Consider the following 115,343-nt stretch of genomic DNA (forward strand, 5'->3'; position numbering starts at 1 on the left):
CCTACTTATGCACCTCTCTCCCAAAGACCTCGACAAGCTCGTTCTCCACCAGGCCGGTTTCGTGGCCCAAAAGCGTTACGCCCGCGGCCTGCTCCTGAACTACCCCGAAGCCCTGGCCCTCATCGCCACGCAGCTGCTGGAGTTCATCCGCGACGGCGAGCGGGTGGCCGTGCTCATGGACAAGGGCAAGCAGCTGCTGGGCCTGGCCGACGTGCTGCCCGGCGTGGCCGACATGATTCACGAAGTCCAAATCGAAGGCACCTTCCCCGACGGCACCAAGCTCGTGACCGTGCACCACCCCATCTGCCGCGAAACCGGCGATGCCGCCCTGGCCCTCTACGGCTCCGGCCTCAGCAAAGCCCCGGTCCCCGGCGCCGCGCCCGCCCACGCCAGCCACCCCCAGCCCGGCGAATACCAGCTGCACCCCACCGAAATCATCCTCAACGAAAGCCGTGCCACGGTGGACGTGGACGTCGTGAACATGGGCGACCGGCCCGTGCAGGTGGGCTCGCACTATCCCTTCTTCGAAACCAACGCGGCGCTGTACTTCGACCGCGCCGCCGCCTACGGTTTCCGCCTCAACATCCCGGCCGGCACGGCGGTGCGCTTCGAGCCCGGCGAGCGCAAGCGCGTGCGCCTGGTGGCCCTGGCCGGCGAGCGCATCGTGTACGGCGGCAATGGGCTCATTGATGGGAAGCTGGATGATGCTGGAAAGAAGCAGCAGGCGCTGGAGAAACTATGAAACAAAGAATCACCGCTGCCGAAGTAAAAAGTCAGTTAGAAAAAGAGTTAAATATCTTATTTCTTGAGACTAAAAGCGTAAATATTGATAAGGTGCTTTCAATGTTTACTAGATATTTTATTGATTTTGAAATCGTAAATTCTGATAATGAAAAATCAATCATTGACGCACTAATATTTCAATGCAATGACACTAATAACGAAATAGATTTTATACGATTATTAGACCTGGGTAGAGAAGAAGGGAAAGTGCAGTTGAGCTTGACATTGGCCTATAAAACACAAGCTTCTGAAGAGACAACGGGTTGCTGTTTATGGTCTAGTGATTATGAAGCAATGGAAGCTTGGGTCGCAGATGTGAAAACCACAGCGTGCTATCAATTTCTCCGCATCCACACCTTTAAATCATTTGAGGTGACTTTCAAATAACCATTTAAAAGCTGCATTTTCTAGTTCTCATAATATGTCCCTCCCCATCTCCCGTCGCGCGTATGCCGACATGTACGGCCCCACCACCGGCGACCGGGTGCGCCTCGGCGATACCGGCCTGCTGATTGAAGTCGAGCGCGACTACTGCGTGTACGGCGAGGAATGCAAGTTCGGCGGCGGCAAAGTGCTGCGCGACGGCATGGGCCAGGCCGCTGGCATCGGCCCGGCCGATGCGCTGGATTTGGTCATCACCAACGCGCTGGTGGTCGATTACACCGGCATTTTCAAGGCCGACATCGGCATCAAGGGCGGGCGCATCGTGGGCATCGGCAAGGCCGGCAACCCGCACATGATGCCCGGCGTCACGCCCGGCATGGTGGTGGGCGTCACCACCGAAGTTATTGCCGGCGAAGGCCAGCTACTCACCGCCGGCGGCATCGACTGCCACATCCATTTCATCAGCCCCCAGCAGATTCCCGAGGCGCTGGCATCGGGCGTCACCACCATGATTGGGGGCGGCACCGGGCCGGCGGCCGGCACCAACGCCACCACCTGCACGCCCGGCGCGTTCTACCTCGAAACCATGCTGAAGGCCACCGAGGCCTACCCGCTCAACTTCGGATTTCTGGGCAAGGGCAACGCCTCCAAGCCCGAGGGGCTGCGCGAGCAGGCCGAGGCCGGGGCGCTGGGCTTCAAGCTGCACGAGGACTGGGGCACCACCCCGGCGGCCATCGACATGTGCCTGAGCATTGCCGAGGAATACGACGTGCAGGTCTGCATCCACACCGATACGCTGAACGAAAGCGGCTTCGTGGAAACCAGCACGGCCGCGTTTAAGGGCCGCACCATCCATTCCTACCACACCGAAGGCGCGGGCGGCGGCCACGCGCCCGACATCATCAAAATCTGCGGCGAGCCGAACGTCATCCCCTCTAGCACCAACCCCACGCGGCCCTTCACGGTGAACACCATCGACGAGCACCTCGACATGCTCATGGTCTGCCATCACCTCGACCGCAACATCCCCGAGGACGTGGCCTTCGCCGAAAGCCGCATCCGGGGCGAAACCATTGCCGCCGAAGACATCCTGCACGACCTGGGCGCCCTCAGCATCATCAGCTCCGATTCGCAGGCCATGGGCCGGGTGGGCGAGGTCATCACCCGCACCTGGCAAACGGCCCACAAAATGAAGCAGCAGCGCGGCCCCCTGCCCGAAGACGCCACCGGCCAAGCCGACAACTTCCGCGTGCGCCGCTACGTGGCCAAGTACACCATCAACCCGGCCCGCGCCCACGGCATCTCGCACGAAGTCGGCTCCGTCGAAATCGGCAAGCTGGCCGATTTGGTGCTCTGGAAACCCGCCTTTTTCGGTTCCCGCCCCGAGATGATAATCAAAGGCGGCATTATCGCGCAATCCCAGATGGGCGACGCCAACGCCTCCATTCCCACGCCGCAGCCCTCGTTCTCGCGCCCCATGTTCGGCGCGCTGGGCGGGGCTATTGGGAAGAGTTCGATGGTGTTTGTATCGGCTGCTTCTGTTGAAAGAGTGCGGGCCGAGTATGGCCTCACCAAGCAGGTAGTAGCCGTGAAAAACTGCCGGAGTATTGGGAAGAAGGACATGGCGTTGAATGACTACCTGCCCAATATTTCGGTGGACCCCGAGACGTACCGCGTGATGGTGGACGGGGTGCATCTGACGTGCGAGCCGGCCGAGGTGCTGCCGCTGGCGCAACTGTATAATCTGTTTTAGAACGATGGCGCGGGGCTGTGCCCCGTGCCCACTATTTGCCGGCCTCCGGCCGGCGCGGTGCCGCACTGCCACAACGATTTTGTTCAACGATTGCGGGCCAGAGGCCCGCGAATAATCGTCACGGGGCACAGCCCCGCGCCATCCGCTCATGCAATTCGCCCGCCTACTGCACCTCGTTGATTCGGCCATTCCTACCGGCTCTTTCGCCTACTCCTACGGCTTGGAAAGCAGCATCACCTTCGGACTGGTGAACACCCCGTTTGCCCTACGGAATTACCTGTATTCCTATCTACAGCAAGCCGGCAGCGCCGAATTACCATTCATCAACTCCACCTTCCACTTCACTGAGAAAAGCCCTGAATTTCAGGGCGTCGCCGAAGAATGCGATGCCCAACTGCTAGTGCCCGGCCTCTACAAAGCCAGCGCCGTGCAGGGCCGCAATTGGCTGAAACTACTAGCCACTTTCTATCCTGAAGCTGCTTTGGAAACCATCACGCAGTGGTTTACAAGTCAAAATATCCCGCCGCATTTCACGCTGGTGTTCACGCTGGCTTTGCAGCGAGTAGGCTTCGAATTAGAAGAGGTAAAGGCCATGTATCTACACATGCTCCTCCGCGACCAGCTCAGCGCCGCCATCCGCCTCGGGTTTCTGGGGCCGCTGGAGGGGCATCAGCTGCAGCACGACTTCTACGCGGTGTTCGAACACGTGCTGGCGGCGCAGGTGGGGAAGGGGTACAGAGAGGCTAGCCGTTCAGCGTTTCTGCTGGATGCGGCCCAGGTGCTACACGAGGATATTTATTCCAAGCTGTTTCAGAACTAAGCAGAACGTCGTGTTAGAAAGTCACAGCAGAACGTCATGCCGAGCGCAGCCGAGGCATCTCGAGTGCTGTTGTCCGCACGATTGGAATTACTACCCCGCGCGAGATGCCTCGGCTGCGCTCGGCATGACGTTCTATTAATTCAACCTTCAACCCTCAAAACTCAGCATTTCCAAAATGGCTTTTGTCGAAAAACTCGCTCTTCTCCTCCACGGCCACCAGCACGAAGCATATGAGTCGCCCGGCGACTTCAACGAGCGCGAAACCCGCCGCTTGCCCAGCTACCGCAATTTTCGCAAGCGCGCCTTCACCGTGGGCATCGGAGGGCCGGTAGGCACCGGCAAAACTGCCCTGCTCAAAGCCCTGTGCGAGCGGCTGCGCCACGAGTTCGAGCTAGGCGTGGTCACCAACGACATCTTTACCCGCGAAGATGCCGAGTTTCTTATCCGCAACAGCGCGCTGGATGAAAACCGCATTGTGGGCGTCGAAACCGGCGGCTGCCCGCACGCCGCCATACGCGAGGACATTTCGCTGAACATGGACGCGCTGGAAGGCCTCATGCAGCGCTTCGATTACGGCCTTGATTACCTCTTCGTGGAGAGCGGCGGCGACAACCTAGCCGCCCACTTCAGCCGCGAGCTGGTCGACTATTCCATCTACGTCATCGACGTGTCGGGCGGCGACAAAATCCCGCGCAAGGGCGGACCCGGCATCACGCAGTCCGACCTGCTCATCATCAATAAAATCGACCTCAAAGACCTCATCAAAGCCGATTTGGGCGTGATGGAGCGCGACTCGCGCAAGATGCGCGGCGAAGGTCCGTTCCTGTTTGCCCGCGCCATTGATGGGCATGGGCTCGATGATATCATTGGCCATATCAAAGCGGCCAAAGCCCGCGCCCTGGCCGCCGTGCGCGAAGACCGGCGGTAGCGGCGCGGACTACCAGGCTCGCGCCACATCAGTACTTACGGGCCAGCGGATTATACCCCAGCAGCCGCTCATCGGCCAGCGCCGCCAACAGCGCGTCGCATAGCGGCTGCAGCTCCATGCGGCTGCGCGCCGCCGCCCGCAACACCCACACATTCTCCCGCGCGTTGGCTACCGAAACCACGTAGGGCCGGCTGCCGATGCTAAAGTGCGGCCCCGTACTGCCGGGCATCTTCTGCCGCGCCAGTACCTCGGCCAGCTGCTGAAACCGGGCATCGTCGGGGCTGCCGACCAGGAAGACGGAAAAGAAGGTTTGATACGCAGCAAAGTTGGCCGGCGAGGTGGCGATGTTTTCTTCGGGATGGAAGGCAAACCTGTCCAGTACCACCAGCCGGCCCGCCACCCGCACGCGCAGCTCCGAATGCAGCGCTGCGAAGGCAAACCGCTCGCCCTGGTCCATGCGGCCGGAGTGGAACCAATCGACCAGCAGCAGGAGGGCGCAGGGCTGCAGGTGCCACTCCTGTTGCTGGCGGTAGCGGCTGTCGGCTTGCGGCACCACCGGGTCGGGGAATACCACGGCCAGCGCGTTTTCGGCCAGCTCGCCCACGGTGTGCTGCTCAGCCACGGCCCCGTCAATCGACCGGAAAACGCGGGTGCTGGCCTGCGTGCTTATGAAAAGCCGCCCGCCCGCCCGCACTTTCACCCGCAGCCGGATGACGTCGCCGGCCACCAGGCCGCCGCCGTAGCTGCTCAGCACCACGTGCGCGGCGGGGCCGGGCGCGGCGGGCTGCAACAGCTTGAGGGGCTGGATGTTTTTGCAGGCGATGAGCCGCGACTTGCCGCGCACTTTGGCCACCTCCAGGGCGCTCCACTCGGGGGCTGGTGCGGGCGCCAAGGCCGGGGCGACGGGCAACGGAGGCTGCGGATGGGGGAGGGGCTTGAGCACAGGCGCTAATTACGCATCGGCTGCCCGCACGCCAAGCCGTTGCGCGTGGAAAAGCCGTTGGTTCGGGGCCGGCCGGGGCAAGCGCGGCGTCGGGCCACAATACCCCGCCCCGGCGCCACGTTTGCAAATGCCGCGGGGCCTGTATTTTAGGGCTTTCCCGTGCGAAGCTCATGCAGAATTATTACCGCGTGCTGGGCGTGGGCCTTGCGGCCACGGCTCAGGAAATCGAAAAAGCCTACCTGCGCCAGCGCGCCCGCCTCAAGCGCCTGGCCGCCGCCGACCGCGCCATGAAAGCCCGGTTGGCCGACGTTGAAACCGGCTACGACATTCTGGGCAATGCCCGCCGCCGCGTGGCCTACGACCTGCTGCTGGCCCAGGAGCCGCCCCTGCCCGCTTCCGATTCCCGCCGCGCCGACGAGCGCATGGCCGGCTGGGCCGTGTGGGCCCGCCGCTTCAACGCCGCCGTGTTGGGCTGCTGCCTGCTGCTGGGCCTCGACTGGGCCTTGCCCTTGCGCCATTACCGGCAGGAAACCGTGCGCAGCCGCTTTCCGGTATCGGTGTCGGCCTCGCTTTCCAGCCCGCAGCTGGCGTACCGGGTGCACACCGAGCACACCACATTTCGGTTGCCCAGCGCCATCGGCTACCGGGTGCGCGAAGACCAGCGCATCGACGTGTGGCAAACGCCGCTGCTGGGCGTGGTGAGCAAAGTGAGCGCGCCCGACTCGCCCGATGGCCCCGCGCCGTTTCAGCCCTACGGCGGCACCCTGTATGGCACTTTCTTCCTGCTGCCGCTGCTGTTGGCCGCCGTGGCGGGCACGGGCGTGTGGCCCGGCCACCTGGCCGAAACCTACGTGAACACCGCGGCCGTGGGCGGGTTATTGGCCATCCTCACCCTGGTGGTGCTGCTGTGGTTTTAAAGGCGAGGTGCGAAAAACGGCCTTCCCTTGGCGGCCCGGCGAAACTCCCGGGGCGCCCAGCCGTTACCGCTTACCACGTTCTTTTGCGCCTTCATTGTCCTCCGCTTTCTCATGGATTTTACTTCCTCCCGCCCCGAAGATTTGCTGTTTGATGCCGCCCGCCGCGGCGACGTGGCGACCCTGCACGAGCTGCTGGCCGCGGGCCTCGACGTGAACCTGGCCAACAGCAAAGGCTTCACGCCCCTCATCCTGGCGGCTTACGACGACCACTACGACGCCGTCGTGTCCTTGCTCAACGCCGGCGCCGACCCCAACGTGCAGGACGTGGCCGGCAACACCGCCCTGATGGGCGTCAGCTTCAAAGGCTACTCCGATGTGGCCCGCTTGCTCATCGAGCGCGGCGCCAGCCTCGACCTGCAAAACGGCAACGGCGGCACGGCCCTCATGTTTGCCACCCTGTTTGGCCGCAACGAGCTGGTGCGCATTCTGGTAGCTGCCGGCGCCAACAAAGAAATCAAGGACGTGCGCGGCTTTACCGCTTTGCACCTGGCGGGCCAGCAAGGCAACGAGGAAGCCTGGGCCGTGCTGGGCGGTGCCCCGGCGCAGGCCTAGCGCCGGCCCGGTTGGCCGAAAAATCCCACCACAAACGCGGCCGTTCCACCGCCCCCGGCATTTCCAGGCTTTATAGCGCTACGGCCGGAAACCAGCGGGCTGCCATTCGGGGCAGCCTGCCGGTGGGTTGGTTTTCTGAGACGATATTCATTTTCTGGCGGCTTCGTTGCGGAGCTGATGCCCTGGTTGGGAGTGGCTTTGCGTGCAATCTGGTCTTCTGCTGGATAGCCGGGAGCGTGTGATTATAATTATATTTTTAGGATAATAATTTTCATTCACAGGGAATATTTTTATTCTTAGGAAACTACCGTGTAAATTACACCTCACAAAGCCAGGGTTTAGTAGTTAATATGCTGTGAATAAGTTGGCTGCATACAATTATGCCGACCCACACAGCTCGATAGAGCAGGGTAGGTATTTAGAGCAAATCAAGTTGCAAGGGCGTGTGCGAGTAAGCAGGGTAGCCGGGCGGTACTTGGTTTACGGCTATTTCAGTTGAGCTTCGGGCAGTTGATGCATCTCGATTAACCCCCGGCCATTGCAGCAAACGATTGTTGTTGAATTCAGTGTTTTTTCTTTCTCTTAACCCAAATCCCACCCCGCTATGATGTTCATTACTACGCTATTTATGTTTGGCCAAGTGCTGATGGGCCATCCGCAACTGGCTTTGGCTCGCTTGGCCGAAAGCCCCGTGCACGCGGCGGCTCCCGCGGCCACCATCAGCGGCCACGTGGTGACCGATGCGGAGGAGCCGCTGCCGGGCGTCGTGGTGACGGTGAAGGGCACGCCGCACGCCACCAGCACCAATGCCACCGGCGACTTCCTGCTGCCGCTGCCCGAAACCAGTTCGGTGCTGGTATTCAAGTGCCAGGGCTACCGCGACCAAACCGTGACCGTGTCGGCCACCCAGCCCCTGACGGTAAAAATGTATGCCTTCAACCGCTCGGCCGCGCCGGGCAGCGTGGGCTCCGCGGGGGCCGATGGCGCCGGCAAATCGACGGTGCTCACCTACTCGGAAGTGCCGCCCACGTTTCCGGGCGGCGACGCGGCCTACCGCAAGTTTGTGAGCCAGAACGCGCATTATCCCGAAGCTGCGCTGGCCAAAGGCCTGTCGGGTACGGTGTTCGTGAGCTTTGTGGTGGATGAGGAAGGGCGCATTACCGACGCGCAGGTGGCCCGCGGCTGCGGCAACGGTTTCGACGAGGAAGCCCTGCGCATCATCCGCCTCATGCCCTGGTGGAACCCCGGCCGAAACGGCGGCGACGCCGTGCGCGTGTCCAAGACCATGGCCGTGCCGTTCGTGTTCCGGGAGCGGCCGTAGTGACGCCTTCGGGTAGTCTCAACAGTCTCGATAGGGCCGGCGCAAGCCGGCCCTTTTGCGTGTGGCGCAGGGCGCGGCTACTTCACGTTCAGGCCAGCCACACCGCCCCCAAGGCCAGCAGCGCAGGCAGCGTTTGCACCCAGAGTATACGCCGGCCCGCGGTAGCTGCCCCATACAGCCCCGCCACCGCCACACACCCCAGGAAAAAGCTGGCCACGTTGCGGTGCCAGGCCGGGTCCGCAATCAGCAGCGCCCAGATAAGACCGGCGGCCAGAAACCCGTTGTACAGCCCCTGGTTGGCGGCCAGCACCTTGGTGGGCTCAAACAACTCGGGCCGCAGCGAGCGGAAGGTTTTGGGCCCGCGCGTGGTCCAGGCAAACATTTCCAGCCACAGGATATACAGGTGGATGGCGGCTACGAAGCCAATGAGAAGTTGGGCGAGCAGGGGCATGAGGCGAAAGAACGGGTGGAACGAGGCCGCGCTTAGCCGGCGTGGGGAGGCTGGGGCTTGGGCGCGGCGGTGTCGGGACTGCCGCCGCTGCCGTCGCCGCTGAGACGGAACAGCTTCTGGGTGGCCTTGTCGTCGGCAAACAGCTGCTGGGCGGCGGCGTTCACTTCCTGCCCGTAGCCGTAGGCGTGGTTCTGCACGGTCACGTAGTGGTCGCGGTCCTCGGTGTTGGTGCCCTTTTTCATTTCCTGGGCGGTGTTGGTGGCGGTGAGCTCCTGGGCCAGGGTGTTGAGCTCGTCCAGCTGAGCGGCCGGGTAGCCCTTGGCGGCCAGGGCGGCGTGGTCGCGGGTGGCGGCGGCGAAGGCGCTGGCCAGCAGGGTGCGCATTTTCTCGTGGTGGTCGCGGGCGGCGTCGTAGGTGTTGCGGCCGTAGGCGGCCATGCGGCCGGCATTGCCGGGGAAGGCGCGGCCCACGTAGTAAAACAGGGTTTGGGCGGCGCGGCGAGCCTGCACCATCACGTCTTCTACCTCAGCGGTGTCTTCCTGCAGCTCGCCGGTGCGCACGCTGTGGTCGGGAGTGGTGTCGGCCAGGTCGAGGGCGGCCAGCCACTCGGTGCCAAAATCAGCGTCGAAGTCGGGGTTGAACGCCTGGAATTTGGCCTGATGGGTGAGGTAGTGGCCGTGCATGGTGCGCATGTTCTGGCGCATGGCCGCATCGGGTTGGGAGTAGTGCCGCAGCACTTGGGTAGACTTTTTCATGGGGTCGACAAGAAGAAGTAAATAGGATGCCTCCAATATAGGGGTTCCAACGCTGGTTCTCACCGTTCCGACGGCCGTTCCCGCCGACGGGAGTCCCCATCGGGCACTCGGTAAGACCCATCGGAATGCCGGGAACCCGCATCGGAGCTCCGGGAAGCTCCATCGGGCACTCGGGAACGGCCATCGGAATGCCGCGAACCCCCGTCGTAAGGTCGGGAACCGGCATCGGAGGGGCGGGAAGCTCCATCGGGCAAAAAGAAGGCCCGCCGGGTGGGGCGGGCCTAGAACTCGACTGCGAGCCAAGCTAACTTTTTACTTTGGCTTTTAAGCTAGCATACTTCGCTTTTAGCTTTTCCTTAGATACATTATCCGATTTTGTAACCCGCCGAATTTCGATGTCCTCCGTCATATGAAACTGGACGATGTTGCGGGTAATTTTCGTAATGGTTACGGTATTTGTGCGGGGATTACTCGTCCGACTTACGCTCACGCCAACCGTCGTTTTGTTCAGGGAGGCTTTTTTAGCCGCCGGAGACATTGGCGCAACTGGCTTTGCCACGGTTACTGCCGTAGGCTTTTGGCGTGCTACTGCCGTAGAAGCCGCTGGTTTTTTGGTGCTTGCTTTGGGTTTAGCGCTAGCCTTAGCCGCACTCGATTTAGTACTGGATGCAGGTTTTTTGGAGGTAGGCATAGCGGCAATAGCTGTAGAAGTTAGATTAGAAACGGGAAAAGCACTTCAATCGGTTCAGGTAGGTAGCCCGAGCATTTCGGTCGGATTATCCAGCGAACTCTCTACCAAGCGTGCGGGCCTCTCCTCGGTCGAGATTTCACTAAAGCTAGCGAATACATCGGCGTGTTGTTGCTTAAGGCGAAAGTAAGCAAGGGTTGGATTGTTGGAATACACATCAAAAATGAGCGAGAGAGGCACGTACCGCTTGGAGGTAATAAAGCGCTGATAGGCGCGAAGAGTGGCCTGTTGGCGGTCTAGGCTGACCAGAATAAGATGTACTTCGTACTCATATTTTCTAAAATAAAGCGCAAGCTTCCGAACAGATGTTGTATTGTAGCCGATTTTGGGAACAACTATATTATACGATTCGCTGAAGCAGTAACCCGTCAGATTTTCTTCGTCCTCGTCTTCATCATTTAGCACGATTATCGAGGATTCCTCGTGCAACACGGTAGCCGCAAACGCTCCCTGTGCAAACTCAGGAAATTTGCGTTTCGCATAGTCGCTGTCAATGACCACTGCCCCGTTGGCATCGGCTACGCGACTAGCAATACCAGATTTTCCGGAAGCTGGCAAGCCGATAATTAGGAAAGCTTGCTTGCCACGTTGAACGGGGGTCCGGGGCATGGCACCCCCACTACCGGGCTTGATGTCGTCGTCGTCATCCAACCGCGTTTCCCGAATTAACTCCAGTAGGATTTGCTCCCGCAACGCCTCACGGTCTTTGTCTTCGCTGTATTGAGTCGAACGATACTCCTTGAATTTCAAAGTAGGACGTTCCTCCATTGCTGCTAAATGGATTTCCGCCTGCATAATCTGGCTGGTAGCCTCCGCAATCTCGGCCGCACGCCGCACGTTTAACACTCCTTCTACAAAGGGTCGGGCGAATAGACTATTCGTTAGTGGACGAAGGTAGAGCCGGCTCATATCCGTAATGCGCTAGGGGTTATCAAGCCAAATGTAAAGTGTTTGCTCACTCCCCCAGCTTCCCCAGAATCTCCAGCGCCGCGGTGGCGATGACCGTACCCGGGCCGTACACGCCGGCCACGCCCGCGTCGTAGAGGAACTGGTAGTCCTGGGCGGGGATGACCCCGCCGGCGATGACCAGAATGTCTTCGCGGCCGAGCTGCCGGAGCTCCTGCAGCAGCTGGGGCAGCAGGGTTTTATGGCCGGCGGCGAGGCTGCTCACGCCCACCACGTGCACGTCGTTGTCGGCGGCCTGGCGGGCCACTTCGGCGGGCGTTTGGAAGAGGGGGGCCAGGTCCACGTCGAAGCCCACGTCGGCGAAGCTGGTGGCAATGATTTTGGCGCCGCGGTCGTGGCCGTCCTGGCCCATTTTGGCCACCAGCATGCGGGGGCGGCGGCCTTCGCGGGCCGCAAATTCCTCGGCGGCGGCGCGGGCTTGTTCAAATGCTTCGTTGTGGTGCATTTCCTGAGAGTACACGCCGGCCACGGTGCGCGTGGTGGCCTGGTGACGGCCGTACTGGGCTTCGAGGGCGTCGGAGATTTCGCCCAGCGTGGCGCGGGCGCGGGCGGCCGTCACGGCCAGGGCCAGAAGGTTGTGGGCGTCTTTGTCGGCATCGGCGGCAAGGTCGTTGAGGCGCACGCCGGCGGCTTCGGTGAGGGCAGCCAAGGCCACTTTCACGGCCACGGGGTCGCGGTCGGCGCGCACTTGCTTGAGGCGGGCAATCTGGCTGGTGCGCACGGCGTCGTTGTCGATGTCGAGCACTTCAACCTCCGTTTTTTCGGTGGTCTGGTACTTGTTCACGCCCACGATGATTTCCTTGCCCGAGTCGATGCGGGCCTGTTTGCGGGCGGCGGCTTCTTCGATGCGCAGCTTGGGCAGGCCGGTTTCGATGGCCTTGGCCATGCCGCCCAGCGCCTCCACTTCCTGAATGAGCGCCCAGGCTTTGTCGGCCAGCTCGTGGGTGAGGGTTTCGACGTAGTACGAGCCGCCCCAGGGGTCCACTACTTTGGTGATGTCGGTTTCGTGCTGCAGGTAGAGCTGGGTGTTGCGGGCGATGCGGGCCGAGAAGTCGGTGGGCAGCGCGATGGCTTCGTCCAGCGCGTTGGTGTGCAGGCTTTGGGTGCCGCCCAGGGCGGCGGCCAGCGCTTCGATGGTGGTGCGGGCCACGTTGTTATACGGGTCCTGCTCGGTGAGGGAGTAGCCCGAGGTCTGGCAGTGCGTGCGCAGGGCCAGGCTTTTGGGGTTGGTGGGGTTGAACTGCTGGATGAGCTTGGCCCACAACAGGCGGCCGGCGCGCAACTTGGCAATCTCCATGAAGTGGTTCATGCCAATGGCCCAGAAGAAGCTCAGGCGCGGGGCAAACTCGTCAATCTTCATGCCCGCGGCCAGGCCGGCGCGCACGTATTCCAGGCCGTCGGCCAGGGTGTAGGCCAGCTCCAGGTCGGCGGTGGCCCCGGCCTCCTGCATGTGGTAGCCCGAGATGCTGATGGAGTTGAACTTGGGCATCTTGGCCGCCGTGTAGCTGAAGATGTCGGCGATGATGCGCATGCTCGGCGCGGGCGGGTAGATGTAGGTGTTGCGCACCATGAACTCCTTCAGAATGTCGTTCTGAATGGTGCCCGACAGCTTTTCCGGGCTCACGCCCTGCTCTTCGGCCGCCACAATGTAGAAGGCCAGCACGGGCAGCACGGCCCCGTTCATGGTCATGCTCACCGACATCTGGTCGAGCGGAATCTGGTCGAAGAGAATTTTCATGTCCTCCACCGAGTCGATGGCCACGCCGGCCTTGCCCACGTCGCCCTGCACCCGGGGGTGGTCGGAGTCGTAGCCGCGGTGGGTGGCCAGGTCGAAGGCCACGCTCAGTCCTTTCTGCCCGCCGGCCAGGTTGCGGCGGTAAAAAGCGTTCGATTCCTCGGCCGTGGAAAAGCCGGCGTACTGCCTGATGGTCCACGGGTTCTGCACGTACATGCTGGCGTAGGGCCCGCGCAGGTAAGGCGCCTGCCCCGCGCCGAAGCCCAGGTGGTCGAGGTGGGCCACGTCGGCCGCCGTGTACACGGGCTTCACCGCGATGCCTTCGGGCGTGAGCTTGGCCGCCGTTTCGGACGCGGCAGATGCGGCCGGGGCAGCGGCGGCGTTATAGGAAATCGAAGAGAAGTCGGGCTTCATAGGACGGGATGTTCAGAACGGTCGAGAACGTCATGCTGAGCGCAGCCGAAGCATCTCGCTTGCAGTAGTAATTCAACGATATTAATTAGTTGCACAGTAGAGATGCTTCGGCTGCGCTCAGCATGACGTTCTGGTGTTACCAGTTGATAGTTAGCGGCCCTGCAAACGCGCCAGCACTTCCTCGGTGGTGTAGCCCTGCACCTTCATTTCCTTGAAGCCGAACACGCGCACGGCCTCGTGCAAGGTGGCCAGGTCGGAGCTGAGCAGGGCGGGCGGAATGAAGTGCTGCTTCTCGGTCGGAATCTGGTAGATGAAGCGGGCAAATTTCTGGAACTGCTCCGGCGTGGCGTACATCAGCGTGGCCTCCTCGGGCGACGAATACAGCACCGAAAGCGTGCCGGGCGGGTGCGAGGCCGCAATTTCGGGCCGCTCGTGGGGCTGCAGCATGTTCACGAACTGCTCCAGGATAATCTGGTTGGTGTTGGTGCCCAGCAGCACCACGGCGGCGCGCTTGCTTTTTTTCTCGCGGCGCTCAAAGTGCAGGGCTGTGGCCAGACGCAGCACCTCGGTGGGGTAGGCGGCGCGCGTCACGTCAAACTCGGCCGAGCGCAGCAGCTTCTTGGGGTGAAAGCTGAACTGCTCCCGCGGGTTCTGGAAGCGGTTGGTGCCCACTATCACCTGCTGGCCGCTGGCAATGCGCCGGAACGTCTCAGTGGCCACGGCCTTGATTTCGTCCAGCACCTGCCCCCGCGCCGCCGGCAGCCCGCCCGCGGCCTCTATGCGCTGAAACAGCGTCCAGGCTTCCTGGGCCAGCTGGTCGGTCAGGGTTTCAAGGAAGTAGGAGCCCGCCGCGGGGTCCTGCACCTGGCCCAGGCCGGCTTCTTCGCGTAGCAGCACCGAGAGGTTGCGGGCCAGGCGGGCCGAAAACTCGTTGGCCTCGGCAAACACGCAGTCGAACGCCGCCACGCTCAGCGAGTCGGCCCCGCCCAGCACCGCGCTCATGGCCTCGGTGGTGTGGCGCAGCAGGTTGGTGTGCGGGTCCAGGGTGGTTTGGGCCCACGACGAGGTGAGGGCGTGCACGCGCAGGTTCGTGTTCAGGCTGGCCGGCAGCCCGAAGCTGTGAAGCAGCGTGGCCCACAGCCGGCGCAGGGCCCGCAATTTGGCCATTTCGGGGAAGTAGCTGGGCGCCACGGCCATGTGCACGTGCAGCGCCGCCGCCACCTGCGCCGCGCTGATGTCGTCGGTGGGCAGCTCGGCCAGCAGGGCCGCGGCGGTGTTCAGGCTGAAGGCAACCTGCTGGGTGGCGGTGGCGCCGCGGTTGCCGAAAAAAGCGCCGTTCACGGCCAGGGCCCGGAAGTCGGGCATGGCCGTGGTCAGGCTCACGCAGCGGCGCAGGGCGGTGCGGTAGTCGGCCAGCTCGGCGCCCTCGGGCACGGGGCCGGGGGCAAAGCGCAGAAAGCCGCGCAGGGCCGTGCCGGGCGCGGCTTCCACTAACTGGCTGAGCAGGGCATCGGGTGCGGCCATCACGGTGTAGCCCACAAACGTGGTGGCCAGCGGCAGCATCTCGGCCAGGTAATGCACCGCAAACTCGCCGGCCTGCGGAAGGATGAAGTGCACGCCGTCGGCACCGCGTGCCAGGGCCGCGGAGGCTTGGTCAATCTGGGCGCGGCCGTCGCCGGCGGCCACCACGAGCGTGGGCACGTTCAGCCAGGGCACCACCGGGTGGGGCAGGGGCGCCGGGGCGCCGCCCAGGGCCGCCAGGGCCTCGCGGTGGTAAAAGGGCTCCACGCTGAAACCGTCGGGCAGGGGCCAGCGCAGCGTGGCCGGGTCCTGGCCCTTGAGGTCGCGGGCCAGGCGGGCCTGCCATTCGGCGGTGGTGACGGCCGGAAACTCGGCAAAGGAAAGGGGCACAGCGGCCGGGGTATCGGACATAAAGCAGGAACTCTTGGGCAGCTGGTAGCGCAGCCGTGCCCTCATTACGGGCCACTGGCAAAACAGGCCGAAAGATACCGCGGCCCGCGCTTTGCCGCGCCGAGCGGGGAAATTCGGGTCACGAAAATTCGGGCGTAGCTTTGACCTTGATTGTTGTAACCAAGCTTTTATTCAGTCTGCCATTTCCTTCGATGAAGAAAGTTTACCTTAAACACCTGTTATTGGCCGTTTCGCTGCTGGCGGTGAGCAGTACGGCGCAAGCCCAGAAGAATTTTCGGCCCGGCTACGTGGTGCCGCTTGCCGGCGACACCCTGCGCGGCGAGGTCGACGTGCGCGGCGGCCAGCGCATGGCCAGCTTTTGCCAGTTCCGCCCCGCCGGGGGCGGCCAGCCGGTGCGCTACGCCCCCACCGACCTGAAAGCCTACGGCCTGAGCAGCGGCGACCAGTACGAGGCCCGGCCGCTGCCGGCCGCTGCGGGGGCGGCCCCTGCGTACCTCTTTCTGCAGGTGTTGGCGCGGGGCAAGGCCGCGCTCTACAGCTACACCGACGAGGACTCGCGGCCGCGCTACTACTTGCAAAAAACAGGTGAGCCCGCCGTGGTCGAGCTGGTGCAAAACACTCAGAACGTGCGGGGCGAAACCGGCGTGGTGCAGGAAAGCAGCTACCCGTTTCGGCGAGTGCTGAGCCAGGCCTTTGCCGACTGCTTCGCGGTGCAGCCAATGCTGCCGCACGCGGAGCTGAAAGAAGCCACGCTGGTGGCCATCTTCGAGCGCTACAACACCTGCGACCCCGCGGCCGGCGCGGCCGCTAAGACTATGGCGCGCACCACGAAATTCCATTTCGGCCTACGGGCGGGGATGCAGAAAGGCGACATTACCTACTACCACGACGGGCGCGACGAAATAAAAATGGCCTCCGAGCTGAAGCCCGTCTTCGGGGTGGGCCTGCTGCTGATGCCCGGTGCCTTCAATACCAAATGGAGCTTTGGCCTGGAGGCCTTGTACCAGTCACAGCAATACCACACCACTTACCAGCGCAGCAGCGGCTTCGTGTCCAGCAGCAACACCTACCACGTTGACATCACCCTGCAAACCCTGCGCGTGCCGCTGGCGGTGCGCTACGCGCCGCTCCAGGGGCGGATTCAGCCCTACTTGCAGGCGGGGATTGAAACGGCGGTCCTGCTCAATACCCACCAAGCCCGGTACAGTGTCACCACCCCGGCCCAGGGCACTGCCTTACCCGTGACTACTACCACCACCGAGGTGGCGTTGCGCCCGCTGGGGTTTGGGCCTGCGGGCAGCATTGGCCTGCAGGTGCCCGTGGGCACGGGCTCGGTGCAAGCAGAGGCCCGCTACAACCAGCTCGACAACTCTTCGCGGGCTACCAACACCCTCGACGGGGCGAAAACCATCACTTTCCTGCTGGGCTATAATTTCTAGCCCGGCGGCCGTGGCGGCGGGCCGCAAGTGCTGGCCGGTGCGCGCCCCGCTGCCGGTTTAAGTCAGCCCTTCATTTCTCCGCATCACAAAGCCCCTTTTATGCTTAAAATTTTTAAGCCGCTCTCGATTTTAGCGTTTTGCTGCCTGGGCCTGGGAGTGGCCCATGCGCAAAGCAATTACAAGCCCGGATACATCGTAAAGCCGGCCGGCGATACCCTGCGGGGCCAAGTGCAGGTGCGCGGCGCCCACCGGAGCGAGGCCCTGTGCCGTTTTCGTCCCGATTCAGAAGCGGGCACCGTCGATTACAAGCCGGCCGCGTTGCGGGGCTACGGCCTGGCCAACGGCCAGCGGTACGAAACCCGCCTGGTTCCGACTACCGATTCGCTGGGAAGACCCGCGCAGCGGCAGCTGTTTTTAGAACCTTTGGTGAGCGGACGCGCCAGCCTCTACACCCGGCGCGATGCCTTCGATGAGGTGCACTACTACCTCTACCTGGCGCAGACCGGGGCTGGCCCCGTGCAGGAGCTCGAAAACCGCGTTGTTCGCCGCATCTACACAGCAAATGAAGCCCCCGAAGTGATTCCGGTTTATCGGAAAACGTTATCGGAAGCCTTCCGCGACTGCTTCGCCGTTCAGCCGTCGCTGCCCAAACTGGAATACACGGCGAGCAGCCTGGCCGCCGTGGTGCGGCGGTACAATGCGTGCTCCGAGCCGGAAGCCGTTTTCAAGTCCAAAGACACGGGTGGTCCCAAACGGGAGGGGGCAACCGTCGCCTTCGGGGTGGCGGGCGGAGTTGCCCGGACCAGTATGAAGTTTCAGGGAGAAATCAGCCTTCGGAATGGCACTTTCACCAGCGTTTCGCCCCTGTTCGGGGTTTACTTTTCCTCCACCTTCCCGGAGCTGAACCGCAACTTGGAGCTGCGCGTCGATGCACTCTACCAAAAGCTGGATTATAACGATTCGTACGTGGCAAGGGGCTTCTCGAGCGTGGACCTGCGCGAGCAGGCTTCGCTGCAGTTCCAGCGCCTGGCGGTGCCCCTGCAACTGCGCTACTACTTCCGCACCAATACGCTTCGTCCTTACGTTTTTGCGGGCGTCAACGGCAACTACTTGCTGAGCTACGCCACCCAACTCCGGTCCGAGTACACGGCGGGCGGGGTTCCCGTGGTCACCAACAAAGAGGCCGTCAACCCCGCCATTGTTTCGAAAACCGACTTCGGGGTGCTGGGCGGCGCGGGGCTTTCGCTTGGCGTGGGAAAACGCGCTATTGGCCTGGAGCTGCGCGCAGAGCGCAACGGCGGCTTCGTGAGCAGCCCCACCATCAGCGCGCCCATTATTCAATACGGGGGGGTGGTCAGCCTCCAGCTCTTTTGATTGGCACGCCGCCAGCCGGCCATTCCCCGGCGCCGGGCTTGGGCAAACGCGCCGGCATTGACGCTTTGGTGTTGCACCTTTGTGGTTTCGGCTGGCACGCCCCTGGCCAAACAGGTCGCACAGGCCTTAGCGCCGGCCGGGGGCTGCTTTCCTTTATTTGCTACTGCTGTATGTTGCTTCGCCGTTTAGTTGTTCCGCTAGTGCCGGCCCTGGCCCTGGTTCTGGCCGCCGGTTGCCAGCGCGCGCCCTACGCGCCCACGGCCCGTTTTGCGCCCGTTACGAGCCAGCCCGTGGGCAAAACCCAGGCCGAAGACCCCGCCGCCGCGGCCCTCATTGCGCCCTACCACGACAAGGTGACGGCCCAAATGACCGAAGTGCTGGGCACCGCTCCGGCCCCGCTCACCAAAGGCCCCGGCGAAAACCCGCTGTCCAACTTCGTGGCCGACCTGCAGCGCGAGCGCGCCAGCCGGGAGCTCAAGCAGTCCATCGCGCTGGGCGTGATGACCAACGGCGGCCTGCGCGCCGGCTTTGCGGCCGGCCCCGTCACGCTGGGTTCGGTATTTGAATTGATGCCGTTTGAGAACGAGCTGGTGGTGCTTGATGCGCCCGGCCCGGTGGTGCAACAGCTTTTCGACTACGCCGCCCACATCAAGATGGCCGTGTCGGGCGCCACCTATACCGTCACCTTCGACGGCCTGCCCAAGGACATTCGCATCGGCGGCCAGCCCTTCGACGTGAACGACAACCGCACCTGGCCCATTGCCATTTCCGACTACCTGGCCACCGGCGGCGACAACATGGTGTTCTTCAAAGCCCTCGTGCCGCGCCACACCAACGTGCTGCTCCGCACCGCCATTGCCGACTACATCCGCGAGCAAACGAAAGCCGGCAAACCCATTACGGCAAGGGTGGAAGGCCGGGTAAAGGCCAATTAATCAGTTAGCAGTTATCAGTTAGCAGTGAACAGTTCGCAGTTCGCCTCTGGCTGAAGAGACCACCACATCAACTGCGAACTGTTCACTGCTAACTGATAACTGCTTTTATGAAGCGCCGCGAATTTCTCCGCAATTCCCTCCTTGGCACCGCTGGCCTTTCCGTGCTGAGCAGCGTAGCGAATGCCACGCAAGCCGCCACTGCCGCCAAAGCGCCGGTGAAGCTCACCATCTTGCACACCAACGACATGCACTCGCGCATCGAGCCCTTTCCTGACAACGGCGGGCAATGGGCCGGACTGGGCGGCATGGCCCGGCGTGCGGCGCTCATCAAAGACATCCGGTCCAAAGAAGCCAACGTGCTGCTCCTCGACTCGGGCGACATCTTTCAGGGCACGCCGTACTTCAATTTCTTCGGCGGCGAGCTGGAGTACAAGCTCATGAGCCAGATGCAGTACGACGCCAGCACCCTCGGCAACCACGACTTCGACAACGGCCTCGACGGTCTGCAGCGTCAACTGCCCAACGCCACCTTCCCCTTCCTCATCGCCAACTACGACTTCTCCAAAACGCCGCTGGCCGGCCGTTTCGCGCCCTACAAGGTGTTCGAGAAGCAGGGCGTGCGCATCGGCGTGTTCGGCTTGGGCATTGAGCTGGCCGGGCTGGTAGCTGATAAAAACTTTGGCCAGACCGTGTACCTCGACCCCGTGGCCAAGGCCAAGGAAATGGTGACGCAGCTGCGCGGCCCCGAAAAGTGCGACCTCGTCATCTGCCTCTCGCACCTCGGCTACAAGTACGAAAACGCTAAGCTCGACGACCGCAAGCTCGCGGCCCAGGTTTCGGGCATCGACCTCATACTGGGCGGCCACACCCACACGTTCATGGACGCGCCGGAGCCCATCGCCAGCCCCGACGGCAAGGCCACGCTCATCAACCAAGTGGGTTGGTCGGGCATCAATCTGGGCCGGCTGGACTACGAATTTTCGGTGAAAACCAAGCGGCCCGGCCTGGCAAGTGCCAGCGTGGTGCCGGTTCGCGCCGCCTGTTAAAAGCACGACATAAACAAGTGCTTTAATGCTTTTTTAAGTGCAGAGTTTTCCACAATTTTGTCCCCCTCTAAAAAATTAGGGCGCCATTACGGTGCCGCTTTTTTCATTGTTTTTGATGCCGGCGGCTGGCCGGAAATTGTCTAACTGCTCTCATGCTCAAAGATTTTCGCACGGTTTGGGCTGGCTGCCTGCGCAGCATCTCGGCGGAAATCGGGGAGCAGAGTTTTAAGACCTGGTTCCAACCCATCCGGCCCATCGAGCTCAAGGGCAACGTGCTGACCATTGAGGTGCCCAGCGCGTATTTCTACGACTGGCTGGAGGAGCACTACGTGGACGAGCTGCGCCGCGCGCTCTACCAACAGCTGGGCCCCGAAGGCCGCCTCGAATACAGCGTGGTGGTGGACCAGGGCAACGAGCAGGCGCCGCCCCGCTCCCTGCACCTGCCGCCCACCCGCAAGCAGGCCGCCCCCGACCCGCGCGACACGCCCCAGGGCCCGCCCGCGGCTCCCGTGAACAACCCCTTGGCCGGCAGCGCCCGCGCCGCTAGTGCCCGCTACGTGAATTCTGGCACCGTGCGCGCCGCCCAGCGCAGCAACTTCGGCATCAACACCCTGGCCGGCGCCGAAACCCTGGCACCGCCGCGCAATCCCTTCGACACGGTGCGGCCCATGGACGGCAACATTGTGCCCTCGCAGCTCAACGGTTCCTACACCTTCGACAACTACATTGAGGGCGACTGCAACCGCCTGGCGCGCTCGGCCGGCCTCGCAGTGGCCAACAAGCCCGGCACCACCAGCTTCAACCCCCTGATGGTGTACGGCGGCGTGGGCCTGGGCAAAACGCACCTGGTGCAGGCCATCGGCAACCACATCAAGGCCACGGCGCCGGAGCGGTTCGTGCTGTATGTGTCGGCTGAGAAGTTCACCAATCAGTTCATCGACAGCGTGCAGCGTGCGCAGGTGCAGGACTTCGCCAACTTCTATCTGCAGGTCGATGCCCTGATTCTGGACGACGTGCAGTTTCTGGCCAACAAGGGCAAGACGCAGGAAATGTTCTTTCACATCTTCAACCACTTGCACCAGTCGGGCAAACAGATTGTGATGACCTCCGACCGGCCACCCAAGGACTTGCTGGGCCTGGAAGACCGGTTGCTCAACCGCTTCAAGTGGGGCCTGACGGCCGACGTGCAAAGCCCCGACTTTGAGACGCGCGTCGCCATCATCCGCAACAAGATGGAGCAGGACGGCATCGACATTCCGCCGGACCACGTGGTGGACTACCTAGCCAACTCGGTGCACACCAACGTGCGCGAACTGGAGGGCGTCATTGCCTCGCTGGTGGCACAGAGCAGCCTGAGCCGCCGCGACATCGACCTGGAGATGGTGAAGCAGGCCCTGCGCCACATCATCGAAGAGGTGGAGGCGGAGGTGAACCTCGACTTCATTCAGAAGACGGTGGCCGCGTATTTCAACATTTCGGTAGAGCTGTTGAAGGACAAAACCCGCAAAAAGGAAGTGGTGACGGCCCGACAGGTGGCCATGTATTTCGCCAAGCACCACACTTCTCACACGCTGAAAACCATTGGCTTCCACTTCGGTGGCCGCGACCATACCACCGTGATGCACTCCGTGCAGACGGTGTCGGACCTGGTGGATTCGGACAAGAAGTTCCGCGAACAGGTGGAGGAGCTGCGGAAGAAGTTCGCGAAGAAATAAAGTTTCTTTACCTAACGGCTAAAAGCAAACGGGGCTCCAGACGCTATGCGTACCTGGAGCCCCGTTTCGTTGCTGGGTGATGCAGTTTAGGCCGCGTTGGTGGGCGCGGTTTCCTGCAAAGGCACGTTGTGCTTGGCCGCAAACTCGCGTACCTGCTCACGGAAGCTCATTTTGCGGCGCTTGCCTTTCACCTCGCGCAGGTTGAGGGCGTAGATTTCGCCGTCTTTCTGGCGCACGCGCAGGGCCATGGGCTTGAGCTCCAGGGCGGCAATGTTTTCGGCAGCAAATACCTGCTTGGGGCGGAACAGGCCGTTTTTGTGCACGAGGTAGCCAGGCGTGAACTCCAGGTAGCTCTGGGTGCCGAAAATGGGCGCGTTGTTCACCAGCACATAGCCGATGTACACGAGGCTGAATATCAGGAATACCCAGTGCAGGAAGTGGTAGTCGTGCGCGTTGGGGTCGCCCACCATCATAAACAGCACGTACACCACCCAGAAAAAACCAATGGCGAGCTGGCCCCAGAACGGGACACGGGAGGTGTTGGCGGGGCGGAGGCGGATGCGAGTGGTACCAGTGGGCATAGGGCAAATTTAGGACGAAGATTTTACTGAAGGGTAAAAATGGAACGTCATGCTGAGCGCAGCCGAAGCATCTCGCGTGCTTTAACTAATCCTGACAATTGGATTACTACCACACGCGAGATGCTTCGGCTGCGCTCAGCATGACGTTCTGAGGTCTCAGGTTCCGAAAACCGTTAGCCCACGAACTTGGCGTCCAGCGTCATCTCGGGCACGGCGCTGAGGGCTTTCGAGACGGGGCAGTTGGCTTTGGCGTCTTCGGCGTGCTTCTGGAAGTCGTCGGCGGTGATGTTGCCGCCGGTCACGTTGCCTTCCACCGAAATGTGGATGCGCTCGATGACGGGGTGGCCGTTGTTGGGGTTCATCGTGACGGTGCTGCTCGTGTTGATGGTGTTCACCGTGTGGCCGTGCTTGGTGAGCACGCTGGTGAGGTACATGGTGTAGCAGCCGGCGTGGGCCGCGCCGATGAGCTCTTCGGGGTTGGTGCCGGGCTTGCCTTCGAAGCGACTGCCGACGGAGTAGGGAGCGTTGAGGAGGCCGCTTTCGGTGCTGAGGGTGCCGTGGCCTTTGATGTCGCCGGTCCAGGCGGCGCTGCCTTTATGGTCTGCCATGATGTGAAATGGTGAAGTGGTAAAAGTGTGAGGTATGGTAACGGCGGCAAGTTAGGGAGGTTGCCTCGACAGTAGCTGGCGAAACCGGCCCGCGTACCTTAGCAGCCCTTCTAATGGCATTTTTACCGAGATTATGGGACTGAAAGCTTCCCTGAGCCGGCCGCTGGCCCGCTACATTGCCCGGCGCCACGAGCGGTGGCAACAGCGCCCCGAAGCCACGCAGCACGAGCTGCTCACGCGCCTCACGGCCACGGCGGCCGGCACTGCCTTCGGCCGGGCGCACGAGTTGGGCGGCGTCCGCACGCCCGCCGACCTAGCCCGCCAAGTGCCCGTACGTGACTACGAAGCCCTCAAGCCCTGGTTCGACCGCACCCAGGCCGGCGAGGCCGACGTGCTCTGGCCGGGCCGGCCGCTCTACCTGGCCAAAACCAGCGGCACCACCTCCGGCACCAAATACATTCCCATTACCCGGGACAGCATCCCGAACCACATCGACGGCGCCCGCGATGCCCTGCTGCACTACATCTATCGCACCGGCCGCAGCCAGTTTCTCGATGGCAAGCTGATATTCCTGTCGGGCTCGCCGGCGCTGGAGTTGCACCACGGCATCCGCACGGGCCGGCTCTCGGGCATTGCCAACCACCACGTGCCGGCATACCTGCGCCGCAACCAGCTGCCCAGCTACGCCACCAACGTCATCGAAGACTGGGAAAACAAGCTCGAACGCATCGTGGACGAGACTTTGGGCGAGAAAATGACCCTGATTTCGGGGATTCCGCCCTGGGTGCAGATGTATTTCGACCGCCTCACGGCCCGCACCGGCCGGCCCATCAAGGACCTGTTCCCCGACTTCAACCTGTTCGTGTACGGCGGCGTCAACTTCGAGCCCTACCGCGCCAAGCTCTTCGAAAGCATCGGCCGGCCCGTGGACAGCATCGAGCTATTCCCGGCCTCCGAGGGCTTCCTGGCCTTTCAGGACGAGCCCGGCAACCCGGGCCTGCTGTTGCTGCTGAACAGCGGCATCTTCTTCGAATTTGTGCCCGCCGAGCGATTTTTCGAGCCCGACGCTCCCCGTCTCACCATCGCCGACGTGGAGCTGGACAAGCAGTACGCCGTTATCCTGACTTCCAACGCCGGCCTGTGGGGCTACAGCATCGGCGACACGGTGCGTTTCGTAAGCCTGCGGCCGCACCGTGTGGTGGTCACGGGCCGCATCAAGCACTTTTTGTCGGCCTTCGGCGAGCACGTAATAGGGGAGGAGGTAGAGCAGGCCCTGCGCGAAGCCATGGCCCAGTTTCCGGAGGTGGAAGTCACGGAATTCACCGTGGCGCCGCTGGTGAGCGACGACCCCGCCACGCCCTCGCGCCACGAGTGGCTGGTGGAGTTTGCCCGGCCGCCGCTAGATGCGGGGGCTTTTGCTGTGGCGTTGGATATAGCCTTGCGACGCCGCAACAGCTATTACGACGACTTGCGCAAGGGCAACATCCTCGTGCCGCTGCTCCTCACGCCGCTACCAGCCGGCGCCTTTCAGCGCTACATGAAAAGCCTGGGCCGGCTGGGTGGGCAGAACAAGGTGCCACGGTTAGGGAACGATAGGAAGGTGGCGGAGGGGCTGACAAGGGAAGCTTGAATTCCGCATAAATCAGTAGGTCCGTAGAAAGTAATTAAGCCCGTTACCGTACATGAAACGCAATAAAATCATCTTTACAGCCAATGTAGACCTTGATGGAGACTGCACATTTGATATTGATATAATCAGGCCCGATGTGAGAGCGCATGCCTATTTCTACGGTGATGCAGATACCTTCATTGAGTTTGGAAACAAGCTCGTAACATTTCCCCAAAACGCCACCGAAACAGTGTGCTTCGAATGGGGCGAAGTCGGAAACCCTTCGTCTTTTGGGTACTTGCGAATAGAAGCCTACTGCGCTTCCCCTGCCGGACATACAGCTTTAAGGATAATCGTAGACAATAATGGCGAACGTGCAGAGCGCCATCGTTTCGAGTTCTCAATTCTATCAGAAGCCGCATCCATTAACAAGCTCGGAGCGCTGCTAACTAACTGGCAAGTTGAAACCACGTCGCAATTAGTATGGAAAGCCGAAACCAGATGATATCCAAACCCGCCCTCTACGCCCTCTGCCACGCCTTCATCGAGCAGCGCATCAGCGCCGCCCGCACCGCCATGCAGGCCGCCCAGGAGTCCTCCTCTTCCGAAACCAAGAGCAGCGCCGGCGACAAGTATGAAACCGGCCGCGAAATGGCCAACGCCGAGCGCGACCGCAACGCCGCCCACATGCAGCAGGCCCAGCAGCTGCAAGCCGAGCTGGCCCGCATCAACCCCGAACTGCCCTGCGCCACCGTGCGGCCCGGCGCCCTGGTGAGCACCAGCCTGGGCCGGTTCTACATCAGCATCAGCGCCGGCAAGCTGGAGGGTGCCGAGGTTTTCGCCGTTTCGCCCGCCGCGCCGGTGGCGGTGGCGCTGAAAGGGCTGCGGGCGGGGGAGGAGGCTGGTTTCAACGGTAAAACCGTGCGCGTGCTAGCCGTGGAGTAGGCGCTTGCGCCCGCGAGGCGTATGAGCAGCCCCGTGACGTGTAGGAGCACGCCCGAGACGTGTAGGAGCGGGCCCGTGGCGTGTAGGAGCACGCTCGTGATGCGTATGAGCAAGCCCGTGACGTGTAAGAGGAGATGCTGGACGTGTATGAGCACGCTCGTGATACGTATGAGGAGACGCGAGACGTGTAGGAGCAAGCCCGTGATGCGTATGAGCGGCCTTTGGGCACGTATGAGCCCCTACTTCCAGTCGCCGCCGCCATCGGCGGGTTTGTCGCTGTCGGGCTTGATGAGCTTGAACTCCACGCGGCGGTTCACCTTGGCGTCGGCCTCGGTCAACTCGTCTTTCAGGGGCTTGCTGGAGCCGTAGCCGAAGCTTTCAATGCGGTTGGGCTTGAGCTTGCCCTTGCGCTCGATGTACTTGCGAATTTCCTCGGCGCGGTCCTGCGAGAGCTTTTCGTTCACCTCGGGGTCGCCGCTGCTGTCGGTGTGGCCCGCAATGCTGAGCCGGAACGTGGGATGGTCGACCAGAAACAGCGCAATGCGGTCGAGGGTGGGCTGCATGGCCGGCAGGATGGAAGCCTTGCCCTGCTCAAACTCGATGTTTTTGAAAATGAGCGGCAGCCGGTAGTCGATGCTGTTGGTGAGCAGCGTCATCACCGTGTCGCCTTTCAGCGCAAACTGCTTCTCCACCGAGAAAAAGTCCGGGCTCTGAATCAGCATGGCGTAGTGCGAGCCCTCAATCAGTTCGAAGTCGAACGTGCCGTCGGGCCGGATGAACTTACTGGCCACCTCAATGCCGTTGTCGGTGTCGATGATGCTCACGATGCCTTTCAGCGGCTTGCTGCTCACCGAGTCGATGAGCGTGCCCTCCACGCGGGTGGTGGCCAGCGGCTGGGCTTCCATGGGCAGCGGAAAGGAATACAGGTCCAGATTGTTGATTTCCGTGACCTCGGAGCGGGCGTAGTAGAGGTTTTTGCTTTCGCGGTCGATGGTGAAGTAGTACTCCGACCCCTTGCCGTTCACGAGCGGGCCAATGTTGCGCGGCTCCTGCCAGCGGCCCTGCACGCGGTAGGTTTTGTAGATGTCGAAGTCGCCAAAATTGAGCAGTTGTCCGCGCGAGCTGAAGTACAGCACGTGGTAGAGCGGGTGGTAGAAGGGGCTCACCTCGCTCTCGCGGGTGTTCACCACGGGGCCCATGTTTTCGGCCGGGCTCCACTGCCCGTTTTTGAGCTTATGCGTGAAATAGATGTCTGACAGGCCGAAGCCGCCCAGCCGGTCGGAGGCGAAATAGAGCGTGTCTTCACCCTGCGAGAGCGTGGGCTGCGAGTCCCAGGCCGGCGAGTTCACCAGCGCGCCCAGGCTTTTGGGCGTGCCCCATTTGCCGTCTTTGCCCAGGGTGGCGGTGTAGAGGTCGCAGTTGCCGCGGCAGGTAGAGCATTCGCAGCGCGCGAAGAAAATGGTCTTGCCGTCCTTGCTCAGGCAGGCCGAGCCTTCGTTGTTGGGCGAGTTGATGGGCTTGGGCAGGGGCTCGGCGTCGGTCCAGCTTACGCCTTCGCGGCGCGAGGTGTATAGGTCCTCATCCACCACGCCCGTGATGCCGCGGCGCTTGCGCTTGCTGCTGAACAGAAACAGGGAGTCGTTGCCGCCCAGCGCCGGCCCGTAGTCAGGCGCCTTGCTGTTGATGGCGTCGCCCATGCTCGTGTACACGCCTTTGGGCGGGTGGAAGGTGTTGAGGTTTTTGCGGTACTCCACCAGGTCGTAGTACGTTTTGAGGGGCACGTACAGGTCCTGGTTTTTCTGTTCCAGCGAGTCGTAGTAGAGCTGCACCTTCGAGATGTCGGTGCGGTGGTGCTTGAGGGCGAGACGGTAGTAGGCCTTGGCCTTCACCGTTTGGCTGTCGCGCTCCAGCAGCTGGCCCAGGCGCCAGAGCATGTCGGTGTTCTTGGCAAAGTTGACGGGGCCGAAGCGGGCCACGTAGTCTTCGAGCAGCAGGCGGGCCTGGTGGTACTGGCGGCGCTTTTCGGCCTTGGCAATGGCGCGCAGGGCTTTTTTGTCCTCGTAGAACGGGTAGCGGTTCACGTACACGAAGTCAGGGGTGCCGTCGGGGCGCAGGTGGAGCTTGCGGCTCACGCGGCTGCTGAGGCCGCGCACGCGGTAGGTGCCCGGCGCAATGGCCGGGGCGGCTTTGGCCGGCGCTTTTTTGGGGGCCGCCGAGGCGCCGCCGCTGGTGGTATCGGCCGAGGGCGACGCCGCGGCGGGAATGCGCTTGACCGGTCGGCGCTGGGCCCGGGCCTGAAACGCGCCCAGCAGGCCCAGCAGCAACAGGAGTTGAATTGCCCCTCGACGCAATAAAAACGGCATTGGTAGAGTAATAAAAATAATTATCGGCGCAAGTTGCCACCAAATTAGCGATTTATGCGCCGCGGGTGAGCGGTTACTCCCCACCGCGTGCGCCGCTTTGGCGCACCGCGGCCCCTGGCACGGCCCTTGACGTCCTAAAGCGTCGGGAAGCCGTACCTTGTACTTCCCGCTTCACCCCGCCACGGGCTGCCAATGTGGCACCCGTCGCCGTTGTTTCTGGCTTACTCCTCGTTCATGCGCCTGGCATCTGTTCAACCCTCTGCTGCGGTCCCCCTGCGGGCCCTCGGCGACCCCAATTCCCAACCCGAAGCCATCGCCATCATGGCCGCCGACCCTGACCACCTTCTGCGCGGCGACGACGCGCCCCCCACGCTTTCCCTGCTGCCCGTGCGCAACACCGTGCTGTTTCCCGGCGTGGTGCTGCCCGTGACCGTGACGCGCAAAAAAAGCGTGAAGCTGGTGCGCAAAGCCTACGCCGCCGACAAGCTCGTGGGCGTGGTGGCCCAGCTCAACCCCGACGCCGACGAGCCCACCACCGAGGAGTTGCACCCCGTTGGCACCCTGGCCCGCATCCTGAAGCTGCTGGAGCAGCCCGACGGCCAGATTACCATCATCCTACAAGGCCAGGTGCGCTTCACCATCGAGGAGCAGCTGAGCTTTACGCCGCTGGTGGCGCGGGTGAGCTACTTCGCCGAGGTGGCTCTCAACCCCGATATCCCGGCCGAGTTTGGCCTGATGCAGGCCCTGCGTGAGGCCGCGACCAAGGTGCTGGAACTCACGCCCGAGATTCCGATGGAAGCCCGGGCCATGCTCGATGGCATTCAGTCGCCGGCTTTCCTCACGCACTTCCTGTCCAGCAACGTGCAGCTCGACCTGCCCGCCAAGCAGAAACTGCTGGAGTTGGCCGACCCCGAGGCTCAGGCTCGCCAATTGCTCGAAGCCCTGCTCAGCCAGGCCGAGCTGCTTGAAATCAAGCAGGACATTCGTTCCAAAACTCACACCGGCATCGATGCCCAGCAGCGCGAGTATTTCCTGCGCCAGCAGCTCAAAACCCTGCAGGATGAGCTGGGCCAGGACGGCCCCGACGAGGACGTGCAGCGCCTGCGCGCCCGCGCCGAAACCAAGAAATGGCCTGAGAACGTGGCGCTCCATTTTAAGAAGGAGATGGAGAAGCTGGCCCGCACCAACCCCATGGCGCCCGACTATTCGGTGAGCGTGAACTACGTGGAGTTTCTGCTCGATTTGCCCTGGGGTGAGTACACCAAGGACAAATTCAACCTCAAGCAAACCAAGAAAATCCTTGACGCCGACCATTTCGGACTCGAAAAGGTGAAGGAGCGCATTCTGGAATACCTGGCGGTGCTAAAGCTGAAGCAGGATTTGAAGGCGCCGATTTTGTGTTTGTACGGACCTCCTGGCGTGGGCAAAACCTCCCTGGGCCGCAGCATTGCCACGGCCCTGGGCCGCAAGTACGTGCGCATGAGCCTGGGCGGCGTGCGCGACGAAGCCGAGATTCGCGGGCACCGCAAAACCTACGTGGGCGCCATGCCCGGCCGCATCATCTCGCAGATTAAGAAGGCCGGCGCTTCAAACCCGGTCATCATTCTCGATGAGATTGACAAGGTGAGCAGCGACTTCCGCGGCGACCCCAGCTCGGCCCTGCTCGAAGTGCTGGACCCGGAACAAAACGCCACTTTCACCGACAACTACCTGGAGGTGGAATATGACCTGAGCAAGGTCTTGTTCATTGCCACGGCCAACTCGCTTGACACCATTCAGCCGGCCCTGCGCGACCGCATGGAAATCATCGACCTCACCGGCTACACCCAGGAGGAAAAGGTGCAGATTGCCCGAAAGCACCTCTGGCCCAAGCAGCTAAAGGAGCACGGCCTGGGCGAGAATGAAGTGAAAATCACGGACGCCTCGCTGCACCGCGTGGCCGACGACTACACCCGCGAAAGCGGCGTGCGCGGCCTGGAGCGCAAGCTGGCCGCCGTGACGCGCAACCTGGCCCGCCGCAAGGCGGGCAAAGAGCCCGTGCCGGCCGTGATGGAGCCCGCCGAAATCCGCAAAATTCTCGGTGCCGCCATCTTCGACCGCGACCAGTACCAGGACAACGACACCGCCGGCGTGGTGACGGGCCTGGCCTGGACCAGCGTAGGCGGCGACATTCTCTTCGTGGAAAGCCTGCTGAGCCGCGGCCGGGGCAAGCTGACGCTCTCGGGCCAGCTCGGCGACGTAATGAAGGAATCGGCCATTACGGCACTCAGCTACCTACGCTCGCGGGCCGACGAAATCGGCATCGACTACCGCTTGTTTGAGCAGTACGACCTGCACATTCACTTCCCCGAAGGCGCCGTGCCCAAAGATGGCCCCAGCGCGGGCATTGCCATTTTCACCAGCATTGCTTCGGCCTACACCCAGCGCCGGGTGCGCGCCAAGCTGGCCATGACCGGCGAAATCACCCTGCGCGGCAAGGTGCTGCCCGTGGGCGGCATCAAGGAGAAGCTGCTGGCCGCCCGCCGCGCCGGCATGAAGGACATCATCCTCTGCCCCAAAAACCGCAAGGACATTGAGGAAATCCAGGAAGACTACCTCAAAGGCCTCACCATTCACTACGCCGACCGCGTGGACGATGTGCTGCGCGTGGCCCTGCTCGACGAGCTGGTGCCGCACCCGCAGCTGCTGCCCGTGCGCGACGAGCCCGTGCCCGTCGTAGGGCCCAGCGTGGAAGTGCAGTAGGGTATAATGGGGGTAAACAGACCGTCCTGCTGAGTACAGTCGAAGCCGCGCTACTACGCTCAGCAGGACGGTCCGCTGTTGGTTCGGATACTTTCTAACAATCTCCGGCGTTAGCGCTGCGACGGGTTTTCCTCCCGTCGTACCTTAGTTATATGAAGCAATTTTCCGCGTATCGGCTGGCCGGTTTGGGTTTGTTAATGGGAGGATTGGGCCTGCGCCCAGCCGCGGCGCAGCAGCTGGGTGGGCGCACGGTTTTTCCGTTTCTGGACCTGCCCGTGGGCGCGCAGCAGGCGGCTTTGGGCGGCATGAGCCCCTCGTCCCGCAACGACGACCCGACCATGCTGTTTGCCAACCCGGCCCTGCTGAACGCCGAAATGGACGGCCGACTGGCGCTGAGCTACGTGGCCTACGTGGCCGACATCAAGCAAAGCACGGCCGCCTACGTGTTCAATACGGAGAAGTATGGCCGCTTCGGCGTGGGCGTCACCTACCTCAACTACGGCAACTTCGAGAGCTACGACTTGGCCGGCAACAGCCTGGGCACGGTGGGCGTGAACGAGTACACGGTGGGCGTGTCGGACTCGTACACCAAGGGCAAGTTCACCTTTGGGGCTACCACCAAGCTGGCCGTGAGCAGCATTGCCGGCAACCGCTCGCTGGCCGGCGTGGCCGATGCCGGCGTGGTCTACAAGCACCCCACGGCGGACTTCACGGCCGGCTTGGTGGTGAAAAATGCTGGCTTCCAGTTCTCACCCTATCCTGGCACCGAGCGCGGCCCACTACCGCTCGACGTGCAGATTGGCGCCTCGGTGAAGCCCGAGCACATGCCCGTGCGCATATCCCTAACGGCCCACCACTTGCAGCAGTGGGACATTCAGTACCTCGACCCCAACGCCCGCGGCACTCTCGACGCCAGTGGGCAGGAAAAGAAGCCCACCAAAAGCTTCGGCGACAACCTGGCCCGGCACTTCACGGCGGCTGCGGCGCTCGTGCTCAGCAAAAACCTGCAATTCCGGGTGGGATACAACCACTTGCAGCGCCGCGAGCTGCGCCTCGATAACACCAGCGGCAGCGCCGGCCTCAGCTTCGGCGCCATGCTCAAAATCAGCAGCTTTCAAATTGATTACACCCACGCCACGCTGCAGGCGGCGGGCTCCAGCGAGTACTTCACCCTTTCCCGCAACTTGGATTCTTTGTTTAAGAAGAAGGAGTAGCCACTTACCTCCAGAACGTCATGCAGAGCGCAGCGAAGCATCTTGCCCGCAGTAAGTAAATCCTTTCGATTGGTTTACCTACTGCGGGCAAGATGCTTCGCTGCGCTCTGCATGACGTTCTTTTATTGCCCTGTTCCCGTACATTACCCATATGCTCAACGACACCTTTCTGACCCCGGCCCAAATCGTGGCCGAGCTTGATAAATACATCATCGGCCAGCACGACGCCAAGCGCCACGTGGCCATTGCGCTGCGCAACCGCTGGCGCCGCCTGCACGCTCCGGCCGCCATGCAGGCCGAAATCGTGCCCAACAACATCCTCATGATTGGGGCCACCGGCGTGGGCAAAACCGAAATTGCCCGCCGCCTGGCCCACCTCGCCGATGCGCCTTTCGTGAAAGTGGAAGCCAGCAAGTTTACCGAAGTGGGCTATGTGGGCCGCGACGTGGAAAGCATGGTGCGCGACCTAGCCGAGCAAAGCGTAAACCGCGTGAAAGCCCGCCGCCAAGAAGCCGTGAAAGCGCAGGCCGCCGACGCGGTGGAGGAAATCATCCTCGACGCCCTCATTCCGGCCATTCCGCAGCCCGCCGGTGCCAAAACCGGTCTCGGCTTTGGCAGTGGGGGCGGGGACGGTGTGCCTACCTCCGACGCGGAGCTGAACGAGCGCACCCGTGAGCGGTTCCGTCAGAAAATCAAGAACGGTGAGCTGGAAGACCGCAAGATTGAAATTCAGGTGGCGCAGTCGGGCCCCAGCGTGGGCATCATGGGCGCGCCTCCCGGCATGGACGAGGGCACGCTCTCGGGCCTGCAGGACATGCTGGGCAACATGCTGCCCAAGAAAACCCGCAAGCGCAAAGTGACCGTGGCCGAAGCCCGCAAGCTCCTCCTCGACGAGGAGGCCGCCAAGCTCATCGACATGGACGAGGTGAAGGACGAAGCCATCCGCCAAGCCGAAAACGCCGGCATCATCTTCATCGATGAAATTGACAAGGTGGCCACCAGCGGCGGCAGCGGCAAGGGCGGCCCCGACGTGAGCCGCCAGGGTGTGCAGCGCGACCTGCTGCCCATCGTGGAAGGCTCGGCCGTGAGCACCAAGTACGGCATCGTCAACACCGACCACATCCTGTTCATTGCCGCCGGCGCCTTCCACGTCTCCAAACCCAGCGACCTCATCCCCGAGCTGCAGGGCCGCTTCCCCATCCGCGTCGAACTGCAAAGCCTCACCAAGGATGATTTCTTCCGCATCCTGAAAGACCCCAAAAATGCCCTCACCAAGCAGTACGAAGCCCTGCTCCAGGCCGAGGACGTGGTGCTGACTTTCGATGATGCCGCGTTGGAGCGCCTGGCCGAAATTGCCTCGGAAGTAAACGCTGAGGTCGAGAACATCGGCGCCCGCCGCCTACACACCGTCATGAGCCGCCTGCTCAACGACATCCTTTACGACGTGCCGGACAAAATCGGCGCCCACGCCCACGTGCAAATCACGGCTGCCTTGGTAGATGAGCGCCTGAGCGACATGGTGAAAAACCGGGATTTGAGTCAGTATATTCTTTAGTAGTGGCTACTAGATAAATCAATAAAAAAGCCCCAGCCAAATTGGCTGGGGCTTTTTTGTGCCTTGGTCAGAAGGGTTAGTACCCGGGGTTCTGCACGAGGTTGGGATTTTGCTGGATATCAACGTTGGGAATTGGGAAAATGGCTTTTTGCTCGCCGTAGTTGATGCGGCTCGAGTTGCGCTTGTAGCGCATCAAGTCGTAATAACGGTGGCCTTCAAATGCCAGCTCCAAACGGCGCTCAAACAGAATGGCATCAATCAGTGCTTGCTTGTTGGCAAAAGACGCTGCCGTGTAGTTGGGGTAAGCCGGAATCGTTGGCAGCGACCGGCGACGTACCGTGTTCAACAGCGTGATGGCTTCAGCGCTGATGCCGGCATCGGTTTGAGCGAGGCCTTCGGCACGGTTCAACAGCACTTCAGAGTAACGAGCAATCGGCACATTGTCAGCCGAACCGTTGTTGTACTTCAGCGTGAAGATGTTGGTTGTAGCAGAAGCCGGGAACGTCGATGGGTCAAGTAGCAGCGTGCGACGACGGTCTTTGCTGCGGAACTGCGTGCTGTCGATACGCGCATAGGGCGTAACGCTGATGTCGGCCCGACGCAGGCGACCGTAGTGCTGGCCAATGGCGTTGTTGGTGTTCGGGTTGTCGCTGAGGTTCATGGCCACCGAGAAAATCGACTCGGGGTTGCTGAAGGTAGCGGCAGTGAATGGCACCGCGGGAGTGGCTGACAGCGAATGGCGGGCGCCGGTAATTACCGTGTTAGCCATGGTCGCAGCTTCTGCATACTGGCCCTTGTACAAATACACGCGCGAGAGCAAGGTGCGGGCAGCGTCTTTGGTCGCACGCGCGGTGCGGTCGTAAGCAGTTCCGTACGTTTCGGGCAGTGCAATGATGGCGTCGTTCAGGTCTTGCTCGATTTGGGTGTATACCTGACGAACGGTTGCGCGGGACAAGTTTTGACTGGCATCAAAAGCAGTGCTTGCGTCCGGTGCCGTCAACTGCAGGGGCACGCCGGCGTGCGAGGCATCCGCGGTGAAATTGTAGGGCTGAGCAAACAGATTCACCAGGTGAAAATACACGAGGGCCCGGATGAACTTAGCCTCTCCAATGTATTGGGCTTCCAGCGCAGGAGTGGTTTTGCCTGGGTTTTTGGCAATTTGCTGCAGGAAGTAGTTTACAGCGTACAGCGAGTTGTAACCACCGGTCCAAGCGTTCGTTGCAATACCATCGTTGGCCTGCTGGTTGAACGTAGACACGTTGCCGAAGAACCCGGCGGGGTTGGTGTCATCGCTGCGAATGTCGCTGTAGATAAGGGCACGGCCGCCCAAAAACTCAGCGTTTTGCAAGCCATTGTACATACCAATGGCCGATTTGGAGATGCGGTCGGCATTGGCGAACGCATCTTCCTGGGTCAGGGCTGTGGGCGGGTCTTGGGTAAGAACGTCGCAGCCAGTGCCCGAGGCAAGCAGCATGGCGCAGAAAGCGGCCAGCCGCAATTTAGAATTATGATTCATGTAAAGAGAAGGAAAAGCCACGATTAAATGCCAACGTTAATGCCGAAGGTGAAGCTGCGGGTCGGGGGCACCGAACGACCGTCAACACCATAAGCAATGTTGTTGCCGATGTTGGTGTTCACTTCGGGGTCCAAACCTTTGTACTTGGTGAAGTTGTACAGATTTTGTGCCAGCACGTACACGCGCAGGTTGTTCACCCCGTAACGTTTGATGAAAGCGTCGGGCAGGTTGTAGCCCAGGCTAGCCTGGCGAATGCGCAGGAAGTCACCGTTTTCGAGCCAACGGGTCGACGCCTGAGTCGACACCACATCGCGCAACACAAGCTTCTGGATGTCCGTCTGCTGGCCAGGAGTCGTCCAACGGTCTTTAATCTCGGTGATGTTGTTCTGCAAGCTGTTGCTCAGCAGAGCAGCACGGTAACCGTTGTAAATCTGGTTGCCACCGCTGTATTGCAGGAAGATGCCAAGTTCCAGCCCTTTGAAGGAGAAAGTGTTGTCAAAGCCACCGAAGAAGGTGGGGTAACCGGTCTTGTTGGTGTACTTGTAGTCGGCCACCGTGATGGGTGTGGTCACATCGCCCGATGCCGTGAGCCAGCGGCCCTGGGTTGTGGAAGCATTGGTCGTGTAAGCGGCATCATACTGCTTGATGTTGCCGTCTTTGTCCAGGAACTGTGCGTTGCCATTAGCGGGGTTTACACCGGCCCACACGGGTAGGAAATAAATGCCGACGCTGCTGCCGATGCTGGCGCGCTGGTTGCCTGCGGTGATGTCGTTCGGGGTGGCCAACTCCGTAATCCGGTTCTTGATGATGCTGCCGTTCAGGTTTGAGGTCCACGTAAAGCCGTTTTGCAGGCGCACGTTCACCGTGTTGAGAGTCAATTCAACACCGCGGTTGTACATGCTGCCCACGTTGCGGTTTACACCCGAACCGGGAATGCCCGTGGTGCGCAACGTTGGTGCGAACAGCAATATACCGCTCACGTCGTTGTTAAAGAAGTCGAACGTCACGTTGATGCGGTTGTTTACCAGTGCTGCATCAAAGCCAATGTCAAGCTTCTTCGACGTTTCCCATGCAACTGAGGGGTTGCCCACCTGAGAGATGCTGAAGCCGTTGAGGTCGGCGTATTGGCCGCCACCCACGAGCGTGCGCGAAGCGTACGACCCAATGCCGGCAGAGTTACCTACTTTGCCGTAGCTGGCGCGCAGTTTCAAATCGTTGATGGCCGTGATGCCCTTCATGAAATTCTCCTGCGAAATGCGCCATCCTACCGAGCCGCCGGGGAAGTAGCCGCGCTGGTTGTTCGCTCCAAAAATGGAGGAGGCATCAGCCCGGAATGAGAACGAGGCGTAGTATTTGTTGTCGAAGCTGTAGTTGGCGCGGGCGAAGTACGACTGGAAACCGTTATTGAAAGCGGAGCCACCAGTACCGGTCTGGTTGGTATACAGGCCGTCGAGCAGCGATTGAAACTTCGTGTCGGCGAAGTCGGCACCGGAACTGTACACGAGTTGAGTGCGCGTCTCCTGATATTCAACACCAGCAGTCAGGCCAATCGTGTGCTTCTCGTTGAATACACGGTCGTAGTTCGCATAGTTCTGCCAGTTGTACTGGGTGCGGGTGGTGTTATACAGCTGCACCAGGCCCTGTCCAAGCTGACGCCCCAAGCTGCCCAGAATGGGGCTGCTGTACTGGTCTTCAAAGTTGGTGGAGTAGTCGATGCCGTATTTAGTAGTCAACTGCAAGCCTTTCAGGGGTTCTACCGTGAGGTAGCCGTTGCCCAAGGTGCGTTGCACCGTGTTGTCGTTGCGGTTTTCGCGCAGCGTACCAATGATGTGGAAGTAAGCGTTGGGAGCGTACGTGCTGGGAACGACGTTATTGCCGTTGCCCAGGTTACCCAAGGTGTTCAGGTAATAGCTGCCATCGGGGTTGTAGGCGGGAATGTTCGGCGGAGCCGTGTAGCCCGATACCGTGGCACCGGCCAGAGCGTTTTCGCCGTTGATACCTTGGTTATAGGTCTTGGCGTAGTTCAGGCTAACGCCGCTCTTGAGCCATTTCTTGGGAGTCAGGTCAATGTTGAGGCGTCCCGACCCACGGCGCAGCCGGTTGTTCAGGATGATGCCTTTCTGGTCGTTCCAGTCACCCGAGCCATAGTAGGAAGCAAATTCGTTGCCGCCCGACAGGGCTACCTGGTAGTTCTGCTGCGTGCCACGCTGGAAAACTTCTTTAATCCAGTCCGTCTCATCCGGAACACCGTCGCCGTTCACATCGATGGGAGCGGCAATGGCCGCCGGGATGCTGGTGTTGCCCACGTTACCGGGGGCGCCTACGCTGCCTGCACGGGCATTGGCTGCCTTTTCGTTCGAAATGGCAATAAAGTCACTGCCATTGAGCACCTTGGGGGTGCGTACGGCATCCTGGAAGCCATAGAACGAGTTGAAGGACAGACGATTGGTGCCTGATTTCCCGCGTTTGGTCGTGATAACAACTACGCCGTTGGCGCCGCGCGAACCATAAATGGCGGCAGCAGAAGCGTCTTTCAGCACATCGACCGAGGCGATGTCGTTAGGGTTGATGTCGGCCAAGGGGTTGTAACGCGTGCTGAGCGAGTTGGCTTGAGCACTGTTGTTCAGCGGCACACCGTCGAGGATAAACAGCGGCTGCGAGCTGTTGGAAATGGAGTTGGCGCCGCGAATGCGAATCACGGCTTGGTCACCGAGGGTGCCGCTGGTCGTGTTCACGTTCACACCGGCCATGCGGCCCTGCAAGGCTTGGTCGGCGCTCACTACCGGCTGCAACAAGAGCTTCTCTTCCGTGACTTTGGCCACCGAGCCCGTGATGTCTTTCACATCCTGCGAGCCGCCATAGCCCGTCACCACAACTTCGGTCAGTTGTTTGGTGTCGGTAGCCAGTGCTACCTGAAAGTCGGAGTTAGTGCCAATGGCCCGCTCCTGGGTCGTCATGCCCACGGAACTGAATACGAGCGTGCCGCCAGATTCCGGCACCGAAAGGCTAAAAGCACCGTCAGCGTTGGTGGAAACGCCATTGGTGGTGCCTTTCAGCAACACCGTCACACCCGGCAAACCGTCGCCGGTCTTTTGGTCAGTTACTCGTCCGGAGATGGTGCGCGTTTGCGCCAACACCCCCTGTAAGAGAGTAAACATGAGCACGAGGCTCATGAGTAAGGTTTTTTTCATGGACAAAAGGTTAAAAAATGGTAATGGTAATGGTGAGTTTACACTGTCAAAAATAAGACAATTCAGGCATGCAAGAGCAAAAAGAACATCAATTCTTCATGAAAACTTGTGATTTCCGTAAATTATTTAGGAATAGCTGGCAGCATAGGCAAGCTAGCCTCAATTTTTCTGCTTTGGATTAAAGGAATATTAAAAAGAAGCCCGGTACTAAGCAGATGCAGTACCGGGCTTTTTTGCACACGGGGGAGCCGACAATTTTCCTAGATGCGGAACTCTGCTACGGCTGCGTAGGGAGCATTGATGAGCGTGCCAGTGGGTGCGCCCACGGAGCCCGTGGTGGTAGAAAGCGGAGTGAGAATGATGCGACGGCCGTCCTTCATAACGTACTCGAAGGTGAAAACGACCGCCTCGCCGTTCAGCATGTTATTGCGGGCCCCCGGCGACGTGGCCAGAACAGGGGTAGGAGCGGGGTTGGCCGTGGTGGGCGAGTTCGGAAACAGGTCCTTGATGGCTTCCTGGCTATCGATGGTTACGGTGGCCGGGAAGGAGGTAAGGTCCATTACCTTGACCCGGGGGCCGAGGATGTTGTTACGGCGGAAGCTCTTGTACACTTCCACCGTTTGCAGCTCCGAGTAACCCTTGGACGGGTTCACCACAAACTCGAATACCGGACGCGGGGTGCCAGTAGTGGTCTGAGTGGTGACAGAGTTACGAGCCGACGGGTAGTCGAAGTACGATTTCTGCGGGTTGATTTCCGGAATAACCAGCGGAATGCTTTCGGTGGCGGGCTCGGGTATCCGGCTGGCCTCGCGGCAAGCCGGAAGGGCGGACACCGCCATAACCAGCAGTAGCAACTGAGTGAAATACTTTTTCATATAACGAAGCAGATGAAATCGATGAGAGGGCCGGGACCTAGCGCTCCCAGAAGATGGTGGAATTAACGTCCTTCTGCGTTTTGGGCGAATTGGGGTTCAGAATCAGGTCCGAGGTGGGGTAGTACAGGCGGTGCGGGAACACGCCGTTGCCCTGCGTGCCACCGTCGTCGGGCAGCAGGCCGCGGCTGGGGTCGGCCACTTGCTGCGATACCCGGATGCGGGGGTGCTTGGTGCGGCGGAAGTCCGTGTACACATCGACGCCGTAGCCGAAGCTGGCCACGTACTTCTCGTACATGATGACCTCCAGTTTCTCCTCGAGGGTCGTGGGGCGGTAAGGCGGGTTGGGAACGGCCGTCGTCGGGTCGTCGTGCGTTCTGTCGAAGCGGTCGAGCGGGCCGGAATTGGTAATCGGTTGGCTATTCGGCGCAACCCGGTTGATGTAGCCCGTGATTTGGGCAGCAGTCATTACGGGGCTGCCGTCGTTGGTGGCAACCGTATTCACTTTGCGGAACGAGGCATTGAGGGCTTCAACCAGCGCGGCGCGCGCGGCATTCACATCATTGAAAACCGTCAGCTGCAACTCCGCTTCCGTGAATTTACGGGCGTAGTAGGTGAGCATGCGCTGGGGTGCTTCGGCTTTGCCTTGGGCCGCCGTCGTGCCGGTTTTGCCGCCTTTGCCATCGTCATACTTCCCGCCAATCGGGTAGAGGCCCTGCACTGTCTGGAACGAAGCCGTGCTGGCCGAGCTGGTGTATTGACCGGTGGAGCCGGGGCGCACCGTCACAAAGGGGCCGTTGATGTAGTCCTGCTGCGTGACGGGCGGGCCGGCTAGTGCTACTTGATTGAAGAAGTAGTACGGCATGCGGGGGTCACTCTTGGCCAGCATGTCCTCGTAGAAGTAGCGCCCGATGCGGTTCTCCGGGTTGGTGCTGAAATCCGTGATGTAGCCGGGGTTGCGGTTGTCCGGGTTGGTGGTGTTGCGGTAAGCCAGTTCGAAGTCGTCGCCATCTCCCATCAGGTCGGCGCTCAGTAGCGGCGACACCTGGCTGATAACCGTAGCGTTGGAGTTGGTTTTACGAATCTGGTTGTACAGCTTCAGTTTCAGCGTGCGCCCGAAACGGGCCCATTTCGTGGGCGAGCCATTGTAAATTAGGTCAGACTTGGTCAGGCCTGGGTTGCTGGCCGATTTGTTGAGGTTGGCCAGGCCTTCGTCAATCAAGGCAAACAGGCTCTGCACCGAGCCGTCGCTCGAGCCATTGTAGATTTCCACGTCCTTATCGAAGCGGGGCGCGATGTTGTCCACGCCTTTCAGGGCTTGCGAGTAGGGCACGTCGCCCCACAGGTCCACCATCTGGCTGAACACGTAGGCCTTCTGCAGTTGGGCAATGCCCACATAGCCCCACTGCTGCTCTTTCGTGCCTTGCGAAATGATGAGTTCGTTGTTCACGAGCATGCTGCTGTACAGGTCCGACCAAGGAAAGCCGAACGAGCCGCCGGTTTGCTGGAAGTTGCCGATGCCGCGCGTGTTGTAGAGCTGCTGCATCAGGGCCATGGTGTACTGGCTCAGGCCCCCCACGTTATCGCCCAGGTCGCTGGCCATGCTCACCTGCGCCACGGGCAGCAAGGTGTTGAGCGAGGTTGCAGTGGGCGAAAGTGGGTTTTTGTTAACGTCGTAAAAGTCTTTGCAGCCCGAAGCTGCGGCCAGCACACCGGCCAGCACCAGGGTGGCGCCAATTTTTTGAATTTTCATATAGCGAAGTAGCCTACAGGCTGAATTCAAACATTAAAAAGTGACCCGCAGGTTCACGCCGTAGCGTTTGGTGGTGGGGGCGTTCGTCAGCTCCACGCCTTGGAAGTTGCTGGCGCCATACGAGCTGGTCTCGGGGTCGAAGTTGGTGTGCTTCGGCAGGTTGGGCGAATACCAGTAGAGGTTGCGGCCCGACACCGAAATGTTTACTACGCCCAGCGGCGTCTTGCTCAGCAGGGACTTGGGCAGGTCGTAGCCCAGCGATACTTCCCGCAGGCGCACCGTGGTGGCATCGTAAATCGACTGTTCGTTGTAGCCGTTGGTGGCGGCGCCGCCGCCCACACCCGCTGCCGAGAAGTACAGGTCGTTGACCGAAATGGCGGTGGTGTTGCGCAGCGGGGTGCCGTTGGCGTCGCGCGCCGCGCCGCCGGTGGCGCGGTCGTAGCGAATGCCGTTGATGATAACCAGACGGTTACGGTCCTCGGTGTCTTTGGTCACGCCGCGGCCCAGTTCCTCCTGAATGGTGGTAGCATACAACTGCCCACCTTTGCGATAGTCAATCAGCGTATTCAGGGTGAAGCCCTTGTACGTAAACTGGTTGATGAAACCCATCAGGAATTCGGGGTTGGGGTTGGCAATTACCTTGTTGCCGCCCGGAATCAGGCGGCCGTTGATGGGGTCAACGTACAGTTCGCCGTTGCCGTCGCGCTTGGCTGCCGAGCCGTACAGCACACCGTACGGCTGGCCCGGGATGAGCAGGCCGAGCAGGTTGAAGGCAGAGCCCAGCACCAACGTGTCGCCGTTGGCCGTGGTGCTCTCCACAATGTTGCGGTTGCGGGTGAAGTTGAACGTGCTGCTCCAGCGGAAGCCGGCCGCATCGACGGGAACGGCCGTGAAAGCCACTTCAAACCCTTTGTTCGATACTTCGCCGAAGTTGGTGAAGAACGCGCCATACCCCGTAGCCGAAGGCAGGTCGCGGGCGGCAATCTGGTTGGTCGAACGCTTGTCGTAATAGGTGCCGTTGAAAGAAACGCGTCCTTTCAGGAAAGACAGTTCCGTACCCAATTCCAGCTCCGTCGAGAATTCCGGCGTCAGCGCGGGGTTATTGATAACACTGCCAATGGCCAGGCCGGCAACCCCGCGGAAGGGGAACACGCCACCCGGGTTAATGCTGAAGGTGGTGGCACCCGAGCGGTAGGCGGGGGCGTCGCGGCCCACGCGGCCGTAGGCCACACGCACTTTGGCCAGGTCCAGCCAGCGGTAGTCCAGCTTGAAGGCTTCGTTCAGCACCAGCGAACCTGCGGCGCTTGAGTAGAAGAACGAACGGCCGGTTTCGTTGATGTTGCCGTTCTTGTTCAGGGTCGAGGAAAAGTCATTACGGCCCGTCAGCGTCACAAACGCGAAGTTTTTGTAGCCCACGGTGGCGTTGCCCAGCAGGCCCATCAGGCGGCGCTTGGAATAGGCGTAGCCGTAGGTACTTTTCTCACGGGTGTTCTCGATGTTGTCGATGCCGAAAATGATGATGTCCTTGCCCAGGTATGATTTGCCGTCGAACGTACGGGCGTTGAGGTTTTGCCCCACACTGGCGGTCAGGCTGATGTCTTCGGTGATGTTCTTATTAAAGTTAAGCAGGGCGGTTTGCTCAAACTCGGTGTTCTGGATGTAGTCTTCGATGACCTGGCTCACGCCGCTGTTAGCCAGCGAGCCGGGCCGAATCACGCTGCTGCGGGTATCGGTGTAGGTGTTGACGCCGCCGGTGTAGGTCACCGTCAACCAGTCTTTGATGGCGTACGACAGGCCCAAGCTGCCCACCACGCGGTCGACGCGCGAGCGGTAGATGCTGTTCTCCACCGACCAACGGGGGTTGTCAGCCTGCGTGGTGAGCCAGGCAAATACCGGAGCGTTGGTCACCGGGTCTTTATAAGGAAGGCCCTGCAGGTCGAGGCTGCGGGTCAGGAACAGCGTGCGGGCAAAGGCCGATGCGCTGCCGCCCAGCAGGTTGTTGGCACCCAGAATAGGGCCCTGCTGCTCCGTGTTGGTGTAAGCCACGTTGCCGGTAACGGTGAGCTTGTTGAATTTGCCCGAGCCGCCGGCGCTGATGTTGTTGCGCACGAACGACGAGTTGGGAATAGTACCCTTCTGGTCGGCGCGCGACACGATGGTGGTGAAGCTGGAGTTGTCGTTGGTGCTGTTGAGCGAAATCGAGTTTTCGTACAGGTGGCCCGTGTCGAAGAAATCCTTCACGTTGTTCGGGTACGCTTGGTACGGAATCGTGGCATTGGCCGGAATGTCGGGGAAATTCGGGTTGCCGGCCTGGGGGTGAGGAATGGTTTCGGGTGCACCCTGAGCCTTGTTGCCAAACTCGGGGCCCCACGAACCGTTGGCGCTCGAGTTAACGAAGTTGGCGCCGGCGCCATACTTGTTCTGATAGTCGGGCAGGGCCGCCACTTTCTCAATTGAGTAGCCCGTGGTGTAGCCCACCTGAATGCCCTTGGGGCCGCGTTGGCCACCACCACCGGTCTTGGTTGTAATAACAATAACGCCGCCTGCTGCCCGTGAGCCATAAAGCGCCGCCGCCGCCGCACCTTTTAGCACGTTGATGGAGGCAATGTTGTTGGGGTCCACGTCGGCCGTGCGGCTGGAGTAGGAAGCGCCGTGGGTGAGGGGGTTGTCCGATTCGGTCTGGGAGTTGTCGTACGGCACGCCGTCCACCACAAACAGTGGCTGGTTTTCGCCAAAAAACGACGTGTTGCCCCGAATGGTGATGCGCGACGAAGAACCCGGCACGCCGTTAGAGCTGATAATGTTCACGCCGGGCACCTTACCCGAGATGGTACGCAGCAAGTCCGGCTCGGACTTCTGGACCACCTGCTCCGACTTGATTTCCGAAACGGCGTAGCCAAGGGCGCGCTTTTCGCGCGAAATACCTAGGGCCGTCACCGTTACCTCGTCCAACTGTTTGTTGTCAACAGCCAGGGCCACGTCCACCGTGCCGGAGCCGCCCACCGGTTGCTCGGCCGTGAGGTAGCCCAGGTATTTGAACTGGAGCACAGCGCCGGCCGCCGCCACGTTCAGGGTAAAGTGCCCGTCGGCGTCCGTAGCCGTGCCGGTCGTGGTGCCTTTCACGATGACGCTAACCCCGGGCAGGCCTTCGTTGGTGCTCTTGTCGGTGACGCGGCCCGTAACTGGCCGTGTTTGGGCCCAGCTCCGCCCGGCAAGGGTCAGCAGCAAAAGCAGGCTCAATAGTAAGGTTCTCTTCATTGAGTTAAAAATGGGTGTGTTAGAAAAGAGGGAAATAGAAACAGGGTGGAGGCATTTTAAAAGTTGAAAGTACTGCGGCGGCGGAAAATTCTCACTATTACAGCGTATTTTAGGTATGCTTATTAAGTGTAAGTCTTTCGCCTGGCCGGTTTCTTTTTTGCCGGGTTGCCATCGTTTGATGCCGCTTTAGTACCAAATGCACAGCTTTTCCCTTCCCTTTTTGCTTATTTTTTAAGTATTTCTAACCCGACTGTGGCTGCAGGGTATCTTCTTTTGAGCCACTTTCGTGGCGTTAGCCAAGCTGTCGCAGCCGTTTCTTGCGCCTTCAAACCGGTTATCAACTCCTCGCTTGGCTATGTTAATGCAAGAAGTTCCAGAGACGAATAATGTAGTGATTGGTGTAAGTGATTGAATTATATGAATTTTTCATTGTGTAAGCAGTGATAATATTCATTCGCTCTACCCGAATAGCAGTAGCTCTAAATACAATTGAGTATCGGTGCTTTTCGAAAAAATCGAGAAGCCTTGATGAAAAAAAAACATTCTATTAACTCCCCGGTCATCAAAACTTGTGATATCTTGCCAAAAATTCGTTCTACCAAACAAGTGTTAGCTTTGGGCGAAACAGAGGCACTTTAATTCCTTTCTTTAATATGAGCAATAGGATTGTCGCAAGGTCTTGAGCCGGATTGGGTTCAGCCAGCGACAACGCAGAGGCTTACCGGTCTTCCGTCTGACAGGAACTACCCGCTTCGCCTTGTGCCTTGCCCACCAACGGTTCCCGGCCTTTGGGCAAGCCCAACTTTACTCCATCCCCTCCTGCTTTTTGAAAGTGGCCAAAAGCCCGTAAAGGCGTTTTTCGCTAGCACAAGCTAATTTTCTTGTATAATTGCTGCCCCACACTTTAGCTTTTTTACCTTTTCACTCACCAACCAACCAGCCAAATGAAAAAACTCTTATGTATGGTCATGCTTATAATGACCGGCCTGTTGCAGCAGGTCTATGCTCAGGACCGCTCCCTTTCAGGGCGAGTAACTGACCGTGCCAACGGCCAGGGTCTCCCCGGGGCTACCGTCTTGGTGAAGGGCACAACCGTCGGGGCTTCCACGAATGCTGACGGCGGCTTCACGTTGAGCGTGCCGAGCTCGGCCACCACGCTGGTGGTTAGCTCCATCGGCTATGCGACCGTTGAGCAGCCCATTGGCTCCAGCAATACCTACGACATCGGCCTGGCCGCTGACGTGAAGCAGCTGGGCGAAGTAGTGGTAACGGCTCTCGGCGTAGAGCGTACCCGCAACTCGCTGCCGTTCTCGGCTACCCAAATTGAGGGCAACAACATTACCGTCGCTCGTAACCCCAACGCGGTGAACGGTCTGGCTGGCAAAGTGGCCGGTCTGAACATCACCCAGAGCAACGGCCTCGGCAGCTCGTCGAACGTCGTTATCCGCGGCACGAAGTCGCTGTTCAACACTAACCAAGCCCTCTTCGTGGTGGACGGGGTGCCGATTAGCAACGCCAACACCAACACGGCCACCCAAGCTACCGGCGGCGGTGGCTACGACTACGGCAACGCTGCTGCCGACATCAACCCCGACGACATCGCGTCGACCACCGTGCTGAAAGGCGCTGCCGCTACCGCCCTCTACGGCTCGCGTGCTGCCAACGGCGTGATTCTGATTACCACCAAGAAAGGCCGTCGTGGCCTGGGTGTGACGGTGAACGCCGGCGCTACGCTGGGCCGCATCGACAAGAGCACCTTCATCAAATACCAGGACCGCTACGGCGCCGGCTACGGCCGCTACTACGAAGACGCTACGGGCTACTTCCTGTCCCGTGACATTCAGGGCAATGGCACCGAAGAACTGGTGGCTCCCCTGTCGGAAGATGCTTCTTACGGTGGTAAGTTCGACCCGAACCTGCTCGTTTACCAGTGGGATTCCTTCGACCCCACTTCCCCCAACTACCGCAAAGCCACCCCGTGGGTGAACGCCAAGAACGGCGCCGAAACCTTCTTCGAAACCGCCAGCACGCTCAACAACAGCGTTACCATCGACGGTGGCAACGACGCTGGCTACTTCAAGCTGGGTTACAACCGGGTGGATGACCGCGGCGTACTGCCGAACAGCAAAATTGCCAAGAACGTCATCAACTTCGCGGGTTCGCTGAACCTGACCCCCAAGCTGACCACCAGCGCCTCCATCAACTACACCAACATCAAAGGCCAGGGCCGCTACGGCACGGGCTACGGCGATGGCAACATCATCACCAACATGCGTCAGTGGTGGCAGACCAACGTGGACATCAAGGACCAGAAGGATGCGTATGAGCGCAACATCGGCCGCGGCTACCATGCTACCTGGAACTACGCTGACCCCGACAACCTGAAGCCCATCTACTGGAACAACCCCTACTGGGTGCGCAACCAGAACTACGAAACGGATGGCCGTGACCGTTACTTCGGCAACGTGGCCGCTACCTACAAGTTTGCCGACTGGTTCAACGTGTTGGGCCGTGTGACGCTGGATACCTATAGCGAAATTCAGGAAGAGCGCATTGCCGTGGGCAGCGTGGGCGTTTCGGAATACAGCCGCTACAACCGCACCTCGCGCGAAGCCAACTTCGACCTGATTGGTAATTTCTCGGCCAATATTGCCAGCAATCTGAGCTTCAAAGGTTTGATTGGTACCAACCTGCGTCGTCAGGCTTTCAGCTCGATTCGTGCCTTCACCAACAACGGCCTGGCAGTACCCGGCCTGTATTCGCTCTCCAACTCGGTTGACCCCCTCACTCCGCCGATTGAGAGCGAATCCAAGATTGGTGTAGACGGCGTCTTCGGTAGCGCTACGTTTGGCTTGCGCGACATGGTGTTCCTGGACCTAACCCTGCGTCGGGATAAGTCGACGACCCTACCCAAAGCCAACAACGTGTTCTACTATCCTTCGGCGGCCCTCAGCTTTGCCTTCTCGGAACTGACCAAGGAGTCGGCCCCGTGGCTGTCGTATGGCAAAGCCCTCTTGAACTACGCCGAAGTAGGCAGTGATGCTACGTCGCAGGTGGTGTATGACTACTACTTCAAGCCCACTGCTTTTGGTTCGACGGCACTTTTCAGCTTGCCCAGCGTCAAAAACAGCCAGACCCTGAAGCCTGAGCGCACCAAGAGCATCGAGGCCGGTGTGGAACTGGCTTTCCTCAACAGCCGCCTCGGCGTGAACGCCACGGTGTATCAGCAGAACACCGTCGACCAGATTATCCCCCTGAACCTGTCGACCGCTACCGGCTACAGCCAGCGCTATGTCAACTCGGGTGAAGTACGCAACCGTGGTGTTGAAATCGGCGGCTACATCACGCCGGTGAAAAACGACAACGTGACCTGGACCGTGAACCTGAACTGGTACAAGAACCAAAACCGCGTGATGTCGCTGGCCGATGGCCTCGACAACATTGTGTTGGCTTCGTACCAGGGCGGTTTGACTTCTAACGCCACGGTGGGCGAAGCTTTTGGCTCACTGCGTGGTAGCGACTACCGCTACGACGGCAGCGGCAACCGCATCCTGAACGTGACCAAGAGCGCCACCACGGGCCTGCCCACGGCTGCCTACTACGCTCAGACCGGCGCCAATAACGTAATCGGCAACCCCAACCCGGACTGGAAAGGTGGTGTGTCGAACACGGTGAGCTACAAAGGCGTGTCGCTGTACTTCTTGGTTGACATCCGCAAAGGCGGTCAGGTGTTCTCGCTCGACCGTTACTACGGCCTGGCCACCGGCCTGCAGCCCGAGACGGCCGCCGACAACGAACTGGGCAACCCCAGCCGTACCCCCATCACCCGCAATGCCGACGGTACCTACGCCTCGACCAGCGGTGGTGTAATTCTGCCCGGTGTGTACGCTGCCGGAACTACCATTGGCGGTGTGGACGTTTCGGGCCAACAGAACACGGTTCGCAGCCCGAACACGGAATACGGTCTGTATGGCTACCTGCGCAACCCTAACTCGACTTTCGTGTACGACGCCAGCTTCGTGAAACTGCGTGAAGTTTCGCTGACCTACTCGCTCCCGAACACGCTCCTGTCGAAAATGGGTGGTTTGAAAGGCATTGACATTTCGTTGATTGGTCGCAACCTGTGGATTATCCACAAGAACCTGCCTGATGCTGACCCGGAAGATGCTTTGAGCTCCGGCAACCTGGGCCAAGGCTACTCGTCGGGTTCCTTCCCGGCTGTGCGTAGCCTCGGTGCTAACCTGCGCTTCCGGTTCTAATATCAACGGCTTTTAATCAACTACCCGAAATGAAAAAGACTCTTCTATTTCTCTCAACGGCGTTGTTCCTGGCAACGTCCTGCGTGGATAGCCTTGACGATTACAACGTCGACCCAAAAAGCGCTACTAAGGTTCTCAGCGTGACGCTGGTTTCGAACGCGGAGCGCAGCCTGGCCCGCACCGTGACCAGCTCGAGCGTGAACCTGAACCCGTTCCGCCTGTTTGTGCAGTACTGGGCTCAGACGACTTACTTCGACGAGAGCATCTACAACATCACGACTCGTCCGATTCCGGCTTCGTTCTGGACGGCGCTCTACCGTGATGTATTGGCCGACCTGCGCGAGTCGAAAAAGATTACCGCGGCTGACCAGCTCATCTCGACCGGTGTGCGCAACAACCAGAACGCCATTGCGGAAGTACTGGAAGTGTACACCTGGGCTACCTTGGTGGACACGTTTGGCAACGTGCCTTACTCCAAGGCACTGGACATCAACAACCCCCAGCCGTCTTACGACGATGCGGCTACGGTCTATAATGACCTGATTGCTCGTCTTGATGCCGCTATCGGCCAGATGAACACGACTGCTGGCAGTGGCGCGTTCGAAAATGGCGACCTGCTGTACAAGGGTGACATGACCAGCTGGAAAAAGTTTGCCAATTCGTTGAAGCTGCGTCTGGCTCTGACCATCTCCGACGTTGACAATACGAAAGCCAGCCAATTGGCGGTGCAGGCTGCTTCCGGAGTGTTCACCAGCAACGATGAAAACGCCCAGCTGAACTTCCTGTCGACGGCTCCCAACACTAACCCGGTGTGGGAAGACCTGATTCAGAGCGGCCGTTTTGACTTCGTGGGTGCCGGCACGTTCATCACGCGCCTGAACACCCTGAACGACCCGCGTCGCAACGACTACTTCAAGCTGGCTGCCAATGGTACCTACCGCGGCGGTGTATACGGCACCAACAACAACTACGCTACGTACTCGGCTCCTGGCGACAAACTGGAAGACCCGACCCTGCCCGGCGTACTGCTGTCGTACAGCCAGGTAGAGTTCCTGCTGGCCGAGGCGGTTGAGCGCGGCTACGCCGTGGGCGGCACCGCTGCTGGCCACTACAATGCTGGCGTAACCGCCTCCATTTTGGAATGGGGTGGCACGACGACCGAAGCCACCACGTACCTGGCCCAGCCCACCGTGGCTTATGCCACCGCTGCGGGTACCTACAAGCAGAAGATTGGCGTGCAGAAGTGGATTGCCCTCTACGGCCAGCCGGTTGACTCGTGGAGAGAGTACCGTCGCCTCGATTCGCCCACGCTGACGGCTCCTACCGGCGCCCTGAGCGCACTGCCCCTCCGCCTCACCTATCCCGTGGTAGAGCAGAACCTGAACGGTGCCAACTACAAGGCTGCTTCGTCGGCCATTGGCGGCGACGCCGTGACGACGAAGATTTTCTGGGACAAGTTCTAATACTTGCTCCGAGTCTTAACCGCAAAAAAGGGCTACCCAATTTGGGTAGCCCTTTTTTTGTGGCATGTGTGAGGAATGAACCGGCTGAAGCTAGCTCTGCATCAGAAAGCCCTTGATGAACTCGTCGAGGTCGCCGTCCAGCACATTTTGCACGTCGGTGCGCTCGATGCCGGTGCGCAGGTCCTTGATGAGCTTGTAGGGGTGCAGCACGTAGTTGCGAATCTGGGAGCCGAAGTCGATGCGCTTTTTGGTTGACTCCACTTTGTCGCGTTCGGCGTTGCGCTTGTCCATCTCAATCTGGTAGAGGCGCGACTTGAGCATGCGTAGGGCGTGCTCCTTGTTCATGAGCTGGCTGCGCTCTATCTGGACGGCGATGATGATGCCGGAAGGCGCGTGCGTGAGGCGTACCGCGGTTTCTACCTTGTTCACGTTCTGCCCGCCGGCGCCACCGGCCCGGAAGGTGTCCCAGGAGATGTCGGCCGGGTTGATTTCGATGTTGATGGTGTCATCAATCACCGGATAGGCAAACACCGAGGCGAACGAGGTGTGGCGCCGGCCGCTGCTGTCGAAGGGCGACATGCGCACGAGGCGGTGCACCCCGATTTCGCTTTTGAGGTAGCCGTAGGCAAAGTCGCCGTCGATTTCGAGCGACGCCGACTTAATGCCCGCGCCCTCGCCGGGCTGGTAGCTGATTTGCTTCACCCCGAAACCGTGGCTTTCGGCCCACATGATGTACATGCGCATGAGCATTTCGGCCCAATCCTGGCTTTCGGTGCCACCAGCGCCGGGGTTGATGTCGATGATGGCCGAAAGCTGGTCTTCCTCATCGGAAAGCATGCGCTTGAATTCGAGCGCCTCGACTTTCTTCAGCGTGGCTTCGTAATCGGCTCCCATCTCCGCCTCAGTCACGTCGCCTTCCTTATAGAAGTCATACAACACGTCGGTATCAGCCAGGGCCTGTTGCACGGTTTCAAAGTCGTCGGTCCAGGTCTTGATGGGCTTGATTTCGCGCAGCGTGGCTTCGGCGGCTTTGGAGTCGTCCCAGAAGCCGGGAGCAGTGGTTTTAGCCTCGTAAGCGGCTAATTGTTCTTTGCGGGCATCGTAGTCAAAGATACCTCCTCAGGGCCTCGGCGCGGCCCTTCAAGTCCTTTATCTGGTCTTGGGTCATGGTGGGGGATGGGTGAGAGGGGCGGCCGTGCTGCCGCGGAGGCTGTTGGCCGCGCCCGGTATGGTGTGAACCGCAAAAGTACCGATTTCTGCAGCGGGATGGCCGACGTAGTGCCGCGATGTGCGCGGCGGTGGGCCTAAGTTTGCAGCGAATGCGGTGTTTCCGGCATGATGCACGTACAGGGGGGCGGAAACCGCGGCCGAAACGCTGCGTAAATGCCGCATCTAGTTGCTTTTATTTATGACTCCAGAAGAGCTTAAGCGAGATTTTGAATCGGCACACATTAAGCACGTGCATTTCAAAAGCAAGCTGCGGTCGTTTCTTTTTGGCCGCGGTACCGCCGAAGGGCCCTTGCGTGACCCGGAAATGTGCAGCCTGGGACTCTGGATTGCCGACCGCCTGCGCAACGGCGGCCCCTACAGCCACTTGCCCGAAGCCCGGCAGTTCGACCGCCAGCACGTCCTCATCCATCACGAGGCCAATCGCCTGATGGATATGCACCAAGCCGGGCAAGTGGAGCAGGCCGTGGCCGGATTCGGCCCCCTGCAGGGCATTGCCGACGAAATGGTGGTGCTGCTCCAAACCATGGAGGAGAAGCTGCGTAGGGAGGCCTAAAACGTGCCCGCGGGCCACTTGCATGAAAATAACGCTTACCACCAAGCTTTTCGCCGGGTTTGTGCTGCTGCTGGCACTGTTTGCGGTGGTGGTGGTCATTTACTACCAGTTGGCCGGGCAGGTGTTGCACAATTCGCGCCGGGTGGAGGCGTCGCAGCGCGTGACCAACCGCGCCGCCAACCTGCTGCGCAACGTCATCGACATGGAAACCGGTTTTCGGGGCTACCTGCTCATCGGCAACGAGCAAACCCTGGCGCCTTATTACGACGGCGAGCGGCAACTGGTAGGCCGGTTTGCCGAGTTACGCGATTTGGTGTCGGACTCGCCTGAGCAAGTGGACCTCGTGGACCAGACGCAGCGCCTGTTCCAGCAGTGGGCGAGCTATAGCCACCTGTTGGTGGCCGAGAAGCGGGAAATCCGGCTGCGGCGCCCCGGCCAGAGTGGCCTGGAGGGCATGCCCCACCGTCGCCTCACCGAAGGGCTCACTGGCAAGCAGATAATGGACAACATCCGGCAGCGCCTCATGGCGTTTGAAGCCAGCGAGGCGCGCACCCGCTCCCGCCTGCGCCGCGAGCTGGACCGGAGCATCGTGCGGGCCGAATGGCTGTCGGCGGGCATGGCCATTGCGGCGCTGGTGTTGGGCCTGCTGTGGGCCAGCTACATCGTGCGCATTTTTGGCAAGCGCCTGCGCAGCATGTTGAGCCTGGCTCGCAAAATGGCGGACGGCGACTACAGCAGCCAGATTGTGGACACGGAGCAGGACGAAGTGAGCGAGCTTACCTCGGCCCTGAACGTGATGGCCCGCACGGTGGGCGCCAACATTGCCCAGCTCGAAAACCGCAACCAGGAACTGGACCAGTTCGCCTACGTGGTGTCGCACGACCTAAAAGCGCCCCTGCGGGGCATCGAAAGCGCCTCGCGCTGGATAGAAGAAGACATGGGCCCTGAACAGCTGCCGCCCCACATCCGCGAGTTTTTGGGGCTGATGCGCCAGCGGGTGCACCGCATGGAAAAGCTCATTACCGGCATTCTGGACCTAGCGCGCATTGGCCGGGTAGCGCAGGCCAACGAAACAGTGTTTGTGCGCACGCTGCTGCGCGAGGTGGTTGACACCCTTAATCCGCCACCGGGCTTCACGGTGGAGCTGCCGTTCTTCCTGCCCACGCTCACCACCAACGCCGTGCAGTTGCAACAGGTCTTCACCAACCTCATCAGCAACGCGCTGAAGTACCACGACCACCCCGAAACGGGCACTGTGCACATCAGCTGCGACGACGCCGGCGACTTTTACCTGTTCTCCGTAGCCGACGACGGACCGGGCATTGCGCCGGAATACCACGACCGTATTTTTGTCATTTTCCAAACCCTCACCGAGCGCGATACGCTGGAAAGCACCGGCGTGGGGCTGGCCATTGTGAAAAAAATTGTGGAGCGCCAGGGCGGCCGCATTGGTGTGAAATCGGCGGAAGGACAGGGCGCTAAGTTCATCTTCACCTGGCCCAAGCAGCCGCCCAAAGCCAAAAATGTGAGCGCCACCGTAGCCGCCGGAAGCGTTTCGCCCGTATCAGTAGCTACCTGACGACCGCACGCGGCCGATTTTGCGGGCATATTCCCGCCGTTGAACAATTGTTACGCTTATGTCCGCCGATTATCCCACGCCCAGCATTTTGCTCGTGGAAGACGACCAGATGGACGTCATGAACGTGCAGCGCGAGCTGCGCCGCCAAAATATTGATGTGCCGCTGGTACACGCCCGCAACGGCCGCGAAGCCCTCAAGATGCTGCGCGGCGAGGGCGACGAGCCCAAAATAGCTCGGCCCAGTCTAGTAATGCTCGACATCAACATGCCGCGCATGAACGGCTTGGAACTGCTCGAAATTCTGCGCTCCGACCCTGAGTTTGTGGGCCTCAACGTGTTCATCATGACCACCTCCGACCTGGAGTCGGACCGCCTCAAGGCGCAGGAATTGGCCGTGAGTGGCTATATTATCAAGCCCCTGAGCTTCGATAAGTTTGGCGAGGGCGGAACGAGCGTCGACGGCTTTAGCTTGTTTCTGGACCTGCTGAAGCTGAAAAACTAGCGGATTCTTTCGCTACGAAAGCAGAATTACAATAACCGGAAACCCATGCGATGATGTGGGCTGGGTCCGTGCGCCCGAATGGCTTTGCGGTGCTGCGCCGTGGGGTAGCCCGCGTTCTGCTCCCAGCCGTACTCCGGAAACTCGGCGGCCAGCGCAGCCATGTGCTCGTCACGAAAGGTCTTGGCCAGCACCGACGCGGCGGCAATGTGCCGGTAGAGGCCGTCGCCGCCCACGATGCAAGTGTGCGCAATGCCTGCCACCGCCCGAAACCGGTTACCGTCGACCAGCAGGTGCTCGGGCGTGAGCGCCAGCGCGGCCACGGCGCGGTGCATGGCCAGGTAGCTGGCCTGCGCGATGTTGATGCTGCCAATTTCCTCTACCGAAGCCTGCCCCACGGCCCAGGCCACCGCCTGCGCGCATATTTCGGGGCGCAGGGCATCGCGCCGTTTGGCGCTGAGCTGTTTGGAGTCATTGAGAAAGCGCGGGTTGAAATCGGCGGGCAGGATGACGGCCGCCGCAAACACGGGCCCGGCCAGGCAACCGCGCCCGGCTTCGTCGAGGCCGGCTTCGAGGGAATGGCCGGAAAAATTGGTGAGTAGCAAGGGCGTTAAAAAAGGCAATGCGCAAATTGTGCCCCAAGTTCGGGCTCAATTTGCGCATTGCGATAGGAGAGGCTCGGTGGAGCCGAAAGGGCTAGTGGCTGCCGGCGGTGCTGCCTTCAACCGAATTGTCGGGCTCGCCGCGGCGCTGGCCCTGGCTGTCGCGCGGGCCTTCGTCGATTTCTTCGTCCTCGTCGGTGGTCACGTACTCGTTGGTGACGGGGCCCAGGCCGTTGTTCTTCTGGGCCAGGTCGGCTTCGGCCTCAGCGTGTTTGAGGTTGAAGAGCGGGTCGTGTTCGTTATCGGCAGACTTTTGGTTGGATTTCGAATTGGGCTGAGCCATGTGGGAAGGGAACGGCCGGGATGTGGGCGGCCGGTTTCTGATGGTACGGCGAGGCTCCGGTTTGGGTTGAAAGCGCCACCGCTGCAGACGGGTGTCGGGCCGCAAAACCAACAAAAAAGGCCGTCGCACGAGTGCGACGGCCTTAAAGTGGCGGGTCCGGCTTAGAGGTGTCTACCCCACCTTTTCAGCCAGAGCGCCGCCGCACGAGAGGTCCTTCCTTTCCACATTTCCAGCCCGTGCGGGGGTACTTATGGGTCAAAGATACTAGGCTGCGAGGGCGGAGCGCAAAGAAATTTGGTTTAACGGGGCAGATTAGTCGCCCAACGAAACGTCTGACACGGCGGATGACGGCATCCAGCCGACGATTGACGCAGGCGCCTGACGCGTCCGCGCGTAATTTTACAGCTCCTGCTTTATCGAATTTCTGCTATGTCTCTATCTGCAGCGCCCGTGGTCGATGAAAACCACAACCCTTGGCAAACCCTCAGCACCGAGGTGAAATACCATAACCCCTGGATTTCGGTGCGCGAAGACCAGGTGCTCAACCCCAGCGGCGGGCGTGGCATCTACGGCGTGGTGAGCATGAAGAATAAGGCGTTGGGCATCATTCCCGTCGATGCCGATGGCAATACCTGGCTGGTGGGCCAGTACCGCTACGCCCTGAACGAGTACAGCTGGGAAATACCGATGGGCGGCGGCCCCGTGGAATTGGACATTCTGGAATCGGCGCAGCGCGAGCTGAAAGAAGAAACCGGCCTCAGCGCCGCGCGCTGGACGCGCATTGCCCGCATTCACACCTCCAATTCGGTGACCGACGAGGAAGGCTTCGTGTTTCTGGCCGAGGAGCTGACCGCGGGCGAAGTGGAGCCCGAAGAAACCGAGGACCTGCGCATCTGGAAGCTGCCGCTGGCCGAGGCCGTGCGCCTGTGCATGGAAGACCGCATCACGGACAGCATGAGCGTGGCTGGCCTGCTGAAGGCCGAAAAGCTGCTGGCCGAACGGAAGTAGAAGCGTTGGCTTTGCCGGGCCGGGCAAACGCCAGCCGGGTTAATGCCCTAACTTTGCCACCATGCGCCATTTGCTTCGCTACCTCGGCCAGCGTCTCTACACTACCTGGGCTACGTTCTGGTTTGTGCTGCCGTTTGTGCTCACTTTTCCGCTGCAGTGGTTTTACAGCCGCCGGCCGGGGGGCGAGTACGTGGTGCACGCCATCAACCGGTGGTGGTCGTGGCTGTCCATTACCATGTGGGGCGTGCCAGTAGAGGTGGTGCGCGAAACCCGCGAGCCCGCGCCGCAGCCCTGCGTGTACGTGTCGAACCACGGCTCGTACATCGACATCATGATGATGTTCAAGTATATTCCGGGTTTCCTGAACATGATGGGGAAGGCCTCGCTGGCCAAAACGCCGGTGTGGGGGCCCATCTTCGGCCGCGTCTACATCACCGTGGACCGGGCCAGCGCCGTGAGCCGCGGCAAGGCCATGGTGATGGCCAAGCGCAGCCTGGCAGCCGGCAAGAGCATTGCCATTTTTGCCGAAGGCCGCATTTCGCCCACGCCGGGCAAGGAATTACTGCCGCTGCACGACGGCGCTTTCCAAATGGCCATCGAAGCGGGCGTGCCCATTGTGCCGGTGGGCCAGCCGCTCAACCACATGTTCATGCCCGACGTGAAGGGCAGCCTGCGCGTGCGCTACCACCGGCTCAAAATCGTTTTTCACAAGCCCATTCCCACCACCGGCCTCACGCTGGCCGATATTCCGGCCCTGAAGGCGCGGGTGGCGGCACTGCTCACCGGTGATTTCCTGCCGGAAGGCGCCGTGAAGCCCGGCCCGAGTACTTGGCGCGACCCGGCCACCGTTGTGGAAGAACCCGCGCCCGAACCGGCCAACTCCTAACTCTCAACTCCTAACTCATACCTGAAATGAGCACCGACCTTGGCACCCTGCGCGGCCTGGCCCACCTGGCCCGCCTCGAATTTGACGCTACCCGCGAGCAGCAGATGCTCGGCGACCTGAACAACATCCTCGATTTCGTGGCCCAGCTCGAAAGCCTCGACACGACGGGCGTGGAGCCGCTGGTGCACCTCTCGCAGGAGGTGAACGTGCTGCGCGACGACGATGCCCGCAACACCGTGAGCCACCAGGACGGCCTGCGTAACGCTCCGCGCAAGGATTCCGACTACTTCCGGGTGCCCAAAGTACTGGAATAGTTGAACCCGAAACTCGCTTCGACGCGCGCCTGGCGCCCTACGTGGCTGGGCGTGCTGGCTGCGCTGGCCGTGGGGCTGGCCGTCTTTTACTACTTCACGGGCGCCGACAGCACCCTGCCCATGCGCTTGGTGCCGCAGCTGCAGGCCGTGCCGCTTACGCTGGAGCAGGTTGCGGCCGGCCCGGTGCGCGTGCCGGTGCAGGCCAGCGGCTTTATTGTAAGCTTGACGCACGACGTGGCCGGGCCGTTTACGCAGCCGGTGGCGGCCTTGCTGTTTTTGCTGCTGCTGGCGGCGGCGCTGGTGGGCTGGGTGGCGGTGGCCAGCACGCTGGCCCGGCTGGCGTTTGTGGCGGGCATGATTCCGGTTATTTTCCTGCTGCTGTCGCTCAATACCGAGTCGCTGGGCATTTTCAACACCAGCGAGCGGTACTTCCTGTACCTGATGCTGGGGCTGGTGGGCGGCGGGGCTTACATGCTGCACGCCTTTGCCGAGGACTGGCGCCTGGGGCGGCGCGTGCTGGTGCTGGGCGCCATTGTGGCCGGTCTGAGCATCTTGATTTTCAGCCAAAGCCAGCTGTCGGCCGCCGAAACGGCTTTACATCTGGCTGCCTATGCCACGCCCGGCGGAGCCGTGCTGGTGGCGCTGCTCGTGCTATGGGTAGGGGTGGAGAATATTCGGGCCCTGCTCTGGTTTAATGCGCAGGCCGAGCAGCCGGGCAGCCGGTTTGGCCTGGGGCCGTTTGTAGCGGCCAGCCTCGTGTATCTGGGCGTGCTGCTGTTGTACGTGTGGAACGACGGCCTGCAGCTGCTGCCGGGCGTGAGCTTCGACCCCTTGGTGCTGCTGCTGCCGGCCGTGCTGGCTGGCGGGCTGGGCCTGCGCCTGCGGGCACCCAGCTACGCCGGCACGGTGCCGTATGCCGAAGCCCGGGTGCTGTATCCGTTGGTAGTAGCCGGCGCGGCAGGCTCCCTAGCTTATGCCTTTGCCACCGATAACACCCCGCTGCTGGCGGCGGCGCGTGGCTTCACGGGATTGGCTTTGCTGCTGGTGAGCGGAAGCTTCTGGCTGTATGTGCTCATTAATTTTATGCCGCTCATTCAGCAGCGGCTGCGGGTGTTCCGGGTGGCGTTTGAGCCGCGCCGGCTGCCATTCTATACGGTGTACGTGCTGGCGGTGGGGGGCATCGTTATCATTCAATCGCGCCGCAGCTTCCCGCTGCCCGACCAGGTGCAGGCCGGCCAGTACAACAACCTCGGCGACCTGGCCCGCCAGCAAAGCGAAGCCGCTCCCGACGACCTCAGCTTGGCCGTGCTGGCCGAGCGCTACTACGCCGAAAGCGGCGACGTGCTCTACCGCGGCAACCAGCACGCCCAGTTCGGCCGGGCGGCCCTCTACCGCTTCCGGCAGCAGCGCGGCAACGAAATCGTGGCCCTGAACCGGGCGCTGCTGCGCGGGCCCAGCGAGAAGGTGTCGGTGCGCTTGGCCGGCTTGTTCAATCAGCCCGAGGATTTGTTTGAGGGCCTCGACATTCTGCGGCGCGGCCTGAAAGCGCAGCCCCGCAGCGCAGCCATAGCCGGAGACCTAGCCCAGCTTTTTACCAAAACGGCCCTCAGCGACTCCGTGGGCTACTACCTTGACCAGGCCGAGCGCCTGAACCCCGGCAGCTACGCCAGTCGCACCAACCAACTGGGCTACCTGCTCAGCCAGAACCTCTACGCCGAAGCCCGGAAGCAGCCCGCCGGCAGCAACCCAGCCACTGAGCCGGCCCTGGCGGCCAACCAGCTGCTGCTAGGTCTGCTCACGAAACCCACGCAAGCTGCTGCGCCGGTGACGCCCGCAGTGCTGGACGATGCCACCTTTGCCCAACTCTACCATGCGGTGCTGGCCGATATTAAAGCCCGAAACGCGGCTGGAATGCAGCAGGTATTGCCCAAGCTGAGCCAACTGGCTAAAGTGGAGGCCAATGCGCCGTATTACGAGCAGCTCATGTTTTTGCAGGCTTACTCGCGCCACGCGCTGGGGCAGGAGCGGGTGGCCCGGCAAATTTTGCTGCCGCTGGCAGCGGGCACCACGGGCACGGCAGCCTACTACCAGATGCTGCTGGGCTTGTGGCAACTGCAGCAGGGGCAGTACGCCACGGCTGCCGACCAACTGGCCTTTGCGGCGTCGCACGGCGCGGTGCAGGCCGGCGAAACGCGAGCCTACGCGTTGGCTTTGAATGGGCAATTGGATTCGGCGCGCGCCCAGGCGCAACGGCTGGCGTCGACGCCCGACTCGGCCATCCAGCTGCTAGGGCAGCGCACGCTGGCGCAGCTGGCGACGGCTTCGTTTGCCGCGGGAGCAGCACCGGCGGCGCGGCTTGGCAACGACTGGCTGGCCCAGGCCCGGCAGTCTGAGCAGGCCAATCGAGCAGCCGCCGCTAAAACTTACCAGCGCATTGTGCGCGAGGCGCCGTTCAACGAGCCGGCCATTCTGGCCGCAGGCCGCTTCTACACGAAGCAGCGCAACTTCACGGCCGCCTACGAAGCCCTGCGCGCCGGCCTCGACGAAAACCCTCAGTCATCGGCGCTGTTGAGGGCCTACGCGCTGGCTGCCGCCGACGCCGGCCTCACCGAATATGCCACCGATGCGCTGGCCCAGTTGCGCCGCCAGCTGGCACCCGCCGCGTATGCTACTTTAGCGGCCGAGTACGAGCAGCACCGGGCAACCCGCGCGGCTGCTACCGACTCTTTCTCCGTTGCGCCTGACATTCCTCCTCTGCAATAAGTATTTCGAGCCATGAACCCCAACGTCATCGAAACCAAGGATATCGCCAAGAACTACGTCATGGGCACGGAAGTCATCCACGCCCTGCGTTCGGTGAGCATCCAGATTCCGCGCGGCGAGTACGTGGCGTTCATGGGCCCCTCGGGCTCGGGCAAGTCCACGCTGATGAACATTGTGGGCTGCCTCGACACGCCCAGCAAAGGCCAGTACATCCTCAACGGGCAGGATGTGAGCCGCATGAGCGACAACGAATTGGCCGAAGTGCGCAACAAGGAAATCGGCTTCGTTTTCCAGAGCTTCAACTTGCTGCCCCGCGCCAGCGCCCTCGACAACGTGGCCCTACCGCTCATCTACGCTGGCCTGAGCAAGCGTGAGCGCAACGAGCGCGCGTTGGAGTCGCTGCGTTCGGTGGGCTTGGCCGACCGCGCCTCGCACCGCCCCAACGAGCTAAGCGGCGGGCAGCGCCAGCGCGTGGCCATTGCCCGCGCCCTCGTGAACAACCCCAGCGTGCTGTTGGCCGACGAACCCACCGGCGCCCTCGATTCGAAAACCAGCCACGAAATCATGGATTTGTTTGAGGCGCTGTATGCCAAGGGCAACACCATCATCATGGTAACGCACGAAGAGGACATTGCCCGCTACGCCCACCGCATTGTGCGCTTGCGCGACGGCTTAATTGAGACGGACGAGGTGAACCACGACATTACGACCCACGCGGCGGCGGGGCATTAAAGACACGAATAGGAAAAAGAACGTCATGCTCATCTGGCGTCCGCGCCGCCGAAGCATCTCTACCGCGCAACGCAGTCCATTCGATTGAATTTACTAGTGCGGTAGAGATGCTTCGGCTGCGCTCAGCATGACGTTCTAAAAGTTATTTCCGCATCATATGAAAATCTACACCAAAACCGGCGACAAAGGCCTCACGTCCCTCATTGGCGGCACGCGGGTGCCCAAAAGCAGCCTGCGCATTGAGTGCTACGGCACCGTGGACGAGCTGAATGCCCACATTGGGCTGGTGCGCGACCAGGACGTGAATGCTCCCCGCCGGCCGTTGCTGAAGGAAATTCAGGACCGGCTGTTCACCATCGGCTCGGCCCTGGCGGCCGACCCCGAGAAGTCGAAAATGAAGCTGCCCGACCTGCACGAGGCCGACGTGACGCTGCTGGAAGACGAGATGGACCGCCTAAACCTGGAATTGCCGGAGCTGCGCGCTTTCATCCTGCCCGGCGGGCACCCGGCCGTGAGCCACGCGCACGTGGCCCGTTGCGTGTGCCGACGGGCTGAGCGCCTAGCCATTCACCTCGGCGAAGAGTCGTTCGTGGCCGAGCTGGTGGTGGTGTATTTGAACCGCTTGTCCGACTATCTGTTTGTGCTGAGCCGGGCCATGGCCCACGACCTGGGCGTGGAAGAAGTGACCTGGCAGGCACGACTTTGATGAAAATGGTGTCTTAGCCATGCCCTCTTGTTGATGATGGCCCGTGGCGGCAGTCATCGCCCCCGCATCCTACGTACTTCTCAAAATCCCACCCACTCTATTGTTCCCTGAACTTGCTCGCTCATGATTGACATTCTTCCCATTCGCACCCAGCCCACCACGGCGTCCCGCCTGGCCTCGGTCGATTTTGACCACCTGGAATTCGGCAAGGCGTTTTCTGACCACATGTTTGCCGTGGATTTCGTCAACGGCGAATGGCAGGAAGCCCAGATAGTGCCCTACGGCGACATGGTGGTGAGTCCCGCCAACTCGGCCTTGCACTACGGCCAGGCCATTTTTGAGGGCATGAAGGCCTACCACCAGCACGACGGCGGCGTGGCCTTGTTTCGGCCCCTCGACAACTGGGCCCGTCTCAATTCCTCGGCGGAGCGCATGTGCATGCCCACCATCCCGGAAGAGCTGTTTATGAACGGCTTGCGTGAGCTGCTGAAGCTCGACGCCGCCTGGGTGCCCTCGGCGCCGGGCGCGTCGCTCTACATCCGGCCCTTTATGTTTGCCACTGATGGGTTCATTGGCGTGCGACCGTCGGAGAAGTACCGTTTCATGATTTTCACCTGCCCGGTGGGCCTGTACTTCAACAAGCCCCTACGCGTGCGCTTCGAGCAGAAGTACGTACGCTCGGCCGAGGGCGGCGCGGGCTACGCCAAAAACGCTGGCAACTACGGCGCCGCCATGTACCCCACCAAACTGGCCCAGAACGAGGGCTACAACCAACTCATCTGGACCGATGCCTCGCAGCACCAGTACGTGGAAGAGTCGGGCACAATGAACGCCATTTTCGTGATTGACGGCAAGGTGGTGACGCCGGCCTTGAGCACCAGCATCCTCGACGGCGTGACGCGCCGCAGCGTGCTGCAGCTAGCCCGCGATATGGGCCTGACCGTGGAAGAGCGCAAGCTTGGCAGCCGCGAGGTGATGGACGCCCTGGCCGCCGGTAAGCTCGAAGAAGCCTTCGGCGTGGGCACGGCTGCGACCATTGCGCCCATTGCTACCATCGGCTACGAGGGTCACGACTACGACCTGCCCGTGACCGGCCCCCAGGCCTTCTCCAAGCGCGTAACCGCGGCATTGGATGCCATTCGCACCGGCGAAGGCGCCGACGTGCACAACTGGATGGTGCGCATTTAACACGATTTAATCGGCTGTCATCCTAAGTGCAACGAAGGACCTTATTACGGCAGAACAGTTTGCAGTAATTACTTCTTCCGGCGTGACAAGTTCCTTCGCTACGCTCAGGATGACAGAAGTTTCGGAAAAGCCGCTTTCATCCGAAGCGGCTTTTCTTTTTTGCCCCACCTTTGTAGCCCAATCCCACCAACCCGCCAATCCATCATCCCGCCCATGACCGTTTCCCTGAAAACCGTTACCCTCAACGACACGCACCGCGCGCTGGGTGCAAAAATGGTGCCTTTTGCCGGCTACGACATGCCGGTGCGCTATTCCTCCGACCTCGACGAGCACCACACGGTGCGCCGCGCGGTGGGCATCTTCGACGTGTCGCACATGGGCGAGTTCCGGCTGCGCGGCCCCGAGGCCCTCGACCTCATTCAGCGCGTGACCAGCAACGACGCCAGCAAGCTCGCCGATGGCAAGGCCCAGTATTCGTGCCTGCCCAACCACGACGGCGGCATTGTGGACGACCTGCTGGTGTACAAGCTGGCCGACAACGACTACCTGCTGGTAGTCAACGCCTCCAACATCGAAAAGGACTGGAACTGGATTCAGCACCACAACACCAAGGGCGTGGAAATGGAAGACATTTCCGACCGCACCAGCCTGTTTGCCGTGCAGGGCCCCAAGGCCATTGCCGCCCTGCAGTCGCTCACCGACGTGGACCTGAGCAGCATTCCGTACTATTCTTTCGTGCAGGGCACCTTCGCCGGCGCCCCCGATGTCATCATTTCGGCCACCGGCTACACCGGGGCGGGCGGCTTCGAACTCTACATTCCCAATGAGTACGCCGCGCAGGTCTGGGACCGAATCATGACCGCCGGCCAGCCCTACGGCCTCAAGCCCATTGGCCTGGGTGCCCGCGACACGTTACGCCTGGAAATGGGTTTTGCCCTCTACGGCAATGACATCGACGACACGACTTCGCCCCTGGAAGCCGGCTTGGGCTGGATTACCAAATTCACCAAGGACTTCACTAACTCCGAAAACCTGAAGAAGCAGAAAGAGGCCGGCGTGACCAAAAAGCTGGTGGGCTTCATCATGGACGGTCCCGGCATTCCGCGCGGCCACTATGAATTGGTAGACGGCAATGGCCAGAAAATCGGCGACGTCACCAGCGGCACGCAGTCGCCCTCGCTCAGCAAAGGCATTGGCATGGGCTACGTGAAGACGGAATTTGCCGCGCCCGGCACCCAAATCTTCGTGCAGATTCGCGGCAAAAACCTACCTGCCACCGTCAGCAAGCTGCCGCTGACCAAGGGAACGGAGGAATAGGCTTTTGGTGACGAATGGTTAACGGTTAGCGAATAATAGTTGCCATTTTTTATAACCATTAACCGTTACCCATTAATCACTAAGAAGTGCCTAAAGTAGATATCTGCTTCTCGCCCGAGTTGCTGCATTTATATGATTTGCGCGGCCGGGTGGCCGTTATTGTGGACATTCTGCGGGCGTCGAGCACCATCGTGACGGCGCTGGGGGAAGGCGTGACGCACGTTTTTCCGGTGGCCTCGCTCGATGAGTGCACCGCCTACGGCCAGCAGCACGGCTGCCTCACCGCCGCTGAGCGCGACGGCCTGCCCGCGCCCGGCTTCGACCTCGGCAACTCGCCCTTCGGCTTTCTGGATGAGGCGCGGCCGGTGCGCGGCCGTGCCCTCACCATCAGCACCACCAATGGCACGGCGGCGCTGCGCCGCTCCCTGGCTGCCGAGGCCGTGGTGGTGGGCGCGTTTCTCAACTTGGAAGCAGTTGCTGCCTTCGCCCGTGCCCAGGGCCGCGACGTGCTGGTGGTTTGCGCCGGCTGGAAAGGCCAGTTCTGCCTCGAAGACACCGTTTTTGGAGGTGCCCTGGCCGAGCGACTGGCGCCGGACTTCGACGTGCGTAGCTCCGATGCGACGTTGGCCGCGCTGCACCTGTGGCAACAGGGCAAGGGCGACTTATCGGCCTATTTGCTGCAATCGGCCCACGTGCGCCGGCTCAATTCGCTGGAAGCCAGCAAAGATTTTGCCTTCTGCCTGCGGGTGGATGCGTATGCCGACGTGCTGCCCATCTGGCGCGATGACCGGCTGGTTAACAATGGGTAGTGGTTGAAAGGCCGTCATGCTGAGCGCAGCCGAAGCATCTCTACAGGAGTAGTATCTATTTACTCTCACGGTAGAGATGCTTCGGCTGCGCTCAGCATGACGGCCGCTTGGCTTTTGCCCCAACCACTACTGTAGCTTCTCGTTGTTTTTGTGGCGCTGGCTGTCGCGCTGGGTCTTCTTGTCCAGGTTGCGGGCCATGGCTTCGGTGAGGTTGATGCCCGTCTGGTTGGCCAGGCAGATGACGACGAACAGCACATCGGCCAGCTCATCGCCAAGGTCCTTGCCTTTGTCAGACTCCTTGAAGGACTGCTCGCCGTATTGGCGGGAGATGAGCCGGGCCACTTCGCCCACTTCTTCGGTGAGGATGGCCATGTTGGTGAGCTCACTGAAATAGCGGACGCCCGTGGTTTTTATCCAGCTGTCGACGGTTTGCTGGGCTTCTTCGATGGTCATGAACGGGGACGGTTAAGCGCGTTGAGAACGGATGCTAGGCGGGCGAGTCGAGCACAATGGTCACGGGGCCATCGTTGAGCAGGCTCACTTTCATGTCGGCTCCGAAGACGCCGGTGGGCACGGGCTGGCCCAATTCGGCCGCCACCATCGCCACAAACTGCTGGTACAGCGGCTCGGCAATGGGCGGCGGCGCAGCCCCGATGTAGCTGGGACGGTTGCCCTTGCGTGCATCGGCCAGCAGCGTAAACTGGCTCACCACCAGAATCTGGCCGCCGATGTCCTGCACGCTGCGGTTCATCTGCCCGTTTTCGTCGTTGAAAATGCGCAGCTGCACCAGCTTGCGGCACATCCAGGTGAGCGAGGCGGTGTTGTCGGTGGGGGCAAAGCCGGCCAGTGCCAACAGGCCGGGACCAATCTGGCCCGTTATCTGGCCGTCGACGGTGACGCTGGCTTCGGAAACACGCTGAATGACGAGACGCATAAGGCAGAACAGCGCCGGGGCGCAAACCAAGTGAGCCGCGAAGCTACGGCCCCGCGCCAACACGCCCTACGCCGCCCGGTAGCCGACGCCGTTCACGGTTTCGAGGAAATCGGCCGGCGCGTAGGGCGCCAAGGCCCGGCGCACGTTCATGATGTGCACGTCGATGTAGTTGGAGTTCTCCTGGTGGTTGTGCGGATGGCGGCCGATGTGCGCGCCCAACTCCTGCCGCGTCACGGCCTGCCCGCGCCGCAGCAGCAGCAGGTGCAGCACGTCAAACTGCTTGCGGCTCAGGTGCACCGGCTGCGAGTTGTGGCACAGCCGCCGGGCTGCCAAATCGAGCACAAAGCCGGACCCGAAGTGGATGGCGGGCCGCTGCAGCCCCACCCGTTGCCGCACGATAACGCGCATGCGCCGCTCCAGCTCCGCCACCGAAATGGGCTTGGGCAGGCATTCGTCGGCGCCGAGGGCGAAGCCGCGCAGACGTTCCTCCACCGCGTCGGTGGCCGTGAACAGGATGCAGGAAGTGAAATGGTGTTCGTGGCGCAAGGCCACGGGCAGCAGGTTCAGGCCGTCGCCGTCGGGCAGGGCCTGGGCCAGCAGCACGAAATCGTAGGGCTGGCCGGCGAGCCGGGCGGCCCCTTCCGCGAAGGTCGTGGCTACGTCGAAGTGGTACTGGGCCTGGTGCAGGAAGGCGCGCAATGCCTGGCGCGGCCCTTCATCGGGTTCTATCAGGAGGGCGGTCATGGCTAGGGCTTGGCGTGGGTAGAAGTGGTGGTTTCGGATTCGGCGGTGGCCAAGCTGGCCGCGGAAGTCGGCGCATCGGCCAGCACGCGCACCCGGGCGTGCATGCCGGGCTTCAGCCGGTGGCCCGGGTTGGGCAGCACGCAGCGCACCTTCATCACCTTGCTTTCGGGGTCGAGCAGGGCCGAAACATGGTCGATGCGGCCGCGCAGTGGGGCGTCGGGGTAGCTCAGGGTGGTGATTTCCACCGCCTGGCCCGGGCGCACCCGGCTCAGGTCAGCCTCGAACACGTTGGCCATCACCCACACCTGGTCGAGGTTGGCCACTACAAATGCCACTTGCAGGTCGGTGGCGTTGAAGCGCATGCCCGGGCTCAGCTTTTTTTCCAGCACGTAGCCGGCCAGCGGGGCGCGCAGGGTGTAGGTTTCGCCGGGAGCCACGCCGTACACGCCCAGCTGGCGCTGGCTGGTGGCGGCGTGGCCGGCGGCGCGCCGGGCCTCCTGGCGGGCCGTGTATACCTCGTGCCCGGAAGCCAGGCCGGCTTGTTCTAGATGCTCCAGCTCAGTGGCTTTTTTGGCAGCTACCTCATAGTCGGCCGCGGTGGCCTTGCGCTGGTGTTGCAGCGCGGCTATTTCGGGGCTTTTCAGCACGGCCAGCACCTGGCCCTGGCGCACCTCGTCGCCCAGGTCAGCGCCCACGCGCAGCACTTCGCCGCCCACCCGCGGAAACACGCGGGCCAGGCGGTTGGCATCGGCGGCTATTTCGCCGCTGAGCACCAGCTCAGAGATGGGCGCAGCCTCGGGGTATGCGGCTGAGGAAGTATTGGATACGAGTTGGCCCGGCGGGGCTGGCTCGGGCGCTTGCACGTCGGCGGAGCAGGCCCCCAGGGCCAGCGCCAGGGCGCCCAACACGGCCCCGCGCCAAGCGGCTTGCGGGGCAGGGTGCAGCTTGCGCGCCGCAGATTGCGACGGCAGCAGATTGAGCTTCTCCATAGAATTACAGCGTTGATGACAGCCGCAAGACTACAGGGAGGTTATTAAAACGGGATTAGAAAGCGAAAGAAAGCCCTTGGGAGCCGAAACGGGGCTAGGCGGTGGGCAGCCGCACCAGCACGGTGGTGCCCTGTCCCAGGCGTGAGCTCAGGTCGAGCCGGCCGCCGTGCCGCTCAATGATGCGGCGCGCCAGGGCCAGGCCCACGCCGTGCCCCGCCACCAGCCGCGCATTAGCCGCCCGGAAAAAGGGCTGGAACACCTGCGGCAAATCGGTCTCGGCAATGCCAATGCCGTGGTCCTGGATGCGCAGCAGTACCTGGCCGGGCTCGTATTCGAGCGAGACCAGCACGGGCTGCGGGTCCGAATACTTGAGGGCGTTTTCGAGCAGGTTGCTGAGGGCGCGGCCGAGCAGGGCCCGGTTGCCGGTGAGCTCCAGCTGTTCGGGCTCGGTGGGCAGGTGGCCGGTGTGCACCTGCAGGCGCGGGCGCTGGGCCGGCTCCACGGCCGCGCAGGCCTCGGCCAGCAGTTCATCTACCCGAATGCAGGCGTCTTGCTCGGGCAGGGAGGCGTCGGCCTGGGCCAGCTCCAGCAAGTGGTTGAGCAGAGCGTTGAGCTGGGTGAGGTCGGCCAGCAGGTCACGCAGGGCGGCGCGGTAGGCGGCGGGCTCCCGGTCGCGCGTCAGGGCCAATTGCGCTTCGCCAATGCTGGCGGCCAGCGGCGTGCGCAGCTCGTGCGAGGCGTAGCGCACAAACGCCCGCTGCGACTCAAAACCAGCTTCCAGACGGTCGAGCAGGCGGTTGAAGGTGTGGGCCAGGCGCGACAGCTCGTCTTTCTTGTGGCCGGAAAGGCCCTCGGCCACCCGCAGGTGCAGGTCGTGGGCGCTGATGCGGTCCATCTGGTCGTTAATGGCCGCAATCGGGGCTAGGGCGCGGTCGGCGAACACGCGCCCGGCCCCGTAAATCAGCAACAAGCTCAGCACAAACACCGACGCCATGATGGTGGCCAGCGACTGCAGCCGGGCGTGGCCATACACGTTTTCGGCCCCGGCCACCACCACGAAGGAGCCCTGGTTGTCGTGGTAAAAGAAGCCCACCGCCTCGCGTGGGCCGTCGGTAAAATACTCTTCGCTGCCGGCCACGATGCGGGCCAGCACGTCGGGCGGCACTTCCAGGCGGGCATCTTCGCGCACGAAACGCACCTCGCCCTGCGCATCGTAAATCTGGATGATTTCTTCGGTCAGCGTTTGCTGGAAGCGCTTTTGGAACACCTGAAAGGCGGCGCTGCGCAACTCGTCTTTTTCCAGAAAAATGTACGCCGCCACCTCGGCCCGGTCGCGGAGGCGCTGCCGAAACTCGCGCTGGCCGTAGTCGCGCTGCAGCAGGAAGGCCGAGCCAAGCACCGCCAGCAGAATGAACGCCACCAGCCCCACAAACAGCCAGATGAGGCGATTGCGAATAGTCATGCGAAAAGAACGGGAATAGTAGCGGGAGTCATGTATCGGGCAAAAATTATTCCTGTCGCAGCACGTACCCGGCGCCCGTCACGGTGTGAATGAGCTTCTGGTCGAAGCCGTGGTCTACCTTTTTGCGCAGGTAGCTCACGTACACGTCGATGACGTTGCTGCCCGCGTCGAAGGCTTCGTCCCAGCCGTGCTCGGCTATCTCGCTGCGGCTGAGCACGCGCCCGGGGTGGCGCAGCAGCAGCTCCAGCAGGTTGAACTCGCGGGCCGTGAGGCGTAGCGCCTGGCCCGCCCGGGTCACGGTGCGGCTGGGCACGTCGAGCACGAGGTCGGCAAAGGTGAGGCGCGAGCCTTTGGGCGTGGGGCTGGCTCGGCGCGTGAGGGCGCGCACGCGGGCCACCAGCTCGGCAAAGTCGAAGGGCTTGACGAGGTAGTCGTCGGCCCCACCGCCGAAGCCCTGCAGCTTGTCGGTGGTGGTGCCCAAGGCTGTGAGCATGAGCACGGGCACGTCGGGGTCGTGGTGGCGAATGGCGGCCAGCACCTCCAGGCCGCTGCGCTCGGGCAGCAGCACGTCCAGAATTATCAGGTCGAAGGGCTGGGACAGGGCCAGCTGCTCGCCTTCGCGGCCGTCGGGGGCCACGCGCACGGTCAGCTGTTCTTCCTCCAGCCCTCGCCGGATGAGGACCGAAAGGCGCGGGTCGTCTTCCACCAGTAGAATGTTCATGGGCGAATCAGGGTGTGGTAATGATGTTCGGGCGGCGCTGCCGACCTTCGCGCCGGCCCGTGCCCCTTCTGTTTATGCCCCCAACATCCGGTACAAATAACGAACATCCGGCCTCCGCCCGCCATTGGTGGCTGCTAGGGGCAGTGCTGCTGGTGGCGCTGGTGCGCCTGTGGCGCCTACCCGAAGCCGGCCCGTCCGATTACGACTCGGTGCGCAACTGGCAGGTGGTGCAGGACATGGCGCACGGTAATTTTGCACGCCTGTTTATCCCCGGCAGCCCGGCCTTCCTGGTGTCCTACATCCCGGTTGCCCTCTTGACGCGCAGCTACCTGGTGTTCCAAACCATCAATGCGCTGCTGGGTGTGGCGGGAGTGGGCTTTTTTTCGGCCTGGGTGGCCCGGCAGGCCCGCCTCAACGGCTCCGAAACAGCAGCCCTTACGCTGCTGGGCGGCACCTCGCTGCTGCTCACCTTCTCGGGGCGCGACTTCACGCCCATTTCCATCAGCATGGTTTTGTACGCGGGCCTGCTGCAAAGCCATTTTGCCCGGCTGCAGCAGCCCGGGCCGGATGCGGCCCTGCGAGTGGCCGCGTGGCTGGCGCTGGGGCTGAGCTTCAACTACAAGTTCCTGTTTGCGGTGCCCGTGCTGTTGGTGCTGGAGGCTTTGCGGGCCGATGGCCTGTGGCGGCAACGGTTCACCTGGCTACGCGTGCTGCTGGTACTGGCGGCGCCCTACGTGTTGTTTGGCGCGCTGGGGGTGGCCCACGGGCTGCCGTGGTACCGCTGGTTTGGTTTTTATGCCCGCACGGCCGTGCCGGTGGCGGCCAACCCCGCCGGGCGGCAGGCCGGCGTGCAGCCCGATTTTCTTTACTATCTGCGCTACCTGGCCGAGTATGAGTCGCCGCTACTGCTGGCGGGGCTGGTGCTGGCCGGCTGGCTGGCCTGGCGCGCGTGGCGCGGCGGCTGGCGCCCCTGGGGCCGGCCGTGGCCGCTGGTGCCCTACCTGCTGTTTTGGGCCGGATGCATGCTGGCTGGTATGTCGGTGCTGGTGAAGGCGCCGCGCGGGCTGCTGTTTGTTTACCTCCCCTTGGCGGCGCTTGCTGTGCTGGCCGGGCGTCGGGTGCTGCCGCAGTGGGCGCTGCTGGGAGTGGTGCTGGCTGCCGTGGGACTCAATCTGACGCGCATTCACCGCGAGCTGTATGCGCCGTTGCCCACCACCTACCCGCAGGTGGCGGCCTGGCTGCGGCAGCACGGCGCTACCAAAGTGGCCAGCACGGTAGGCCTGAATCTGGCGCCTTACCTGAGCGAGAATCAGCAGCTGCAAACCATCACCGATGAGCGGCAGTTGGCCGCCCTGCGCCGTCAAGGCTACCAGTACGTGCTGCTCGACGGCTACTGGCGCGTGACCGGCGTGGCGCATTTCGATTCCCTGCGCCGGCAGCGGCCGGTGGCGGCCTGGCCCGCGCCCCAACTGCAAACGTCGTTGCTGTTTCTGGAGCATTCCGAATTCACGGGCCAACACTACGCCGAAACCCTGGCTTCGTGGCGCGCGGCCCGGGCCGACTCGCTGCCGCTGCGCCTGTACCGGCTGCGCTAAAAAGCACTGGCCCCGACCAAAGCACCTTGGGGAGCTTCGGCGGGGCCAGTGCTTTTTAGCGCCGGCGCAGCGTAAAATCGATTCGCTTTATTCAGCTGAGCTGGGCAGGTTGTTTACGTCGAGGGCCGGGATGTTGGAACGGTAGGCCCGGTTGATGGCGGCAATGAAGGAATTGGCCAACAGGCCGTTGCCCCGCGGCGTGAGCGAGTAATAATCGAGCGAAAAGAAATTGCCTCGCACCGGCTCGGCCGAATACACCACGCCGTTGACGGAAATGGAGTTGGCCACGTTGTTGAAGAGGAAGCCGGCATCGAAGAGGCGCGAATTCTGCGTGGGGTCGATGAGGGGCAGCCCGTAAACACGAGCCAGGCCCGCCAAACCAAACACCGTGGAGGCATTGGACGGCACCGGGTCGAAGTTGTTGTAGTCGTTGATGGCAGCCGTGATGTACACCATTTCCGTAGTGTTTTCCAGCACATCGGCATCGCGCACGGGGTTGCGGCTGTCGCGGCCGTAAGGCAGCATCAGCGTCGTGCTGCCCACTTGCACCGGCGTGGGTTGCCCCAGGCGCGGCAGGGCCGTGGCCAGAATATAGTCGCGGTCGGTGATGCGCTGCGAAACGCCGGGCACGAAAGGCGTTTCGATGTACAGCGGCAAATTGTCTTTGTAGTAAGCCTGCAGACGGGCTTCCACATCGGTGCCGCGGCCTTGGCTCAGCAGCGGGATGGAGGTGATGGCCGGCAGCTTCACGATGACGCCGGGCCGCTTGTTGGCGGTCAGCACGTCGAGGATGCGCTTGGCGGCCCGCTTCATGGGAAGGCTGGAGGGGATAGCGCCGCAGGTGCCGCCGCTGCGCACGAAAGGCATGATTTCATCCATGCCCATGAAATAGCTGAAGAACGTGGCCGACGAGGCCGCCGTGCTCAGCACCTGGAAATACGTCCGGTTGTCGCCGGCCGGCAGCAGGCGCTCGAAGTAAGGGTTCACCGGCGTGCTGCCAGCCGAGGCCTCGTTGCCCAGCCCAATTACGTCAATCTGGCTCAGCATCAGGCCCGGTACACCCAGGTTCTGGGGCAGCGTGCCAGCCGTGCTGCTGCGCTTGAGCAGGCGCAGGGTATCCGGGGTGGGGCCGCAGGGGCTGGTCAGGAGCACGGTGCGGCGCACGGCCGTGCCGGGCACGCGCTTGGCTTGCAAAAAGCCCGTGGGCGAGTAGCCGTTGAAAGCCAGCCGGAACGAGCCTTCGTTGCCATCGAACAGAGGCTGCACAAAGCTGGCGTTCGGGGCCGCGTTTCTAAACTGCCGGGCCAGCAAATTCACAAAGGAATACTCCTGGCCGGTGCGCGTGAGGCCGCCGTTGCTGATGCCGGCCGTGTAGCTGTCGCCCACGGCGAGGTAGCGGCTCACATCGAGGGCCACCACGGGCGCGGGGGTGTCTTGGTTGGGGGCGCAGGCGTGGAGGAAAAGGGCCGCGCTGGCGGCGAGGCCGGCCCGGCGCAGGCCATGGGGTACAAAGAGTTTCATCGACAAGATGGAATCAGAAACAGCAGGGAGGGAAGATTAGAACGCCGCCGCCACGCCCAGCGACGCCGTGTGGGTGAGCGTGCGGTAGGTACCGCTCACGTTGCTCACCAGGAACTTGGTCTGGTCGGCGCGGGCGGTGCGGAGCTGGCCGTAGTCGAAGGCATAGGCGGCTTCCACGGCAAAGCGGCTGGTGAGCTGGTAGCTCAGGCCAGCCGAGACGCCCAGGCGGTTGGCGTCGATGAACTCGGGGTTGATGTATTCGTCGCGGATGGGCGTCTCGTCGTAGCGGAAGCCGCCCAGCACCAGCAGCTTGGGCGTCACCTGGTACTCGGCGCCCACCCGGAAGGCCAGGGCGTCTTCGTAGCGGCGGGCCGTGCGCTGCACGCGGGCCGGCACCGGGCCGCTGGCCGCCACGTTGAGCTTGAGCGAGTCGAGCGTGCTCCAGCCGGTGAGGGCGAAATCGAACGTGAGCAACAGCTTCTTGGTGATGCGGTCGGCCACACCCACCGACAGCGTGCTGGGCAGGTTGATTTGGGTGGTGAAATCGGCCGCGCCGGGCAGAATGTTGGCGTCGCGGCCCGGAATGCCGGTGGCGTGGAAGGCGCCATTATCCATTTTCAATTTCACCCCGGTGCGGTAGCTGATGCCAAAGGCCAGGTTGTCGCCGGTCCGGCCGTACAGGCCCACGTTCACGCCGTAGCCCGAGCCGCTGCTCGTGAGCGTGGCCTGGGCCGTGGGGTCGTCGTACTGGCCCAAAGCGCGGCGCTGGGTGTATTTGCCAAAAGCATATACCAGGCCCACGCCGGCGCTGAAGTTGTCGTTCAGCTTAAAGCCCACCGTGGGCTGCGCGAAGAAGGTATTGAGCTTGCTTTCCTGAATCACGGAGCGGCCCTCCCAGGTGTCGGGCCATTTGGTGTGGTAGCCGTAGGGCGTGTTGAGGGCCAGGCCCACGCTCACGCGCTTGCTCACGGCGCGGGTGGCGTAGAAATAGCCACCGGGCAGCACGGTCAGGTCTTGGTCGGTGCGCTGGTAAGTGTCCTGGCCCACGAACGACGAACGCCGAATCTGGCCGAAGCCGCCGAAGCTGATGCGCGTGAGCGAGTCGCCCCACTGCCCCAGCAGGCCGGGATTGGTGCTGAGGCCGGCAATGCTGCCAATATAGGCCGTGCTGGCGCCGCCCAGGCCCAGCACCCGCGCGCCCTGCGGGCCGGTGTCGAAGCCGCTGGCGGCGGCCGTCAATCCAGAGAAGAGAGGAAGCAAAAAAAGAAGACGTGCACGCATACGGACGGTTTTGCGGAAAATTGGGAAACAAAAGTACGCAGCCCAACGCTAGCGGCCCATTGTCTGGCCTCACAGAAAAAGGCGAGGGCGCATGGCGCCCCCGCCCGGGCGCTTATGGGCCGGTTATGAAATGATTACGACCCCATCGGGCGCGGCTCAACGCTTCACGCCCAGGCTATCGAGGCGGTGCTGGTAGCGGCGGGCGTTGAGCTTGTGCTGGGCGTAGGTTTCGGCAAAGTCGGAAAAGCCGCTGCCGTCGGGGCGGGCGCAGAAAAACAGGTTTTTGTTGTGCGCCGGCTTCAGCACGGCATCGAGGGAACTGGGGCGCGGCGTGGTGATGGGGCCGGGCGGAAGGCCTTTGTGCCGGTACGTGTTGTAGGGCGAATCCACTTTCTTGTCCACGTTTAGCACGCGCTTGCGGGTGCCCAGGCCGTGCAGGGGCCAGAGCAGGGTGGGGTCGGCCTGTAGGGGCTGGCCGTTGCGGAGGCGGTTGAGGTACACGGCGGCGATGAGCGGCTTGTCGGTGGGCTGGGCGGTTTCGCGCTGCACAATGCTGGCCAGCACGCTCACCTGGGTGCGGGTCATCTTCAGGGAATCGGCCCGGGCCTGGCGCTGGCTGGTCCAGAAGCGGCGGTAGCGGGCGGCCGTCGAATCCAGAAAGCCCTGCGCGCTGGTGTTCCACAGGTGCCGGTAGGTGCCCGGAATGAACATCGTGCGAATGGTGCAGGTGTCGAGGCCGTAGCGCCGCTGCAGGCCGGCGTTGTCGCCCAGCAGCAGCTCCAGCTTGAAGGAGTCGGCTTCGAGCTGGCGCGTCACCTGGCGGGGCAGCTTGTCGAGGTAGTGAAAGGAATTGAGTTCGAAGCGCACCGTGTCCTGCTGGCCAGCCAGCAGCAGGCGCACCAGGTCGCCATTGCCCAGGCCGGGGTCGAGGCGGTAGCGGCCGGGCTTCACGTGGGGCGGGTAGTCGTGGTGCTCGGCCACCCAGCGAAAGGTGCCGGGCTCCAGCAGCAGCTCATGCTTTTGCAGCGAGTCCATCACCGCCTCAAACCCCGAGCCCGTGCGAATGAACAGGTACGCCGGCCCTTCGGCAAAGGCCCGCACGTTGGGCCGGTAAAACACCCGCCACGCCGCATAGCTGCCGGCCACTAGCACCAGCAGCAACGCCATTCCCGCAAGCAGCCATCCTTTTCCTCTCTGCATCAGTTATTTCCTTGTACCAGTGCCGTCACGGCCGCTTCAAACGCCGCGCGCTCGGCCTGGCGTTCAATTTCGACGGGCGCCGCGGCCCGACTTTCGCAGTCCGGGATGGGGCAGCGCTCGCAGGTTTCGTTCACGATGCGGAAGGGCAGGGCCGGGTCGGCCAGGAAGCGGACCTGGGCGCGCAGGTTGTCGTCGCAGCGCAGGCCCACGGTCACGCTTAGGGCGGGCTGGGTGGGCGTGCCGGCGCGGGCCAGCGTGAAGCACAGGTACTCGTCGTCGGTGCCGAAATAGCGCGAGCGTTGGGCGCCGGCCACGGTCACGGGGGCCTCGGCGGTGTCGGGCACGGGCAGGGTGCGGGCTTCCTCCATCAGCCGCAAACTCACCCAGCGGCGGCAGTAATGCTCGTTCAGCTCGTTACCGTGGGGGTTATGCAGCCGGGCCAGGTGCAGCTCCTTGGTCAGCTCGAAGGGCGAAGCGGCGTCGCGCTGGTCGAAGCGCAAAAAGAACAGGCTCTGCAAACTCAGGTGGCGCGGCAGCAGCGTGGTGAGGCGCTGCATGAACATCTCGGGGCTCACGTCGTACTGCGTTAGCAGGTTCAGCAGCAGGTCAGGGTTCCATTTTTTGGCTCCGAAAACCTTCTTCACGTCGCGCAGCAGGCTTTCCTCCTCCATCAGCAGCGCGCCGGCAAAGTAGGAAGCTTTGAAGTTGTTCAGTACTTCCTCGAAGGTGCGCACCTGCGTGCTGCTGCTCACGTAGGGCCGCTCGGTCAGCTTGAGGTAGTTGAAGGCCACTTCGCGGCCCAGCACAAAGGCCTGCTGGCCCCGGCTCAGGCCCGGCCGCATGAGCAGGCGCTTGGTTTTGGGCTGAAACACGCTTCGCAGCCGCGCCTGCGTGGCCACGGGGTGCTGGCCCAGCGTTTCGCGGTCGAGGGTGTAGCCGTATTCCTGGATGAGCACGCGTTCCAGCTGGCTAAGGTCGAAGGGCGCGGCAGTGGCCAGCTGGTGGCTGCCCACAAAGGCCCGCACGTCCTGCTCCAGGTCCTCAAAGTAGTTGTCGTGCATTTCCTGAAACGAGCGCAGCGCCGCCAGAAACAGGTGCTCCTGCCGCATCTCGTAGTTGCGCGCAATCTCGAAAATGGTGCTGATGAAGGCGTTCATCTTGGCCGGCGCGTTCGCAATCAGGTCGATGATGCGCGCCGGCTCCAGGCCGTACATCTCCAAGGGAAATTCCTTAAGTATCTTGGAGTTGAGCAGCTCCGCAATGGGCTCCAGCCGGCGCGGCAGGGCCAGCGACGTGAGCTGGTCGTAGCGCACGCCCAGGGCCTGGCTCAAACTCAGAATCTTGTCGGCCTTGGGGTACTTTTTGCCTTTTTCAATCTCGTTGAGGTAGCTCACCGACACGTCGCAGATGCGCGCCAGCTCGCCCGGGCTCAGGCCGCGCTCCTGGCGCAGCTCGCGCAGCTTCAAGCCAAAAATGAGGCGGACGACCTGGCCGTGGTTGAGCATTTACTGATTTGCTGAGTGCTGAATATGCGGAAGCGCTGATTATCGGCGCCGTTTAAAAAGAGCTCATGAACGAGCACCAGGCCCATTTCAGTGCATAGCGCCGCTTAGTTCAAAGGTACGGAGCTCGGCAAATTTTATTCTTTCAGCGAAAATTCGCTAACAAATACAAATTCGCTTGCGTATGTTTGTGCAAGTCGCCGGCCAGCGCTTGCCGCAGCCGTTGGGAATCAGCACCTGAGCCTATCCAGCCATCAACCCACCATCAGCTATGACGTTCACCGACACCGCTCCCGCCCCGACGCCCACCTACCTCACGCCCGAACGGGTGAAAGTTCTCGGCGCCTACTCGCCCGAGTTTGCCGAAATTCTCACGCCCTCAGCCCTGGCCTTCGTGGCTGAGCTGCACCGCCGCTTCGACGGCACCCGCCAAGCCCTGCTGGCCCGCCGCGTGGAGCGCCAGGCTGATTTCGACGCGGGCATCCTACCCGATTTTCTGCCCGAAACCCAGCGCTTGCGCGAGCAGGAATGGACCGTGGCGCTCCTGCCCGAAGACCTGCTCGACCGCCGCGTGGAAATCACCGGCCCGGTGGAGCGCAAGATGATTATCAACGCCCTGAATTCCGGCGCCAGCGTGTTCATGGCCGATTTAGAAGACTCGAACTCGCCCACCTGGGAAAATGTGGTGCAGGGCCAAATCAACCTGCGCGACGCCGTGCGCCGCACCATTTCGCTGAGCACGCCCACCAAAGAGTACAAGCTGAACGAGAAAACTGCCGTGCTCATGGTGCGCCCCCGCGGCTGGCACCTGGTGGAGAAACACGTGCTGGTCGACGGCGAGCCCATTAGCGCTGCGCTGCTCGATTTTGGACTTTATTATTTCCACAACGCCCACGAGCTGTGCGCCCGCGGCTCGGCGCCCTACTTCTACCTGCCCAAGCTGGAAAGCCACCTCGAAGCGCGGCTGTGGAACGACGTGTTCGGCTTTGCGCAATGGTCGCTGAAGCTGCCCAAGTGCCTCATCAAAGCCACCGTGCTGATTGAAACGCTGCCGGCCGCGTTTGAGCTGAACGAGATTTTGTGGGAACTGCGTGAGCACAGCGCCGGGCTGAATTGCGGGCGCTGGGACTACATCTTCAGCTACATCAAGCGACTAGGGCCGAATCCCAAGTTCCGCCTGCCCAACCGTGCCGAGGTGACCATGACCGTGCCCTTCATGGCCGCCTACTCGCAGCTCGTGGTGCAAACCTGCCACCGGCGCGGGGTGCACGCCATCGGCGGCATGGCGGCCCAGATTCCCATCAAAAACGACCCGGCCGCCAACGAAGCCGCGTTGGAAAAGGTGCGGCAGGACAAAATTCGGGAAGCCACCAACGGCCACGACGGCACCTGGGTGGCCCACCCCGGCCTGGTGCCCGTGGCGCTGGAAGTCTTCAACCGCCTCATGCCCGGCCCCAACCAAATTGAGAATAAGCGCCCCGACGTGCAGGTATCGGCCGCCGACCTGGTGCGTGCCCCGCAGGGCTCCATCACCGAAGACGGCCTGAAGCTGAACATCGACGTGGCCATTCAGTACCTGGCCTCCTGGCTGGGCGGCAACGGCTGCGTGCCCATCTACAACCTGATGGAGGACGCCGCCACGGCCGAAATCAGCCGGGCGCAGGTGTGGCAGTGGCTGCACACGCCCGGCACCACGCTGGCCGACGGCCGTGCCATAACGCCGGAGCTGTATCGCTCGCTGGTGCCCGGCCAGCTGGATAAAATCAAAGGCCAGGTAGGGGAGGACGCTTACTCAACAGGCCACTATTTGGAAGCCGCCCGCCTTTTCGATAAGCTCGTGATGAGCGAAGAGTTCATCGAATTCCTGACCGTGCCGGCCTACGAGCAGCTGGCTTAGCAAGATGTAGAGACGCAATATTTTGCGTCTCGTCGTCCGCGTCGCTCACAACTCGCTCCGGTGGCATCGTGCCACGCAAGTCGTTCAACGAGAAGACGCAACATGTTGCGTCTCTACCCCAATCGAATATTCTGAAAAAGCCGCTTTCTAAGCAGCATGGCACTGCTTTGCCCATTTCAAACCCATCATTTCACCACCTCAAGTCCTATGAAATCGCACCAGCAACGCACCGCCGAACTGGCCCTCGACTGGGCCCATAACCCTCGCTGGATTGGCATTCAGCGCCCGTATTCGCCCGCCGATGTGGTGAAGCTGCAGGGCTCCGTGCACATCGAGCACTCGCTGGCCCGGCAAGGGGCAGAGCGGCTGTGGGAGCTGCTGCACTCGCAGGAATACGTGGCTGGCCTGGGCGCCCTCACCGGCAACCAGGCCGTGCAGGAGGTGCAGGCGGGCCTGCAGGCCATCTACCTCAGCGGCTGGCAGGTGGCGGCCGATGCCAATGGCGCCGGCCACATGTACCCTGACCAAAGCCTCTACCCCGTCGACAGCGTACCCGCCGTGGTGCGCCGCATCAACAACGCCCTCCTGCGCGCCGACCAGATTCAGCACCTCGACGGCCGCACCGACGTGCATTACCTCGCGCCCATTGTGGCTGATGCGGAAGCCGGCTTCGGTGGCAACCTGAATGCCTTTGAGCTGATGAAGATGATGATAGAGGCCGGGGCGGCCGGGGTGCATTTCGAGGACCAGCTTTCCTCGGCCAAAAAGTGCGGGCACCTTGGCGGCAAGGTGCTGGTGCCCACGCAGGAAGCCATTAATAAGCTGGTGGCGGCCCGGCTGGCGGCCGACGTGCTGGGCGTGCCCACACTCATCGTGGCCCGCACCGATGCGGACGCGGCCGACCTGCTCACGGCCGACGTGGACCCACGTGACCAACCGTTCATCTTACAAGAGGCCGAGCGCACCAGCGAGGGCTTCTACCGCATCCGCTGCGGCGTGGAGGCGGCCATTGCCCGCGGCTTGGCCTACGCGCCCTACGCCGACCTTATCTGGATGGAAACCTCGCACCCCGACCTGGAGCAGGCCCGACAATTTGCCCAGGCCATGCACGCCAAGTACCCCGGCAAGCTGCTGGCTTACAACTGCTCGCCGTCCTTCAACTGGGCCGCTAAGCTGAGCAAGGAGAAGATGGAAACTTTCCGCGAAGAGCTGGCCGCGCTGGGCTACAAGTTCCAGTTCATCACGCTGGCCGGTTTTCACGCGCTCAATACCAGTATGTTTGAGCTAGCCCAGGCCTACCAGCAGCGCGGCATGGCCGGCTACTCGGAATTGCAGGAGCGGGAGTTCGCGCTGCAAAAGGACGGCTACCAGGCCGTGAAGCACCAATCGTTCGTGGGAACGGGCTATTTCGATGCCGTGCAGAACGTGGTAACCAGCAACCAGACCAGCACCGCCGCCCTGGTGGGTAGCACCGAGGAAGCACAATTCTAGCCAGTTCTAGCCAGACGTCCGAATTGCTAAAACGAAGAACGTCATGCTGAGCTTGCCGAAGCATCTCTACTGTAGCACTAATTAATTTTAGTTGCGCGGTAGAGATGCTTCGACTCCGCTCAGCATGACGTTCATTTATGCTTGCCGCGCTCTACGCAAAGGGCGTTGCAATCTGCTCGTAGCTCTCGCCGTGGCGCTCGGCCGACTCGCGCAGCAACTGCTGTTGCCAGGGGCGCAGCGCGGCGTCGGCGCCCAGCTCGATGATGTCGGCAATGAGGCGGTTGCTGAGTACCATGTTGGCCATGGTGCTGCCGTGGTCGGTAGCCAAGTGCGCTTTGAGCGTGTTGAGCAGGGTTTCGCGGGCTTCGGCACGGGTGGCGGCGGGGCCATTGAGGCGACGGCGGAACGGAAACCTGCGCTGGTCGGCCGGCAGGGGCGCATCGGGCTCCAGGTCGGTGGTGCCGATGGCCAGCAGCTGCTCGGCGTAGGGAGGGCGCTTCAGCTCGGGGTGCAGGCCGTTGGCGGTGCGCAGCTGCAGGGGTGTCTCGATGGGCTTGCGCGTGAGCTCGGCCAGCTTATCGTTGCTGAGCACGTGGTAGGGCGGGCGGTCGAGCTGGCGGGCCACGGTGTCGCGCAGCAGGTACAACTCCCGGAAAATGGGCATTTCCTGGGGCGTAATCTTGTATTTGGCGGCGTTGCGCGACCACGGGCGCGGGTCGTCGCGGCCGTAGCGCACGGCTTCGAGGGCCAGGTTTTCCTGGGCGGCCCAGTCGGCGCGGCCAAGCTCTTCGAGGCGGGCGCTGAGGCGGTCGGTGAGCTCGAACAGGTAGAGCACGTCGTTGGCGGCGTACTCCTTTTGGGCTTCGCTGAGGGGGCGCTTCAGCCAGTTCGATTTCTGCTCGCCTTTGTCCACCTCAAAGCCCAGCTCGGCCTGAATGAGGCGGCCCAGCGAAATGTTGTTGTCTTCGGCAGCCAGCAGCGTGAACTGCACGCTGGTATCCACGATGTTGCGGCAGTTGACGCTGAACAGCTCGTCGAGCAGCAGGATGTCGGACTTACAGGAGTGGAACACCTTGGCCACCGCTGGGTTGCGCAGCACGGCAAACAAGGGCTCAAGCCCGGCAGCCATGTCGGCCAGCGGCAGCGGGTCGATGAGATAAACTTGCTGACCATCAAATACCTGTATCAAGGCCAGATGACGACCGTAGCGGTGGCGCATGTCGTCAAACTCCAGGTCGATGCCAATGCGCGGCAGCGTGGCAAAATGGGCAGCCGCCTCGGCAATGGTTTCGGCGGTGGTGAGGTAATGAATGGTGGGCATTGAAACGAAGGACAAGTCAGAAGGGCCACCCCGCGGCGCAGGTCTGGCCCGGTAAAGGTAGGCACGCGCGGCAGGCCGCGATAAACCACGGGCAAAAGCGGCAGTTGCCGACAGCCCGTTCCGGCAAGGATGCATACGCAAAAAGGCCGCAGCGGTGGCTGCGGCCTTTTGCCGGCAACATGTGCAGGCCTTATTTGTCGCCTAGCAGCAGTTGCGGCGCATTACCACGGCCACCGCCCATGATGATAACCTTGGCGTTGGGCGAAGTGGCAATGGCCTGGTTGGCCTTGATGGTTTCGTACTGTAGCAGCTTGTCGCTGAGCTCGGTGTTCACAATGCGCTGGTAGTCGGCAATGCCCTGGGCCTCCACGCGCTTGCGTTCAGCTTCTTGCTTTTCCTTTTGCAGCACAAACTGCATTTTCTGGGCGTCCTGCTCGGCTGAAATCTTGCTCTCGATGCTGGCCTTCACCGACTGCGGCAGCTGGATGTTGCGGATGAGCAATTGGTCGAGCTGCAAGCCATTGTTCCGGAAATCCTTTTCGATGGCGGCCAGAATACGAGCCTGAAACTCCTCGCGGCGCGTGGAGTACAGCGACACGGCGTCGTAGTACACGGCATTGTCGCGAATGCGAGTGCGCGAAATGGCCCGCACAATTTTCTCCTGGTAGTCCTCGCCAATGGTGGAGAGGATGCGCGGCGCCTGCGCAGGCACCACGTGGTAGAGCACCGTGAGGTCGATGACGACTTCGAGTCCGTCGGCCGACAGCACCCGGATGGCGTCGTCGCCGCTTTGCTGGCCCTCGCTGTGCTGCGCCGACATGGTATAGTTCTGGGTGCGGGTGTCGAAGCGGGTCACGTCCACCAGCGGGTTCACCACATGCAGGCCGGGTTGCAGCACGCGCTTCTGCACCTGCCCAAACAGCGTTTGCACGCCCACCTGGCCCACGCCCACTTGCACCACTGTGCTCAGCGAAATGCCCAGCAGCAGAAAAGCAATGCCCAAAAACACAAGGCCGCCCCGCAGCCGCTCCATCCGTTCGGAAAAGCGGGCGGCGTTCAGGCCCAGCACAAGGAGGATGAAGCCAAAAATGGTGAGTGCCATGGAGCAGTTGCAGAATTAAGGGTTGAAAAGTGTAGGAAGGTTGGAAGGAGCGGGCTACAGGCGCCGCTAGTCTTCGTCGTCTTCGTCGGTAGAGAAATCGAGGGTGCGGGCCAATTCTACACCCTCGTGGGCCACTTCTTCCAGCAGTTCGGGCGCGTCAGCGTCGAGGGTGCGGCCGAAAAGGTTAAGCAACTCCTCGCCCTCGTCGTTCACGTACAGATTGTCGTAGAGGCGGTCAAAAAGCTTGGCCTCGCGGCCCACGATGCGGTCAATGTCCTCGGGCGAGCGGGCCTCCGACAGCGCCCGGTGCAGCACGTCGAGCACCTGGCGGCTGGCGTCGTGGTCGCCCAGTTCGCTCACCAGCTTCAGCAGCGCCATGGCCAGGCCCAGGCGCACCTGCTCGAAGCGGAAGGGGCGCTGGGACGGGGGCGCCGTGCGCAGTTGGTCGTAGGCCTGCAGCGCGGTGGGGGTGAGGTAGTACTTCACGTCGTTGGGCGCGGTGAAGGCCAGGTGGAGCAGTTGTTCGTAGAGCGACATAAGCAAATGGCGGAATGGCCGCAACATGGGCGGTTTTGGTGCGTAGGCTAAAAGCCGAAAGGTACGCGGCAGCGCCATGCCAATGGCTGAATCGCCACACCGTGCCTTTCATTACACCTCCATCACTATTCTGCTTTCGCAATGACTCACAAAACGAAATGGCTGCTGTTTGCGCCCTTGGGGCTCGTCACCATCGGCGCGGGTGCCTGCCTGGTGCAATGGGCCGGCAATCTCAAGGAAAAGCGCGCCCCGGCCCGGCAGTGGGTGCCGGCCGGCACGGCCGCCTTAGTGGTGCTCAACGCCGGCGTCAGCCTCTTCGGCCAGGGCGTGGTGGAACGGGTGCTGCATGACGTGCGCGAACGGCCCACGCGCTAAGGGTGGCGCTCCAGCGCCGCTGTCCTGGACCCCCGCAAGGCATAAAAAAACCCTGACCTAGGCAGGTCAGGGTTTTCGCGGAAATACGGAAAGGGATAGCGAGTTGTCCGAAACTACTCGGTCTTGTCTTCGAGCTTGGCCGAGCCTTCTTTGGCTTTGCTGCTCACTTTGTTGGCGCCGTGCTTCACCGCATGGCCGGTTTTCTTAGCGCCCGATTTGATGGCGTGGCCGGTTTTGTGGGCCACGTTGCCAGCGGCGTCCTTCGTGTTGTCGAGGGCCTGGCCCACGTTGGTTTTGCCGGTTTTGGTCACCACTTTGGTGGTGCCATTGTCACGAACTTTTACTTCGGTCGAGGGAGTGGTTTGCGCGTAGCTGGCGGTGGCGAAGGCGCAAAGGGCGAGCAACAAGGTTACTTTTTTCATGGTCAGTCAGAAGGGAGATTAAGGGTAAGTCCGGCCTTTTACGGTCCGTGTTTTCAAAGGTTCTGACAAGGACCGGGCCGCAAATAAAAAGGCTGACCCAGCCGCTCGTAAGCACCTACGGCAAAAGCAAAGAGCTGTCGCCATAGCTCAAAAACCGGTACCCATTGGCCAGCGCGTGCTCATATACCGCGCGCCAGCCCGGCCCCAGCAGCGCCGCCACCAGCAGCAGCAGCGTGCTTTCGGGCTGATGGAAATTCGTAATCAGTCCGTCAATCACCCGAAACCGGTAGCCCGGCGCAATGAGCAGCTGCGTGCGGGCCTCCAGCGTCTCGGTGCCCGCCGCTTCGAGGCGCTGCAGCAGGGCGGCCAGGGCCTGCTCGGTGCTGATGCCGGCCGCCGCATCGGCCAGCTCGTAGGGTTGCCATTGCGTGACCAGCAGCTCGCTGCCGGCGGCCGCCGGCGCCACCAGCAGGCCCACGCCCAGCCAATACAGCGTTTCCAGGGTGCGCAGGCTGGTGGTGCCCACCGCCACCACGGGCCGCGGCCGGTGCGCCAGCAGCTGCCGCAGCAGCGCCGTCGTCACCAGAATGGGCTCGGTGTGCATGGGGTGGCCGGCCATCCGGTCGGCTTTCACCGGCTGAAATGTGCCGGCGCCCACGTGCAGCGTCACGTGGCCGGTTTCAAAGCCGCGCTCGGCCAGCTCAGCCAGCAATTCGGGTGTGAAATGCAGGCCGGCGGTGGGGGCCGCCACGGCGCCCTCGGCGGCGGCGTACACGGTTTGGTAGCGCACGGCGTCGGTGGCCGTGTCGGGCCGGTCGATGTAGGGCGGCAGGGGCAGGTGGCCAGCCGCGCGCAGTACTTCGGCAAAGGGCAGCTCCGTAGGTGTCCAGTTGAAATCGATGAGGGCGGTGCCGGCTTCCTGCTCGCGGCGCACGGCCGTTAGCGTAGCCGCCTCGCCATCGGAGGCGGTAAATTCCAGTTCCACAGGGCCTTCTTTCCAGCGGCGGCCGTTGCCCACCAGGCAGCGCCAGGTGCACGCGCCGGTTTGCTGCAGGGCCAGCTCCAGGCTGCGGTGCGGCGCCACGGGCTCCAGGCAAAACAGTTCTACCTGCCCGCCCGTGGGCCGGCGGGCCAGCAGCCGCGCCCGCACCACGCGGGTGTCGTTAAAAACGAGCAGGGCGCCGGGCGGCAGCTCGCCCGGCAGGTCGCGGAAGTTTTTGTCGGCCAGCTGCCCGTGGCGGCTCACCAGCAGGCGGCTGGCAGCGCGGTCGGGGAGGGGCTCGGGCGCAATGCGTTCGGCGGGCAGTGCGTAGGTGAAGTCGTGGATGGCAAGCTGGCGCGGGTCGGGAGCAGTCATAGGCCCGCAAAGGTCGGAATGCGAGAAGAAGTTAAGCGCAGGGGTAAAAAAGGAAAAACCCAGTCCATGCAATAGACCAGGTTTTCGCCTTTGGGGTTAGCCGCTTCTCTTCACTTGCGCCGGAACAGCAGCAAATGCTGTTGCGGCAGCGTCTCGTTGCTTTCGATGAACTCCAGGCCCACGGCCGCCATTTCTTTGCGGGCCTGCTCCACGCTCATTTTGTGGATGCGCTTGATGGGCACGTTGGGGTCTTCGGCGCGGTATTCTACCAGGGCCAGCCGGCCGGTGCCGGGCTTCAGTGCCTGCCGAATGGCGCGGCCCATCTCGCGCGGGTGGTCGAACTCGTGGTAGGCATCCACGATGAGCACCAGGTCCACGCTGTCGGCGGGCAGGGCGGGGTTGGTGGTAGTGCCCAGCACGGGCCGCACGTTGGGCGCTTTCAGCTTGCGCTTGTTGGCCTGCAGCGCCGATATCATCTCGGGCTGAATGTCGACGGCCAGCACGCGGCCCTGGGGCACTTTCCTGGCCAACTGGAAGGAGAAGAAACCCGTGCCCGCGCCAATGTCGGCCACCACGTCGGTGGGCTTGAGTTGCAGCGCTTTGAGAAGCAAGTCGGTGCCTTCTTCCTGCCGGCGGCCGGTGCGCTCCAGCCAGCTGGCGCCCTCGTGGCCCATCACGTGCGCAATCTGACGGCCCAGGTAATAGGTGCCAATGCCGTTGGGGTCGCGCGGCGGAGCGGTTTCGTAGCCGCTCGTGTCGGTGCGCACCACGGCTTGCAGGCGCTGCTCGGCGCCGGCCGACGGCCGGGTTTCGGCCGGTAGCTGGGTGCAGCCCCACAGCAGCAAGCCGGCGCTGCCGCTCGTGCCCACCACGCTCAGGGTGCGTTGCCAGGTTGAAAAATGTTGCCTCATACGATTCGCAAGTAAACACATCCCAGGCAGTCAACAGCAAAATCGGGCGGCGCGTTCAGCGGCACAGAAGGGTCCACTTTCGCGCCATTTCGGCCTTTAATAAAGAAGCGAATTGATTTAAAAAGGAAAATGCGCTTCCGGAATCGCCGCTTTCTACTTTTGGCCGTAGAACGAGCATTTCGCTTACCCTATTACCCTTTTTGCCATGAAAAACCTTTTTCTCTCCTTCTCCAAAATGGCCGCCGTTGCCTGCTGCGCCCTCACTCTGGGCAGCTGCAGCCGGGCCGAGTACGCCATGCTGCCCAAAGGAGCCTCGTACCACGGCGTGACGCGCGTGACCACCCCGGTACCCGCCAAGCCGGAAGCTGAGGCCACTCCCGCCGCCGAAGTTGCGGCCGCTCCGCAGGAGCCCGTGACTGTTGCCGCAGCAGCAGTTGCCCCGGCTGCGCCCCAGGCTGCCAAAGCCGCTCCGGCCCCGGCCGCCAAGCCGGTAGCCGCCGCCGAGCCGGCCGTGAGCCCCGCCCAAGCCGGTGCCGCCACCACTGCCCTGGCCGACGCCGCGCCCGCCCGTAAGCTGAGCGGCATTCAGCGTCTGGCCCTGAACAAAGTGACCAAGAAGGTCGACAAGCTGATGCAAAAAGCCACTGCCCGCCAGCAGGCCAACACGGCCTCCGTTGCCAAAGGCGGCGTGAGCGGCAACCTGCGTCTGGGCATCATCCTCATGGTTATCGGTGCCCTTATTGCGCTGCTGCCCGGCTTGTTCCGGGTACTGGGCCTCATCGTCTTCATCGTGGGCGTGCTCTTCCTGCTCCTCTGGGTGCTCGACCAGGCATAACCCAGCCACACCCAACCAAACAAAAAGCCCCGCTCATACAATGAGCGGGGCTTTTTGTTTGGTTGTTTTTAGACTACATCGGGTCCACGTCAGCCACCAGACGGGCCTGCTTGAACTCCTTGTGGTCGCGCACCACGTCCATGGCCGCGTGAATCTGCTCTTTGGCCCATTTTAAGGCCGTGTGGGCGCGGTCGAGCTTAATGGTGATTTCCTGCAGATAGAAATTGCGAATGCGGAAAATATAGGGCGCTTCCGGCCCCAGCACCGCCGCTCGGCCCAGCCGGTCCACCAGCTCCTGGGTGAGCAGGATGGCGGCCGCCTCGCCCACGCCCTGGTCGATGTGCTTCACCGTCATTTTGATGACGCGCATGAAGGGCGGGTAGCCGTGCTCGTGCCGCTGCACGATTTCGTAGTTATAAAACTCGATGTAGTCGTTGCGGATGACTTTGTCGAAAATCACCTGCGTGGGGTCGGCCGTCTGGATGATGACCTTGCCCTTCTTGCCTTTGCGTCCGGCCCGGCCGCTCACCTGCACAAACATCTGGTAAGCCCGCTCGTGGGCCCGGAAATCGGGGTAGTGAATGATGCTGTCGGCGTTGATGATGCCCACGAGGCTCACGTTAGCAAAATCGAGGCCCTTGGTCACCATCTGGGTGCCTACCAGCACGTTGGTGTTCTGCTTCTCGAAGTCGGCGATGATTTGCTGATAGCTGTTTTTGGCGCGCGTCGTGTCCAGGTCCATCCGCTGGATGTTGGCCTGGGGCAGCATGATTTTGAGGTCGTCCTCAATCTTCTCGGTGCCGAAGCCCTGGGTTTTCACGGCCCGGGAGCCGCAGGCGGGGCACTTACTCACCATGGAGTCGTGGTAGCCGCAGTAGTGGCAGCGCAGCTCGTGGCTGTGCTTGTGGTAGCTCAGGCTCACGGCGCAGTTGGTGCACTTGGGTATCCAGCCGCAGTCCTGGCAGGCCACCACGGGCGCGTAGCCGCGGCGGTTCTGGAATAAAATCACCTGCTCCTGGGCGCCCAGCTTGCGCTCGATTTCGCCCAGCAAATCGGCCGTGAAGTGGTTGTGCATGGTTTTGTGCTCGCGGGCCTTGCGCGTGTCCACCAGTTCAATATCCGGCATGCCAGCCTCGCCAAAGCGCTTGGTGAGGCTCACCAGCCCGTAGCGGCCCTGCTTGGCCTGGTAGTAGGTTTCTACGGCTGGAGTGGCCGAGCCCAGCAGCGTTTTGGCCCCCTGGAAGTTGGCCATCATCAGGGCCACTTCGCGGGCGTTGTAGCGCGGGGCGGGCTCGTACTGCTTGTAGGAGGACTCGTGCTCCTCGTCCACGATAATGAGCGAGAGGTTATCAAACGGCAGAAACACCGCCGAGCGCACGCCCACCACCACCTGGAAGCGGCCCGAGAGCACGCCGTTCCACACTTCCACCCGCTCATTATCCGAGAATTTGGAGTGGTACACGCCCAGCCGCGAGCCGAACACGCGCAGCAAGCGCCCCACAATCTGGGCCGTGAGAGCAATTTCGGGCAGCAGGTACAGCACTTGGCCGCCGCTTTCCAAGGCCTTGCGAATGAGGTCGATGTATATTTCGGTCTTGCCGGCGCCGGTCACGCCGTGCAGCAGTGCAATTTCCTTTTCGCCGAAGTGCGCCATGATTTCGTCGCGGGCCGTGGTCTGGGCCTCGGTCAGCTCGAAATGCAGCTTGGCCGTAGGCTCATCCTCCAGCGGAAAGCGGCTCACAATCACGTCGAACTGCTCCAGCACGCCGTTTTTGATGAGCGTGTTCACGGCCGAGGCCGAGAGGTGCGGGCTGCTGGTGAGGGCGGCTTTCTCGATGCCTTTGTGGTTGGCGTGCTCGTTCTGGTACACGGGCACGCGCTGCAGGTACTTCATCAGCACATCGAGCTGCTTGGGCTTGCTGCTGAGGTTGTTGAACAGCATCTCAATCGACGCCTCCGAAACGAAGTGGTGCGCCAGCCGCACCTTCTTCACCACCTTGGGCGCGTACTTGTCGGCCGTGTGCTCGAAGAGGAAAATCACGTCCTTATTCATCAAGGACTTGATGACCTTATGGAAGGACGTGACGCCCAGCAGGTCACCTACTTCCGTAAAGGTGAGGGCTTTGCCGTCTTCCACGTTGCCCAGCGCGTCCACAATCAGTTCTTCCTGCGCCGACAGCGGGTACTCGTTTTCCTCCTGCGAAAAGCCGGGGTGCAGCTGAATGCGCGACTCCGAGCTCAGCTTCAGCGCCGAGGGTAGGGCCGCATTTATCACCTCGCCGATGGTGCACATGTAGTAGTCGGCCATCCAGCGGAAAAGCTTGAGCTGCGGCTGCGTGACCACCGGCGCGTCGTCGATGAACTCGAGGATGTACTTGGCCTGGTATTCCTTGGGCGCGTTCTCGTGCACGGCCGCCACGATGCAGCTGAGGGTCTTTTTGGCCCCGAACTGCACGATGACGCGCCCGCCAATCACCACGTTGTCGTTCAGCTCATACGGCACCCGGTAGGTGTAGAGCCGGGGCAGGGGCAGGGGCAAAATAACGTCGGCAAACAGCGTCACCCGGTCGGCCGAGGGCACGGCTGCGGGTGAAATAAAATCAAGCGCGAGATTCAAAACAGTGGATAAACTAGGGGCGGATAGTAAAGATAACAGGGCCGTAGCGCCGCGCCACTACAGGACTTTCAAGGCCTCAGCAACGCTATATACCGGGGCTAAACAGGCCCGATTGCGGCACACGTGAATGGCCGTTTGGCATTCCGCGCCGGGTTTCAGCAGCTTGAGCAGCGGCAGTTGCGAGCGGGTTTCGGTGCCGGCCAACACGGTATCAAACAAAAAGCGGCGGCTAAGTTCTTCGCGAAAAACCTCCGCCTCCGGGCCGATGATGGCCACTTCGGCGCCCGGCCGCAGCAGCGCCGCGTACAGCGCCGCCCAGTTGCTGAGGTGTTGAGCTTCCTTCACCACCAGGTGGCGCACCTGGGCCAGCATGGCCACAGCCAAGTCGGCGTAGCGCGCGTGTTCGAGGTGGCGGCCCAGGCGGTGCAGGTTGTGCGCCATCACGGAGTTGGAGCTGGGGATGACGTTGTCCATCAGTTCCTTTTTGCGGGCAATGAGGGCTTCGGCCGTGGCGTCGGTGTAGAAGAACTGGGTTTCGGTGGGGTCGCAGAAGTTGGCCAGCACGTACTCCGTGAGGGCTTGGGCCTCGCGCAGCCAGCTTTCCGTGAAGGTGACTTCGTAGAGGCTGATATAGGCCTGGATGACCTGCGCGTAGTCTTCCAGAAAGCCGCTGATGCTGGCCCGGCCGTTTTTGCAGGTTCGGAACAAACCCGCCCCGTTGCGCAGGTTTTTCTGGATAAACTGCGCATTGCGCTCGGCCACTACCAGAAACTCGGGCTCACCGAAAGCCCGGTAGGCGTCGGTGAGGCCTTGCAGCATCAGGGCGTTCCAGCCGGTGAGAATTTTGTCGTCGAGACCGGGGCGCACGCGCGTTGCCCGCACGGCCATGATTTTCTGCTTCCAGCCCGCCACCAGCTCCGGCACCACGCCGGGCGCCAGCTGGTGCTCGGCGGCAAAGTCTTCGTCGCGCTGCCGCCGGTGCAGGATGTTGCGGCCATGCTCCCAGTTGCCCAGCGCCGTGCAGTTGTAGTAAGCCGAGAAAAGCGGCTCCTCATCGCCCAGAATTTCCTGCAGTTCTTCTTTGGTGAAAACGTAAAACCGGCCTTCCTCCCCTTCGCTGTCAGCATCGAGCGAAGAATAAAAGCCTCCCTCGGCGTTGGTCAGCTCCAGCCGAATAAACTCGACGGTATCGTACACCACTTCCCGAAAAAGCTCGTCCTGCGTCAGCTGGTAGGCTTCGCTGTACAAGCTCACCAACTGCCCATTGTCGTACAGCATCTTCTCAAAGTGCGGGGCCAGCCATTCCGCATCTACCGAGTAACGCGCAAAACCACCGTGCACCTGGTCGTAGATGCCACCCCAGGCCATTTCGCGCAGCGTGAGCACCGTCTGGTCCAGCACCGCCGGGTTGCCGCTGATGGCATAGGCCCGCAGCAGAAACCGCCAGATGCTGGGCATCGGAAACTTGGGTGCCCGGTTCATTCCGCCCCGCGCCCGGTCAAATTTGGCGGCAAGGTTGTACACCAATAGCTTAAACTCGTCGTCTGACACACCGGCCGGGCCGGTTTCCGGTGCCACGCCGATGGCTTGCAGCGCCGAGTAGTCGGCTTCCTGTGCGGCATTGAAATTCTGCGCGCCGTATTTCGCCAGCTCGCTTTTCGCAATCACTTCCATAAACCGTTCAGCCGACTGCTCCAGCTCGGCGCGGTGCTCGCCGGCATAGGCCTGGCCGATGTTTTCGAGCAGCTTCACCCAGTTGCCCTTCGGAAAATACGTGCCGCCATAAAACGGCTTGGCCTCCGAGGTCAGAAACACGTTCAGCGGCCAGCCGCCCTGCAGGCCCATGGCGTGCAGCGCTTCCATATACACTTGGTCCACATCGGGCCGCTCCTCTCGGTCAACCTTGATGCAAACGAAGTGTTGGTTCATCACCGCCGCCACCGCCGCGTCTTCAAACGACTCGCGCTCCATCACGTGGCACCAATGGCAGGCCGCGTAGCCAATGCTCACCAGAATGGGTTTCTGCTCCGCTTTGGCCCGGCCCAGTGCCTCTGGTCCCCACGGAAACCAGTCCACGGGATTATGGGCGTGCTGCTGCAGGTAAGGGCTGGTTTCCTGAGCAAGGCGATTGGTCGAAGAAGCTTGGGCCATGGCGAAAGGGGAGGGGGAAGGCAACGGTAGTAAAACGCCAAACCCGGCGCAAAGGCCGGGTCTGGAGATGGATTAAGCCGGTTTCGCGGGCTTCTTCGGTGCCTTGGGCTTCACGGCCTTTGGCTTGGGCGCTGGTAGTGCTGCGTCAGTTGCAGGCGTTGCGACCGGCGCAGGCTTGGGTGCGGCCTTCGGGCGGGTAGCTTTTGCTTTGGGCGGCACAGGTGCCACTTCTGCTGCGGCTGGCGCTGGCGGAGCGGCAGTGGGCTCTGCCACTGCTTTTGGTGCTTTACTGCGGCTGGCAGTCGCCTTCTTCGCCGGTTTCGGCGTTTCTGCTTGGGTATCAGCTGCCACAGCTTTGGGCGTGGCCCCACGACTTGGCTTGGCCTTGGCTGGCTTAGCAGTCGGCTCCAACAGCGAGGCGGCCGAGCCGGTCATGCGCCCGGCGGCCACCTGCGTGCGCACCTGGGTAGCGTCGGGCACGGGCACCACCGGCGTGTCTACGGCCGGCTTCTCGGCCCGCGCCCCACTGAGCACGCGTGCCTTGGAGCGGCTGGGGCGGCGCGGGGTGGGAGCGCTTTCCTGCGCCGGAACCACGGTTTGCGCCACGGCTGCGGGGGCCTCAACCGGCAGCGCGGCAATGGCCAACGGCGCCTGGGTTACCGAAGTTTCGGCAGGCCGCGGGCTCTCAGTAGCAGCCGGAGCTTCAACTATCAGCGTCGGGGTAACTTCCACTGCATTGGGCGTGGTCCCGGGTTGTGCGGCTTCTGCTGCTTGCTGTGCGGCCTTTTTCTTCTTGCGATTGCGACTGTTGCGCGAAGCGCGCACCGGGATGTTTTCCGGCTGTGCTTCCGTCGCTCCATCGGGCACCGTCGGCAGGCTTACCTCACTTGCCACTGGCAATGCCGACAATTCAGCATCTACCTGCGCCGACGCTTCCATTGGCAAAACAGTATTTGCCGCCGGGGCAGCTACAAAAAGCGGCACCCGGGGTACGCGCCCGCCCTCGTCGCGTCGGCCGCCCCGCTTCACGGGCACCGATTTGGTGATAACGCTCGATTTCGGAGCCGCTACCGGTACTTCCGACACCGCCGAGTCTCCAGCCACATCCTCTGCCGCAGCTGCGGGCCCATTTTCCTGGCCCAACTCAGCCGCCAGCCGAAGCGCATTCTTGCGAGCCGTGCGCTTGGCGCCGCCCCGCGAACGCCGCTTTTTCTTCTTTGCCAACTCCTGGCCCGTCATTTCAACGGATTCTTCGGCAAAAGCCGCTGCGGATTCCTGTGCTGGCATTGCTGCCGGTACGTCGGCTTCCGTTGCGGGCATACTATCCTCCACAAACGGCGTTAGCACAGCAGATGCCTGGTATTGCTCCGTTTCGCTGGGGGGGACATCTGGCCTTTGCCACGGCCATCGCGGCGGCCGCGCTCCTGCCGTCCCGAGTGGTTGCGCTGCGAGCGAAACTCCTCCGGTGACAAGCGCGGCGGCCGGCCATCACCCTGCGCAGCCGACAACGCTTCGGCTGCAGCGTCCGCTACTACAGGGGTCGTGTCAACGGGACGCGCTATGGACGAAACCACCGAGCCTTCTCCGATATCAATCCGCTCTTCGTCGTCTTCCACCTCAGCCACGGGCTCCGGTTGGCGCGGCTCTGGCAGGGCCGCTAGCTGCGTACGCACGGTTTGCAGCTCCGCGCTCACTTCCACCCGGCGCAGGCTCAGCTGCTCCAGCTTCTGCAGCGTGGTTTCCAGAAATTGCCGGTGCTCCGGCGCCGCCGCATGCAGCGGCCGGTGGCCAAGGGCCTGCCGCACCGAGGCCCATTCCTTGCGGAAGCGTCCGAACTCAGCGTCGAAATACGTCCGTGTAAACTTCTCCCAGATGTAATCCTCGGCCACTTCCGAGGGGTGCAGCATGTCGGCCGCATAAAAGCGGTAGTCGCGCAGGTCGTCCAACAGCAGCTCATAGGCCGGGAAATACGCCACGCCCGGCAGCAAGTCGCTCACAATGTGCGTTGCCACCCGCAGCACCGATTTGCTCACGGCATTCAGCGGCAGTGTGTCTTTCAGATGCCGGACTGGGCTCACCGTCAGCACAAAGCGCAGCTTTGGGTTGATGCGCCGCAGATATGCGTGCGTCTCAGCCAAGCCGTTGATGATGTCGTCGGGCGTCAGCAGTTCGCGCACAAACAGGTCGGCGGACTGCTTGTGGCAGTTATTCACCAGCTCGCCCGTTTCGCGCAGGCGGTAGGCCCAGGCAGTGCCCAGCGTGAGCAGCACCACGTCGGTCGAGCGCAGAAACTCGCCCGTGCGGCGCACCAACTCCTGAATGTGCTGCAGGAGTTCCACCGGCGAGTCGGCCCCCACGCTGCCGTGCAGGTCGTAGCTCTGCCAGCGCCCGCGGGCTTCCACCACATGCTGCTGCCAGTCTACGTCTTCGCCCGCCGCGGCACGCAGCAGTTTGGCCAGCGCCAAGGGCTGAAACACCGTGCCGAAGGGGTTTGCCAGTGCCTCCACCTTATTGGCCAGCAGGCGCGAGCCGATGCTGTCGGCAAAGCAGGAGCCCATGGTCAGGACCCGCGCCGTGCGCGAAAGCTGGTCCGTGGCCGGGGCGATGGGTAGTTCAGTTCTAAACATTACAGCAAAAATAGGCCGTTAGCCGGTTCGCCCCCGGTTGCCGGAATAAAAAAAGCCCCGCCAGCAGGCAGGGCTTTTCTAACAAGTTACGCAGCCGAAACTACTCAGCTACCACGCGGAATTTCACCGTGTGCTTCACTTCCTTATGTAGGTTGGCGGTAGCGGTGTAGTCGCCGGCAGCCGAAGGCTCCTGGTCGAACGACAAACGCTTGCGGTCCACGTCCACACCTTTGGCTTTCAGCGCGTCGGCCAATTGCAGGGTGGTTACGCGGCCGAAGATTTTGCCGCTCTCGCCCACCTTGGCGGGGATTTCCAGCACGGTTTCGCCAATCTGGTCGGCAATGGCCTGGGCGTCGCCTTTGATTTTGTCGGCTTTGTGAGCGGCTTGACGCACGTTCTCGGCCGTGATTTTCTTGTTGGTCTTGTCGGCCAGAATGGCCAAGCCCTGCGGCAGCAAGAAGTTGCGACCGTAGCCCGATTTCACGGTCACGATGTCGTTCTTGTACCCGAGGCCCTTAACGTCGTCTTTGAGGATAATTTCCATGATTTGAAAAGAGGCAAGACACAAGACATAAGAACCAAGAAAAGCCGGAGCTTACTTGAGTCTGATGCCTAACGTCTCATGTCTAAGGTCTATTTCAGAGCGTCGGCTACGTACGGCATCAGAGCGAGGTGACGGGCCTTAGCGATGGCCTGGGTCACTTTGCGCTGAAACTTCAGGCTGGTGCCGGTGAGGCGACGGGGCAGCACGCGGCCCTGCTCGTTCACGAACTTCAGCAGGAAGTTCGGGTCTTTGTAGTCCACGTACTTGATGCCGTTCTTCTTGAAGCGGCAGTACTTCTTGCGGTTGTCCTGCGGTTTGTTGTTGGCCGCGCGGTCGTTGTTGCGGTTGAATGCGGGAGATGCCATGTCGTTGCTAGATTATTGGGCTACGGCTTCGGTTTCTTTCGCAGCCTTCTGCTGGTTCATTTCGCCGTTGCGGCGGCGGTTGTTGTACTCCACCGCGTGCTTGTCGAGCACCGTGGTCAGGAACCGGATGATGCGCTCGTCGCGACGGAACGCGAGTTCCAGCACGTCAACGATGTTGCCTTCGCCCGTGTACGACAGGCAGAAGTAGTAGCCGGTCGACTTCTTTTGAATCGGGTACGCCAGCTTGCGCAGGCCCCAGGCTTCGGTGGATACAATGGCGGCGCTATTTTCCTTAAGCACCTGGGTGAACTTCTCGACCGTCTCTTGCACCTGGCTCTCGTTCAACACGGGAGTTACGATGAAGACCGTCTCGTAATTTCTTACTTCCATTACGACGGGGTGAAAATTTGGGGGTGAAAAAATTTGATTGGGGCGCAAAGGTACTGACTTCCCGGCACATTGCCAAGCGTGGCGTCGTCATCGTACATATTAAGGTATGGGCCGCAACTGAGTCTACCGAGAAAACAGGCGTTTCAACACCGGCAGTGGCCGGCCACGGAAGGAGAGAGGAACCGGCACGAAGCCCGTCACAAATTGCACGCCCAAAGACCGGAGTCTGGCCCAACAAATTGACCGCGGCGAGGGTTGCTATAACAGTCAATTCTCAGTCGATGGGCGCCTATGAATGAGGGACTAAGAATAGCACCGTTACTGTAGGTCACCCCCGCAAACATTGCCCAAGCCGAAGAGCACAGCATATAAATGGGCCAATACGAACGGCCGCAGCCTGTCAGAAATTGCATTCCGCTTTTTGCCGCCTACGATTCCTGACCTACATTTGTGGCCTTGAAATGCCCCTAGCGTTTCGTTTTACCGTCTATTTCCTTATGAATAGCAATCGACTTCGTTCTTTACCTCAACTGTTGCTGGCACTACTGCTCACGTTTGCCGGTGCCCAACAGGCGGTGGCCCAAGCAAGCGCAGCGGCCGATGTGAAAACCAATGGCGTAGCTCCCGGCGCAACCGCCGGTGCTACGGCGGCCACCGCTACGGCCCCGGCCGCAGCTCCTGCTGGTGGCGACGCCGCCGCTATTGCCGCCGGTGATGCGCTGTTCAAAGGCAACTGCGCCCAGTGCCACGCCGTGAACGAGCAAGTGGTAGGTCCCGCGCTGGCAGGCATTACCAAGCGCCGGCCCATTTCTTGGCTGATTCCGTGGGTTAAGAACTCGAGCAAGGTGGTGGCCAGCGGCGATGAATACGCGGTAGCCCTCTTCAACAAGTTTAACAAGCAGCAGATGCCTTCGTTCGCGCTGTCGGACAAGGAAATCACTTCTATCGTGGCCTACGTCACTTCGGAAGAAGGTAAAGCTACGGCTGTAGTTGGTGGCCCCACGGCTGGCAACGCCGCTGCTGCCGATGGCAAAACGGATGCCGCTGCTGGCGCTGCCGAAGGTGCTGGTAAATACGTTGATATCCTGCTCATCGTACTCGTAGTAGTATTGATTGTGCTGGTGGTAACGCTGGTTATCATTGGCAACCTGATGAAAGATGTGCTGCGTGGCCGCAAGGACCTCGACGGCCGCGACATCGAAATCCTGGAGCAGCGCTTCGATTGGGGCAAGTTTTACCGCTCGCCCGTAATGCGTGGCATTGTGGGGACGGTTTTCGCCCTGGTTTTACTTTATGAAGGGGTACAAAGTGTGATGGCCGTGGGCCTGACCCAAGGCTACCAGCCCACGCAGCCCATTGCTTTCTCGCACAAGCTGCACGCTGGCGAACACCAGATTAACTGCGCCTACTGCCATACCTCGGTATACAAGGCTAAGTCTGCCAACATTCCTTCGGCCAACATCTGCATGAACTGCCACTCGCAGATTAAGACGGAGTCTCCTGAAATCAAGAAAATCTACCGCGCCATCGAGCGCAAGCAGCCCATTCAGTGGGTGCGCGTGCACAACCTGCCCGACCTGGCTTACTTCAACCACTCGCAGCACACGCAGGTGGCTGGCCTGCAGTGCCAGACCTGCCACGGTCCCATCCAGAACATGGAAGTGGTGTACCAGTATTCGGCCCTCACCATGGGCTGGTGCATCAACTGCCACCGCGAGATGCCCATCAACTCGAAGGACAACAAGTACTACGACAACCTTGTGAAGCTGCACGACACCAAGAACGCCGGTGCTCCCTTCACCGTGTCGTCGAACGGCGGCACTGAGTGCTCAAAGTGCCACTACTAATAAGCTGATTTTCGGTAGTCGATACTGGGTAGTCAGTATTGAGACTACTCGTGTTTGACTACTGACTACCCAATACTGAATTACTGATTACCCTCCCAAATGAAGTACTGGAAAGGAATTGAGGAACTAGAAAGCACTCCGGAGTTCATGCAATCGGCTTTCGCCGAATTCATGCCCGTGAAGGAGAGCCACGAGAGCAAAGACGCTACGTCGGCTCCCCGCCGCGATTTCCTCAAACTAATGGGTTTTGGGGTGGCCGCCGCCACCTTGGCATCGTGCGAGACGCCCGTCCGCAAAGCCATTCCCTACCTGAACAAGCCCGAGGAGATTGACCCGACCATCTCCAACTTCTACGCTTCGACCTATTTCACAGGCGCCGACTACAACGCGGTACTCGTGAAATCGCGCGAAGGCCGTCCGATTAAGCTGGAAGGTAACCCCGAGTCGCCCATCACCCGCGGGGGCTTGTCGGCCCGCGCCCAAGCTGCGGTGCTGAGCCTCTACGACGGTGGCCGTCTGCAGCATTTCGCCATCAAGAGGGGCAATGCCCACGAGCAGGTTGAAATGGCCGCGCTCGACCGCGAAGTGCGCGGCAAACTGGCCGGCACCACCGGCCGCATCGCCATCGTATCGCCCACCATCATCAGCCCCAGCACCAAGCGGGCCATTGCCGAGTTTGCCTCGCGCTACCCCAACACCACGCACGTCATGTACGACGCGCAATCGGTGACGGGCCTGCTGCAAGCCAACAACGGCGTGGTGCCCGGCTACGACTTCGGCCGCGCTAACGTAATTGTAAGCCTCGGCGCCGATTTCCTCGGCACCTGGATTTCGCCGGTTGAATACGCTCGTCAGTACGTGCGCAACCGCAAAGTGAGCAGCGACAAGCGCAGCATGTCGCGCCACTACCAGTTCGAAACCGCCATGTCGCTGACCGGCTCTAACGCCGACGTTCGCGTGCCGGTGAAGCCGTCGGAAATGGGTGCTGTGGCAGTGGCTCTGTACAACGAGATTGTGGGTGGCGGCGACGCTTCGTACAAAAATGCTAAGCTGACGCAGGCTGCCAACGACCTGAAAGCCGCTCGTGGGGCCAGCCTCGTAGTGTCGGGTTCGAACGACCCGGCCGTGCAGACGCTGGTAGCAGCTATCAACCAGGCGCTGGGTAACCTCGGCACTACGGTTGACCTGACGGCATCGAGCAATCTGCGTCAAGGCGACGATGCTCGTATGGCCGCCTTGGTGAATGACATGAACAGCGGCAGCGTTGGTGCAGTCATTTTCTACAACGCCAACCCCGTGTTCAACCACCCGCTGGGCGCCAAAGTGAAGTCGGGCATTGCCAAGGTGCCGCTGACCATTTCGCTCAATGACCGCCTCGACGAAACCGGCATCCTCTGCCAGTACGCCGCTCCCGACCACCACTGGCTGGAGTCGTGGAACGACTTCGAGCCCAAGCGCGGCTCGCTGAGTCTGTCGCAGCCGGTTATCACCCCGCTGTTTGCTACCCGTCAGGCGCAGGAGAGCTTGCTGCACTGGGCCGGCAACAACACGACTTACTACAAATACCTGCGCGCCACTTGGCGTGCCCTCACGCCGAACGATGCGGCTTGGGACAAGGTAGTGCATGATGGTGTGGCTACGGGCACCGCTCTGCCGGCTGCCCCGGCCATGATGAATGCTGCCCTCAGCCCGGCTGCTGCCATCAGCCAAATTAACAATGCGCCCAAGCCCGGCAGCAACGCCGTTGAACTGGCGCTTTACGAAAAAGTAGGTATCGGTGCCGGCGGCTGTGAGGCCAACAACCCTTTCCTGCAGGAACTGCCCGACCCGGTTTCGAAAGCAACCTGGGGCAACTATGTGGCCATCCCGCGCAAAATGGCTGTGGACAACAAATGGGAGCAGGGCGATGTGGTGAAAGTAACCGCCAACGGCTACAGCGTGGAATTGCCCGTACTGGTGCAGCCCGGCCAGACCAACGGTACCGTGAGCATTGCGCTGGGCTACGGCCGCACGCTGGCCGGCAAAGCTGGTGACCAAGTAGGCGCCAATGCGGCTCCCTTGGCCATGACTTCCGCCAACGGCATGATGTACCACAATGTGGTGACGCTGACCAAAACGGATGCCACTTCGCCCATCGCGCAAACCCAGACGCACCACACCCTGATGGACCGCAAGCCGGTGGTGCAGGAGAATTCGCTGGCGAACTACATCAAAAACCCCAAAGAGGTAACCGAGTACGAAAAGATTGCCACGCCCGACGGCTTGGAGAAGCCCAGCAAGGTTTCGCTGTGGCAGGACTACCAGTACAACAACCACCACTGGGGCATGGCCGTGGACCTCAACTCGTGCATTGGCTGCGGCGCGTGCGTAATTGGCTGCCAGACCGAGAACAACATTGCCGTGGTGGGCAAGCAGCAGGTAATCAACCGCCGCGAAATGCACTGGATGCGCATCGACCGCTACTACAGCTCGGCGGCGCACAAATCCGACTTTGAAGAAAAAGGCAAGGTTTCAACTTACGCCGCAATGGAAGACCCCTCGGAAAACCCGCAGGTAATCTTCCAGCCGATGATGTGCCAGCAGTGCAACCACGCGCCCTGCGAAACGGTATGCCCGGTACTGGCCACCACGCACAGCTCGGAAGGTCTCAACCAGATGACCTACAACCGTTGCATCGGCACGCGCTACTGCGCCAACAACTGTCCCTACAAAGTGCGTCGCTTCAACTGGTTCTCGTACTACTCCAATGAGAAGTTCGAAACCGTGAACGGCCACATGTTCACCGACCTCGGCCGCATGGTGCTGAACCCGGACGTAACCGTACGTGCCCGCGGTGTAATGGAGAAGTGCACGTTCTGCGTGCAGCGCATCCAGCTCGGTAAGCTCGAAGCCAAGAAGCAAAAGCGTCGTCCGGTAGACGGCGAAATTGTTTCGGCCTGCGCCCAGTCGTGCCCCACCGAAGCCATCGTATTCGGTGACATGCGCGACCCCAACAGCCGTATCAGCCAGCTGCTCCGCCGCGAAGACGGCGAGCGCGCCTTCCACTCGCTCGACTCCATCAACGTGCAGCCGAACGTGACTTATCTGACGAAGATTCGCAACGCCGAATCGGAGTTCTTCGGCAAAGAAAACGCTTAATATCATACCACTATGCAGCACGTATCAGCCTTACGCGAGCCGCTCGTAACCGGCGGTAAGACGTTACACGACGTCACGCAAGACATCTGCTATCAGGTAGAAGCCAAGCCCAACCTGCGTTGGATGGCTGCCCTGAGCGTGGCGCTGTTCTTCCTGGGGGTGTTCTTCTACTCCGTATACCGCACCGTATGGTACGGCATCGGGGAGTGGGGCCTGAACAAAACCATCAACTGGGCCTGGGACATCACCAACTTCGTGTGGTGGGTGGGCATCGGCCACGCCGGCACCCTGATTTCGGCCGTGTTGCTGCTGTTCCGTCAGAAGTGGCGGAGCTCCATCAACCGCGCCGCCGAAGCCATGACCATCTTCGCCGTAATCTGTGCCGCCATGTTCCCAGTGTTGCACATGGGCCGTCCGTGGCTGGCTTTTTATGTGTTCCCGCTGCAAAACACGCTGGGTTCGCTGTGGGCCAACTTCAACTCGCCGCTGCTCTGGGACGTGTTCGCCATCTCGACCTACTTCACCGTGTCGCTGGTGTTCTGGTACATCGGCCTAATTCCCGACTTCGCTTCGATTCGTGACCGTGCCAAGGGCCCCATCGCCCGCTTCAGCTATTCGATGCTGAGCTTCGGCTGGAAAGGTTCGGCCAAGGCTTGGTCGCGCTACGAAACGGTTTCGCTGATTCTGGCCGGCGTTTCGACCCCGCTGGTACTTTCGGTACACACCATTGTATCGATGGACTTTGCTACCTCGGTGGTACCGGGCTGGCACACCACCATCTTCCCGCCCTACTTCGTGGCTGGTGCTATCTTCTCGGGCTTCGCCATGGTACTCACGCTGATGCTGATTACCCGCGTGGTGTTCCGCCTCGAAGACTACATCACGCTGGAGCACATCGCGCTGATGAACAAAATCATGATGGTAACCGGCTCCATCGTGGGTGTGGCTTACATCACCGAGTTCTTCATCGCTTGGTATTCGCAGGTGGAGTTTGAACAGTACGCCTTCATCAACCGCGCTACCGGTCCTTACTGGTGGGCCTACGCTTCGATGATGACCTGCAACGTGATTACGCCCCAACTGGTGTGGCTGCGCCGCGTGCGCTACAGCATTCCGCTGACCTTCGTGCTCTCCATCATCGTGAACATTGGTATGTGGTTCGAGCGCTTCGTAATCATCGTGACCTCGCTGCACCGCGACTACTTGCCGTCGAGCTGGGCCATGTTCTCGCCCTCGATTATCGACATCGGCCTGTACTTGGGCACGCTGGGCTTGTTCTTCACCCTGTTCCTGCTCTTCGCCAAGTTCTTCCCCGTGATTAATATGGCCGAAGTGAAAACCATCCTGAAGTACACCGTGGACAACGGCCCGACTTACAACCCGTCGAAAGCCGTGCACCACGCCCCCGTTCACCCTGCTACTCACGGAGTACCGGCGTCGGCTCCCGTAACTTATACCAAGCATGACTAAGCAATTCGCCCTCGGTATCTTCGAAGACGAAGATGTGCTACTGCACGCCGTTGAAAACGTGCGCGCGGCCGGCGTAAAAATCTACGACGTATTCTCGCCCTATCCCGTGCACGGCATCGACGATGCCCTCGGCATTGAACGGTCGCGTTTGCCCATTGCCGCATTCTTCTTCGGCCTCACGGGTCTGTCGTTTGCGCTGTGGATGCAGATTTACATGCTGGGGTTCGACTGGCCGATGATTATCGGCGGCAAGCCTCACATCTCGCTGCCTGCTTTCATCCCGGTAGCTTTCGAATTGACGGTATTCTTCACCTGCCACGGCATGGCGTTGACCTTCTTCACCATCACCGGCTTGTACCCGCGCTTCAAAACCCACGTGATGGACGTGCGGGCCACCGACGACAAATTCGTAATGGCCATCGAGCTGGATGAAACCGGTTCGCAGTTTTCTCGGCTGACCCAGCTGCTGCGCGACAACGGCGCATCGGAAGTCAACCAAAAAGAAATGAGCAAAAACTAATGACGCATCCGCTGAACCTGAGCCTGCGCGTTTCGGCGCTGCTGCTGTCCCTGGGATTGGCCTCGGCCTGTTCTAATCGGGCCGACGACCCTGGTGTGGAATACGCACCGGAGATGTACGAATCCATCCCGTACGAACCCCTGAAGCAAACCAACTTCAACACGGTCAACTCGTTTGGTATCAACGAGCGGACGCCGGCCAACGGCACCATTCCGCGCGGCAAGCTGAGCTACTTCGACCACATTCCGAAGGACAGCGTGGGCGTTGCTGAGCGTCGTCTTCGCAACCCCTTCTCTTACACCAAAGCCAATCTGGAAGAAGGTAAGGTTCTCTACACCCGCATTTGCTCGCACTGCCACGGCGAGCAAGGCGATGGCCAGGGACCAGTAGGCCTCAAGTTCAAGGGCGTGCCGAATTATTCGGCCGGTGCTTACAAGACGATGAACGATGGCCACATCTACCACGTCATCCAATGGGGCCGCAACCGCATGATGCCGCACGGCTCGATTGTGAACCCCGAAGAGCGTTGGAAAATCGCCATGTATGTGCGCGTGCTGCAGCGCGGCGAAGGTCCGGATGCCTTGAGCAAGCTGGTTGCCAAAGGCCCCACCAGCACTGCCAACGACTCGACTGAAATGACCGACCGCGCCAACCAAGGCCCGGTAGGGCAGGCGCAAGCCGGTAAGGCTTCCGATACTCCCGGCCAAGGCGGTGCCGTTTCGCCCAACGGTTCCGGCGTCACCCACACCCCCGGCAACTAATAACTATGGCAACTCTGACGCATCAAGAAAGCGCCACGGCTGAACAGCTCGTTGTAACGGATGGCGCCCGTAAGACTTTTATTACCATCATCGTCGCCGGTGTGGTGGTGTTGATTCTTGGCATTCTGGCTCAAGTTATGGGCTGGGGCGCTGCAGAGCACGCCGCTGCTGGCGAAGCTGCTGGTCACCTCGGGGCCTCAGCTGGCCACGGTGCCGGTGCTTCGTTGGAACATGAAGGCAGCTCTACGTTGGTGAAGCGCATCATTGTTAGCCTGTGGCATAGCAACGTGTTTTTCCTTGGCGTTTCCACCATCGGAACCGTGTTTATGGCCATCAACTACGTGGCTTACGCTGGGTGGTCGGTTATGGTGAAGCGCATCTCGGAAGCTCTCAGCGCTTGGATTATCCCCGGTGCAGTAATTATGTTGGTGGTATTCCTCATTGGCCGCCACGACATTTTCCACTGGACGCACGAAGGCATCATGGAGAAGGGCAACCCCAACTATGACGCCATCATCGCGGGCAAGAGCGGTTTCCTCAACCTGCCGTTCTACCTCATTCGCACCATCGTTTACCTCGCTATCTGGGCTTTCTTCAGCTATAAGCTGCGGCAGCTGTCGCTGGCCGAAGACCAACTGGGCGGTACGGTGTGGTTCCACAAGAGCATCAACGCTTCTGCGCTGTTCCTTGTGCTGTATGCGGTGACTTCTTCGATGTCGGCTTGGGACTGGGTGATGTCGGTTGACACGCACTGGTTCAGCACCATGTTCGGCTGGTACGTCTTCGCTTCGTGGTGGGTATCAGGCATTGCTGCCATTGCCCTCACGGCCATTTTCCTAAAGCAAGCTGGTTACCTGCGTGCTCTGACTTCTAACCACTTGCACGACTTGGGCAAGCTGATGTTCGGTTTCAGTATTTTCTGGACCTACGTGTGGTTTGCCCAGTTCATGCTGATTTGGTACGCCAACCTGCCCGAAGAAGCGGTGTACTACAATCAGCGCCTCGGCGGTTTCGAGGGCCATTACACCGGCATCTTCTATTTCAACCTCCTCATCAACTTCGTCTTCCCCTTCTTGGGTTTGATGACGCGCGACGCCAAGCGCCAGATGATTATCATGAAGATTGTCTGCATCGCCATCCTGGCGGGCCACTGGTCGGACTTTTATTTGATGTTCATGCCGGCAACTTTGAAGGCTGAAAGCGGGTTCTTGATTGAGATTGGCATCGCCGCCATTTTCCTGGGTGCTTTCCTGATTCTGTTCACGCGTCGCCTGGCTTCGGCTTCGCTCGTGCCGGTCAACCACCCCTTCCTGGACGAAAGCATTCACCACACTACTTAATTTTTTTTTAGAACTGAGGGTTTGGAACTCAGAACTCAGACGACTCTTGTTTGAGATTTGGCCGGGTTCTAAGCTCTAAGCTCTCGACTCTAATATCTAAAAAATGACTGCTCTTACCATTTTGCTGGTGTTGGTGTTGCTGTTGGTCGTGTTCGGCCTGCTGTTTCGCTTGCAGATTCTGACTTCTATCTTCTCGGGCACGTTCACCCGTGACATTGGCATGAGCAATAGCGTTAATGCTATTTTGATGCTGGTATTCTTGGTTGTGGGTGGTGCATGGTTCGCCTACTCGTTTGCTGAGAACTTCAACAAGATGAACCCGCCCATCGCCTCGGTGCACGGCCACCAGATGGAGCGCATGTTCTGGACTACGATGATTGTGATTGGCATTGCCTTCGCTATCACCCAATCGCTCCTGTTTGTGTACTCTTATAAGTACCAGCACAAGGAAGGCCGCCGGGCATACTTCTTCGCTCACAACAACAAAATTGAAGTTATCTGGACGGTGATTCCGGCTATCGTAATGGCTGCGCTCATCTTCGCCGGCTGGAAAGCCTGGACCCGTATTACCGGTCCCGCTCCCAAGAATTCGGTGGTGGTAGAAGTGATGGGCAAGCAGTTTAACTGGCTGGTGCGTTACCCCGGCCGCGACATGAAGCTGGGTGTAGTGAACTACCGTCTGATTGATGCCGTGAACGAATGGGGCTTTGACCTTAGTGACAAATCTGCTCTTGATGACTTCACTACCAACGAGATTCACGTGCCCAAGGGCGTACCGGTGTTGATTAAGATTCGCTCACGCGACGTGCTTCACGCTGTGTACATGCCGCATTTCCGCGTGCAGATGTACGCTGTGCCGGGCATGCCGACTCGCTTCTGGTTCACGCCTACGATGTCAACCGACGAGATGCGTGCCAAACTGGGCAACCCCAAGTTCAACTATGAACTAGCTTGCAACCAGGTGTGCGGCGGCAGCCACTTCGCCATGAAAGCCACGCTGATTGTGGACGAGCCGGACGACTACCAAAACTGGTACGCTGCTCAGCAGTCTTTCTCTGAGAAAAACCCGGAAGTAATGGCTGCTTTCAAACAGAAAGCCAAAACGCTGGTTGCTCCTGTAGCTGCTCAGCCCGAAGCTGCCGAAACGGCTCCCGCTCCTCTGGCTGCTTCTTACTAATACAATTTAACGGTATCCCGCTATGTCAGACATGACACCTAAGCCTAATCTTTCGCCCGGCGTTGAAGCGCAAGGTGGGATTGGTACTGCTCCGGTTCCTGCTACCGAGCACGACGACCATTTGCTGCACGATGACCATCACCATGAGCATCATGACCAGCACTGGCTGTGGAAGTATGTTTTCAGCCAAGACCACAAGGTAATTGCCAAGCAATTCCTGATTACGGGCATGATTTGGGCCATTCTGGGGGGCACACTCTCCAGCTTGTTCCGTCTGCAGCTGGGCTGGCCCGAGGGCTCGATGGAGTGGCTCACGCCTTTCCTCGGCAAGTGGATTCAGGCTGGTAAGCTGAACCCCGAGTTCTACCTCGCGCTGGTGACCATGCACGGTACCATCATGGTGTTCTTCGTGCTGACGGCTGGCTTGTCGGGTACGTTTTCGAACTTCCTGATTCCGCTGCAAGTAGGTGCCCGCGACATGGCTTCGGGTTTCATGAACATGCTTTCGTACTGGTTCTTCTTCCTGTCGAGCATCGTCATGTTCTCGTCGCTGTTCATCGAGACGGGCCCGGCTGCTGCTGGCTGGACAATCTACCCGCCGCTGTCTGCCCTGCCGCAAGCTATTCCCGGTTCGGGTGCTGGTATGACCATGTGGCTCGTATCGATGGCGTTGTTCATCGTGTCGCAGTTGCTGGGTGGCGTAAACTACGTGACGACGGTAATCAACCTGCGTACCCGCGGCATGAGCATGAGCAAGCTGCCGCTCACCATCTGGGCCTTCTTCCTGACGGCTATTCTCGGCATCCTGTCGTTCCCGGTGCTGTTTTCGGCTGCGTTGCTGCTGATTTTTGACCGCTCGTTCGGTACCTCGTTCTTCCTGTCGGATATCTACATTGCCGGGCAGGCACTCAGCAACCAAGGCGGTTCGCCCGTGTTGTTCCAGCACTTGTTCTGGTTCTTGGGTCACCCTGAGGTGTACATCGTAATCATGCCGGCTATGGGCATGGTGTCGGAAATTCTGGCTACGAATGCCCGTAAGCCCATCTTCGGCTACCGCGCTATGATTGGCTCGCTGATTGGTATTTCGCTGCTGTCGTTCGTTGTGTGGGCTCACCACATGTTCGTAACCGGCATGAACCCCTTCCTCGGTTCGGTGTTCATGTTCCTTACGCTGATTATTGCGGTGCCCTCGGGCGTGAAAGTGTTTAACTGGCTCGCTACGCTGTGGCGCGGCAACATTCGCTTCACGGCTGCAATGCTGTTCGCCATTGGCTTTGTGTCGCTGTTCATCTCAGGTGGTTTGACCGGTATAATCCTCGGTAACGCTACCCTCGACATTCAGATGCACAACACTTACTTCGTGGTGGCTCACTTCCACTTAGTAATGGGTAGCTCGGCTTTCTTTGGTCTGTTTGCTGGTGTGTACCATTGGTTCCCGAAGATGTTTGGCCGCATGATGGACGAGAAGCTGGGCTATATCCACTTCTGGTTGACTTTCATTGGTGTGTATCTGGTGTTCATGCCGATGCACTACGTAGGCATCGCCGGTTTCCCCCGTCGTTACTACGCCTGGACTGGTTTTGATGCCTTCTCGCAATTCGCTGACCTGAACAAGTTTATCTCGATTGCGGCAATCATTGCCTTCCTCGGCCAGTTCATCTTCATCTTCAACTTCTTCTACAGCATTTTCCGCGGCCGTCGTGCTACCCAGAACCCCTGGAACTCGACGACGCTGGAATGGACCACGCCGGTTGAGCCCGGCCACGGTAACTGGCCCGGCGAAATCCCCGCCGTGTACCGCTGGCCCTACGACTACAGCAAGCCCGGCTCGGAAGTGGATTTCATTCCTCAAAACGTGCCGTACTCGCAAACGCCGTCATCGAACCTGCCCTACGAGCAGGAAATGGCCGAGTAGTTTGGTTAAATCAATAAAGTCCCGAAGCGGGCCGCCTCACCGGCGGCCCGTTTTGTTGTCACCCTTTTTGACAATCCTGTTGTAATGAATAATTGGTCGATAAGCCCTGCCGTTCGTCGCTTTCGCTTCGTGGGGTTGCTGACGGTGGTGGCCGTGTATTTGTTGATATTGGTGGGCGGCGTGGTGCGTAGCACCGGCAGCGGAATGGGCTGTCCCGACTGGCCCAAGTGCTTTGGTAGCTGGGTGCCACCCACTAAAGTGAGTCAGCTCCCGCCCAACTACAAAGAAATTTACACCGCTCAGCGAGTTGCCAAAAACCAGAAGCTGGCTCGTACCCTACAGCGCTTAGGTTTTTCGCAGGTTGCAGGAAGCATCTTTGCGCATCCTACACAGTACATCGAGACGGATTTCAACGCAGTGAAAACGTGGATTGAGTACGTCAACCGTCTGCTGGGGGCGCTGATTGGGGTCTTTGTATTCCTTACAGTCTTGTTTGCGTTGCCTTATTGGAAGCGTGACCGCACTATTTTCTGGCTGGCTTTAGCGTCGTTTCTTCTCACAGGGGTACAGGGCTATCTGGGTTCGTTGGTAGTGTCAACTAACTTGCTGCCGGTGATGGTAACCATTCACATGGCCCTGGCGCTGGTGATTGTGGCGCTACTACTATATGCCGTAGACCGAGCCCGCACGGGCAAGGCAGGGCAGGGCGAAACTTGGGAATGGGAGCAGTCAGCTACCACCATTACTCCGCAAGTAGCTGCGGTGCCAAGTCTAGGGCTGCAGGTATGGCTATGGGTTGCGTTGCTGCTCACCTTCTGGCAAATTATGCTGGGCACTCAGGTGCGGGAGCAGGTAGACGTGGTTTCGGCCGCCGCTGGCTATGTGGGCCGCGAAACCTGGATAGGCCAACTAGGCAGTGTATTTACGTTACACCGCACGATTTCAGCGGCGGTGCTGCTGCTGAATGTGTATGTGGGGTTTGAGCTGTGGCAACTTGGACAGGCGCGGCTGCGGCGGCTAGTGGTGGCCACACTAGGCATGATTGGTTTGGAAATAGTTGTGGGTTTTGTACTGACCTTGTTTGCACTGCCCGCTGCGGCGCAGCCGGTGCACCTCACCTTGGCGACGGTGCTGTTCGGCGTGCAGTTTCTGACGCTGCTGGCGGTGGCCCATGCGCGCAAAGCTCCAGAAACTATTGCGCCATCGGATGCCGCCCGACCGGTTGTTGCGTAACTTTGTGGCCCGTTTGGCAGGCAGCTGAAGTTGGCATGCCCGTGAACCGGAATCACTAGAAAAGGTATTGATGCTTAAGGCCCGCGCCTATTTTCAGCTGCTCAAGTTCCGGCTTTCGCTCACGGTGGCGTTTTCCAGTGCAATTGGGTACATGCTGGGCGCGCACGATTTTAATTGGGGCCAGGCCCTGCTGGTGATGCTTGGTGGCCTGCTCGTAACGGGCTCTGCCAACATCATCAACCAGATTCACGAGCGGGAACTTGACAAGCTCATGACCCGCACGGCCAAGCGCCCGCTGCCGTTGGGCATCCTCACGCCGGCTGAGGCCTGGGTGTTTTGCGTGCTGCTGGGCGTGGCCGGGCTGGGCCTGCTGGCCTATTGCTTCAACCCGCTCACGGCGGCGCTGTCGCTGCTTTCGCTCATCCTCTACGGGTTCATCTACACGCCGCTCAAGACGATTTCGCCAATTTGCGTGGCCGTGGGGGCCATTCCGGGCGGTTTGCCGCCGCTTATCGGCTGGGTAGCCGCTACAGGCTACATCGGCGTGGAAGCGTGGGTGCTGTTTGGCATTCAGTTTATGTGGCAGTTTCCGCATTTCTGGGCCATCGCCTGGGTGGCCGACGACGACTACAAGCGCGCGGGCTTTAAGATGCTGCCCTCGCCGGGCAACCGCGACCTGCGCACGGCGTTCCAAATCATGACCTACACGCTGCTGCTGATTCCGCTCAGCTTGCTGCCATTGGAATTTAATATTTCGGGGCGCATCTCGGCGCTGGTGGCCGTGGTGTGCGGCGTATTGTTTTTGCTGCTCACAGTGCAACTCATGCGCACGCAGTCGCGCAAGGCCGCGCTACGCATCATGTTTGCCTCATTCCTATACCTACCCATCGTACAAATTGCCTTGGTGCTGGACAAAATCTAGCATTTTGCTGTTGTAAGGTGGTATCGAAAGCAAGCAGTTATTGCTTTGGAAAGCCAATAACGAATTAATTATTTATCTCATGAATCCTCAACCTGAACTGTTGTCCGACAAGGAAGTAGGCCTAGGCTGGCACCCCAAGCGTGTGCTGCTTATTTTGCTCATCTTCAGCATTGTGATGATGTTCGCGGCTTTTACCAGCGGCTACATTGTGCGCCGCGACGAAGGCAACTGGCGCGAGTTTGACTTGCCGGTGTCGCTGCTCATCAATTCCATCCTCATCGCGCTGAGCAGTGCCAGCATGCAATGGGCGTATGCCTCAGCGCGTAAAGACGAAATCGGGCGCCTCAAAACTGGCCTGGGCATCACCCTGGCGCTGGGCCTGGCGTTCCTGGTAGGGCAGTACATGAGCTTCGGCGATTTGGTGGCCGGCAACACCTACTTTGGCGGTGCCGACGCCAATCCTTCGGGTTCGTTCGTATACGTGCTCATGGGCGTGCACGCTTTTCACCTGATTACGGGGCTTGTTTTTGTGGCCGTAGTGCTTGGCCGAGCCCTTAACTATCAAGTGCATTCGCGCGCCATGCTCTCCATTGGCAACGCTACCTTGTACTGGCACTTCCTGGGCGGACTTTGGCTGTACCTGTATTTGTTCTTACTTTTGAACCACTAAAACGACGTTTACGCTGTCCGCTATGGCCCAATCGACCACTTTGCAGTCGCCCACTGCACCCGCTACCCAAGACGCCCCGCGCACCGGCAACTGGGATGGCGGCAACGAACCTTTCAAGGCGAGCTACGGCAAGCTGATGATGTGGTTCTTCCTGCTTTCTGACGCATTCACCTTCGCCGCTTTCCTCACCACTTATGGCATGATTCGCCATAAGCACGAAGTATTCACCGGCGAAGCCAAAGAGTTTGTGTTCAGCACGCGGTGGTGGCCGATTCCGGACCACGTGTTCAACGCCTTCCCGGGCCTGGGCCACGCCAACGTGCCGCTGGGCTTCGTGGCGTTGATGACGATGATTCTCATTTTCAGCTCCGTGACGATGGTGTTGGCCGTAGAAGCTGGCCACCGCATGGACAAGGCTGATGTTCAGAAGTGGCTGCTGTGGACCATCCTGTTCGGTAGCACCTTCCTGCTGAGCCAGGCCTGGGAGTGGAGCCACTTTATCCATGGCACGCCCGAAGGCACCATGATGGCCGACGGCACGGTGTTTCACGGCGCCAACCTGGCCACGAACCAATACGGACCGGTACTGTTTGCCGACCTGTTCTTCTTCATCACCGGCTTCCACGGCACCCACGTATTCTCGGGCGTCTGCCTGCTGATTTGGTGCTTCATCGCCACTACCAACGGCACGTTTGAAAAGCGCGGCCACTACGAGATGGTGGAGAAAATCGGCCTCTACTGGCACTTTGTGGACCTTGTGTGGGTGTTTGTGTTCACCTTCTTCTACCTCGTTTAATCAGTGAATGAGCAAATGAGTAATTGAGCGAATGTCCCATTCGCAATTGCTTGTTGCCATCTGACTTACTCATTCACTCTGTTATTCATTTACTGAAATGGCTTCCCACGCAACTACTGAGCACACGCTCACCCCCGGCGAAATCGCCAAACCGAATACCGGCTGGATTTGGAAGACCTTCTTCGTACTGGTGGGCATCACCGCCATCGAGTTCGTCTTCGTATTCCTGATGCACCCGAGCACCCTGCGCAACAGCATATTCATCGTGCTCACCATCATGAAGGCTTTCTTCATTGTGGCCGAATTCATGCACCTGAAGCACGAAACCAAAGGCCTGATTTGGACGATTCTGATTCCGGTGGCGCTGCTGATATGGCTGCTGGTGGCCCTGATTACCGAGGGCTCGTTCATCGGCGAAGTGTTGCAAAACATGTTCAAATAGCGGATGCGGCCCCGCCAAACCCTTTTGCTGGGGCTGCTGCTATTGGTGCCGGTACTGGCTTTTCTGTTCCTGTTCAGCTTCGGCACCAACCGTTACGCGCTGCCCACTTACCTGCCCGACCGTGTGGACTCCACGCAGGTTGGCGGTAAGTGGCGGCGCGATACTGTTTTCCACCAGGTGGCACCGTTCCGGCTTCCTGCTTCAACGGGGCGCGTGGTGGGCAGCCAGGAACTCGGCCAGGGCATCTACATTGCGCAGTTCTACGACTCCGATGCCGCCAGTGCCCGCGTGGCCCGGCAGTTGCTCCGCGTTCAAGAGAAGTTTCGGCACGAGCCGCGAGTGCGCCTCGTGACCTTTGTACTGGATGCCAAGGCCGATAACCCGGCAGCCCTCACGCGCTTGGCCGAGCAATACGGCACCATTGCGGGCAAGTGGTTTTTTCTGACCGGCCCGGCTGATACCCTCAAGCACCTGACTTTCGGGGAGTACCGGCTGACTTCGGACCCGCACCGCCTGCCCGGCGCGGTGTATACGGCCAACATCCCGGCCGGCCGGCTGTTACTGGTTGACAGTCAGCGGCGCGTGCGCGGTATCTACGACGGTACTGACGGGCGCGAAATTGACCGATTACTCACGGAAATCACCGTGCAGCTTTACGATTATGAGCACCCCCACTAACCAATTGCACCCCCCGGTGCTGGAACCTGGCGACTACACCCGCTACAAAATTATTCTGGGCACTTTGGGAGCGGTAGTGCCGCTGCTGGTGGCCATTCTCTATTACTTCCCCGACACTTTTCGCATTCCCGGGGCGCAAGTGAAGTTTCTGCCGGCTTTGAATGCAGTGCTCAACTCGCTCACGGCATTGTGCCTGTTGGCGGGATACTACTTCATCCGGCAAAATGACGTGTTGAAGCACCGCGCCATGATGGGCACGGCCTTCGCGCTGGGGGCGGTGTTTCTGCTGTCGTACGTGGCCTACCACTCGCAGGTGGCCAGCACGCACTTTGGCGGCGTGGGCACCATCCGGCTGGTGTATTTCTTTCTGCTGCTCACCCACATCAGCTTGGCCGTGGTGACGGTGGGACTGGTCCTCTTCACCCTTTACTTCGCCCTCACGGGGCAGTACACCAAGCACAAGCGCATTGCCCGCTGGACCTTTCCGGTGTGGCTGTACGTGTCAGTAACGGGCGTTATCGTTTACTTCATGATTTCGCCGTATTATACCTAAGCTTACGGGCGGCGGGAAACTTTGTCATACTACCTGTGTTCATCTGATTATGAAAAAGACCTTTTTCTCCGCCGCTTTTGCCCTGCTGTTGGGCGTGTTACTGAGCTTGGCTCCTTTGGGCGCGCGCGCGCAGTGTGTGATGTGTAAGTCGCAGGTAGAGGCGGCTAAGCAAGAGCGCGACGACTACGACGTGGCCGGGCTCAACAAAGGCATCGTGTACATGATGACGGTGCCCTACATCCTGATGGGAGCTGTGGGCTACTTCTGGTACCGCCGCACGCACCCCAAAACGAAGGCAGCCAAGGCCTAATGCCGCAAGCGTCCCTCGCCATTGCGTCGACGCCGCTGGCGCTGCTTAAGCTGCGCTGCCCGCGTTGCCACACGGGTAATTTATTTGCCGGCCCGGCCCTGAGTGCTCGCTTCATGGACATGCCGGACGCCTGCCCGGTGTGCCGCCAAACGTATGAGCCCGAGCCGGGCTTTTACTATGGGGCCATGTACATCAGTTCCGGGTTTTCGACCGCTATTCTGCTGGCCATCGGATTTCTGCTGTACTATCTGGCCGACGACCCACCGCTGTGGGTGTACATCACCGCCGTAGGGGCCGTGGTGCTGGCCGTGACGCCGCTGCTGTTTCGGTATTCGCGGGCGCTGATGCTGTACGCATTCGGTGGCACCAGCTTCGACACGCGTTTTTTGAGCCACTGAAGCAGAGACGAAAGCCAATTGTGAAATGCCGCCCTCGGGTGGCATTTTTTTATTAGGCGCAGATTTTGCGGGGTGGCACGGCCGGGCTTACGGCTCGGCGCGTGCGGTATCCTTTCTTTGCTTAAAAACCTGGCTTCGGCCTCCATTTCGCTCTTTTTTGTTGCAGACTTCTACCCCAATCAGTACTTCTGTGGTTTCTGTTCAGGCAAAGCGCCGCATGCCCTGGCTGCTGCTGCTGGCGGCGGCCTGCTGCTTTGTAGGAGGCTATTTGGCCAGCCGCTACGCGCAGGCGCCTGGCGTGGTGCAGCGCACCGATGTGGCCCGGTTGCAGCAGTTGGTGCGCGAAGCCGAAACCACCGCGCGGCGCGAAGCCGATAGCGTGGCCGCGCAACTGCCGCGCGGGCCGTACAGCTTTCAGCAGCTGATGGCCCAAACTACGTACCCTACCTGCGTGCTGGAGAACGGCGAATTGCGCTACTGGTCCGACGCCACCCTGCGCCCCGAAGCCGAAACGGCCAGCCCGGGTCCCGAACGCCTCGTCGAAACGGCGGTGGGAAACTTCCTGCTGCTGCGGCGTATGGCGGGCCGCTTTACCATTCTCACCTACCTACCCCTGGAGCGCCATTATGGCATCACCAACCGGTACTTGCGCGAAGGCGGCGAGCAGGCCTTGTTCCGGGGATTGGAACTGAAAGTGGTGGCCGACAGTGCCGGTGCCGGCCGCGCGCGGTTCGAAGCTGCTGACGGCCACTACCTGTTTTCGATAGAATCGCTGCAGCCCAATCCTCTCACGGGGCAGTATGTGCCGCTGGCGCTGCTGGGGGTGGGTAGTGTGCTGTATGCGGCCGGGTGGCTGTTGCTGGCCTTGCGCTGGTGGCGGGCGCACCGGCCGGGCGCGGCTGTGGTGGCGCTGGTGCTGCCGCTGGCGGCCCTGCGGGGGCATTGCTTTACCTGGGCCTGCCTTATTCCTTTATCGAGCTGCCGCTGTTCGACCCGCGGGTGTACGCGGCGGCGGCCTGGGCGCCTTCGCTGGGCGACCTGCTGCTGGATGCCCTGCTGGCGCTGCTGGTGGCGGCGGGCGGCGCGGCGCTGTGGCGGCACTGGAATGTGCTGGGCCGCGTGCGGGCTCCGCGCACTCCCGGCGGTCAGCTGGCGGCGGCTGGCGGGTTGGGATTGCTGTTTTGCGGCTGGCTGGCGCTACTGTTTGTGTATTATACCACGGCGTTTGGCAGCTCGCAGCTGAGTCTGGACGTATCGCGCCACTTGAAGGTGACCGGCTTCTGGCTGCTGCTGGCGCTGGCCGTGCTGCTACACACGGCCGCCTGGCTGGTGGGCTTTTTTGGGCTGACGCAACTTACGGGCGCCTTGCTGCGGCACGTGCCGCGGCGGGCACTGCTGCTGGGGCCGGCGCTGCTGGCGGTGCCGGTGCTGGGGGTGGGGCTGGCTTTGGGGCAGCCGTGGGTGCTGCTGGGAGCGGTGTTGCTGTTGTTTGCGTCGCTGGTGCGGGCGGTGGGGATGCAGGCAGCGCCCACTACAGGCAGCTACCAATCGTCGGTGCTAATAGTGCTGTTGCTGGCCTTGGCGTCGGCTACGGGAGCTTTGGCACTGTATGCACAATTTGAAAAACAGGTGCTGGCAGACAAGCAGCGGTTGGCGGGCAACATGCTCATCGACAACGACCTGCAGGGGGAATTTCTGCTGGGGGAGCGCATGCGCGAAATCGCGGCCGACCCCTTTGTGCGTCGCTCACTATCAGCGGCCTTTGGACGGCCCGAGGCGGTTCGCCAGCGCGTGGCCCGGCAGTACCTGGGGGATATTTCGACAAATACGAGAGCAATGTTACCCTTTATGAC

Annotated in this window: 97 protein-coding genes (1 of these 97 running past the window's edge); 56 read left to right on the forward strand and 41 right to left on the reverse strand. The window is 61.1% G+C overall.

Annotated features, from left to right (window positions below; genetic code table 11):
- Window positions 1–7 precede the first annotated feature (7 nt).
- The 5 genes from MUN81_RS06685 (at window position 8) to ureG (ending at window position 4,668) form a co-directional block, all read left to right on the forward strand.
- Window positions 8–742, forward strand: coding sequence for an urease subunit beta (locus tag MUN81_RS06685; protein ID WP_245116170.1), 735 nt, complete (start codon window positions 8–10; stop codon window positions 740–742).
- A complete protein-coding gene (locus MUN81_RS06690) occupies window positions 739–1,170 on the forward strand; it encodes a hypothetical protein (RefSeq protein WP_245116172.1) in 432 nt (143 codons plus the stop codon). Before MUN81_RS06685 ends, MUN81_RS06690 begins: the two co-directional genes overlap by 4 nt.
- 34 nt (window positions 1,171–1,204) lie before the next feature.
- Window positions 1,205–2,920, forward strand: coding sequence for an urease subunit alpha (gene ureC, locus MUN81_RS06695; RefSeq protein ID WP_245116174.1), 1,716 nt, complete (start codon window positions 1,205–1,207; stop codon window positions 2,918–2,920).
- A 148-nt stretch (window positions 2,921–3,068) separates the two neighbouring features.
- A complete protein-coding gene (locus MUN81_RS06700; RefSeq protein ID WP_245116176.1) occupies window positions 3,069–3,740 on the forward strand; it encodes an urease accessory UreF family protein in 672 nt (223 codons plus the stop codon).
- Between the two features lie 175 nt (window positions 3,741–3,915).
- Complete coding sequence (gene ureG / locus MUN81_RS06705) at window positions 3,916–4,668, forward strand: urease accessory protein UreG (RefSeq protein WP_245116178.1); 753 nt, start codon at window positions 3,916–3,918, stop codon at window positions 4,666–4,668.
- Between the two features lie 28 nt (window positions 4,669–4,696).
- Here ureG and MUN81_RS06710 read toward each other — a convergent pair whose 3' ends face one another.
- Window positions 4,697–5,578, reverse strand: a complete 882-nt coding sequence (locus MUN81_RS06710; RefSeq protein WP_245116180.1) for an urease accessory protein UreD — start codon at window positions 5,576–5,578, stop codon at window positions 4,697–4,699.
- A gap of 203 nt (window positions 5,579–5,781) precedes the next feature.
- Between MUN81_RS06710 and MUN81_RS06715 the strand changes: the two genes are divergently transcribed.
- The 3 genes from MUN81_RS06715 to MUN81_RS06725 all read left to right on the forward strand — a co-directional run bounded on the left by MUN81_RS06715 (window position 5,782) and on the right by MUN81_RS06725 (window position 8,461).
- Entirely contained in the window at window positions 5,782–6,528 is a 747-nt protein-coding gene (locus tag MUN81_RS06715) for a hypothetical protein (RefSeq protein ID WP_245116182.1), read from the forward strand.
- Window positions 6,529–6,639: 111 nt separating this feature from the next.
- Window positions 6,640–7,140, forward strand: coding sequence for an ankyrin repeat domain-containing protein (locus MUN81_RS06720; RefSeq protein ID WP_245116184.1), 501 nt, complete (start codon window positions 6,640–6,642; stop codon window positions 7,138–7,140).
- Between the two features lie 604 nt (window positions 7,141–7,744).
- Window positions 7,745–8,461, forward strand: coding sequence for a TonB family protein (locus MUN81_RS06725; RefSeq protein WP_245116186.1), 717 nt, complete (start codon window positions 7,745–7,747; stop codon window positions 8,459–8,461).
- 88 nt (window positions 8,462–8,549) lie between these two features.
- Here the strand turns inward: MUN81_RS06725 and MUN81_RS06730 are convergent, their stop codons facing one another.
- The 6 genes from MUN81_RS06730 to MUN81_RS06755 form a co-directional block, all read right to left on the reverse strand.
- Window positions 8,550–8,912, reverse strand: a complete 363-nt coding sequence (locus tag MUN81_RS06730) for a DUF1304 domain-containing protein (protein WP_245116188.1) — start codon at window positions 8,910–8,912, stop codon at window positions 8,550–8,552.
- Window positions 8,913–8,944: 32 nt separating this feature from the next.
- The gene (locus MUN81_RS06735) at window positions 8,945–9,667 is read right to left on the reverse strand and encodes a hypothetical protein (RefSeq protein WP_245116190.1); all 723 of its coding nucleotides are present in this window, start codon (window positions 9,665–9,667) and stop codon (window positions 8,945–8,947) included.
- Window positions 9,668–9,971: 304 nt separating this feature from the next.
- Complete coding sequence (locus MUN81_RS06740) at window positions 9,972–10,358, reverse strand: hypothetical protein (RefSeq protein WP_245116192.1); 387 nt, start codon at window positions 10,356–10,358, stop codon at window positions 9,972–9,974.
- 54 nt (window positions 10,359–10,412) lie between these two features.
- On the reverse strand, window positions 10,413–11,324 hold the full coding sequence (locus tag MUN81_RS06745; protein WP_245116194.1) for a zeta toxin family protein: 912 nt from the start codon (window positions 11,322–11,324) through the stop codon (window positions 10,413–10,415).
- Between the two features lie 46 nt (window positions 11,325–11,370).
- Window positions 11,371–13,530, reverse strand: a complete 2,160-nt coding sequence (gene scpA / locus MUN81_RS06750) for a methylmalonyl-CoA mutase (protein WP_245116196.1) — start codon at window positions 13,528–13,530, stop codon at window positions 11,371–11,373.
- A gap of 150 nt (window positions 13,531–13,680) precedes the next feature.
- A complete protein-coding gene (locus MUN81_RS06755; RefSeq protein WP_245116198.1) occupies window positions 13,681–15,462 on the reverse strand; it encodes a methylmalonyl-CoA mutase family protein in 1,782 nt (593 codons plus the stop codon).
- A gap of 191 nt (window positions 15,463–15,653) precedes the next feature.
- On the opposite strand from MUN81_RS06755, the gene MUN81_RS06760 reads away from it, so the two are divergent.
- The 5 genes from MUN81_RS06760 (at window position 15,654) to dnaA (ending at window position 21,971) form a co-directional block, all read left to right on the forward strand.
- Window positions 15,654–16,901, forward strand: coding sequence for an outer membrane beta-barrel protein (locus tag MUN81_RS06760; protein ID WP_245116200.1), 1,248 nt, complete (start codon window positions 15,654–15,656; stop codon window positions 16,899–16,901).
- A 99-nt stretch (window positions 16,902–17,000) separates the two neighbouring features.
- On the forward strand, window positions 17,001–18,275 hold the full coding sequence (locus MUN81_RS06765; RefSeq protein ID WP_245116202.1) for an outer membrane beta-barrel protein: 1,275 nt from the start codon (window positions 17,001–17,003) through the stop codon (window positions 18,273–18,275).
- A 170-nt stretch (window positions 18,276–18,445) separates the two neighbouring features.
- Window positions 18,446–19,210 carry a 5'-nucleotidase C-terminal domain-containing protein gene (locus MUN81_RS06770; RefSeq protein ID WP_245116204.1) on the forward strand — a complete coding sequence of 255 codons (765 nt, stop codon included), beginning with the start codon at window positions 18,446–18,448 and terminating at the stop codon, window positions 19,208–19,210.
- A gap of 107 nt (window positions 19,211–19,317) precedes the next feature.
- A complete protein-coding gene (locus MUN81_RS06775) occupies window positions 19,318–20,256 on the forward strand; it encodes a metallophosphatase (RefSeq protein WP_245116206.1) in 939 nt (312 codons plus the stop codon).
- Window positions 20,257–20,408: 152 nt separating this feature from the next.
- Window positions 20,409–21,971, forward strand: a complete 1,563-nt coding sequence (gene dnaA, locus MUN81_RS06780) for a chromosomal replication initiator protein DnaA (protein WP_245116208.1) — start codon at window positions 20,409–20,411, stop codon at window positions 21,969–21,971.
- A gap of 86 nt (window positions 21,972–22,057) precedes the next feature.
- Here dnaA and MUN81_RS06785 read toward each other — a convergent pair whose 3' ends face one another.
- Both MUN81_RS06785 and MUN81_RS06790 read right to left on the reverse strand, forming a co-directional pair.
- On the reverse strand, window positions 22,058–22,552 hold the full coding sequence (locus tag MUN81_RS06785; RefSeq protein ID WP_245116210.1) for a hypothetical protein: 495 nt from the start codon (window positions 22,550–22,552) through the stop codon (window positions 22,058–22,060).
- Between the two features lie 173 nt (window positions 22,553–22,725).
- A complete protein-coding gene (locus tag MUN81_RS06790; RefSeq protein ID WP_245116212.1) occupies window positions 22,726–23,160 on the reverse strand; it encodes an OsmC family peroxiredoxin in 435 nt (144 codons plus the stop codon).
- Between the two features lie 133 nt (window positions 23,161–23,293).
- On the opposite strand from MUN81_RS06790, the gene MUN81_RS06795 reads away from it, so the two are divergent.
- The 3 genes from MUN81_RS06795 to MUN81_RS06805 are packed head-to-tail and all read left to right on the forward strand — an operon-like array spanning window position 23,294 to window position 25,714.
- On the forward strand, window positions 23,294–24,790 hold the full coding sequence (locus MUN81_RS06795; RefSeq protein ID WP_245116214.1) for a GH3 auxin-responsive promoter family protein: 1,497 nt from the start codon (window positions 23,294–23,296) through the stop codon (window positions 24,788–24,790).
- 52 nt (window positions 24,791–24,842) lie between these two features.
- Window positions 24,843–25,274, forward strand: a complete 432-nt coding sequence (locus MUN81_RS06800; RefSeq protein WP_245116216.1) for a hypothetical protein — start codon at window positions 24,843–24,845, stop codon at window positions 25,272–25,274.
- On the forward strand, window positions 25,271–25,714 hold the full coding sequence (locus MUN81_RS06805) for a 3-oxoacyl-ACP synthase (RefSeq protein WP_245116218.1): 444 nt from the start codon (window positions 25,271–25,273) through the stop codon (window positions 25,712–25,714). Before MUN81_RS06800 ends, MUN81_RS06805 begins: the two co-directional genes overlap by 4 nt.
- Before the next feature lie 239 nt (window positions 25,715–25,953).
- Here MUN81_RS06805 and MUN81_RS06810 read toward each other — a convergent pair whose 3' ends face one another.
- Complete coding sequence (locus tag MUN81_RS06810; protein ID WP_245116220.1) at window positions 25,954–28,077, reverse strand: OmpA family protein; 2,124 nt, start codon at window positions 28,075–28,077, stop codon at window positions 25,954–25,956.
- Between the two features lie 321 nt (window positions 28,078–28,398).
- On the opposite strand from MUN81_RS06810, the gene lon reads away from it, so the two are divergent.
- The 3 genes from lon (at window position 28,399) to hslU (ending at window position 33,588) form a co-directional block, all read left to right on the forward strand.
- Window positions 28,399–30,819, forward strand: coding sequence for an endopeptidase La (gene lon / locus MUN81_RS06815; RefSeq protein ID WP_245117368.1), 2,421 nt, complete (start codon window positions 28,399–28,401; stop codon window positions 30,817–30,819).
- Between the two features lie 152 nt (window positions 30,820–30,971).
- On the forward strand, window positions 30,972–32,033 hold the full coding sequence (gene porQ, locus MUN81_RS06820; protein WP_245116222.1) for a type IX secretion system protein PorQ: 1,062 nt from the start codon (window positions 30,972–30,974) through the stop codon (window positions 32,031–32,033).
- 151 nt (window positions 32,034–32,184) lie between these two features.
- A complete protein-coding gene (gene hslU, locus MUN81_RS06825) occupies window positions 32,185–33,588 on the forward strand; it encodes an ATP-dependent protease ATPase subunit HslU (RefSeq protein WP_245116224.1) in 1,404 nt (467 codons plus the stop codon).
- A gap of 76 nt (window positions 33,589–33,664) precedes the next feature.
- On the opposite strand, the gene MUN81_RS06830 is transcribed toward hslU, so the two are convergent.
- The 5 genes from MUN81_RS06830 to MUN81_RS06850 form a co-directional block, all read right to left on the reverse strand.
- The gene (locus tag MUN81_RS06830) at window positions 33,665–35,104 is read right to left on the reverse strand and encodes a RagB/SusD family nutrient uptake outer membrane protein (RefSeq protein WP_245116226.1); all 1,440 of its coding nucleotides are present in this window, start codon (window positions 35,102–35,104) and stop codon (window positions 33,665–33,667) included.
- Between the two features lie 23 nt (window positions 35,105–35,127).
- Window positions 35,128–38,295: a TonB-dependent receptor gene (locus MUN81_RS06835; RefSeq protein WP_245116228.1), complete on the reverse strand. Its 3,168-nt coding sequence runs from the start codon at window positions 38,293–38,295 to the stop codon at window positions 35,128–35,130.
- A gap of 260 nt (window positions 38,296–38,555) precedes the next feature.
- Window positions 38,556–39,170: a hypothetical protein gene (locus tag MUN81_RS06840; protein WP_245116230.1), complete on the reverse strand. Its 615-nt coding sequence runs from the start codon at window positions 39,168–39,170 to the stop codon at window positions 38,556–38,558.
- Between the two features lie 37 nt (window positions 39,171–39,207).
- Complete coding sequence (locus MUN81_RS06845) at window positions 39,208–40,920, reverse strand: SusD/RagB family nutrient-binding outer membrane lipoprotein (protein WP_245116231.1); 1,713 nt, start codon at window positions 40,918–40,920, stop codon at window positions 39,208–39,210.
- Window positions 40,921–40,953: 33 nt separating this feature from the next.
- On the reverse strand, window positions 40,954–44,178 hold the full coding sequence (locus tag MUN81_RS06850) for a SusC/RagA family TonB-linked outer membrane protein (RefSeq protein WP_245116233.1): 3,225 nt from the start codon (window positions 44,176–44,178) through the stop codon (window positions 40,954–40,956).
- 977 nt (window positions 44,179–45,155) lie between these two features.
- Here MUN81_RS06850 and MUN81_RS06855 point away from each other — a divergent pair.
- Both MUN81_RS06855 and MUN81_RS06860 read left to right on the forward strand, forming a co-directional pair.
- Complete coding sequence (locus MUN81_RS06855) at window positions 45,156–48,437, forward strand: SusC/RagA family TonB-linked outer membrane protein (RefSeq protein ID WP_348533173.1); 3,282 nt, start codon at window positions 45,156–45,158, stop codon at window positions 48,435–48,437.
- A gap of 29 nt (window positions 48,438–48,466) precedes the next feature.
- Window positions 48,467–49,900 (forward strand): SusD/RagB family nutrient-binding outer membrane lipoprotein, encoded by a 1,434-nt coding sequence (locus MUN81_RS06860; RefSeq protein ID WP_245116237.1) that lies wholly within the window; start codon window positions 48,467–48,469, stop codon window positions 49,898–49,900.
- A gap of 90 nt (window positions 49,901–49,990) precedes the next feature.
- Here MUN81_RS06860 and prfB read toward each other — a convergent pair.
- A protein-coding gene (gene prfB, locus MUN81_RS06865; RefSeq protein WP_245116239.1) for a peptide chain release factor 2 occupies window positions 49,991–51,068 on the reverse strand; the annotation gives its coding sequence in 2 pieces (ribosomal slippage) (window positions 49,991–51,007 and window positions 51,009–51,068; 1,077 coding nt in all).
- A 366-nt stretch (window positions 51,069–51,434) separates the two neighbouring features.
- Between prfB and MUN81_RS06870 the strand changes: the two genes are divergently transcribed.
- The 3 genes from MUN81_RS06870 to MUN81_RS06880 are packed head-to-tail and all read left to right on the forward strand — an operon-like array spanning window position 51,435 to window position 53,764.
- The gene (locus MUN81_RS06870; protein ID WP_245116241.1) at window positions 51,435–51,683 is read left to right on the forward strand and encodes a hypothetical protein; all 249 of its coding nucleotides are present in this window, start codon (window positions 51,435–51,437) and stop codon (window positions 51,681–51,683) included.
- Window positions 51,684–51,705: 22 nt separating this feature from the next.
- On the forward strand, window positions 51,706–53,262 hold the full coding sequence (locus tag MUN81_RS06875) for an ATP-binding protein (RefSeq protein ID WP_245116243.1): 1,557 nt from the start codon (window positions 51,706–51,708) through the stop codon (window positions 53,260–53,262).
- 58 nt (window positions 53,263–53,320) lie between these two features.
- On the forward strand, window positions 53,321–53,764 hold the full coding sequence (locus MUN81_RS06880) for a response regulator (RefSeq protein WP_245116245.1): 444 nt from the start codon (window positions 53,321–53,323) through the stop codon (window positions 53,762–53,764).
- 26 nt (window positions 53,765–53,790) lie between these two features.
- On the opposite strand, the gene MUN81_RS06885 is transcribed toward MUN81_RS06880, so the two are convergent.
- Both MUN81_RS06885 and MUN81_RS06890 read right to left on the reverse strand, forming a co-directional pair.
- Window positions 53,791–54,366: a ribonuclease HII gene (locus tag MUN81_RS06885; RefSeq protein ID WP_245116247.1), complete on the reverse strand. Its 576-nt coding sequence runs from the start codon at window positions 54,364–54,366 to the stop codon at window positions 53,791–53,793.
- Between the two features lie 91 nt (window positions 54,367–54,457).
- Window positions 54,458–54,706 carry a hypothetical protein gene (locus tag MUN81_RS06890; RefSeq protein WP_245116249.1) on the reverse strand — a complete coding sequence of 83 codons (249 nt, stop codon included), beginning with the start codon at window positions 54,704–54,706 and terminating at the stop codon, window positions 54,458–54,460.
- 429 nt (window positions 54,707–55,135) lie between these two features.
- Between MUN81_RS06890 and MUN81_RS06895 the strand changes: the two genes are divergently transcribed.
- From MUN81_RS06895 to MUN81_RS06935, 9 genes are all read left to right on the forward strand, one after another.
- Entirely contained in the window at window positions 55,136–55,714 is a 579-nt protein-coding gene (locus tag MUN81_RS06895) for an NUDIX hydrolase (protein ID WP_245116250.1), read from the forward strand.
- 61 nt (window positions 55,715–55,775) lie between these two features.
- Window positions 55,776–56,600: a lysophospholipid acyltransferase family protein gene (locus MUN81_RS06900; RefSeq protein WP_245116252.1), complete on the forward strand. Its 825-nt coding sequence runs from the start codon at window positions 55,776–55,778 to the stop codon at window positions 56,598–56,600.
- A 26-nt stretch (window positions 56,601–56,626) separates the two neighbouring features.
- Window positions 56,627–56,914, forward strand: coding sequence for an Asp-tRNA(Asn)/Glu-tRNA(Gln) amidotransferase subunit GatC (gene gatC / locus MUN81_RS06905; protein ID WP_198977634.1), 288 nt, complete (start codon window positions 56,627–56,629; stop codon window positions 56,912–56,914).
- Window positions 56,915–59,677, forward strand: coding sequence for a hypothetical protein (locus MUN81_RS06910; protein WP_245116254.1), 2,763 nt, complete (start codon window positions 56,915–56,917; stop codon window positions 59,675–59,677).
- Between the two features lie 12 nt (window positions 59,678–59,689).
- Window positions 59,690–60,409 carry an ABC transporter ATP-binding protein gene (locus MUN81_RS06915; RefSeq protein WP_245116255.1) on the forward strand — a complete coding sequence of 240 codons (720 nt, stop codon included), beginning with the start codon at window positions 59,690–59,692 and terminating at the stop codon, window positions 60,407–60,409.
- Between the two features lie 157 nt (window positions 60,410–60,566).
- Window positions 60,567–61,115 carry a cob(I)yrinic acid a,c-diamide adenosyltransferase gene (locus MUN81_RS06920; RefSeq protein WP_245116256.1) on the forward strand — a complete coding sequence of 183 codons (549 nt, stop codon included), beginning with the start codon at window positions 60,567–60,569 and terminating at the stop codon, window positions 61,113–61,115.
- A 123-nt stretch (window positions 61,116–61,238) separates the two neighbouring features.
- Complete coding sequence (locus tag MUN81_RS06925) at window positions 61,239–62,303, forward strand: branched-chain amino acid aminotransferase (RefSeq protein WP_245116257.1); 1,065 nt, start codon at window positions 61,239–61,241, stop codon at window positions 62,301–62,303.
- Between the two features lie 213 nt (window positions 62,304–62,516).
- Window positions 62,517–63,620, forward strand: a complete 1,104-nt coding sequence (gene gcvT, locus MUN81_RS06930) for a glycine cleavage system aminomethyltransferase GcvT (RefSeq protein WP_245116258.1) — start codon at window positions 62,517–62,519, stop codon at window positions 63,618–63,620.
- Window positions 63,621–63,706: 86 nt separating this feature from the next.
- Window positions 63,707–64,429 carry a 2-phosphosulfolactate phosphatase gene (locus MUN81_RS06935; RefSeq protein ID WP_245116259.1) on the forward strand — a complete coding sequence of 241 codons (723 nt, stop codon included), beginning with the start codon at window positions 63,707–63,709 and terminating at the stop codon, window positions 64,427–64,429.
- A 126-nt stretch (window positions 64,430–64,555) separates the two neighbouring features.
- Here the strand turns inward: MUN81_RS06935 and MUN81_RS06940 are convergent, their stop codons facing one another.
- From MUN81_RS06940 to MUN81_RS06965, 6 genes are all read right to left on the reverse strand, one after another.
- Window positions 64,556–64,882 carry a nucleotide pyrophosphohydrolase gene (locus tag MUN81_RS06940; protein WP_245116260.1) on the reverse strand — a complete coding sequence of 109 codons (327 nt, stop codon included), beginning with the start codon at window positions 64,880–64,882 and terminating at the stop codon, window positions 64,556–64,558.
- A 34-nt stretch (window positions 64,883–64,916) separates the two neighbouring features.
- Window positions 64,917–65,363, reverse strand: a complete 447-nt coding sequence (gene dtd, locus MUN81_RS06945) for a D-aminoacyl-tRNA deacylase (protein ID WP_245116261.1) — start codon at window positions 65,361–65,363, stop codon at window positions 64,917–64,919.
- A gap of 66 nt (window positions 65,364–65,429) precedes the next feature.
- The gene (locus tag MUN81_RS06950) at window positions 65,430–66,107 is read right to left on the reverse strand and encodes a response regulator transcription factor (RefSeq protein ID WP_245116262.1); all 678 of its coding nucleotides are present in this window, start codon (window positions 66,105–66,107) and stop codon (window positions 65,430–65,432) included.
- Window positions 66,108–66,109: 2 nt separating this feature from the next.
- Window positions 66,110–67,096 (reverse strand): efflux RND transporter periplasmic adaptor subunit, encoded by a 987-nt coding sequence (locus tag MUN81_RS06955; RefSeq protein WP_245116263.1) that lies wholly within the window; start codon window positions 67,094–67,096, stop codon window positions 66,110–66,112.
- A gap of 94 nt (window positions 67,097–67,190) precedes the next feature.
- Window positions 67,191–68,558 (reverse strand): HAMP domain-containing sensor histidine kinase, encoded by a 1,368-nt coding sequence (locus MUN81_RS06960; RefSeq protein WP_245116264.1) that lies wholly within the window; start codon window positions 68,556–68,558, stop codon window positions 67,191–67,193.
- A 46-nt stretch (window positions 68,559–68,604) separates the two neighbouring features.
- Window positions 68,605–69,279: a response regulator transcription factor gene (locus MUN81_RS06965; RefSeq protein ID WP_245116265.1), complete on the reverse strand. Its 675-nt coding sequence runs from the start codon at window positions 69,277–69,279 to the stop codon at window positions 68,605–68,607.
- Between the two features lie 74 nt (window positions 69,280–69,353).
- Here MUN81_RS06965 and MUN81_RS06970 point away from each other — a divergent pair, with 74 nt between their 5' ends.
- Window positions 69,354–70,874: a hypothetical protein gene (locus tag MUN81_RS06970; RefSeq protein WP_245116266.1), complete on the forward strand. Its 1,521-nt coding sequence runs from the start codon at window positions 69,354–69,356 to the stop codon at window positions 70,872–70,874.
- 87 nt (window positions 70,875–70,961) lie between these two features.
- On the opposite strand, the gene MUN81_RS06975 is transcribed toward MUN81_RS06970, so the two are convergent.
- The 4 genes from MUN81_RS06975 to MUN81_RS06990 all read right to left on the reverse strand — a co-directional run bounded on the left by MUN81_RS06975 (window position 70,962) and on the right by MUN81_RS06990 (window position 76,381).
- Complete coding sequence (locus tag MUN81_RS06975; RefSeq protein WP_245116267.1) at window positions 70,962–72,395, reverse strand: hypothetical protein; 1,434 nt, start codon at window positions 72,393–72,395, stop codon at window positions 70,962–70,964.
- A gap of 36 nt (window positions 72,396–72,431) precedes the next feature.
- Window positions 72,432–73,655 carry an outer membrane protein transport protein gene (locus MUN81_RS06980; RefSeq protein WP_245116268.1) on the reverse strand — a complete coding sequence of 408 codons (1,224 nt, stop codon included), beginning with the start codon at window positions 73,653–73,655 and terminating at the stop codon, window positions 72,432–72,434.
- A 177-nt stretch (window positions 73,656–73,832) separates the two neighbouring features.
- On the reverse strand, window positions 73,833–74,843 hold the full coding sequence (gene mltG, locus MUN81_RS06985; RefSeq protein ID WP_245116269.1) for an endolytic transglycosylase MltG: 1,011 nt from the start codon (window positions 74,841–74,843) through the stop codon (window positions 73,833–73,835).
- A 32-nt stretch (window positions 74,844–74,875) separates the two neighbouring features.
- The gene (locus MUN81_RS06990) at window positions 74,876–76,381 is read right to left on the reverse strand and encodes a helix-turn-helix domain-containing protein (RefSeq protein ID WP_245116270.1); all 1,506 of its coding nucleotides are present in this window, start codon (window positions 76,379–76,381) and stop codon (window positions 74,876–74,878) included.
- Between the two features lie 268 nt (window positions 76,382–76,649).
- Here MUN81_RS06990 and aceB point away from each other — a divergent pair, with 268 nt between their 5' ends.
- On the forward strand, window positions 76,650–78,275 hold the full coding sequence (gene aceB / locus MUN81_RS06995; protein WP_245116271.1) for a malate synthase A: 1,626 nt from the start codon (window positions 76,650–76,652) through the stop codon (window positions 78,273–78,275).
- A gap of 207 nt (window positions 78,276–78,482) precedes the next feature.
- Window positions 78,483–79,766 (forward strand): isocitrate lyase, encoded by a 1,284-nt coding sequence (gene aceA, locus MUN81_RS07000; protein ID WP_245116272.1) that lies wholly within the window; start codon window positions 78,483–78,485, stop codon window positions 79,764–79,766.
- Between the two features lie 151 nt (window positions 79,767–79,917).
- On the opposite strand, the gene MUN81_RS07005 is transcribed toward aceA, so the two are convergent.
- From MUN81_RS07005 to MUN81_RS07015, 3 genes are all read right to left on the reverse strand, one after another.
- Window positions 79,918–81,087 (reverse strand): HRDC domain-containing protein, encoded by a 1,170-nt coding sequence (locus tag MUN81_RS07005; RefSeq protein ID WP_245116273.1) that lies wholly within the window; start codon window positions 81,085–81,087, stop codon window positions 79,918–79,920.
- A 190-nt stretch (window positions 81,088–81,277) separates the two neighbouring features.
- Window positions 81,278–82,189 (reverse strand): prohibitin family protein, encoded by a 912-nt coding sequence (locus tag MUN81_RS07010; protein ID WP_245116274.1) that lies wholly within the window; start codon window positions 82,187–82,189, stop codon window positions 81,278–81,280.
- 66 nt (window positions 82,190–82,255) lie between these two features.
- Entirely contained in the window at window positions 82,256–82,726 is a 471-nt protein-coding gene (locus MUN81_RS07015; RefSeq protein WP_245116275.1) for a hypothetical protein, read from the reverse strand.
- 141 nt (window positions 82,727–82,867) lie between these two features.
- On the opposite strand from MUN81_RS07015, the gene MUN81_RS07020 reads away from it, so the two are divergent.
- Window positions 82,868–83,101: a hypothetical protein gene (locus tag MUN81_RS07020; RefSeq protein ID WP_245116276.1), complete on the forward strand. Its 234-nt coding sequence runs from the start codon at window positions 82,868–82,870 to the stop codon at window positions 83,099–83,101.
- Between the two features lie 113 nt (window positions 83,102–83,214).
- On the opposite strand, the gene MUN81_RS07025 is transcribed toward MUN81_RS07020, so the two are convergent.
- From MUN81_RS07025 to MUN81_RS07035, 3 genes are all read right to left on the reverse strand, one after another.
- On the reverse strand, window positions 83,215–83,523 hold the full coding sequence (locus MUN81_RS07025; RefSeq protein ID WP_245116277.1) for a hypothetical protein: 309 nt from the start codon (window positions 83,521–83,523) through the stop codon (window positions 83,215–83,217).
- A gap of 115 nt (window positions 83,524–83,638) precedes the next feature.
- The gene (locus MUN81_RS07030; RefSeq protein WP_245116278.1) at window positions 83,639–84,880 is read right to left on the reverse strand and encodes an S-adenosylmethionine:tRNA ribosyltransferase-isomerase; all 1,242 of its coding nucleotides are present in this window, start codon (window positions 84,878–84,880) and stop codon (window positions 83,639–83,641) included.
- A gap of 110 nt (window positions 84,881–84,990) precedes the next feature.
- Window positions 84,991–85,791, reverse strand: a complete 801-nt coding sequence (locus MUN81_RS07035) for a class I SAM-dependent methyltransferase (RefSeq protein ID WP_245116279.1) — start codon at window positions 85,789–85,791, stop codon at window positions 84,991–84,993.
- A gap of 205 nt (window positions 85,792–85,996) precedes the next feature.
- Here MUN81_RS07035 and MUN81_RS07040 point away from each other — a divergent pair, with 205 nt between their 5' ends.
- A complete protein-coding gene (locus MUN81_RS07040; protein WP_245116281.1) occupies window positions 85,997–86,626 on the forward strand; it encodes a hypothetical protein in 630 nt (209 codons plus the stop codon).
- Window positions 86,627–86,699: 73 nt separating this feature from the next.
- On the opposite strand, the gene priA is transcribed toward MUN81_RS07040, so the two are convergent.
- The 7 genes from priA to rpsF all read right to left on the reverse strand — a co-directional run bounded on the left by priA (window position 86,700) and on the right by rpsF (window position 95,320).
- Entirely contained in the window at window positions 86,700–89,243 is a 2,544-nt protein-coding gene (gene priA, locus MUN81_RS07045; RefSeq protein WP_245116283.1) for a primosomal protein N', read from the reverse strand.
- 57 nt (window positions 89,244–89,300) lie between these two features.
- The gene (locus tag MUN81_RS07050) at window positions 89,301–91,394 is read right to left on the reverse strand and encodes a thioredoxin domain-containing protein (protein ID WP_245116285.1); all 2,094 of its coding nucleotides are present in this window, start codon (window positions 91,392–91,394) and stop codon (window positions 89,301–89,303) included.
- Window positions 91,395–91,466: 72 nt separating this feature from the next.
- Entirely contained in the window at window positions 91,467–92,741 is a 1,275-nt protein-coding gene (locus tag MUN81_RS07055; protein ID WP_245116287.1) for a hypothetical protein, read from the reverse strand.
- Entirely contained in the window at window positions 92,735–94,021 is a 1,287-nt protein-coding gene (locus MUN81_RS07060; RefSeq protein ID WP_245116289.1) for a GSCFA domain-containing protein, read from the reverse strand. Before MUN81_RS07060 ends, MUN81_RS07055 begins: the two co-directional genes overlap by 7 nt.
- Window positions 94,022–94,121: 100 nt before the next feature.
- The gene (gene rplI / locus MUN81_RS07065; protein WP_190927531.1) at window positions 94,122–94,565 is read right to left on the reverse strand and encodes a 50S ribosomal protein L9; all 444 of its coding nucleotides are present in this window, start codon (window positions 94,563–94,565) and stop codon (window positions 94,122–94,124) included.
- A gap of 89 nt (window positions 94,566–94,654) precedes the next feature.
- Complete coding sequence (rpsR, locus tag MUN81_RS07070) at window positions 94,655–94,930, reverse strand: 30S ribosomal protein S18 (RefSeq protein ID WP_190927529.1); 276 nt, start codon at window positions 94,928–94,930, stop codon at window positions 94,655–94,657.
- Window positions 94,931–94,942: 12 nt separating this feature from the next.
- Entirely contained in the window at window positions 94,943–95,320 is a 378-nt protein-coding gene (gene rpsF, locus MUN81_RS07075; RefSeq protein ID WP_190927527.1) for a 30S ribosomal protein S6, read from the reverse strand.
- A gap of 497 nt (window positions 95,321–95,817) precedes the next feature.
- Between rpsF and MUN81_RS07080 the strand changes: the two genes are divergently transcribed.
- The 18 genes from MUN81_RS07080 to MUN81_RS07165 all read left to right on the forward strand — a co-directional run.
- Complete coding sequence (locus tag MUN81_RS07080) at window positions 95,818–97,167, forward strand: cytochrome c3 family protein (RefSeq protein ID WP_245116291.1); 1,350 nt, start codon at window positions 95,818–95,820, stop codon at window positions 97,165–97,167.
- 99 nt (window positions 97,168–97,266) lie between these two features.
- A complete protein-coding gene (locus tag MUN81_RS07085) occupies window positions 97,267–100,305 on the forward strand; it encodes a TAT-variant-translocated molybdopterin oxidoreductase (protein ID WP_245116293.1) in 3,039 nt (1,012 codons plus the stop codon).
- Window positions 100,306–100,317: 12 nt separating this feature from the next.
- Window positions 100,318–101,775, forward strand: a complete 1,458-nt coding sequence (gene nrfD / locus MUN81_RS07090; protein WP_223827775.1) for an NrfD/PsrC family molybdoenzyme membrane anchor subunit — start codon at window positions 100,318–100,320, stop codon at window positions 101,773–101,775.
- Window positions 101,768–102,295, forward strand: a complete 528-nt coding sequence (locus MUN81_RS07095; RefSeq protein ID WP_190927520.1) for a DUF3341 domain-containing protein — start codon at window positions 101,768–101,770, stop codon at window positions 102,293–102,295. The genes nrfD and MUN81_RS07095 overlap by 8 nt, the downstream gene beginning before the upstream one ends.
- Entirely contained in the window at window positions 102,295–103,056 is a 762-nt protein-coding gene (locus tag MUN81_RS07100; protein ID WP_245116294.1) for a cytochrome c, read from the forward strand. The genes MUN81_RS07095 and MUN81_RS07100 overlap by 1 nt, the downstream gene beginning before the upstream one ends.
- 5 nt (window positions 103,057–103,061) lie before the next feature.
- Complete coding sequence (locus tag MUN81_RS07105) at window positions 103,062–104,396, forward strand: quinol:cytochrome C oxidoreductase (RefSeq protein WP_245116296.1); 1,335 nt, start codon at window positions 103,062–103,064, stop codon at window positions 104,394–104,396.
- A 103-nt stretch (window positions 104,397–104,499) separates the two neighbouring features.
- Window positions 104,500–105,573 carry a cytochrome c oxidase subunit II gene (locus MUN81_RS07110; RefSeq protein ID WP_245116298.1) on the forward strand — a complete coding sequence of 358 codons (1,074 nt, stop codon included), beginning with the start codon at window positions 104,500–104,502 and terminating at the stop codon, window positions 105,571–105,573.
- Window positions 105,574–105,604: 31 nt separating this feature from the next.
- Window positions 105,605–107,488 (forward strand): cbb3-type cytochrome c oxidase subunit I, encoded by a 1,884-nt coding sequence (locus MUN81_RS07115; RefSeq protein WP_245116300.1) that lies wholly within the window; start codon window positions 105,605–105,607, stop codon window positions 107,486–107,488.
- A gap of 84 nt (window positions 107,489–107,572) precedes the next feature.
- Window positions 107,573–108,721 (forward strand): COX15/CtaA family protein, encoded by a 1,149-nt coding sequence (locus MUN81_RS07120; RefSeq protein ID WP_245116302.1) that lies wholly within the window; start codon window positions 107,573–107,575, stop codon window positions 108,719–108,721.
- A 70-nt stretch (window positions 108,722–108,791) separates the two neighbouring features.
- Window positions 108,792–109,643 carry a heme o synthase gene (cyoE, locus tag MUN81_RS07125; RefSeq protein ID WP_245116303.1) on the forward strand — a complete coding sequence of 284 codons (852 nt, stop codon included), beginning with the start codon at window positions 108,792–108,794 and terminating at the stop codon, window positions 109,641–109,643.
- A 79-nt stretch (window positions 109,644–109,722) separates the two neighbouring features.
- Entirely contained in the window at window positions 109,723–110,313 is a 591-nt protein-coding gene (locus MUN81_RS07130) for a cytochrome c oxidase subunit 3 (protein ID WP_245116305.1), read from the forward strand.
- 22 nt (window positions 110,314–110,335) lie between these two features.
- Window positions 110,336–111,109 carry a cytochrome c oxidase subunit 3 gene (locus MUN81_RS07135; protein WP_245116307.1) on the forward strand — a complete coding sequence of 258 codons (774 nt, stop codon included), beginning with the start codon at window positions 110,336–110,338 and terminating at the stop codon, window positions 111,107–111,109.
- Between the two features lie 97 nt (window positions 111,110–111,206).
- Window positions 111,207–111,551 carry a cytochrome C oxidase subunit IV family protein gene (locus tag MUN81_RS07140; RefSeq protein ID WP_245116309.1) on the forward strand — a complete coding sequence of 115 codons (345 nt, stop codon included), beginning with the start codon at window positions 111,207–111,209 and terminating at the stop codon, window positions 111,549–111,551.
- Between the two features lie 3 nt (window positions 111,552–111,554).
- Window positions 111,555–112,229 (forward strand): SCO family protein, encoded by a 675-nt coding sequence (locus tag MUN81_RS07145; protein ID WP_245116311.1) that lies wholly within the window; start codon window positions 111,555–111,557, stop codon window positions 112,227–112,229.
- Entirely contained in the window at window positions 112,213–112,782 is a 570-nt protein-coding gene (locus tag MUN81_RS07150) for a DUF420 domain-containing protein (protein WP_245116313.1), read from the forward strand. Before MUN81_RS07145 ends, MUN81_RS07150 begins: the two co-directional genes overlap by 17 nt.
- A gap of 49 nt (window positions 112,783–112,831) precedes the next feature.
- A complete protein-coding gene (locus MUN81_RS07155) occupies window positions 112,832–113,092 on the forward strand; it encodes a hypothetical protein (RefSeq protein ID WP_245116315.1) in 261 nt (86 codons plus the stop codon).
- Complete coding sequence (locus tag MUN81_RS07160) at window positions 113,092–113,490, forward strand: DUF983 domain-containing protein (protein WP_245116316.1); 399 nt, start codon at window positions 113,092–113,094, stop codon at window positions 113,488–113,490. Before MUN81_RS07155 ends, MUN81_RS07160 begins: the two co-directional genes overlap by 1 nt.
- An 849-nt stretch (window positions 113,491–114,339) precedes the next feature.
- Window positions 114,340–115,343, forward strand: the 5' portion of a protein-coding gene (locus MUN81_RS07165; RefSeq protein WP_245116318.1) for a hypothetical protein. The gene runs 49 nt beyond the window's last position; 1,004 of the gene's 1,053 nt are visible here — the first part of the coding sequence; it begins with the start codon at window positions 114,340–114,342; its stop codon lies off the right edge, out of view.

Source organism: Hymenobacter sp. 5317J-9, from assembly GCF_022921075.1.
Classification (GTDB): domain Bacteria; phylum Bacteroidota; class Bacteroidia; order Cytophagales; family Hymenobacteraceae; genus Hymenobacter.

Excerpts from the sequence above, each read along its gene's own strand:
- aceA (WP_245116272.1), top strand. The coding sequence starts at position 78,483 with ATGAAATCGCACCAGCAACGCACCGCCGAACTGGCCCTCGACTGGGCC.
- MUN81_RS06855 (WP_348533173.1), top strand. The coding sequence starts at position 45,156 with ATGACCGGCCTGTTGCAGCAGGTCTATGCTCAGGACCGCTCCCTTTCA.
- MUN81_RS07080 (WP_245116291.1), top strand. The coding sequence starts at position 95,818 with ATGAATAGCAATCGACTTCGTTCTTTACCTCAACTGTTGCTGGCACTA.
- porQ (WP_245116222.1), top strand. The coding sequence starts at position 30,972 with ATGAAGCAATTTTCCGCGTATCGGCTGGCCGGTTTGGGTTTGTTAATG.
- MUN81_RS06720 (WP_245116184.1), top strand. The coding sequence starts at position 6,640 with ATGGATTTTACTTCCTCCCGCCCCGAAGATTTGCTGTTTGATGCCGCC.
- MUN81_RS07155 (WP_245116315.1), top strand. The coding sequence starts at position 112,832 with ATGAAAAAGACCTTTTTCTCCGCCGCTTTTGCCCTGCTGTTGGGCGTG.
- lon (WP_245117368.1), top strand. The coding sequence starts at position 28,399 with ATGGCCGCCGACCCTGACCACCTTCTGCGCGGCGACGACGCGCCCCCC.
- rpsF (WP_190927527.1), bottom strand. The coding sequence starts at position 95,320 with ATGGAAGTAAGAAATTACGAGACGGTCTTCATCGTAACTCCCGTGTTG.
- MUN81_RS07150 (WP_245116313.1), top strand. The coding sequence starts at position 112,213 with ATGAGCACCCCCACTAACCAATTGCACCCCCCGGTGCTGGAACCTGGC.
- ureG (WP_245116178.1), top strand. The coding sequence starts at position 3,916 with ATGGCTTTTGTCGAAAAACTCGCTCTTCTCCTCCACGGCCACCAGCAC.
- MUN81_RS06760 (WP_245116200.1), top strand. The coding sequence starts at position 15,654 with ATGAAGAAAGTTTACCTTAAACACCTGTTATTGGCCGTTTCGCTGCTG.
- MUN81_RS07015 (WP_245116275.1), bottom strand. The coding sequence starts at position 82,726 with ATGTCGCTCTACGAACAACTGCTCCACCTGGCCTTCACCGCGCCCAAC.
- MUN81_RS07060 (WP_245116289.1), bottom strand. The coding sequence starts at position 94,021 with ATGTTTAGAACTGAACTACCCATCGCCCCGGCCACGGACCAGCTTTCG.
- MUN81_RS06685 (WP_245116170.1), top strand. The coding sequence starts at position 8 with ATGCACCTCTCTCCCAAAGACCTCGACAAGCTCGTTCTCCACCAGGCC.
- MUN81_RS06785 (WP_245116210.1), bottom strand. The coding sequence starts at position 22,552 with ATGCCCACTGGTACCACTCGCATCCGCCTCCGCCCCGCCAACACCTCC.
- MUN81_RS07115 (WP_245116300.1), top strand. The coding sequence starts at position 105,605 with ATGACACCTAAGCCTAATCTTTCGCCCGGCGTTGAAGCGCAAGGTGGG.
- MUN81_RS07145 (WP_245116311.1), top strand. The coding sequence starts at position 111,555 with ATGCGGCCCCGCCAAACCCTTTTGCTGGGGCTGCTGCTATTGGTGCCG.
- MUN81_RS06700 (WP_245116176.1), top strand. The coding sequence starts at position 3,069 with ATGCAATTCGCCCGCCTACTGCACCTCGTTGATTCGGCCATTCCTACC.
- scpA (WP_245116196.1), bottom strand. The coding sequence starts at position 13,530 with ATGAAGCCCGACTTCTCTTCGATTTCCTATAACGCCGCCGCTGCCCCG.
- MUN81_RS06965 (WP_245116265.1), bottom strand. The coding sequence starts at position 69,279 with ATGAACATTCTACTGGTGGAAGACGACCCGCGCCTTTCGGTCCTCATC.
- MUN81_RS06870 (WP_245116241.1), top strand. The coding sequence starts at position 51,435 with ATGTGCAGCCTGGGACTCTGGATTGCCGACCGCCTGCGCAACGGCGGC.
- MUN81_RS06875 (WP_245116243.1), top strand. The coding sequence starts at position 51,706 with ATGAAAATAACGCTTACCACCAAGCTTTTCGCCGGGTTTGTGCTGCTG.
- MUN81_RS07050 (WP_245116285.1), bottom strand. The coding sequence starts at position 91,394 with ATGGCCCAAGCTTCTTCGACCAATCGCCTTGCTCAGGAAACCAGCCCT.
- MUN81_RS06765 (WP_245116202.1), top strand. The coding sequence starts at position 17,001 with ATGCTTAAAATTTTTAAGCCGCTCTCGATTTTAGCGTTTTGCTGCCTG.
- mltG (WP_245116269.1), bottom strand. The coding sequence starts at position 74,843 with ATGGCGTTGCTGCTGGTGCTAGTGGCCGGCAGCTATGCGGCGTGGCGG.
- MUN81_RS06730 (WP_245116188.1), bottom strand. The coding sequence starts at position 8,912 with ATGCCCCTGCTCGCCCAACTTCTCATTGGCTTCGTAGCCGCCATCCAC.
- MUN81_RS06960 (WP_245116264.1), bottom strand. The coding sequence starts at position 68,558 with ATGACTATTCGCAATCGCCTCATCTGGCTGTTTGTGGGGCTGGTGGCG.
- MUN81_RS07085 (WP_245116293.1), top strand. The coding sequence starts at position 97,267 with ATGAAGTACTGGAAAGGAATTGAGGAACTAGAAAGCACTCCGGAGTTC.
- hslU (WP_245116224.1), top strand. The coding sequence starts at position 32,185 with ATGCTCAACGACACCTTTCTGACCCCGGCCCAAATCGTGGCCGAGCTT.
- MUN81_RS06790 (WP_245116212.1), bottom strand. The coding sequence starts at position 23,160 with ATGGCAGACCATAAAGGCAGCGCCGCCTGGACCGGCGACATCAAAGGC.
- MUN81_RS06745 (WP_245116194.1), bottom strand. The coding sequence starts at position 11,324 with ATGAGCCGGCTCTACCTTCGTCCACTAACGAATAGTCTATTCGCCCGA.
- MUN81_RS07025 (WP_245116277.1), bottom strand. The coding sequence starts at position 83,523 with ATGAAAAAAGTAACCTTGTTGCTCGCCCTTTGCGCCTTCGCCACCGCC.
- MUN81_RS07020 (WP_245116276.1), top strand. The coding sequence starts at position 82,868 with ATGACTCACAAAACGAAATGGCTGCTGTTTGCGCCCTTGGGGCTCGTC.
- MUN81_RS07160 (WP_245116316.1), top strand. The coding sequence starts at position 113,092 with ATGCCGCAAGCGTCCCTCGCCATTGCGTCGACGCCGCTGGCGCTGCTT.
- MUN81_RS06900 (WP_245116252.1), top strand. The coding sequence starts at position 55,776 with ATGCGCCATTTGCTTCGCTACCTCGGCCAGCGTCTCTACACTACCTGG.
- aceB (WP_245116271.1), top strand. The coding sequence starts at position 76,650 with ATGACGTTCACCGACACCGCTCCCGCCCCGACGCCCACCTACCTCACG.
- MUN81_RS06810 (WP_245116220.1), bottom strand. The coding sequence starts at position 28,077 with ATGCCGTTTTTATTGCGTCGAGGGGCAATTCAACTCCTGTTGCTGCTG.
- cyoE (WP_245116303.1), top strand. The coding sequence starts at position 108,792 with ATGCTTAAGGCCCGCGCCTATTTTCAGCTGCTCAAGTTCCGGCTTTCG.
- MUN81_RS07100 (WP_245116294.1), top strand. The coding sequence starts at position 102,295 with ATGACGCATCCGCTGAACCTGAGCCTGCGCGTTTCGGCGCTGCTGCTG.
- gcvT (WP_245116258.1), top strand. The coding sequence starts at position 62,517 with ATGACCGTTTCCCTGAAAACCGTTACCCTCAACGACACGCACCGCGCG.
- MUN81_RS06805 (WP_245116218.1), top strand. The coding sequence starts at position 25,271 with ATGATATCCAAACCCGCCCTCTACGCCCTCTGCCACGCCTTCATCGAG.
- MUN81_RS07010 (WP_245116274.1), bottom strand. The coding sequence starts at position 82,189 with ATGGCACTCACCATTTTTGGCTTCATCCTCCTTGTGCTGGGCCTGAAC.
- MUN81_RS07135 (WP_245116307.1), top strand. The coding sequence starts at position 110,336 with ATGGCCCAATCGACCACTTTGCAGTCGCCCACTGCACCCGCTACCCAA.
- MUN81_RS06690 (WP_245116172.1), top strand. The coding sequence starts at position 739 with ATGAAACAAAGAATCACCGCTGCCGAAGTAAAAAGTCAGTTAGAAAAA.
- gatC (WP_198977634.1), top strand. The coding sequence starts at position 56,627 with ATGAGCACCGACCTTGGCACCCTGCGCGGCCTGGCCCACCTGGCCCGC.
- dnaA (WP_245116208.1), top strand. The coding sequence starts at position 20,409 with ATGCTCAAAGATTTTCGCACGGTTTGGGCTGGCTGCCTGCGCAGCATC.
- MUN81_RS06755 (WP_245116198.1), bottom strand. The coding sequence starts at position 15,462 with ATGTCCGATACCCCGGCCGCTGTGCCCCTTTCCTTTGCCGAGTTTCCG.
- ureC (WP_245116174.1), top strand. The coding sequence starts at position 1,205 with ATGTCCCTCCCCATCTCCCGTCGCGCGTATGCCGACATGTACGGCCCC.
- MUN81_RS07040 (WP_245116281.1), top strand. The coding sequence starts at position 85,997 with ATGAAAAACCTTTTTCTCTCCTTCTCCAAAATGGCCGCCGTTGCCTGC.
- MUN81_RS06835 (WP_245116228.1), bottom strand. The coding sequence starts at position 38,295 with ATGAAAAAAACCTTACTCATGAGCCTCGTGCTCATGTTTACTCTCTTA.
- MUN81_RS06775 (WP_245116206.1), top strand. The coding sequence starts at position 19,318 with ATGAAGCGCCGCGAATTTCTCCGCAATTCCCTCCTTGGCACCGCTGGC.
- MUN81_RS06920 (WP_245116256.1), top strand. The coding sequence starts at position 60,567 with ATGAAAATCTACACCAAAACCGGCGACAAAGGCCTCACGTCCCTCATT.
- MUN81_RS07095 (WP_190927520.1), top strand. The coding sequence starts at position 101,768 with ATGACTAAGCAATTCGCCCTCGGTATCTTCGAAGACGAAGATGTGCTA.
- MUN81_RS07105 (WP_245116296.1), top strand. The coding sequence starts at position 103,062 with ATGGCAACTCTGACGCATCAAGAAAGCGCCACGGCTGAACAGCTCGTT.
- MUN81_RS06845 (WP_245116231.1), bottom strand. The coding sequence starts at position 40,920 with ATGAAAATTCAAAAAATTGGCGCCACCCTGGTGCTGGCCGGTGTGCTG.
- MUN81_RS06970 (WP_245116266.1), top strand. The coding sequence starts at position 69,354 with ATGCCCCCAACATCCGGTACAAATAACGAACATCCGGCCTCCGCCCGC.
- MUN81_RS06915 (WP_245116255.1), top strand. The coding sequence starts at position 59,690 with ATGAACCCCAACGTCATCGAAACCAAGGATATCGCCAAGAACTACGTC.
- MUN81_RS06880 (WP_245116245.1), top strand. The coding sequence starts at position 53,321 with ATGTCCGCCGATTATCCCACGCCCAGCATTTTGCTCGTGGAAGACGAC.
- MUN81_RS06955 (WP_245116263.1), bottom strand. The coding sequence starts at position 67,096 with ATGGAGAAGCTCAATCTGCTGCCGTCGCAATCTGCGGCGCGCAAGCTG.
- MUN81_RS06975 (WP_245116267.1), bottom strand. The coding sequence starts at position 72,395 with ATGAAACTCTTTGTACCCCATGGCCTGCGCCGGGCCGGCCTCGCCGCC.
- MUN81_RS06725 (WP_245116186.1), top strand. The coding sequence starts at position 7,745 with ATGATGTTCATTACTACGCTATTTATGTTTGGCCAAGTGCTGATGGGC.
- MUN81_RS06735 (WP_245116190.1), bottom strand. The coding sequence starts at position 9,667 with ATGAAAAAGTCTACCCAAGTGCTGCGGCACTACTCCCAACCCGATGCG.
- MUN81_RS07130 (WP_245116305.1), top strand. The coding sequence starts at position 109,723 with ATGAATCCTCAACCTGAACTGTTGTCCGACAAGGAAGTAGGCCTAGGC.
- rpsR (WP_190927529.1), bottom strand. The coding sequence starts at position 94,930 with ATGGCATCTCCCGCATTCAACCGCAACAACGACCGCGCGGCCAACAAC.
- MUN81_RS06830 (WP_245116226.1), bottom strand. The coding sequence starts at position 35,104 with ATGAATCATAATTCTAAATTGCGGCTGGCCGCTTTCTGCGCCATGCTG.
- MUN81_RS06925 (WP_245116257.1), top strand. The coding sequence starts at position 61,239 with ATGATTGACATTCTTCCCATTCGCACCCAGCCCACCACGGCGTCCCGC.
- MUN81_RS06840 (WP_245116230.1), bottom strand. The coding sequence starts at position 39,170 with ATGAAAAAGTATTTCACTCAGTTGCTACTGCTGGTTATGGCGGTGTCC.
- MUN81_RS06770 (WP_245116204.1), top strand. The coding sequence starts at position 18,446 with ATGTTGCTTCGCCGTTTAGTTGTTCCGCTAGTGCCGGCCCTGGCCCTG.
- MUN81_RS06940 (WP_245116260.1), bottom strand. The coding sequence starts at position 64,882 with ATGACCATCGAAGAAGCCCAGCAAACCGTCGACAGCTGGATAAAAACC.
- MUN81_RS06740 (WP_245116192.1), bottom strand. The coding sequence starts at position 10,358 with ATGCCTACCTCCAAAAAACCTGCATCCAGTACTAAATCGAGTGCGGCT.
- MUN81_RS07110 (WP_245116298.1), top strand. The coding sequence starts at position 104,500 with ATGACTGCTCTTACCATTTTGCTGGTGTTGGTGTTGCTGTTGGTCGTG.
- dtd (WP_245116261.1), bottom strand. The coding sequence starts at position 65,363 with ATGCGTCTCGTCATTCAGCGTGTTTCCGAAGCCAGCGTCACCGTCGAC.
- MUN81_RS06890 (WP_245116249.1), bottom strand. The coding sequence starts at position 54,706 with ATGGCTCAGCCCAATTCGAAATCCAACCAAAAGTCTGCCGATAACGAA.
- MUN81_RS06895 (WP_245116250.1), top strand. The coding sequence starts at position 55,136 with ATGTCTCTATCTGCAGCGCCCGTGGTCGATGAAAACCACAACCCTTGG.
- MUN81_RS07120 (WP_245116302.1), top strand. The coding sequence starts at position 107,573 with ATGAATAATTGGTCGATAAGCCCTGCCGTTCGTCGCTTTCGCTTCGTG.
- MUN81_RS06950 (WP_245116262.1), bottom strand. The coding sequence starts at position 66,107 with ATGACCGCCCTCCTGATAGAACCCGATGAAGGGCCGCGCCAGGCATTG.
- MUN81_RS06795 (WP_245116214.1), top strand. The coding sequence starts at position 23,294 with ATGGGACTGAAAGCTTCCCTGAGCCGGCCGCTGGCCCGCTACATTGCC.
- MUN81_RS07030 (WP_245116278.1), bottom strand. The coding sequence starts at position 84,880 with ATGACTGCTCCCGACCCGCGCCAGCTTGCCATCCACGACTTCACCTAC.
- MUN81_RS06850 (WP_245116233.1), bottom strand. The coding sequence starts at position 44,178 with ATGAAGAGAACCTTACTATTGAGCCTGCTTTTGCTGCTGACCCTTGCC.
- MUN81_RS07035 (WP_245116279.1), bottom strand. The coding sequence starts at position 85,791 with ATGAGGCAACATTTTTCAACCTGGCAACGCACCCTGAGCGTGGTGGGC.
- MUN81_RS06715 (WP_245116182.1), top strand. The coding sequence starts at position 5,782 with ATGCAGAATTATTACCGCGTGCTGGGCGTGGGCCTTGCGGCCACGGCT.
- MUN81_RS07140 (WP_245116309.1), top strand. The coding sequence starts at position 111,207 with ATGGCTTCCCACGCAACTACTGAGCACACGCTCACCCCCGGCGAAATC.
- MUN81_RS06860 (WP_245116237.1), top strand. The coding sequence starts at position 48,467 with ATGAAAAAGACTCTTCTATTTCTCTCAACGGCGTTGTTCCTGGCAACG.
- MUN81_RS07005 (WP_245116273.1), bottom strand. The coding sequence starts at position 81,087 with ATGCCCACCATTCATTACCTCACCACCGCCGAAACCATTGCCGAGGCG.
- rplI (WP_190927531.1), bottom strand. The coding sequence starts at position 94,565 with ATGGAAATTATCCTCAAAGACGACGTTAAGGGCCTCGGGTACAAGAAC.
- MUN81_RS06800 (WP_245116216.1), top strand. The coding sequence starts at position 24,843 with ATGAAACGCAATAAAATCATCTTTACAGCCAATGTAGACCTTGATGGA.
- MUN81_RS06990 (WP_245116270.1), bottom strand. The coding sequence starts at position 76,381 with ATGCTCAACCACGGCCAGGTCGTCCGCCTCATTTTTGGCTTGAAGCTG.
- nrfD (WP_223827775.1), top strand. The coding sequence starts at position 100,318 with ATGCAGCACGTATCAGCCTTACGCGAGCCGCTCGTAACCGGCGGTAAG.